Below are 115343 nucleotides of genomic sequence, written 5' to 3'. Positions count from 1 at the left end.
GTCGAGGTGCGCCCGCAGGGACTCGACGGTCTGCGGCGTTCCGTCCAGTTCCCACCAGGCGATCTCCGCTCTCACGCCCCCACCACCCCCCGGACGTTCTCCGCGGTGATCCGCGGCCCGTCGACGGTGATCACCGACTCGGCGTGGAACTGCATCGTGGCGAAACGTGGTCCCCGCAGGCCGTGCACCTCGGTGCCCCCTTCGTCCCGGCTGATCTCCACCGGTCCGAGACCGTCGAAGTCCATCTTGTCCTCGGTACTGTGGGCGGAGTAGGTGTTGTAGAAACCCACGCGTTCCCGACTGCCGTACAGGTCGATCTCGCGCTGCACACCCTGGTTGGGAACCTCCCTGGGGAGCAGGTCCAGCCCGAGGCGCAGACTGAGTACCTGGTGGCTGAGGCAGACCGCCAGGAAGGGACGCCGCTCGTCGAGCAGCCGGGCGATCGCCGTGTCCAGGTGGGCGATGCGCGGGTCGTCCGTGGCACGCGGGTCCCCCGGTCCGGGGCCCATGACCACGAGTTCGTGGTCGTCGAAGGAGTAGTCCTCGTCGAAGCGTCGGACGGTGACGTCGAGTCCCAGCGCGGAGAGCTGTTGGGCGATCATCGCCGTGAAGGTGTCCTCGGCGTCGACGACCAGGGTCGGCAGTCCGGCCAGTGCCGGGATCCTCGTGCGGCGGTTCTCCGTGTCCCGCAGCCAGAACCCGGACATGCGGGTGTTGCGTTTCGCCAGTTCCGCGCGCACCTCGGGGTGTTCCCGGAACCGCGGGGGGCCGTTCTCCTCCAGGGCGTCGAGCAGACCGGACGCCTTGCTCCGGGTCTCTCCGACCTCGGAGGAGGGATCCGAGTGGCGTACGAGAGTGGAGCCGACACCGATGCGGAGGTGTCCCGTCGCGTCGATGTCGGCGGTGCGGATCAACAGCGCCGAGTCGAGGGTGCGCTCGCCCTCGGCATCCCTGCCGAGCAGCGCGGCCACTCCGCTGTAGTAGCCGCGCCCGCCCGGTTCGTGGCGGGTGATGACCCGGGTGGCGTTCTCCAGCGGACTACCGGTGACGGTGGGGGCGAACATCGTCTCGCGCAGGATCTCCCGGACGTCTCGGCGAGTGTGCCCCTCGATGAAGTACTCGGTGTGGGCCAGCCGGGCCATCTCCTTGAGGTAGGGGCCCGTGACCTTCCCCCCGGAGGGGCAGATCCGGGACATCATCTTGAGTTCCTCGTCGACGACCATGAACAGTTCGTCGATTTCCTTCCGGTCCGCCAGGAACTCCGTGACACCCCGCAGCGTGGGACCGGTGGGCGGGTAGCGGTAGGTGCCGCTGACCGGGTTCATCACGGCTCTGCCGTTGTCCATCGAGACGTGGCGTTCGGGCGTGGCGCCGACGAGGGTGCGTGCGCCGGTGTGGATCACGAACGTCCAGTAGGCTCCCTCCTCGCGTTCCAGCAGCCGTCGGAAGAGGGAGAGCGCCGTGCGGGGCGAGTAGGAGGTCAGGTCGGCCCGGTAGGTTCGCTTGAGTACGAAGTTGGATCCCGCTCCCGCGCCGATCTCCTCGGAGACGATTCGGCGAACCGTTTCGGCGTGGGACTCGTCGTCCACGTCGAAACGGCCGTTCGTGAGCGTGGTGGGGACGTCGGGGATCCGCGTGAGGACCTCGTCGAGGGACAGCGTGCCCTGTTCCGCGACGCTCATCGAGATCAGGGGCTCCCCGTCGTCGGGGGCGGTGAGGCCGCGTTCGGTGAGCTGTCGGTAGGGCATCAGCACGAGCGTGTCGTGTGTCCCCGCCTGTCCGTCGGCCGACCGGCCCTCCAGCGGGATCTCGGCGAGGGTCTCGGGCAACGAGATCTCGCCGGTCAGCACGTCGACCGCCTCCCGGGCTCCGCTGTCCGGGCGGTACAGCAGGGCGAAGGGCGGGGGTTCGGGGGTGGACAGGATGCGTGTCAGCTGGTCGTCGGGCGGAAACTGACTCGGATCCGGGGTCATGCGAACACCTCCGCCGCGGGTAACACGACCGCGCATCTGCGCGCCGCGTAGTCCAGTGCGAGCCGGTGGTCGGACTCGGAGAAGTCCCCGAGAGCGTCGGCGACCAGGAAGGGCTGGATGTCGTTGGTGAAGGCGTCCAACGCGGTGGCGAGCACGCCGATGTGGGCGTACACCCCGCACAGCACCAACTGGTCCCTTCCGGACTCACGCATGCGTTCCAGCAGACCGGAGGAGAAGAAGGCGCTGTAGCGCAGCTTGGTGAACTCCCAGTCGTCCTCACCCGGGGCGAGTTCGGGGAGCACCTCGCGGTCTTCGGGGTCGGTGCGCATACCCGGCCCCCAGAAGTCCTTGAGCAGGCCGCGCTGCCCGTCGTCCATCCTGCCGGGCTGGGCCGTGTAGGCGACCGGCACACCCGAGGTGGCGGCGCGTTCGCGCAGTAGCGCGCTGTTGTGCACCAGGTCGTGCCGCAGCGGGTCGGAGAAGGCGCGGACGAAGTACCGCTGCATGTCGTGGACCAGCAGCACGGCCCGTCGCGGGTCCGGGACCCAGGGGGCGGTGTTGGTGGGCAGGGTGGTTCGTGCGGGGAGTCGGTAGTTCGGGATCGTGGGGATTCCTGCGGTCATCGGGCGGTTCCTCTCTTACCCGCGTCCGCGGCCACACCGGCCCGGGAGCCGATGCGCGGACGGAGTTCTGATGGAGGGGTCCCGGTCCGGCCGGGCGGGGCCGGACCGGGTGTTCGGCGCGGAACTCAGGTGGGGATTCCGGCCCGTTTGATGGTGGGAACTTCGATGCCCAGCGCGCGGAACTGCTCACAGGGATTCATGAACTCGCGTTGCAGTGCGATCTTGCCGTTCTCGAAGGTGAAGGAGTGCAGGAAGTGATTCCGGTAGTACCCCTCGGGGTAGCCCTCGTAGCAGATCTTTCCTTCCCCGTCGCACTCCACCCAGAAGCGGTCGGGGTCCTGGGTGTCGAAGATCTCGATGTTGATCCAGGCCCAGTCGGGAAAGCACCGCAACGACCAGACCGCGTGCTCCGCCAGCCGGTCCCGTCCTCGGATCATGATGGGTTCGCACTTGTCGGTGGTCCACAGACCTCCCACGCCGTCCTCCGTGAACAGCAGGTGGCGTTTGTGCCGGTCCTGACCCCGGGTGTTCATGTACAGGTCGACGATGGCGCGGTTGTGGTCCCGGCGCGCGGCGGGATCGCTGGGGGCGTCGGTGTGCGGCACGGTTTCGTACATCGGTGTGCTCCGTTCTCGTTGCCGGGTGGCGACGAAACCTGGTTCGTGGCCACGGGAGTTCGTTTCTTCGTGCGGAATCGCCGGACTGGTGGCGTGCGTGGGGCGGCCAGGGGCGGCAGGGGTGTGTGTCGAACAGGTTCGGAAGGAAGCCGCCAACGCGGCGGGGCCGGTGTTTCCGAGGTGGTCCTCGGAACCGGGTTCACACCAGAGCGCTGATCTCCCGGGGATCCTTCCCCACCAGGGCGTGGCCGTAGAGCTGGTGCGGAACCCCCATGCCGAACCCCGCGTGACGGCTGCCGACGTGGATGTCACGCCAGATCCGCTGCAACGGGTTGGCCTCGTTGAAGCCGGAGGAACCGTAGGCGGTGAGCAGCTCCTCCACCGCCTCCCGGCACAGCTCGGCGACCCGTGTGGACTCCATGCGGGACCGGGCGCGGGTCAACGAGTCCGCGTCGCTGTCCGCGCGGGCGTGTTCGTCGACGGAGTCGGCGATCCGGTAGGCGTGCAGTTTGGCCGAGTCGACTCTCGTGGCCGCGGCGGCGAGGGAGCGCTGCACGGGCGGAGCATCGGCCTGTGTCGGATAGGTGGAGCCCGCCGCGGGTCGGTCCGGTGCCTTGTCCAGTGTGTAGCGCAGGGCGGCTTCCGCCCCGCCGATCAGGGAGCCGATCAGCCCGATGGAGAAGATTCCGGTCAGACTGTTGCGGTAGGCGGTGGCCGCGTCCTCGGAGGTCATCTCTCCGTTGAGCACGGGTTGGTAGGCGAGCAGGCGGTGTTCGGGGACGAACACCCGCTCGGCGACGACCGTGTTGCTGCCCGTGCCCCGCATTCCGGTGAAGTGCCAGGTGTCCCTGACCTCCAGTTCCTCGCTCGGCATGAGCGCGAAGTGCACCCCCGTCGCGGTGCCCGCCCCGCGGGCCAGCAGCACACAGACCCACTCGGCGTGCGACGAACCCGACATGTAGGCCCACTCGCCGGTGACCGTCACTCCGCCTTCGGCCGGCTCGACGTTCCGGGCGGGCAGGCCGAGCACCTGCGCGGTCCGGGCGTTGGGATCGCCTCCCCAGACGTCCTGGTGGGCCGCTTCCGGGAAGAGTGAGGCCACGAAGTTCCCCACGTTGAGCACCCCGGTGACCCAGGACGCCGAGCAGCAGCCGCGCCCGAGGGCGATGGCCACGTCCAGCAGGGCGGCGGCGCCGGTGCCGTGTCCCCCGAAACGGGGCGGAGTCATCAGCCGCATCAGTCCGTGGTCGGTGATCGCCGCGACGCTGCGCTCGGTGAGACGGCGTGCGCGGTCGTTCTCGGCGGCGTCCTCCCACAGCAGTGGACACAGGCTCGCCGCCCGTGCCGCGAGTTCCTCCCGGTCGGGGGGCGCGTCCGGGATCGTGTCCCGCACCGAACTCACCGGATCGGGCTTCGGTGGGGTCATGGTCTCTGTCACCACGACGTTCTCCTTTCGACGGTTCGACACGGAGTGATCAGGCTCCCTGGGCGGACTTGGCTGTCGGGTTCCACAGCTCCCAGGTGTGCAGGCGCTTCTCGTACACCTCGCGGGCGGTTTCCAACGCCGAGGAGCCGAGGAAGACCCGCAACGGCGGACTGTCGGAGTCGACGATCTCCATGACGGCTTCCGCGGTCGCCTCCGGATTCCCCGGTTCCGCTCCCGCCGAGGGAGGCTGCGCGGCCTGTGCGTAGGCTTCGCCCGGCTCGGCCCAGACCGCCGAAGCGCCCCGCCAGTCGGTCCGGAACGGACCGGGTTCCAGCACGGTGACGTGGATGCCGAAGCGTTCGACCTCCTGGGCCAGTGCGTCGCTCATTCCCTCGACGGCCCACTTCGAGGCGTGGTAGAGCCCGAGCATCGGCCAGGAGGCGATCCCGGCGATGCTCGACATCTGGAGGATGTGTCCCGACCCCTGCTCCCGCAGAATCGGCAGCACCGCCTGGGTGATCCACAGGACCCCGAAGAAGTTCGTGTCCAGCTGGGCACGTGCCTGCTCCTCGGTGACGTCCTCCACCGGCCCGAACAGCCCGTAGCCTGCGTTGTTGACCACCACGTCGAGGCGGCCGAACCGCTCGTGGGCGGTCCGCACGGCCCGTTGGGCGGCCCGGCGGTCGGCGACGTCCAACTCCAGGGGAAGTACCGCGTCGCCGTATCGAGCCACGAGGTCGTCCAGGCTCGTGGTGTCCCGCGCGGTCGCGGCCACGCGGTCGCCGCGTTCCAGGGCGGCCCGCGCCCAGATCCTGCCGAAACCGCGGGAGGTTCCGGTGATGAACCAGACTCGACCAGACACGTGAATTCCCCTTTCACCAGAGGGAAACGGTGATTTTCGGGGCCGATGGGATTCGCTCCGTCGGCGTCGGTTTCCATTCGGCCCCAACCGGGGCCCGCGTGTCCACACTTTCCGCTTTTGTCCGCTTCGTCCTTCGGCGTTCATCCAGGTCATGCGGCTGTGAAGGGCGAATCCGGTGTCCGACCGAGGAATTTCCGCGGTCGGACACCGAGGGAAGAGAAGAAACCGGGAGGGCGCGGATGCTCGGCGCGGACACTCTTTGTTTCCGCCGTTGGATTCACGATACTTCCGCCACGGAGGTCCGCGCGGAGCCCGAAACCGATCAGAGGAGAGTTTTGTGAGCACCACCGAGCAGTCGTCGTACGATTTCACCAACGCCGACTTCGACGCCGTCTACACCGGCGGTGATTTCCTTCCCGGGGCGGGCATCGAGGGTGTGCCGTGGGACATCGGGCAGGCCCAACCCGAGGTCGTCGAGATGGAGAGGTTGGGACGTTTCACCGGCGAGGTCCTCGACATCGGGTGCGGACCGGGCGACAACGCCGTGTTCCTCGCCGGTCGTGGCCACGCTGTGACCGCCATCGACGCCGCTCCCGCGGCGATCGCGCTGGCCAGACAACGGGCGCGTGGGCTGGACGTGACCTTCGACGTCGCCGACGCGACCGAACTGGAGGGTTACGACGACCGTTTCGACTCCGTGCTGGACAGTGCGCTGTTCCACACCCTCGGGGAGGAAGGACGGCGTCACTGCGTGCGCGCCCTGCACCGCGTCACCCGCCCGGGTGGGCGTTTGAGCATGTTGTGCTTCGCCGACGTCCCGGGTGGGATGCCGGCGCCGCTGTCCGTGTCCGAGAACGAGGTGCGTTCCGTGCTCGACGAGGCCGGATGGGAGATCACCTACCTCTCCTCCTCGGTTTTCCTTGGACTGCCGGGGCCGGTGCGGGGGTTCTTCGAGAAGGTCGGCAGCAGCCCGGAACTGGACGAGCGGGGACACACGCGGCTGCCGGTGTGGCGGGTCTTCGCCGATCGGAGGTCCGCATGAGCCGGGCACACCGCGAGAGCACGGAGCAACGACGGGCCTTCCCCGTGCTGTACACGCCCCGGGTCACCCCCACGGTCCGGTTCTACGAGCGGCTGGGGTTCTGCCGCCGTGTGCAACATCCGCCCGATGGTGAACCGGGGTTCGTCGGGATGGTGCGGGATTCGGCGGAACTCGCCGTGGCGTACTCGGACACCCCGGTGGACCAGGGGGTCGGCCCCGTTCCCGGAGACGGGCCGTTCGAGCTGTTCGTCCTGCTCGGAGACGTGGACGCGACGGTGCGAGAACTCCGTGAACAGGGTGTGCCGGTGGTGCGGGAACCGGTGGACATGCCGTGGGGCGAGCGGGTGGCCACACTCACGGACCCCAGCGGTAACCGGGTCGCCGTCGCCTCTCCGGTGGACTCCGCCCTCTCCTGAGCGCACGGGAAACGCGGGGGTGTTCCGGATCGGTGTCCGGAACACCCACCGTGTACGAGAGCCCGCCGGGAAGGGGATCACGCTTCCGGACGGATGTTCTGGTTGCGGCGGAAGACGTTGTGCGGGTCGTAACGGCTCTTCAGTTTCGCCAGCCGTCGCAGTGTCTCCTCGTCGTAGACCTCGTTGACGAACTCGTCCTCCGTACGCCGCCCGTAGACGAAGTTCAGCGAACGTCCCACGGTCCACGGCGCGACGGCCTCGTAGACCCGCCGGTGTGCCGCTCGGACGGTCTCCTCGGAATCCTCGTCCACGGCGGAGAGCACGCGCAGAATGTACTGCGCCTGCCGGAAGGGCACGGCGTTGGGGACCCGAGGGGGACGGGACATGGCCCCGCCGAGATGACGCAGGTCCACGATGCAGCCGACCGGAGCCGTCCGGCCCGCCAGTTCGAGCACCGCGTCCAGCACGGCGGGATCGAGTTCGCCGAGCAGCACGTTGTTGCCGAAGAAGGAGTGGGCGAAGTCCGGTTCCCGGTAGATGGAGCCCACCTCGTCGTAACCGAGTTCTCCCAGGTGCTCGAAGACGGGTGTGGCCACGTCCCACCAGGAACGGATCATGTCCGGGCCACCCTCCAGGTCGGTGGTGGCGAACCGCACGTGCACCACGTGCCTGCCGCGCAGCGGTTCCGGAAAGACCGGGATCGGCGGGTACTCGATCATCCCCACGGAGGAGGTGATCCTCTCGGGGGCGGTGGCGGTCCACTCGCGGAAGTGGGAGAAGACCGCCTCGGCTTCCGCGGCGTCGTAGTAGATCCCACCGCCGTAGAGGCGCTGCACGGGCAGCAGATCCATCTCCAGGGCCGTGACGATGCCGAAGTTGTCCCGCCCTCCGAGCAGGGCCCAGAAGAGGTCGGGGTCCCCGTCGGGCGTGACGTGCCGGAGGACACCGTCGGCTCCCACGACGTCCAGGGACCGCACACGGTCGGCCGCGTAGCCGAACTCACGCCCGAGCAGTCCGATGCCCCCTCCGAGGGTGTAGCCGACCACGCCGGTGTGCGGTGCCGATCCGCTCAGCGGGGCGAGACCGTGGGGTACGGTGCTGGCCACCACGTCCTTCCACTGTGCCCCGGCCTCGATCCGCGCGGTTCCGTTCGCGGCGTCGACGGAGATCCCCGTCATGCGCCTGCTGGTGACCAGCACACCTCCCTCGTCGACCACCGTCACTCCGTGTCCGGTGGCCTGCACGGCCACGGGAAGGCCGTGCCTGGCCGCGAACGTCACGGCCAGTCCCACGTCCTGGGGGGTCCGCGCTCCGACGATCACGGCGGGCCGGTGGTGGTAGGCGGTCTGGAATCCGCTCAGTTCCTGCTCGTACCCGTCCTCCCCCGGCAGGAGGACGGGACCTTCGGACCTCCTCGTGAGGTCGGTGAGTTCGGTTTCGTCGATCATCGTGCGTGTTCCTTTCCCGGGATCCGGTGGTTCGGTACGCCGAGACCGGCCCGGTGTGGTTCGTTCGTCCGTTCCGCACGGTGTGCGGCTCGTGTGCTGCCCGAACGTCGGCTGAGGCCTTCGGTCCGTCCGGGAGGGTGATTCACGTCCTTTCCTCGCGCTCCAGTTCGCGGGCTATCTCGTCCCAGGAGGCCGCGCAGGCGCGGGCCATCGCGGCGATCCGTGTGGCCTGGTGGGCGGGGACACGTCGTACTATGCTCGTCTCCTCCTCCCGGATCATGTGGGTCTCCAGCCATCGGACGACGGCGCGTCCCTGGTCGCTGTATCGCACGGAGGGGTCCTGTTTCAGTGAGTCCAGGCCGCTGGCCGGATCGACCGTTCCGCCACTCCGCCGAGCGGTGTCCCGCCGCGTTCCACCGGGGGTTCCGTTTCTCCGGGTACCGGCCGGCAGTGGGCTCTCCCCACGGCTCAGCCGCGCCCGCACGTCCCGCACCGTCTCCACGGAAACCCCCGCCTCCCTGGCGATCTCACGCAGTGAGGCCCGTTGCCCACGTTCCATGAGAATGTCCCGGCACCGTAATCGCCCTTCGGCGGGACGCAGCGAGCGGACCCGGCCGTCGCTGCCCACGTGTGCCTCGGGTCGGTCCGCTCCGGAACCTTCGTCCCCCCGTCCGCGACGCAGCGCTCCGACCGTTTTTCCGGACAGTCCCGTCCGTACGGCGATAGCGCGGTCGGACCATTCGGGATGGACGGACAGGATCCTGCCGGCGGCCTCCTTGCGTTCGGACAGGCTCAGGGGCAGACCGTGTCTGATGTTCGACTCCACGGCCAGCAGGAAGGCCTCCGTCTCGGTCCCGTCGACGTAGACCACCTCGACGGTGTCCCGCCCGTTCCGCCGCGCCGCCCACAGTCGGTGTCCGCCGTCGAGCACCCTCATGGTCGGGCGGTGCACGAGGATCGGCGGCAACGGTTCGGTGAGTTGTGCCAGCAGTTCCACGTGGTTCCGGTCGATCCCTGAGGTTCTGGGGGAGCCCTCCTCCACCAGATCGTCGACCGGAACGAAAGTGGAGTCCGTTCTGGACGGGTGCTCGGGTGCCTGTTCGCTGGATGCGGGGCCAGCCTCGATCATTTCGCCTCCTTCTGGCAAACGCGTTCCGCACCACGGGCACGAGGGGTTCGGAGTTCGTCCTGTGGAATACGCCGAGGCACTCACATCGGCTCACCGTGACGGTGGATGTCGGTGACCAGATCGGCCCGTGCCTGGGTGACACGCGCGTGGGTGAGTTCCGGGGAGTCACCCTCCACCACCACGTACCCGTGCCGCGCCTGTTCCTCACTGGGGTGGGGGATCCGTGATCCCACGTTGTACGGGAAGCGAGCTCTCCGTACCCACGGAGTGACGGCTATGATCTCCGTGCCGGTGTAGCCAAGCAGTACTCCCTTCGGGAGAAGGAGGTATCCGAGCTCGGCGTACTGGTGAGCGGGCGGTACGTGGGGAACCCGTCCGGACAGGGCGTTCAGGAACGCCCCTTCGAAGTCGAAGCCCCCCGCGACCTCCATCAGGACGGGAACACGCTCGGGAGGAAGACGTGGTTGGCAGGTGAGTAGGCGAGGGCCGTCGGCGGTGAGCGTCACTTCCGTGTAAGCGGCACCGGACCGGTAGCGACTCGCGCTCAACCGCTCCAGAACCAGCTTCTCCACCCGCTGCCTGACCTCGTCGTCGAGCGGAGCGGGATGCAGGTATCCGTTCACCAGACGTCGCGGCGACCTGTCGAGGCGGTACTGCGTCATGCCGACCACCCGGTGCTGATAGTCCACAGTGAACGTCACCACTCCCAGGTGGGGGGCGGCCGGGGACGGCGGTTGGCCGTCGAGGCACAACCGCCGGACGGTCTCGGGAGGGTTCGGATAGGCACCGAGCCACCACGCCTCCTCGACCACGGACATCAGCGAAGCACCGCCCGTGCAGTGCACGACGGTGGTGATCCCGGCTTCTCGTACGGTGCGGGCCACCACCCTGCGTAACTCGGTCTCGTTCCCGAAGTCGGTGAGCAGCAGCTTCTCGGACGCTTCCCTGAGGTGAGGGAGGAAGGCCGTGTCGACCAGTTCCGGATCCCCCAGGGTCCACAGGCGGTAACCGGCCTCGACCGCTTTGGTCACGAGCTGGTGGCTCGGCATGACCAGCAGCATTCGCTCCGCCGTGCTCTTCCGGGAACCAGACATGGTTCCACTCTGCTGTTGTTCCTTACTGCGTCGTTCCCCTCCGGTTCCCTCGGAGGTGCCGCCGGTGTGTGCCGGAGGGGAAACGGCCGGAGAAGTACGGCCGCCCCGGCGGCCCCTGACGCCGCGACCCCCTCCCCGTGGTGTGTCAGGGCGGCTCCGCCGTGCGGACGGGGGAACGAGGCGGTGTCGCGCGAGGAACACCCCGGGAACGGGCCTCGGCAGTCTTCCTGTCGGAAACGGAAAACCCGACGGAGAGGAGTTTCCGGATGAACATGCGACGTGGCGGTCGTGCGGCCGGGTTAGCGGGTGCCCCCCTGGTGTCGGCGCAGGCGTGGGGTTCCACCGACAACGGCAACAGCTGAACGAGGACCGGAAGAATCCCCGTTCCCCGACGGTGGGACCGTCATGATCCTCCCCGCCGGGGAGCGGGGGGCGGATGGTCCGGCACGCCCATCAGGGCGAAGAGCGCGACGACCTCCTCGCGACATCTCTCGGCGGTGTCGAGATCGCCCGTGGCCAGTTTGACCTCGGCCAGGCCGTGGAGGGCGTAGGCCCGTTCGTACCGCAACTCCATACGGTGGGCGATATCGTGGCAGATGGCGAGGTGGTTCTCCGCTCGCTCGTCGTCCCCGCGGGCGTGACTGGTGTATCCGACCGAGAGGTGCACGGCGGCCCGGTGGATGTCGTTGGTGCAGTTGGCCGTCTCGGCGAGGGCCTGGGTGGAGGCCTCGGCGGCTTCGTCGAAACGTTCCATGCACGTCAGGGTGTCGGCCCGGCGGGCGAGGACGAGCGGCAGGGCCGTGGAGGAGCCGGAGAGGTTCCCGCACCGTTCCAGTGCCTCGTCCGCCCGTTCCAGCGCCTCCGGATAGCGGCCGAGACCCTCGAGTGCCTGCGACAGGTAGAGCAGGGTGCTGATGGAAAGTTGGGTCTCGCCGAGGGCGTCGAAGACCTCCAGGGCGTTCTCGGCCGCCTCCCTGGCCTCTGTGTGCCGTCCGAGTCGGGTCTTGACCTGGCTGAGCGTACTCAGTGAGGAACCGTCCAGCCGGGTGAAACCGATGTTCCGTGCCGTCCGGTTGGCCTCCTCACTCATCCGCAGAGCCTGGTCGAGCTGACCGAGACTGTTGTACGCCTGCCCGAGCCGGGCGACACACTCCGCCTCGCTGCACCGGTCGCCCATGGAACGCGCCAGGTCCCGTGCCTCCTCCAACCGGGAAACCGCTTTCTTCAGTTGCCCCAGTCGCCACTGGCCCATGGCGAGATTGGTGAGGTTGAAACGGAGGAGCTCGGGGTCCTCAAGCTCACGGGAGGCCTCGATCCCTTTCTCGAGCGCGTGGTTGGCGCTGGAGTCGTAGCCCCGGATGCTGGAGTGGAAACCCAGCTCCCTGGGAAGGTAGGCGAGGTGCCACAGGATGTCCCGTTCCCGAGTCAGCTCGACGGCGGCGAGCAGGCTCTCCCGGTGCCGGTCGAGCCATTCCAGCGCCGTGTCCTTGTCGGCGAACGGTTCGGAGGAGCCTCCTCCCCGGCGGACACGAGCACTGTGCTGGGACCTGCCGGGGAAAAGCATGTCGCAGGCGGCCGCCGAGGTCTCCGTGTAGAAGTCGAGCAGACGTTTGACGGCTTTGCCAGTGTCGGGGGTGTGTTCGCTCTGTACCATCCGGTGGATGAAACTGCGTACGAGGTCGTGGAAGGCGTAGACCCCCGGTTCGCCGGAGTCCAGCAGTCGGGCGTCGACGAGTGCTTCGAGGACGTCCTCGGCCTCGGTGGTGTCGGTGTCCAGCAGTGCGGCCGCCTCGGAGACGTCGATGTAGCGGCCGGGGTGCTGGCCCAACAGGCGGAACGCGGTGCGCAGGCGGTCCGAGATGGACTGGTACGACAGGAACAGCGTGCTGGAGATGCCCCTGTCCTCGCTGTTCAGTTCGTTGAGACGCCGTTCGTCGTTGCGCAGCCTGCCCACGAGGTGCTGGATGGTCCAGCGGGGCCGGTTGGCCAGCCTGGCCGCCGCGATCCTCAGTGCCAGCGGAAGGCCGCCGCACAGGCGCAGCAGTTCGGCGGCCATCTCGGGTTCCCGGGAGAGCCGCTGCTCCCCGAGCGACCTGCGCAGGATCTCGTGGGCGTCCGGTTCGGGGAGCGTGTCGAGTGAGAGCCAGTTGGCCCCTTCCAGCCCGGTGAGACGTGGTCTGCTGGTGACCAGGACCAGATTGCCCGCGGCGGAGGGCACGAGACGCCGGACCTGTTCCGAGCTGGCCGCGTTGTCGAGAATGAGCAGCATGGGATGGCCGTGGGTGTAGCTCTGCCACAGCGCGTCCCGCCGCGTGGGAGTGTTCGGGATCTGTTCGCCGGGGATGCCGACCATGGCCAGCAGGTCTCCCTGGGCCTGGAAGGGACTGAGCGGCTCCTGGCCCGGGGTGAACCCCTGGAGGTCGATGAACAGGGCTCCTCCCGTGTAGTGATCGGCGAGTTGGTGGGCGGCACGGATGACCAGTGCCGTCTTGCCGCTCCCTCCCATGCCGTCGATGGCGAGGATGGTCGGTGCTTCCTGTCGTGCCTGGTCCACGACCTGTCGTATCCGGTTCAGCTCGTGGTCCCGTCCCACGAACTCCGGGATGTCGTAGGGGAGCAGTCGCGGTGTCGCCGGCGCGGACATCTGCTCCGGAGGGTCCAGTGAGGGGTCCTGGCGGAGGATACGTTCGTGCAGTTCGGACAGTTCGGCGCCCGGGTCGATACCGAGCTCGTCGGCCAGTAGCTCCCGGATCCTCCGGAACTCCTCCAGGGCCGCCGCCTGTTGCCCGGTTCGGTAGAGCGTCAGCATGAGCTGGCCACGCAGGTTCTCGCGCAGTGGGTTCTCCTCCACGAGCGAACGCAGCTCGTCGAGCGCGGAGGCCGCCTCCCCCGTGTCCGCCAGGAGTCCGTACAGGCGTTCCGCGGTGTCCAGGCGCTGTTCCTGGAGCGTGTTGGAGACCGCCTCGATGACGGGACCGCCCTCGCCGTCCAGCACTGGTCCTCGCCACAGTCGCAACGCCGTGCGCAGCAGGTGCGCGGCCCTGTCGTTGTCCGCGGCCTCCAACGCGGCGTGCCCGTGGCGCAGCAGGCGCCGGTACCGCAGCAGGTCCAGCTGGTTCTCGTCGAGGTCGACCCGATAGCCGGGGCCGGACGTCAGGATCACCGATTCCCCACCGGGGATGCGGCGGCGTAGTTCCGCCATTGTTTTGCGCACCTGGTGGAACGCCGTTTCCGGTGCGGAGGTTTCCCAGGCGGTTTCCACCAGACGCGATACGGGGACCACACGCCCCGCCTCCAGCAGCAGTATGGCCAGCAGACGTTTCTTGATTACTCCGGTCAGGGGTACGGGTTCCCCGTTGTGTCTGATTTCGAGGGAGCCGAGAACGTCGAACGCCAGCCCCTGTTCCACCGTGTCCTCAATCACACGATCGCTCGTGTCGGGCGGTAGGGATCCGGACGCGGACGTTGTGGTCATCGCATTCCTTACGACATGGAACGGTCAACGCTCGAAACTTGTTGGCTCCGTATTCGGAGAGTAACCCGATCGCGATGGAGTCGAGTACAGTAAGTGAGAATCCTCTTCGGATGTTCGAGTTTCGGCGAGGTTGTCCGAGGCGTGAGTATTCTCCGTACCACCCCCGTTTCCACGGTCAGAGTGCTACCTCATTGAGCCCCACACGATCATCGGTGTCAAACCGGTCCCCGGGAGGGGCGGCAGGAACGGTGGGGGAGTGTCTCGACGAGAGGCGGAAGTGGACCCTCACGTCCCCCTCTTCGTGGCTGGACGTGTCGTTCCGGTGACCCCGGGTGGTAGGCACGTGCGCTGCGTCCCCGGTTGTTGTTCCGTTCTCCGTCGGCGCGTTCGGTTTCCGGTTGCTCACGGAAACGTGGTCAGTGGGTTTCGGAGGGTGGCGGTCCGGTCGTGACCGGATCCCGCGGTCGGTTTCGCTTCCCGGCGTGCGGATCGGTTCACTCGGAAGGGGCGACGGCTGGTCCTCGATGTCGGAACGCGTCGGGAAATCACGGAGGGTGCCGAGAGTTCCGGATGGGTTGAGCGATGATCCGGAACCGTGTCGATCAGAATTTCGGATTTCTTCGTGTGTTTCCGTTCGTTTACCTCGTGGGAGTCGGAAAGCACGGCGCGGTACTCGCCGGAAAGGTGTGTTGATCACATGTTTTCCGTGAATAAATGTTTTCCGGCGAGAACGGAAATCGTTTTCTTCGGTGTGGAGGCAGACCTTCCGGAAACACTCGTAAGCCGGAGGGCGGAGTCCGGGCCGGAAACGGCCTTCTGGCGGACCGCCGGAACCGGACTCCCCGTGACCGAGGACTCACTCGCCTCAGCAGGAGCGCAGAGCCAGCCCCGCGCGCAGGTGTCCCACGGTCTCGAACATGGCCTCCCGCAGCCGGGGGCTCGCCCCGAACAGGTTGGCGAAGCCGTGGATCAGGTCGGGGAAACGTCGGGACACCACCGGTACCCCGGCTTCGGCCAGCCGCCGGCCGTACTCCTCACCCTCGTCCCGCAGTGGGTCGAACCCTGCGGTGACCAGCACGGTCGGGGCCAGTCCCTCCAGTTCCTCGTTCAACAGCACCGACAGCCGCGGGTCGGCGCGGGCGTCCCGGTCCGGCTGGTACATGTCCATGAACCAGTCCATGTCCTCGTCGGTGAGCAGGAAGCCGTTGCCGAACAGCTCGCGGGAGCGCCTGCGGGTGCTGGCGTCCACGGCCGGGTAGAGCAGGAACTGCAACACCGGGCTCTTGAGCCCGTTGGCGAGCGCGTGCTGGGCGACCATGGCGGCCAGGTTGCCGCCCGCGCTGTCCCCGCCGACCGCGACGGAGTCCGGGCTGGATCCCAGGTCCTCGGCGTTGTCCAACACGTACTCGTAGGCGTCCACGGCGTCCTCGACCGCAGCCGGGAAGGGGTGTTCCGGCGCCAGCCGGTAGTCCACCGACAGCACCCTGATGTCGGCGTGCTTGGCCAGGAAACGGCACAGCTCGTCGTGGGTGTCGAGATCACCGACCACCCAACCACCTCCGTGGTAGAACACCAGCAGCGTGCTGGGGTCGGTGAGGTTCGTGGGACGGTACAGCCGGGCGTCGCGCTCGCCGGAACGTGCCTGGACGCGGCGCCTGCTCACCTGGACACCGGGGACGGGAGCGCCGCGCACCACCTCCAGCCCGCGGGACATCGCGGCGCGGGCCTTCTCGGGAGTGTCGGCGGACATGCGTTCCTGGCCGGCGAGCGCCTGCAGCCGCAGCAGCGCCTGGACCTCCACGGCGAGTTCCTGGCCGTCCACCCGGGCGGGTTCGCCCGCCACCAACCGCAGCAGGGGATGGGGCAGGCGCATCGAGCCGTGCAGCACGGTGGACTGGACACGTGTCTGCACCGAGTGTGGGATGGCGTCGAGAAGTCGGGACACGGATGAACCTTTCCACGGTCGAGGATGAGGCGATGCGGAGTCCATGCTCCCTCCGTGCGTTCCGGGGCTCACGGACCGTGGCGACCGGAGGCGCCCCGGCCGGGCGAACCGGACCCCGCGCCGGGGTTCGTCGGAGGAGGCCCGCCCCGGGCGGGTGAAGGTGCTGTGATCCGCACTACTCGGAGGCTACCGCTTGGTAGTGCGTGGTGCGAGACACGTGGTGGGCAATTGACCTCCAGTGCGGTCCAACCCATACCGTGTCCCGGTCGGTCGCTCGGGAACCCGGACGGGCGGCGGCGCCAGCCGGGGTCGGTCGCTCACCGTGACCGGGTTGCGTGGTTCGCCGACGGGTTCACGGGCAACACCTGTGACGAGGAAGGACAGTGTCGATGGCGGTGACCGTAGTGGGCGTCGGAGGGTCGGTGCGGGCCGACTCGCAGTCCGAACGGGCCCTGCACGCGGTACTGGCCGGGGCGCGGGACAGCGGGGCCAAAGTCCGCGTGATAGCCGGAAGCGGACTGGTCATGCCGTTCTACGATCCGGCGGTCACCGAACGCGTGTCGAACGCGCGGGAGCTCGTGGAGGCACTGCGCGAGGCCGACGGTGTGGTGCTGGCCTCGCCCGGTTACCACGGCACGATCTCCGGTCTGGTGAAGAACGCGCTGGACTACGTCGAGGACCTACGGGAGGACTCCCGCCCCTACCTGCACGGTAGGGCCGTGGGATGCGTGGGAATCGCCTACGGCTGGCAGGCGACCGTGACCACCCTGCAGGCGCTGCGTTCGGTGACCCACGCCCTGCGCGGCTGGCCGACCCCGCTGGGAGCGGCGGTCAACTCGGCCGACACCCGCCTGGGGCCGGCGGGGGAGTGTTCCGACGAGAAGGTCGCCGCGACCCTGCACACCATCGGCAGCCAGGTGGTCGAGTTCGCCTCCGAACACTGAGGGGGTTTCCGCCGGGTCTCTCGGCCCCGCGACCGCGCGTGTCGGCGGGTTTCGGGGCGTGATCGGCCGGGTACTCCCCACACGCCCCCGGTTTCCGGTGCCGTCGCGGGGGCGGCGAGGAGGTACGAGGAAATGGCCGAGAAGAGTCCGATCACCAGCCCCCTGGGTGACGCCGAACGGGATATCACGGCCAAGTCGCTGCAAAGCACCCTGGTCGATCTCGTCGACCTGCACCTGGTCGCCAAGCAGGCCCACTGGAACGTGGTGGGCGGCGACTTCCGCAGCGTCCATCTGCAGTTGGACGAACTGGTCAACAGCGCACGCCAGTTCGCCGACAGCGTCGCCGAGCGCGCGGCCGCCCTCGGAGTGCCTCCGGACGCGCGGGCGAGCACGGTCGCCGAGAGTTCCGGCGTGCCCGGGTTCGACTCCGGTTGGCGACAGGACACCGAGGTCATCCAGGCGATCGTGGAGACGCTGAGCAGGTTGATCCGCCGCCTGCGGGCGCGTATCGACGAGACGGACAAGACCGACCTGGTCACCCAGGACCTGCTCATCTCCGTCGCGGCCAAGCTGGAGGAGGCGCACTGGATGTGGCAGGCCAAGCTCGCCGGAAGCTGACGGCCTCGAGCTCCCCGAGGACGTGAGAGGGGGCGGGTGGCCTCCCTCCGTGAGGGGCACCGGTCGTGCGTCCGGAGAGGGCGGTGCGCCACCGGCCCTTCCGGACGCGGTGCACGCTCAGCGCGCGGCGGCTCGCTCGTACTGCTTCGGCCACAGCGGGTCCGCCCGCAGCCGGTCGGCCGCGTGCAGCGGCCAGTGTGGGTCGCGCAGCAGTTGGCGGGCCAGCAGTACCGCGTCGGCCGAGCCGGAGGCGAGGATCTCCTCGGCCTGTTCCGGGGAGGTGATCATGCCGACCGCCCCGGTGGGAACCCCCGCCTCCTGCCTGATCTGTCGGGCGTGGGGCACCTGGTAGCCCGGGCCGACGGGCACGGAGATCCCGGCGACCGCCCCTCCCGTGGAGGCGTCCACGAGGTCCACCCCGCGTTCGGCCAACAGCGCGGCCAGACGCACCGAGTCCGCCCCGGTCCAGCCCTCCTCACTCCAGTCGGTGGCCGAGATCCGGGCGAACAACGGTTTGCCTGCCGGCCACACCCCGCGCACGGCTTCGGTGATCTCCAGCAGCAGCCGCACCCGGCCCGCGAAGTCACCCCCGTACTCGTCGGTGCGGTCGTTGACCAGCGGGGAGTAGAACTGGTGGGCCAGGTACCCGTGGGCGAAGTGCAGCTCCACCACGTCGAAGCCGGCCTCCTCGGCCCGCCGGGCCGCCTCGGCGAAACGGCCGGGCAGAGCGGCCACCTCGGCGGTGTCCAGCGCGCGCGGAGCGCTCAGCTGCCCGAAGGGCCGGTCGGTGGAACTCACCGTCGGCCACCCTCCCGAGTCCTCGGGGAGGCTGTGCCCGCCCTCCCAGGGGGCCGAGGTGGAGGCCTTGCGGCCCGCGTGGGCGAGTTGCACACCGACGGCGGCCCCCCGCGCGCGGACGAAGTCGGTGATCCGGCGCCAGGCCGCCACCTGCTCGTCGTCGTACAGGCCGGTGTCGCCGGGGCTGATCCGTCCCTCGGGGGCCACGGCGGTGGCCTCGCTGATCACCAGTCCGGCTCCTCCGGTGGCGAACTGGCCCAGGTGCACCAGGTGCCAGTCGCCGGGGAGTCCGTCGACGGCCGAGTACTGGCACATGGGCGCGACCCAGGCACGGTTGCGGATCTCGACGTCCCGGAACTTCACGGGTTCGAAAAGTCGACTCATACCGGGGAAGACCATCGAACGGAGCGGAGTATTCCGCTACGTTCGATGTCTCACACCGCGGAACGAGACCAGCGTGCGGGCGCGGACGACGGCGTGGACACCGGCACCGCGCCTGTCGACGTCTGCCGGGGAGCACCACCGGAGGCCGCTCACCAGCGGATCCCTCCGAGTGGTTCCTAGGCCGCGGGGTCGGCGGGCATCGTCCGGGCCACCCGCTCGAAGGCGTCGGTGACCAGGTCCCAGAAGCCCCGCTGGTCCAGTGCCGTGGCCACCACGGCGTTGTTCGTCTCCTCCGAGGCGAAGTCGGTCACGGTCATGCCCGAGGTGAACCGCCCGGAGGTCTCCACGTCGATCCTCGCCTCCAGCAGGGTGAACAGCTCGGGCGAGATCACGTAGGCCACCGCGCAGGCGTCGTGGATGGCCGGTCCCAGTTCGCGGTACTGCCTGTTGCTGCCGTAGAAGTCCAGGCAGGGGGCGAGCAGCTCGTGCTGCAACCGACCCAGTCCGGTGAAGCGTTCCCGCACCTCGGCGCTGGCCCGGGCCTGGTGGGTCAGGTCCAGGCCGAACACGACGGTGCGCCAGGGCGCCTCGAAGACCACGCTGGCGGCCTCCGGGTCGGCGCCGATGTTGAACTCCGCCGCCGGGGTGACGTTGCCCCGCGTGTAGGAGCCTCCCATGATCACGAACTCACGGACCCACTCGGTGATGCGCGGTTCCTTGCGCAGCGCCAGGGCGATGTTGGTCAGCGGCCCCACCGCGACCAGACTGATCTCGCCGGGGGAGGCGGAGACGGTGTCCACGATGTAGTCCACCGCGTGCTCGGGGTGCGGCTGTCGCTTCGCCTCGGGCAGGACGACGTCGCCGAGGCCGGTGCTGCCGTGCACGGTGGAGGCGGTGTGCCGCGGGCGCACCAGTGGACGCTGCGCCCCGGCCGCCACCGGCACGTCCATGCCGTAGAACTCGGCCAGCCTCAGCGCGTTGGGGGTGGTGTGTTCGATGCCGACGTTGCCCGCGACGGTGGTGAGACCGACCACCTCCAGCTCCGGGGAGCCGTGGGCCAGTGCGATCGCGAGCGCGTCGTCGATTCCCGGATCGCAGTCGAGCAGGATTCGTTTCACGGTGTCGCCTTACGTCTCGTCCTGATTCTTCTCGGGGCGCAAGCGGGGCGCCGTCAGCTCCGCACGGAGTCCGCGATCGACCTCGCCTCGCGGGCCCCGGCCTCCAGGGAACGGCAGCAGTAGGTGATCCACGCGGCCACCCCCTCCGTGGAGCCGGAGGAGAACCCCCGCGCGGTCGAGGCGTACTCGTCCTGGCGGCGGAAGTGAGCCACTTCGGGGACGACGAGTCCCTTGGGATCCAGGCCGCTGGCGATCACCGTCAGCCGTGCGGCCGCGCGGGCGATGATCCCGTCGACCTCGCCGAAGGGGGCCAGCGCGAGCAGTTCCCCGTGCACCACGGCGGCCTGCACCGGCCCCGGGATCGCCGCCTGGGCCTGTCCGCCGAGTTCGGTGACCGTCCGGGCCAGCAGCTCCAGTCGGGAGGACACCTCCTCGTCGGCGCGGGGGCGTCCCAGTCGCTCCTGCTCGTCCGCTCCGACGAGGTCGGCGGCGGCCAGCACGTGCAGCCGGGCCAGGGCCTGTAGCGGGGCGCGTTGCCAGGTGGGAAGCAGTGGCCCGAGGGCCTCGGCGACCCGCAGGGATCCGGCCAGCAGCGGGTCGGTCACCGTGCCCTCCTCGGGGATCTCGACGGCGCCTCCCGCGACCGCCGCCGAGGCACGGGCCGCCCGCACCGAGGCCTCGGCCGCGGTGGTGGCCCAGCCCCGTCGGTTCGCCGGGTGCTCGTGTACCTCGTCGATCGCCTTTCGCGCGGTCTCGACCGCTTCGGGCACGCCCGGAAGGTGGACCAGCGGGCGTAGCGACTCCTGCGCGTTCACATCGCAGACGCTACCCGGTGCCTAGCACAACATGCTGGCCTGTCCTCCGAAGGAGGCAAACGGGATCCTTCGGGTGGGCAGTTTCGGGTGAGAAGTCTTACACTCACTGTGACTTGTCGGTGATAAGCAGCACCGATCAGGGGAATTGGTCTCAACCTATTCAGGTTCCACCTCTATCGAAGTGAGTCGTATCGCACTACGGTTCGTCACGGACAGAGCCGTGTCGGCAGCGACGGAGGTTCGACAGCGATGAGTCAGCCCGACGGGCAGAGCAACACCTTGGACAATCTCCTCGAGGAGAACAGGACGTTCCCGCCCACAGCGGAATTCGCGGCCGAGGCGAACGCGACCGCCGAGCTGTACGACAGCGCCGCCGAGGACCGCCTGGACTTCTGGGCCCGGCAGGCGCGCCGCTTAACCTGGCGGACCGAGTGGAACCAGGTTCTCGACTGGTCTAACCCTCCGTTCGCGAAGTGGTTCGTCGGCGGTGAACTCAACGTCGCCCACAACTGCGTGGACCGGCACGTCGAGGCCGGCAACGGCGACCGGGTGGCCATCCACTGGGAGGGCGAACCCGGCGACTCCCGTCGGATCACCTACTCCGACCTCCAACGCGAGGTGTCCAAGACCGCCAACGCGCTGAGCGAACTCGGCGTCGGATCCGGCGACCGGGTGGCCATCTACCTGCCGATGCTGCCCGAGGCGGTCTTCGCGATGCTGGCCTGCGCGCGGCTGGGAGCCCTGCACAGCGTCGTCTTCGGCGGCTTCTCCTCCGAGGCCCTGCGCAACCGGATCAACGACGCCGAGGCCACGGTGGTCGTCACCTGCGACGGCCAGTACCGTCGCGGCCAGGCCATGCCGCTGAAGGCGAACGTGGACGAGGCCGTCGCGGGCACCCCGAGCGTCGAACACGTGGTGGTGGTGCGGCGCACCGGGACCGAGGTCGACTGGAACCCGGACCGTGACACGTGGTGGCACGAGCTCGTCGACCGTCAGTCCGAACAGCACACCCCCGAGGCGTTCGACTCCGAGCACCCGCTGTTCATCCTCTACACCTCCGGTACCACCGGCAAACCCAAGGGAATCCTGCACACCTCGGGCGGTTACCTCACCCAGGCCGCCTACACGCACAGCGCGGTGTTCGACCTCAAACCCGAGTCCGACGTGTACTGGTGCACGGCCGACATCGGCTGGGTGACCGGGCACACCTACATCGTCTACGGTCCGCTGGCCAACGGGGCGAGCCAGGTCATCTACGAGGGCACCCCGAACACCCCGCACCAGGGGCGGCACTGGGAGATCGTGCAGAAGTACGGGGTCACCCTGTACTACACGGCGCCCACCACGATCCGCACCTTCATGAAGTGGGGCTCGGAGATCCCGGCCCAGTACGACCTGTCCACGCTGCGGGTGCTCGGGACCGTGGGGGAACCCATCAACCCCGAGGCCTGGATGTGGTACCGCGAGCACATCGGCGGCGGAACCGCCCCCATCGTGGACACCTGGTGGCAGACCGAGACCGGCGCCATCATGATCTCCCCGTTGCCCGGCGTCACGGCCACCAAACCCGGTTCGGCCCAGCGGCCGGTGCCCGGGGTGTCGGTGGCCGTCGTCGACGAGAACGGCAACCGGGTCGGCAACGGCGAGGGCGGTCTGCTGGTGCTCGACGAGCCGTGGCCGTCCATGCTGCGCGGCATCTGGGGCGACCAGCAGCGTTTCGTCGACACCTACTGGTCCCGCTTCGCCGAGCAGGGCTACTACTTCGCCGGTGACGGGGCCAAGTACGACAACGACGGCGACATCTGGCTGCTCGGCCGTGTGGACGACGTCATGAACGTCTCCGGGCACCGGATCTCCACCACCGAGGTCGAGTCGGCACTGGTCTCGCACCCCAGCGTGGCCGAGGCCGCCGTGGTGGGAGCCTCCGACCCGACGACGGGGCAGGGCATCGTGGCCTTCGTCATCCCGCGCGGGGACTCGGCGGGGGAGACGACGATGGCCACCCTGCGCGAGCACGTCTCCCACGAGATCGGCCCCATCGCCAAACCACGGCAGATCATGGTGGTCTCCGAGCTGCCCAAGACCCGCAGCGGCAAGATCATGCGCAGGCTGCTCCGCGACGTCGCGGAGAACCGCGAGGTCGGCGACGTGTCCACGCTGGCCGACTCCAGCGTCATGGAGCAGATCACCGCGGGCATGAAGTCCGGAGGTGGGGACGACTGAGCGTGTTCACGTGAGTTCGGGACAGTGGGGTGCGAGCGAGTCGCGCCCCACTGTCGATTTTTCTCACACCCCGGCGCGCCGGTCCTGCCACCTCGTGGGTGTGTTTTTTCGCCACACCGGCCATTTCGGGCTGTTTTCGCAGCTCAGCACGTTCGGTCGATGCTTTTAGCAATTCCTGATCGCGTTGACAAGTCCCGTCGGCGCGTGCGGGCGGCGACGTGCCCGACGCGGCTCGCGAAGCGGGGTGCGGTGGGTTTCCTCGTGTTAGGCTCGCCTGCGGGGCGATCCGGACACCGGTCATTGTGGAGTACGTGGCGTCATCAATCTCGGGAGCAACTCCGTGGCGAAGTCGCAGCGCAACCGAAGGAAACGGTCCGCCGCCCCGGAGGAGGCCCGCACCTTCGACTTCGGTTCGTACCTGCGCAACGAGACCGTCGGCGGAATGCTCATGCTCGCCGCCACCGTGGTGGCGCTGCTGGCGGCCAACTCTCCCGCCTCCGGTGTCTACCAGGCCGTCCGGGACTTCACCCTCGGTCCGCACGCGCTGCACCTGGACCTGACCGTCGGTGAGTGGGCCAAGGACGGGCTGCTGGCCGTTTTCTTCTTCGTGGCCGGGCTGGAACTCAAGCGGGAGCTGACCCTCGGGGACCTCTCCGACCGCAAGACCGCGACCCTGCCCGTGCTGGCCGCGCTCGGCGGCATGGTCGTGCCCGCCGCGCTGGCCGTGGCCATCGGCTTCGGAGCCCCCGGATCCGCGCAGGCCTGGGCTATCCCGGTGGCCACCGACATCGCCTTCGCACTGGGTGTGCTCTCGCTGACGGCCTCGGCGATGCCCACCACGGCCAGAGTGTTCCTGCTCAGTCTGGCCGTGGTCGACGACCTCGGGGCGATCATCGTCATCGCGGTGCTGTTCACCTCGGGGATGAACCTGGTCGCGCTGCTCGTCGCGGTGCTGCTGTGCGCCGGCTACTGGTACGCCCAACGCAAGCGGATCCGCACCTCGTGGCTGTACGTCCCCCTGGCCGTGGCCACGTGGGTTGCGGTGCACAGCAGCGGGGTCCACGCCACCATCGCCGGTGTCGCGCTCGGACTGCTGACCAGGGTGCGCCCGGACCCCTACGAACGGGCCTCGCCGTCCATGAGGCTGGAGCACCGGCTGCAACCCTGGTCGGCCGGACTCGTGGTCCCGGTGTTCGCCCTGTTCGCCGCCGGGGTTCCCGTGGGAGCCGACGCCCTGGGCGCGGTCTTTCACGACCGGATCGCCATCGCGGTGATGGTCGGTCTGGTGTTCGGCAAGATGCTGGGGATCTTCGGCACCTCCTTCGTGGCGATTAAGCTCGGCTTCGGAACACCCCCCAAGGGGGTGGCCTGGCGTGACCTGTTCGCCCTGGCGATGCTCGGCGGGGTCGGGTTCACGGTCAGCCTGCTGATCGCCGACCTGTCGCTGTCCGGAGCCGCGGCCGACCGGGCCAAGGCCGCCGTGCTCATCGCCTCCGCCGTGGCCTCCGTCGGTGCCACCCTGCTGCTGATGCTGCGCAGGAAGCACGACCGTTCCCGAGAGCGGGTCCAGGCGCAGGGTGAGCCGGGGTGACGAAATCGTCTCTGGCGCGTCACTGAGTCACGGCCGGGGGTTCGTGGCACGATGACGATCGTGAACAGTGCCCAGAACGAACAACACGGAACCTCCGACAGCGCCGCCACGGCCACCTCCGTCCCCCTGTCCGAGGAAGGCACCGGTGCGGGCGCGGAGCAGTCGATCGGAACGCTCGCCCGGGACGTGGCCACCCACCTGTCCGCGCTGGTTCGGGGGGAACTGGAACTGGCCAAGGCGGAAGTCGCCGGAGAGGCGCGCAAGGCGCTGAAGGGCAGCGTCTTCTTCGTCCTGGCGCTGACCGTGCTCGCCTTCAGCAGTTTCTTCCTGTTCTTCACCCTCGCCGAGGGGCTGGCGGCGGTCGGACTGTGGCGGTGGGCCGCTTTCGGGATCGTGTTCCTGTTGATGCTGGTGGTGGCGGTCCTGCTGGCCCTGGTCGGCTATCTGCGCGTCCGTCGGATCCGAGCTCCCCGAAGGACGATCGACTCCCTGAAGGAGACGGCCCAGCTCCGACACCGCCACACCGAGGACGGTCACCAGCCGACGCGGGAGTGAGCCGACGAGCTCACTCCGTGCAGGCCCCGGTGGGAACCTCCTCGGACAGTCCCGGGGCGGCGGTCACCTCGTCGGACATCTCCTCGGCCGTGAGCGCGAACCCGGTGTTGCGGTTGTCCACGGCGGCCCCGAAGACCAGCCCGACCACCCGGCCGTTCTCGTCGACCAGCGGCCCGCCCGAGTTCCCGCTGCGTACCTGGGCCCGCACCGTGTACACGTCGCGGACCACGGTCGAGTCGCCGTAGATGTCCGGTCCCCGCAGGTCGATCCGCTCCCGGACCCTGCCTGCGGAAGCCGTGTAGGGCCCGTCCAGCGGGTAGCCGAGCACGATCACGTCGGTGCCGGAGTTCACGGGATCCGGGGACAGGTCCAGAGGCTGGGCCCGTAGGGACGGTACGGACAGCACCGCCACGTCCTCGTTCGGGTCGAAGGAGACCACCTTCGCCGCGAACTGACCGCGTCCCACCTCGACGAAGACCCGGTCGGTTCCCGCCACCACGTGCGCGTTGGTGATCACCCTGTTCTCGGCCACGACGAAGCCGGTCCCCTCCAGAGCACGACCGCACTCCGGGGCCCTGCCCCGCACCTTGACCACGCTGGGGCGCAGCTGTCGGACGACCTCGCTGCGGGCCAGCTCCGGGTCGGGGGGTTCGATGCTGGCCACCGGGGTCCGGGAGAACGGCTCCAGCGCTTCGGGGAAGCCGCTGACGCCCAGCATCCGTCGCAGTTCGGAGGGCAGGGAGCGCGCCGACTCGGGCATGACAGAGTCGACGGTGCGCAGCACGCGGGAGTCACTGACGGCCGAAGCCAGTCTCGGCAGCGCCGAGGCCGAGGTGAACGGAAGCGCCACCAGCCACGCCACCACGAAGACCGCCGTGCCCTGAACCACCGCGCCGAGCGCGTTGTCCATCCCGACCAGTCGACGGTGTCCGGTGAACCGGTCACGCAGCTCGCGCCCCGCCCACATCCCGAGGGTTTCGCCGAGCGCGACGAGCAGCACGACGATCCCCACGCCGAAACCGATGCGCGCGCCGGCACTGTCCACCCGTTCGAGCAGCAGTGGGGCCAGCCGCACTCCCACGATCGCCCCGGCGACCACCCCCACGAAGGAGAGCAGCGCGGTGACCAGCCCGTGGCGTCCCCCGGACAGGGCAGCCAGCAGCGCCAGCAACACCACCAGCACGTCGACCCAGTTCACCGGTCACCTCGGCTTCGGCTGAGAACATGAGGGCATCGCCCGTTCCGTCGGGTGTCGCTCGCGGCGGGCCGGTGGTCCTGCCGGCCCGGTGCGGTGGCGGGTGTACGGCGCCCGAAGGTGATCACCTCCCGTGTTGATCCGCTACGGGGTATTTCACCCGACCGGCCCTTCAGCGTTCGGAACCGGGATCCTCTGTGGCCACCGCGGCTCGCCACGCCTCGTCCAGTTCCCGTACGTCCCCACGGTTCCACGGACGTGACCACCCCGCGAGGTCCAGCAGCCCGGAGAGCAGCCCTCCGGTGAAGCCCCAGACCAGCATCCCGGGAACGAGGAAGGCGGGGGAGGTCCGCCCCGCGAACCGCACCATGAACCTGTTGTCCGGATCGGCCAGTCGTACCACGGGCACCCGGGCCACGGCAGCGGTCTCCCCGGGGTCCACCGGTTGCACCGGGGCGGGTTGGTGCCAGTGGGCGATCACCGGGGTGACCCGGAAGGCGCTGTGGGCGAGGTGCAGTTCCGGCAGCGTGGCCACCGGGGTGATCCCGGTCGAACGCACCCCCACCTCCTCGGCGGCCTCCCGCAGCGCCGCTCCCACGGGCCCAGTGTCGTCGGCGTCGACGGCTCCGCCGGGGAAGGCGACCTGGCCGGGGTGGGAGTTCAGGCCGTCGGCACGACGCAGCAGCAGCACGTCGGGGCCGGAGCGGGTGTCCTCGGCGCCGAGCAGGATCAACACGGCGGCGGGGCGCACGTCGGTCTCGCAGGGTGCCCGGGGCAGGCCGAGGTCGCGCGGGGAGATCTCGGCGGACCGCCGCGCCAGCGGGCGCAGCCAGTCGGGAAGTGTGCGCGGGTCGACCAGTGGACCGTGTTCCTCGTTCACCGGGCCTCCAACTCACTGTGCACCGCCTGGCGGACCTGGGTGGCCGAGTCGAACACCTCGGGAGGCATCCGCCTCACCTCTCCCTCGGGGGTGACGAGGTAGCTCACGGGAAGCGTGGTGGGCACCCGCAGCCGTTCGGCCACGCGTCCGGCGGAGTCGTGTACCACGGGCAGCCGCACGTCCAGGCTGTCCAGCAGTTCGAGGCCTCCGGCCGCGTCGCTGCGGACCTGGACCCCGATCACCCGCACCGAGTCCGGTTGTTCGGAGTACCTCTGCAGGGCGGGCAGTTCCCTGCGGCAGGGTGGGCACCAGGACGCCCACACGTTGATCAGCGTGCCCTGCTCGCCGAGCATGTCCGCCAGCTCGACGGGGGAGCCGTCGCCCAGGCAGGTTCCGCTCGCCCCGTCCAGCTCGGCCACGGCGGGTCCGGAGCCGGGGTCGGGGGAGCACTCCGCCAGCGCGGCCCGGGAACGCAGCTCGCCGAGGTCGGCCTCGGCCCGTCCGGAGTTCGCGGAGGTTTCCGGTGTGGACGGCGCCTCGTCCTCCCGTGGCCACAGTGCCACGACGCCGAGCACGGCGACCACCAGCACCGTCAGGGTCCAGCGGATCTCGCGGCCGAAACCGCGCCACCGGGGGGCTTTCGAGTTCATCCCGCCGAGGCCTCCGGGGTGACGGAGGGGTCGGCCTCGCCGTCCGTTCCGCGCAGCCCGGCGAGTTCGAGCAGTCTCTCGGCCTCGGGACCGCGCACCAGCTCGGCGGCCGTGGCCGGGTCGGTGGGGCCGTGTCCGTAGGAGGGGCAGTCCCTGGCCAGGGGACAGGCCCCGCAGGCGGGTCTGCGGGCGTGGCAGATCCTGCGTCCGTGGAAGATCACGCGGTGCGAGAGCATCGTCCACTCCTTGCGGGGGATGAGCTCACCGACGGCCTTCTCGATCTTCACGGGATCCTCGGCCTCGGTCCAGCCCCACCGGCGGACCAGGCGCCCGAAATGGGTGTCCACGGTCAGCCCGGGGACGTCGAAGGCGTTACCCAGGATCACGTTCGCGGTTTTGCGACCGATTCCCGGCAGCCGGACCAGCTCCTCCAGGGTCGACGGCACCCGCCCGTCGTGACGTTCCACGAGCGCGGCTCCCAGCCCCATCAGCGAGTTCGCCTTGTTCCGGTAGAACCCGGTGGGGCGGATCAGCTCCTCCAGCTCGGCGCGGTCGGCCCCCGCGTAGTCGGCCGCCGTGGGGTAGCGGGCGAACAGCTTCGGGGTCACCTCGTTGACGCGTTTGTCGGTGCACTGGGCGGACAGGATCGTCGCCACCGTCAGTTGCAGCGGGTCGTCGAAGTTCAGCTCGCAGTGCGCGTCGGGGTAGGCCGCGGCCAGTGTGCGCATGATCCGACGCGCGCGCCGCACCAGGGCGAGTCTGCTCTCGGAGTTCGGTGTGCGGTTGCCCGCGGTGGCGCGGTTCGGGGTGCTCGGAACTGGGTCGGACACCCCACTAGCCTACGGATTCGGGTCGAGGGACGGGCGAGCGTGTATGAGACCGACCACTCCTGTGCGGAGCGGCGGGAGGCGTCCGTCCGAGTCGATCCGAGTGATTTTCGTCATTTTTGCCGGTCGCGGGGTCCCGATTCGACTGTGGAAGCGCTCCCACAGACCCCCGGTTGCGAGTCCCACCGGGGTATGAGCGAGGATGGAGTAACAATGACTGCCTGGTTCGTTATCGTCGTACCGCTCGTGATCATGTTTTTCACGCTCTTCATGGAGCGTGTGGAGGCGCGGCTCCGACACGTGGCGGTACAGGAGAACGAGGTGGAGGAGCTGCTGGAGAACGCCCGTCCGGACGAGGTCCGGGCGCTGTTCCGGCAGGGAATTGGACGTGCGCTGGAGCTGTTCCAGCTTCGCAGGGTGGGACGCGCCGGCAGACTACGTACCCGCCGTTCACGTGACCGGTCGTAGACTGGGTTGTGGTGATAGGCGGCACACACCGGTCGCCGCCCACGGGTGGTGGCCGGTGTCGAGAGCAGCCGCCGCGTCTCAACATGGAGGGACGAGGTGGACGAGACCCTGTCGCGGGCCGGTATCTTCCAGGGAGTGGAGCCGGCTGCCGCGGAGGCACTGACGCAATCGCTGGAACCGGTCGAGTTCCCGCGTGGCCACGTGATTTTCGCCGAGGGTGAGCCGGGGGATCGCCTGTACATCATCCAGTCCGGCAAGGTCAAGCTCGGGCGGAAGTCTCCCGACGGCAGGGAGAACCTGCTGGCGATCATGGGCCCCTCGGACATGTTCGGCGAACTGTCGATCTTCGATCCGGGGCCGCGTACGTCGACCGCCACCACGGTGACGGACGTGCGTGCGCTGACCATGGACCGGAGCGCGCTACGGCAGTGGATCGGCACGCGCCCGGAGATCGCCGAACAGCTGCTCCGGGTGGTTGCCCGCAGGCTGCGCAGGACGAACGGGATGCTGGCCGACCTGATCTTCACGGATGTTCCGGGTCGGGTGGCCAAGGCGCTGTTGCAGCTCGCACAGCGTTTCGGCAGCCAGGAGTCGGGTCTGTTGCGTGTGACGCACGACCTGACCCAGGAGGAGATCGCACAGTACGTGGGTGCTTCACGGGAGACCGTGAACAAGGCCCTCGCCGACTTCGCACACCGTGGTTGGCTCCGACTCGAGGGCAAGAGCGTGCTGATTCTCGATCCCGAGCGGCTGGCTCGCCGGGCTCGCTGATCCGCGTGCCACACGGCACGCCACTTCCGAGGTTTCCCGAGCGTGGTCGCAGCGCGCCGACCGCTCATTCGGATCGGGATCCGGTGAGGGGGACGGTGCGGTTTTTCGTGTCCGCGTACGGTTCACCGGGTTAGGTTCGCCTTCCGGAGTCCTCGCGGGCGTCCCCGGGTTCGCATCCGGCAGGAGGGGGTGAGCCCCTTCCGCCGGGCGGGCACCCCGTGTTGCGGAGGAGCGCGTGTCGGAGGCGCTCGCCGGTGCGCGGGTGTTCCCGCCGACGGGTGCGGGCCGTGGAGCGGTTCGGGAGCCCGGGTGGCAGACGCCGGTCGTGGGTTCGCCCGGAGCGGTCGACGACGAAACGAGAAAGGACCGGGCGCCACCCCCGACGCGGCGCTCCGGTCCTTTCTCGTCGCGTGGCTCGTCCCCCGACCAACCACGCTTCCCCGATCCCTCGATGCGTCGGCCCCGAACCACCACATCGAAGGCTGTCTCCGGTTCTTCCGCCGCCGAACCCCCGTACGGCGACGGGAAAGGTCCTGGCGTCGGTCCAGCTTCCTGGAAAACCGGTGGCCACGCCGGTGGTCCTGGGACCATCCGTACGTTGCTCACCTTCAGCGTGCGCCTCGGGAAGCCCCCTTGCCAAGCCTTTTCACCCGTGAAGACGTACCGGAGCGCGTGTGGGTTGCGTGCTCCGGCACATTTTTTCCGCCCGGTTTCGGTGGGCGAGGCAGTCCCGGGTGCGCTGCGGTTTCCGTGTTCCCGTGGGGGAGGATGGTGAGGCGGATAACCCGAAAACCGATGGTACTACCGTACTGTTTTCGTAATAATGGTACGCGTGTCCCATTCCGTGAGCCTCGCCGACTACCGACAAGCCCTGAGCACGCGTGGTGCCGGGGCGCCGGTGCTGACCTCGGTCCTGGCGCGGCTGCCCGTGGCCATGATCGGACTGTCCCTGCTGCTGTACGTGCAGCGGGCCACCGGATCCTTCGGCGTGGCCGGTCTCGTCTCGGCCGGCAACCTCGTGGGAGTGGCCTGCGGCTCCGTGGTGCAGGGCCGGATCATGGACCGCCTCGGCCCCACCCGCCCGCTGCTGGTGGTCTCCACCCTGTTCGCCGGCTTCGTGGTGGCCGAGATCGGGATGATCGAGGCGAACGGTCCCGGAGTCGCCATGGTGCTGCTGGCGGTGGCCGTGGGAACGAGCGAACCCATGACGGGTCCCGCCTCCCGCGCGTTGTGGACCCTGCTGTTGCCTGCGGGCAGAGTCCGGGACGCCGCCTACTCCTACGAGGCCATCAGCATGGAGGTCTTCTTCATCCTGGGACCGGGCATCGCGGGCCTGCTCGTGACCACGCCCTGGCCGGGAACCGCCCTGGTCGCGGGGGCGAGCTGCATGATCCTCGGAAGCGTCGGCTTCGCCGTCACCCCGGCCGCCCGTCGGCAACGTCCGGTGGACGACCCGCCGTCCGGCTCGCTGCTCGGAGCGCTGGCCACCTCGGGGATGCGGACACTCGCCCTGGCCGCCTTCGGTTTCGGTCTGTTGCTGGGCATGGTCGAGGTGGCGGTTCCCGCCGCCGCCGAACGCGCCGGACACGCCGCCGTGGGCGGGCTGCTGCTCAGCGCGCTGTCGGTGAGCTCGGTGGTGTTCGGCGTGCTGTACGGCACCCGTCCCTGGCCCAGGCCGATGTACCTGCGGCTGCCCACCCTGCTCACCGCCTTCGCCGTGCTGGTGGCGCTGCTCGCCCTACCGGGAACACTCGCGGGGCTCACGGTGGCCCTGCTGGTGGCGGGCAGCCTGGTCACGCCCCAGTCCACGGCCCACTCGGTGGCCCTGGAGGCGGTGGCCCCGGAGGGGACCGCCACGGAAGCCTTCGCCTGGGTGATCACCGCCGTGACCCTCGGAGCCGCGGCGGGCCAGTCCCTGAGTGGACAGCTGGTGGAGTGGCGGACCTCGGCGACGGCCTTCCTCGTCGCCGGAGGACTCGGGCTCGTGCTCGGCGGGCTGCTCTGGCTGCGGCGTCGCACCCTCCTGCCCACGCCGCGGAACTCGGAGGACCGGCGGGCGGCGGCGGGCACGACCACGGGCTGATCCCGGGGCTGTCCGCGCGGCCCGTCGCGGGCGGGGGCACGTCCCGCACGCGGCGGGGACCCCGCACGAGGCGTGCCCTCCGTCGCGCTCGGCGACGTCACTGGATCTCCACGCGCCGGGGCTTGGTCTCCTCGCTCTTCCGCACCCGGATGCTCAGCACCCCGTTCTCCAGCTTCGCCTCCACGTTCTGGCTGTCGATCTCGGAGGGAAGCGTCGTGCGGTAGGAGAAGCTTCCGGTGCGTCGCGTCTTCCGGTGCAGCATCCCCGTGCGTTCCCGTTCCTCGGTGCGCCCGCTGACCCACAGCTCGTGGTCGCGGACCTCCACGGTGAGGTCGTCCCGGTTGACCCCGGGCACCTCCAGCTCGAACAGGTAGGCGTCCTCGGTCTCCTCCACGTCCACCATCGGCTGCCACGCCTCGGTGGGCCGGGTGGTGCGCCATCCGGGATCGAGCATCCGCTCCATGCGGTCCCAGATGTCCTCCAGCTCCCGGAACGGCTCCTGCCAGAACGCGGGAACCGGACGGTTGCCCAACGAACCGTGTTCTCCACGGTGCACCGGCACGGGTTGGCTCATGATCCTCGTCTCCTTCCGCCTCTCGTCACCTCACCAGGGCGATACCCGCCGGGCACGGGAGGACAAACGGAACGGATCCCTTCAGAGCTCGCCCAGCTCCCTGAGGTGCTCCAGCTGTGCCAGCACGGTGCTCTCGGCGGCGGGACGCACGGCGGGATCGATGTCGGTGTAGACCACGTCGACCACCCTCGCGGCGTCGACCTCGCCCACCATCCCGCGTACCGCGGTCCGCACCTGGTCGAGCCGCTGCCTCCGGTGCGCGAGGTAGTGTTCCGCCACGGCGGGGGCACCGGGGAGTTCGGGACCGTGGCCGGGCAGCAGCCAGGTGTCCTCGGGAAGTCCCGTCAGACGACGCAGCGACTCCAGGTACGAACCGAGATGGCCGTCCTCGGCCATGACCACCGTGGTCCCGCGTCCGAGCAGGCTGTCCCCGGCGAAGACCGCCGGGACACCCCCGTGCTCGGTGTGCAGGCACACCGAGTCGGTGGTGTGGCCGGGGGTGGCCAGCACACGCAGCCGCAACCCGGCCGCCGTGACGAGCTCTCCGTCCCGCAGCGGTCCCGCCCCGAAGTCCGAGTCCCGCCTGGTCGGGGAGTCCGTGCACCACTCCGGGTCGGCGGCGCGCACCGGTGCGCCGGTACGCCGGGCGAGTTCCGCTGCCGCCTCGGTGTGGTCCGGGTGGTGGTGGGTGAGCAGGATCCCGGCCACCGGTCGTGTCCCGCCCACGGCACGCAGGTGCTCCTCCTCCGCCGGACCCGGGTCGATCACCACGCACTCCTCGGCCTCGGGAGCGCCCACGATCCAGGTGTTGGTTCCGTCCAGTGTCATCGGCCCGGGGTTGGAGGCCAGACGCACGGTGGCGTAGTCGAGCACCGGTCGGGAGACCGCGTAGGCGGGGTGCTGCCGGGTGTGTGAGCTCACTGGTTCTTCGTTCCCTTCCGGACGTGGTTTCGCTCGCGGCGGGGGGGAGCACCCCGGTCAGGACCGGTCGTGCTCGTCGGCGAGCACCACACGCCACGCCCCGTCCCGGTGGACGATCCGGGGAATCGTCTTGTCGATCTCCCGGTCCGAGTTCAGGACCTCCGTGACCTCGGAGCAGGCCGCGAGTTCGGTCAGTGTCACCCAGGTGGGTGGGAGAAGTCCGCATTCGCCGGAACGCCAGGTTTCCAGGACCGTGCTGGGACGGCTCCAGTAGGCCTCGGCGGCCTCCCCGGTGAATCCGTCCGCACGCTGGCCCTCCGGCACGGCCGTCACGAAGAAACGCGTGTCGTACCTGCGGGGTTCGAGGGCCGGAGTCACCCAGTTCGACCAGGGGCGCAGCAGGTCCGCGCGCAGGACGAGCTCGTGCTCGTCGAGCATCTCCGCCAGGGAGATCTCCTTGGCGACCAGGGCCCGCCGCTCCGCCGCGTACCGGCCCGTCTCCGTGACCACGACGTCCGGGGCCGTACCGGCGAGCAGCACCCCGGCCTCCTCGAAGGTCTCCCGCACGGCGGCGCACACCAGCGCGCGGGCCAACTCCTCGCCGCACCCGAAGCGGGTGGCCCACCAGGAGGGGGGAGGGCCCGCCCAGGCGATCCGGGTCTGCTCGTCGCGTTCGTCCACACCACCGCCGGGGAAGGCGGTCATCCCCCCGGCGAAGGGCATTCCCCGCACGCGCCGCTGGAGGAAGACCTCAGGGCCGTGCGGACCGTCGCGCAGCAGCACGACGGTGGCCGCGTCCCGGGGGGTGGCGGGAGGATCCGGAGGTTCGGCGGGAACCATGCTGTCCGGCAGGGTCAGCTCCGGAGGAAGGCGCATGAGCTCAGCCTAGGACTCCGTGCCGGGTGCGGGGTACGACATGGCCGGTTGTCGCCTCGCTCACGGGGAGTGCGGTCCGACCGAGCCGATGGGGGGAAAGTTCCCCGTTCCCGGGATGGTGGTGGTTCGCGGGTCCTGGGGGGACTCGGAACCGCGGGTCACGGACTCCCCGGCTTCGGGGGACTGTTCCGGTTCCCGGTCCTGTTCACGCTGGGCCAGCTCCTCGTGGAGCTTGCGCAGCAGGTTGCGCTCCCGGTCGGTGAGCTTCGCGTCCACGGCGGCGGGGACGTTCGGGTTGGAGCCGGTGCTGCCGGTCCCGGACTCCTCGCCCACGGGTGGGGCTTCGGGGCCGGCCTGCTCGGCGGGATCGAGCGGTTCCTCCGTGAACGCCCACGAGTTCTCCGAGCGGGGGAACTCCGCCACCGAGCCCTGCTCGCCGGGCTCGGGGAACTCCTGTTCCGGTGCCGTCCGGGCCGGCGTCGACGACGGGCCGTCGGCGAGGAGCGCGGTCTCCTCGCCGGTGGTGTCCTCCTGCCGGTGCCGCACCGGGGAGGGGAAGTCCTCGATCGGCGGAAGCCCCCCGGACGGGGGCTCCTGGCGCGGGGGCTCGCCGAGCTCCGCGACAGGCCATTCGGCGGTGGGATGTTCCTCGTCCGGTACCGGCGTGTCCCCCTCGGGGGCCGGAGGGCCGAGCGGGGCGGGGAAGCCCTGGGTGGCGGGTTCGGCGGGCTCAGCGTCTCGACCGTGGCCCGCCGCGCGTGCGGACGCGCGGCGGCTCCGGCGGGCGGTGTGGCGTGCTGCGGCGGGCGGTTCGGAGGAGGTCTGCCGGAGGGGGACCTCGTGGGCGACCGCGAGCGCGTTCCGGTGGTACTCGGGCAGCTCGCCGTCGGAGGGGAAGCTCTCCACGGAACAGGTGAGGCCGGCACGCCGCAGGGCCTGGGTGAGCTGGTAACCGGTCGCTCCCACGGCGGTGTGTCCGTCCACTTCGGCCAGCAGTACTCTCCGGGGAACCGTTCCCGCGGCGGCCCCGGCGGGCGTGACGCGCGTCGCGCACCACACGGAGCGCAGCTCCGGCAGGCGAGCGGTCGCGGAACGCAGCGCGGTGGCCAGGTCGTCCACCCGCTCCGGAGCGGTGAACCTGTGTGGTTCGGAGGTCTCCGGCGTGCCGGTGGCCAGGCGCTCGGCCAGCTCGGCCCGCGAGGCGCTCCGGTCGAGCACGGCCGCGAGCTCACGCTGTTCCTGGCCGGTCACCACGATGTCTCCGGCCACGAGGGAGCCGGTGACGAGTTCCGCGGCGAGGTCGCTGCGTCCCGCACCGGCGAACTCGCGTGCCGCGTTGACCGCGTCGTCGTCCAGCCTGCCGGTGAGGGCCAGCAAAAGTTCGTGCAGCCGCTCGGCGGGCGATCCGTTGTCCGCCAGGTCCACCACGGGTTCTCCTTGGTTCTGCTCGCTCCGGTCCTGGGCCACGCGGTCAGTTCCGCGCCGGGGAAGCGCCGTTGCCCGTGCAGATCAGGTTCGACGCGGTACGCGCGCGGCCGTGGTAGTCGGTGGGTTCGACCTCCTCGGGCAGCACCTCGACGAGAGGGGTGTGGTTGCCGAGGGCACGCAGGACGCGCTGGATCTCGCCCGTGAGCTCCACGGGGTCGCCGGAGGTGTCGACCAGCACCACCCTGGTGGGCAGGGTGTTCGCGGAGTCGTGCCGCCAGCTGCCGCGTACCTCGTGGACACCGGCACGACCGCGCAGTGCGGCCCCGAGCACCAGCGTCTCCGAGTCCCCCGTGTCGTCGGTGGGTCCCGAGGCGGTGAAGGAGTATCCGTCCGATCCGGACTCCGGGGGCAGCACCGCACTCACGGCGGCCGGATCGGCCCCGAGCGGCAGCAGGGCCTCGGAGAGCAGGCGGTGTTCGGTGTCGGTCAGCCCGATGCGTTCGCGCAGCAACTGCTTGGGCAGGGAAACGGCGAGGACCTCCTCGGCTCCGCCGGCCAACCAGTCGCGGTAGCGCCAGAGCGACTCGGCCGGGATCCGGTCGGCGAGCCGCAACAGCAGCTCGTGACACAACAGTCCGGTCTCGCGGTCGGTCACCTCTCGCCGCCCCTTCCTGGGATCCTTCTCAACACGCTGCGTCGAAGCATCCTCGTCGAATACGTCCGTACGGGTGATTTTCCTCCGCGAAACCGTACGATCAACCCGCCAGGCGCGCGGACTTCGTCACTCGCGGTTCCCGTAGGCAGTGCTCGGTGGGAGGGGGAACCCCGGAAGGCGGACCCGCGTTGCCGCACCGCGACCCCTCAGGAGTGCGCGGAGACCTCGGCGACCAGCTCCACCTCCACCGGCGCCCCCAGCGGGAGCTCAGCCACCCCGACGGCGGAACGCGCGTGGGTGCCCGCCGAACCGAAGACCTCCCCCAGCAGCTCCGAGGCGCCGTTGAGCACGGTGGGCTGGGCGGTGAACCCCGGAGCGGAAGCCACGAAACCCACCACCTTCACCACACCGGACAACGCGTCGAGACCGACCACACCGTCCACGGCAGCCAGCGCGTTCAACACGCAGATCCTGGCCAACCGCTGGCCCTCCTCCACCGTCACCTCGGCCCCGAGCTTGCCCGTCGCGGCCAGCGCTCCCTCCACGAAGGGCAGCTGACCAGCGGTGTGGACGTGGTCACCGCTGCGCACGGCCGGGGCGTAGGAGGCGACGGGGCGCGCCACCTCGGGCAGTCGCAGACCGAGCTCGGCGAGCCGCTGTGTCCAGGTGGTCATGGGCATCTCCCGTTCGTCGGTTCCGGGGTGGATCACCGTCGTTTCCCGCAGGGAAACACGGCCCGGGACGCGTCGCTCCTCCGGGACGGACGCGCCACAGCGGGTCGTTCGCCGGAGCACACGGCGAGCGGACCCGCCGTGTGCGGCCTCATTCCTTCGGACGCTTCATGTAGGCGACCATCTGTTCGCCGGTCGGCCCCGGCAGGACGGCGACGAGCTCCCAGCCGTCCTCGCCCCACTGGTCGAGGATCTGCTTCGTGGCGTGACTGAGCAGCGGAACTGTCGAGTACTCCCATTTGGTCATGCCGCCACCCTACTAAGACCTTCGCCCCCGAGGGCCCGGTCGGGTGGTCGCCGGAACCGGTGATTCACGGGCTCCGGAGCCAGGGGCGGCCGACACGACGACCATTTCCCACTCGCGGGCGGACACGACCCCCACCGTCCACCTACGCTGATCGTGTGAGTTCTGGATGGGACCGTCAGCTGGACCGGGCCAGGCTGCACTTCGTCAGCGGCAAGGGAGGAGCGGGCAAGACGACCGCTGCCGCCTCCCTGGCACTGGCCCTGGCCACCGGGGGACGTCGGGTGCTGCTGGTCGAGGTGGAGGGCAGACAGGGGCTGGCCCAGCTGTTCGACACCCCGCCGCTGGAGTACGCCGAACGCAGACTGGCCGCGGCCCCCGGAGGGGGCGAGGTGCGCGCGCTCGCGGTGGAGGCGGAGGCTGCGCTGCTCGAATACCTCGCCATGTACTACAACCTCGGCTTCGCGGGACGCACCCTGCGCAGGATGGGAGCCATCGAGTTCGCGACCACCCTGGCCCCCGGGCTGCGGGACGTCCTGTTCACCGGCAAGATCAAGGAGTGCGTGCGCCGCACCGACTCCCACGGCCGCCACAGCTACGACGCCGTGGTGGTCGACGCCCCTCCCACCGGGAGGATAGTCCGGTTCCTCGACGTCACCCGGGCCATGGCCGACCTGGCCCGCACGGGACCGATCCACGGACAGAGCGAGGACGTGGTCGGCCTGCTGCACTCCGCCGACACCGTGGTGCACCTGGTGACGCTGCCGGAACAGCTGCCGGTGCGGGAGACCCTGGAAACCGTGGAGGAACTGGACGCGGCCGCACTGCGCCCGGGGGCCGTGCTGCTCAACAGGGTGCGCCCCCCGCGCCTGGCCACCCGCTCGGTGACGGCCGCCGCCGACGGCAGGGTGGACGCGAACCGGATCAGGAGCGGACTGGAGTCGGCGGGGTTGGACTGGAACGACGAGGTGCTCGACGGGCTGGTCGCCGAGACCGTCGAGCACGCCACCAGGGCCAGCGCCGAACTGGCCGCGCGCGAACGACTGCACGACACCGACCTCGCCGCGCTCGACCTGCCCGAGTACGTGGACGGGATCGACGTGGCCGCACTGTACGAGATGGCCGAGAAACTCGTCGCCCACGGCGTCGGAGGACAAGGATGAACGAGCGCTCCCGTCCGGAACGGCTCGACGTGGACGCACTGCTGCGGGACCCCGCCAACCGGATCGTGGTGTGCTGCGGCTCCGGAGGCGTCGGCAAGACCACCACCGCCGCCGCGCTGGGACTGCGGGCGGCGCACCGGGGTCGCAGGACGGTGGTGCTCACGATCGACCCGGCCCGCAGACTCGCCCAGGCCCTCGGTCTGGCCGAACTGGACAACAAACCGGGACGGGTGGAGCTGGACCCCTCGGTGCCGGGGGAGCTGTACGCCATGATGCTCGACATGCGCCGGACCTTCGACGACATGGTCCTGACGCACGCCGGCCGGGAGCGGGCGCGGCAGATCCTGGACAACCCCTTCTACCGCACCGTGTCCACGTCCTTCTCCGGAACCCAGGAGTACATGGCGATGGAGAAGCTCGGGCAACTGGCCGCGGAGGGGAGCTGGGACCTGATCATCGTGGACACCCCGCCCAGCAGGTCGGCCCTGGACTTCCTGGACGCCCCGCAGCGACTGTCCACGATCCTGGACGGCAGGCTGATCCGGATGCTGGCCAGCCCGGCCCGCGCCGGGGGGAAGGGACTCCGCAAGCTGGTCGGGGCGGGCTTCGGCGTGTTCGCCAGGACCGTCTCCACGATCGTCGGCCACCAGCTGCTGTCGGACGCCGCCGCCTTCGTCCAGGCCTTCGACTCGACGTTCGGGGGTTTCCGGGAACGCGCCGAGCACACCTACCGGATGCTGCGTTCGCAAGGGACCCGGTTCCTCGTGGTGGCCACTCCCGAGGCGGACGCGCTGCGCGAGGCCTCCTACTTCGTCGAGCGGCTCTCCTCCGAAGGGATGCCGTTGTCCGGGCTGGTCGTCAACCGCACCCACCCGGTGCTGGCGGATCTGCCCGCCGCCCGGGCCGTCGCGGCCGCCGAGGAACTGGAGGAGGCCGGGGGCTCCCCCCTGGCGGCCTCGGTGCTCCGGCTGCACGCGGACCGCGTGGCGGTGGCCGAGCGGGAGAAGAGACTGCTGGCCCGGTTCACCCGGGCGCATCCGGAGGTGGGGCTGGTCGGGGTTCCCGCCCTTCCGGGCGACGTGCACGACCTGGACGGACTCGACGAGGTCGGAACACGGCTGGCGGGCTGAGGACTCCTTCCGGGACGGTCGCCGCGCTGCTCACGCACCCGAATCCCGCACGGTCGGGGAGTCGGCTGCGCAGGGGGCCGGCAACCATGCCACGAGGATCACGGGGACCGGACGGGCGAAGGGTGCAGTCCGGCCGTACGCGCGGGGCCGGGGGGCCGTTGTCGACGTTGGTTGTTCCTCCCGCCCGCCGAGCCGTCGGCGTCCGGGCGCGCCGGTGTTCGCCTCCCGCCGATCCGCTTGTTCGGCCTCGGTTCAGCTCGTCGTCATCCCACCTGGTAGGCCTCGGGACTGCCGTACTCCGCCCGGGCCGTTTCGAGCAGTTCCCGCCAGTTGCGGACGTCCGGACGCCTGCGCAGCAGGGCCCGTCGTTCGCGTTCCGTCATGCCACCCCAGACTCCGAACTCGATCTTCTTGTCCAGTGCCTCGGCGAGGCACTCGGTGCGTACGGGGCACCCGAAGCAGATCGTGCGCGCTTTGCGCTGTTCGGCTCCCCGTACGAAAAGCTGGTCCGGGTTCGTGTCGCGGCACGCCGCGTGAACCCGCCAGTCCCCCTGTTCGAGCATCAAGGCCCCCAGCTCCTCACTGGATCGTCGGCGACCTGCAATCTCCGGGCCCCCCGGCACCGGCTGTCGTGACGCACCGAGGATGTGTCACGAACTCCCGTCGCTGGACGTGGACGCACCATAGAAGATCTCGGTTCCACGGCCAACCGACTTTCGTGGGATTTTTCTTTTGCGGTCATCACATCGGGGGGTATTGACGACGACAGCGAGTGATCTCACGCGAGGCGACTTACCGTGAGCGGTGTGCGGCTTCGTAACGGCGTGATCAAGCTGTTCGGTCTGTGTGTGCTGGCAGGCGTCCTGGTCGCGGGCATGTTGTTCCCCGCCGTGGGATCACTCGGCGTGGTCTCGAACCGGGCCAGCGACGCGGTGAACAGGATCTCCGCGGAGATGCTCGCCGAACAACCACCGCTGGTGACGACCGTCACGGACCGGGCGGACAATCCGATCGCCTACCTGTACGAGCAGTACCGCACCCCGGCGAGCTCCGACCAGATCGCCGACACCATGAAGGCCGCCATGGTCGCCATCGAGGACCAGCGGTTCTACGAACACCAGGGAGTGGACTGGCCGGGCACGGTGCGCGCCTTCGTGAGCAACCAGGTCGCCGGGGAGATCACCCAGGGCGCCTCGACCATCACGCAGCAGTACGTGAAGAACTACCTGATGCACGTCGCGGCCAGAGGCGACTCGGTCAAGCAGGCCGAGGCCTCCGAGCAGACCGTGGCGCGCAAGCTCAGGGAGATCCGCATCGCCCTGCAACTGGAGAAGCGCCTGAACAAGGAGGAGATCCTCACTCGCTATCTGAACGTGGTCCCCTACGGCAACCGGATCTATGGGGTGGCCGCGGCGGCGCAGGCCTACTTCGGCACCACACCGGACCAGCTCACGGTTGCCCAGGCGGCGTTGCTCGCGGGAGTGGTCAACCGGCCGGGATCGTTGAACCCGGTCACCCAGCCCGAGGAGGCCCTGTTCCGCCGTGGACTGGTGATCGACGCGATGGCCCGGCAGAACCGGATCACCGAGGAGGTCGCCCGCGAGGCCAAGCAGGCACCGCTGGGTGTGCGGAAACCCCTGGGCAAACTTCCCAACGGCTGCGTCGGTGCCGGTGGGGAGAACGGTTTCTTCTGCAAGTACGTGGAGAACTACCTGCAACGGGCCGGGCTCTCGGCGGAGGAGCTGCGCTCCGGGGGGTACACCATACGCACCACCCTGGACCAGCGGGTGACGGCGGCGGCGAAGAAGTCCGCCGAGGAGGGGGTTCCCCAGGACAGTCCGAGGGTGGCCAACGTGCTGTCCGTGGTGGAGCCCGGCACGGACAAGCACCGGGTGCGGGCGTTGGCGGCGAACCGGAACTTCGGGTTCGACAAGGAGAAGGGCGAGAGCGCCTACGCCCTGCCCACCACGATGGTGCAGAAGGGGGCCGGTTCGGTGTACAAGGTGTTCACCGCCGCGGCCGCCCTGGAGGAGGGGATGGGGATCGACAACGTGGTCCCGGGGCCCTCCTCCTACACCTCGGTGAAGTTCAGCAACGGCACCAACCCGTACACGGTGGGCAACGCCGAGGGGGTCGGTGCGGGGGCTCGTTCCATCCGCAAGGCACTGGCCACCTCGCCGAACACCTCCTTCGTGATCCTGGAGGAACGTGCCGGGCTGGACGACACGGTCGACATGGCCGCCCGGCTGGGGATGCGTCGCACGCTCAACCACCACGACCTGGCCGGCATCCCCATGGCCTCCGAACGGGCCCGCGAGCGAACCCAGGCCGAGGAGATCAAACAGCGTAAGATCGGTGCCTTCACCCTCGGGTTCAGTCCCACCAGTCCGCTGGAGCTGTCCAACGTGGCCGCGACGCTGATGAGCGGCGGGGTGTGGTGCCCGCCCACTCCGATCAAGGAGATCCGGGACCGGCACGGCAACCGCGTGTCCATCACCGAGCCGCCCTGCGAACAGGCGGTCGACCGGGAGCTCGCCGACGCGATGGTGGTCGGCATGTCGGACGACACCACCTCCGGCACGGCGGCCCGGGCGGCCAGCGCGACGGGATGGGACCGCCCCACCGCGGCCAAGACCGGAACCACCGAGACCTTCGCCTCCGCCGCGTTCATCGGGGCCACACCGCAGTTCGCCGGGGCCGCGCTCACCTTCATCGACCGCCCGCCCTCCTGGCGCGGAGCCGGTATCTGCCTCGGCGGGACCCCGTCGGTGTGTGGCAGCGGGAACATATACGGCGGCACCGTGCCGGCCAAGACCTGGATGCGGGCCATGAAGCAGGCCCACGAGGGGATGCCCGTGGAACAGCTGCCCACCACCACCGAGCGCTACCACAACGGCGGTTCGGGCAAGCAGATTCCCGAGGTCGTGAGCATGAGGGCCGAGCAGGCGAAGCGGAAGCTGCGGGAGGCGGGCTACGAGGTCGACAGCCGTACCGTGAACAGCAAGGAGCCGCACGGGACGGTGATCGGTCAGTCCCCCCGGGGTGTCGCTCCGGAGGGCACCAGCATCCGGATCTCGGTCAGCACCGGCTACATCCCCCCGCCGCGGACGCACACGCGCCAGCCCGAACCCGCCGAGAACGATCAGGGCAACGGGCAGCAGGGGTCCGGTTCCGGGGGTTCGGGCGGCTGACCAGCTGCCTGCGGCCGGGCAGCGGGACGGCGCGGTCCTACACTGGTCGCCCGTGGGAAGTACACATCCAGGCAAAACACCGGTGCGGTCCCGCTACAGGCAGCTGGAGGTCGCCAGGGTCGAGCGGATCACACCCCTGATGAAACGCGTGGTGCTGACCGGGGAGGAGCTCGCCGACTTCGTCAGCAGCGGCACCGACCAGCGCATCAAGCTGTGCCTGCCGCGCCCCGGTCTTCCCACCCCCCTCGGCAACAGCAGGGCCGAGGTGTTCGCCGCTCCACCGCACCAGCAGCCCAAGCAGCGCACCTACACGGTTCGCTGGTTCGACCCGCGGCGCCGCGAGCTGGCCGTCGACCTGGTGCTGCACGCCCACGAGGCCCCCGGAGCCACCTGGGCGGCGAACGTGCGCGCCGGTGACCGGGTGGTCACGGTGGGGCCCAGCCCCTCCTACACCCCCTCCCCGGAGGCCGACCCGCTGGTGCTCGTCGGTGACGAGACGGCCCTGCCCGCCGTGTGCGCGATCCTGGAGGAACTGCCCACCGGCGTTCCGGCCAGGGTCTTCGTGGAGGCGGACACGGCCGCCGAGCGGGACTACGTGCCGAGCACGCTGCCGGGGGAGTGGACCTGGTTGTTCCGTGAGGGGGAACCCCCCGGAAGGTCCGAGGCCCTTCCGGAGGCGGTCCGCTCGGCGGAACTGGGCGAACACCCGCACCTGTGGGTGGGAGCCGAGGCGAGCGTGGTGGAGCGCATCAGGGAGTTCGGCGAGAAAACCCTCGGGCTGGGACGGTCCCGGACGTACGCGCTGGCCTACTGGAGGGTGGGTCGGGGCGAACGCTGAAACGCGGGCGCGTCCACCCCGTCGGGCCGTCCCACGTCCGCGGGACCGGTCAGATCCCCAGTTCGGCCTTCACCGCCGCGGCCACCCGGCCTCCCTCGGCCCGGCCGTCGACCTTGGCGTTCGCGAGTTTCATGACCCGGCCCATCTGTTTCGGCCCCGGCGTTTCGCCGAGTTCGGCGGCGACCTCCGAGACGGCCTGCCTGGCCAGCTCGGCGAGTTCCGCGTCGTCGAGCTGTGCTGGCAGATACTCCCGCAGGATCTCGCCCTCGGCGCGTTCGGAGGCGGCCTGTTCGGTCCTGCCGGCGGAGTCGAAGGCGGCGGCGGACTCGTCGCGTTTCTTGACCTCCTTGGCGAGTACGGCACGGACCTCCTCGTCGGACAGCTGCCGGGCCCGCTTGCCCGACACCTCCTCCGCCCCGATGGCGGACAGGGCCATGCGCAGCACCCCGGTGCGCGTGGTTTCCCGCTGTTTGATCGCCGCGGTCAGGTCGCTGCGCAGCTGTTCTTTCAACTCGGACATGGCTTCGATTATCCCGGCCACCGCCGAACGCCGGCACGGCACGCCGGGTGAGGGATCATTCGGGCCGTCGTACGGGACGGGCGTGTGCCCCGTAGGCTGGTGGTGTGAACACGTTCGGTCGGATTCTGCTCACCGCCGGGGCGCTCGGCGGCTCGGTGCTCGGCTACGCGGCGGGAGTCGAACGCAGGAGCTGGACGCTGCGCACGGCCACCCTGCCGGTGTTGGCCGAGGGCAGCCCGCGGGTTCGGGTGCTGCACGTGTCCGACCTGCACATGACCCCCCGGCAGTTCTCCAAGCAGCGCTGGGTGGCCGCGCTGGACGAGCTGGAGCCGGACCTGGTGGTCAACACCGGGGACAACCTGGCCCACCCCCAGGCGGTGCCCGCCGTGCTGCGTGCCCTGGGGCCGTTGTTGGAGCGGCCCGGGGTGTTCGTCTTCGGCAGTAACGACTACTACGCGCCGAAACCGAAGAATCCGGCGCGCTACCTGATCCCCGCGGCCAGGCAGAAGCGCATTCGCGGCAGGCCGCTTCCGTGGCGGGACCTGCGGGCGGCGATGACCGAACGCGGCTGGATGGACCTGACGCATCGGCGGGGTGAACTGACCGTCGGCGGGGTGCGGATCCACGTCGCGGGACTGGACGACCCGCATCTCAAGCGGGACCGCTACGCGGAGATCGCGGGAGCTCCGGTGGAGGGCAGCCAGTTGGGACTGGGGGTCACGCACTCCCCGGAGCCGAGGGTGCTGGACTCCTTCGCCGCCGACGGCTACGACCTGGTGCTCGCCGGGCACACCCACGGCGGTCAGCTGCGCCTTCCCGGCTACGGGGCGATCGTCACCAACTGCCAGCTCGACCGACAGCGGGCCCGGGGGAGTTCCACCTGGGGGGAGCACACGTGGCTGCACGTCTCGGCGGGACTGGGGACCTCTCCCTACGCGCCGGTGCGGTTCGCCTGTCCGCCCGAGGCCTCCCTGCTGACGCTGGTACCGCGTTCGGAGGGCGGTTCCGTCGGTGCGGCGCGTGACGAGTCGGGGGCCCCTGTCGAGTCCCGGATCGGTGTCCGATAGACTCTGGGGCGTCGTTCGGTGGCGATCAGCCTCCGGCGACGATCCCGCCGGGAGATCCGGGGTGTAGCGCAGTTTGGGAGCGCGCCTCGTTCGGGTCGAGGAGGTCGTGGGTTCAAATCCCGCCACCCCGACGTGGAATCCGGTTGCCGGACCTCAGGGTTCGGCAACCGGATTTTTTCGTGTTCTCCACGGTGGGGTCACTCGGAGCCGCGGCTCTCGCCGTCCTCCTCCCGCACCGCGTGGTGCGGACGGGCCGAGGTGGTGAGCCGCGCGGTGACCGCGTCGACCACCTCCTCGCGTTTCGGGTCGTCGGCCTCCAACACCGTGTCCACGGCCTCGGCGACCACGCTGCGCAGGGCCCGTTCCCGTCCGCCTTCCGCGGTCGCCGCCACGGCGAAACGCTTGTGCAGGTCGAAGGTGTGCTTGTCGATCCAGCGGGTGAAGTCCACGAGGGTGAACCGTTGGGAACCATCCACATAGGATGGCCATCCGGGGAATTGTCCCGGGGAGCGGCTGCCGGTGAGTTGTTGGAGGATGTCGAACAGGGCTTGGCGTTCGTCGGCGCGCATGGTCTCTCCCGGAGAGGTGAGCAGGTTGTCCAGGTCGTGGCGGGTGCCGAGGTAGGCGTTGGCGTCTACCGGGGTGGTTCCGGCGACGGTGGCCTGGCTGGTGAACTGCAGTACGGCCACGTGGTTGCCGCCGTAGCCGTTCCAGAAGTGGTCGGGGACCCGTTGGTAGATCTCGCTGGCGTAGCCGCCGCGGTTGTCGGGATACCGGGATTTCCACAGTGGGGGGAATCCGGACAGGTCGGGTTTGCCGATGCGGCGCCAGTACCATTCCGGCAGGTAGATCAGTGGTGTGTGCAAGCCCCGCTGGTGTAGTTGTGTGGTCACCGCGTGGGCCAGCTCGGCGGGGCCGCCTCCCTGTTCCACGTCGAGGATCACGGGGACGTCGGGGGGCACGATGCGGGCGATGTGCTCGGCCTGGGCGGCGGGGGAGGCCTGTTCGCGTTGGTAGTGGTAGGCGGCCACCAGCAGGCCCGCCGAGCGGGCCGCCGCGAGGTTCTCGGCGAAGCGAGGGTCGGTGAAGCCGTCGCCTTCGGTGGCTTTGAGGAACGCGAACTCGAAGTCCTCCGCCCGGGCGCGGCGGAAGTCGAACGGCCCCTGATGATGCGAGACGTCGATCCCGTAGATCATGGTTACCCCACCCGTGCTCGCGGCGCGGACTCGTGACGTCCTCCACCCCCGGCCCGGGTGCCGGAGAGGGTGGGCACCCGGGGTCCCGGGGCGCCCGCGCGAACCCGGGATCCGACCCCCGGCCCGTGACTCGGGTGCGTCTCCCGTGGTGGGTCCGCGCGAACGGAAGTCGTTCGATCATCTCCCGATCCGGGCATTCGGGACAATCAACCGACCGGCTTGTACTCCTTCGCCTGGTCGAGCGACACTGCCTACCCAGTGCTCATACCGTTGCTCCGATCGGGCAGGATCGGTGACGTGAGCACGTATCCAGGCGCCAAGATCCCGGAAACCCTGTTCGACGACCCGGACAAGGAGGCGCGCTGGCGCGCCCGCTTCAGCGCTCCCCGCGTGTCACTGCCGGACTGGGCGCGGGACGCTCCCCACCGGAGCCTGTACGTCTCGAACGTGAGCGGCACCTGGGAGCTCTACGCCTGGGACCGCGCCACGGACACCCACCGTCAGGTCACCGCGCGCCCGAACGGCACCTTCCACGGGACGCTCTCCGCCGACGGGAACCGGATCTGGTGGTTCGACGACACCGACGGCGACGAGTTCGGAAGCTGGGTGAGCGAACCGTTCGACCCCACCGGGGAATCCCCCGAGAATCCGCTGCCCACCACCCACGCGGGCTATCCGGCCGGGCTGGAACTGGGTCAACGGGTGATCGCCCTCGGCATGTCCACCGACGAGGGGGTCACCGTGTGGGTCTCCGAGGACGGGGACACCCGGGTGATCTACCAGCACGAGCAGGACGGCGGGCTGGCCGCCGTGTCCAGGGACGAGACGCTGCTGGTGCTGTCGCACTCCGAGCACGGCGACAGCAGGCACCCCGCGCTGCGGGTGGTGCGCACGGACGGCTCGACGCTCGCCGAGAAGTGGGACGGCCCCGGGCTCGGGCTGGGCGCGCTGGACTTCGCCCCGGTTCCCGGCGACACCCGGCTGCTGGTCTCGCACGAACGGCGCGGACGGGAGGAACTGCTCCTCTGGGACGTGGCCACCGACACCGAGACCGAGCTCGACCTGGACCTGCCCGGCGAGCTCTCCGCCGACTGGTACCCGGACGGTTCGGCGCTGCTGATCGCGCACACCCACCAGGCGCGCACCACCCTGCACCGCTACGACATCGCGGCGGGAACCCTCACCCCGTTGCCCACCTCCCGGGGGACCGCCGGAGCGGCCTCGGTGCGCCCGGACCACTCGGTGGAGTACACGTGGTCCTCGGCCGCCGTGCCGGGGCGGGTACGGGTGCTCTCCCCGGAGGGGGAGGACAGCGTGCTGCTGACCCCCGGAGGGGACCGCGCCCCGGAGTCCAGGCCCGTCGAGGACGTCTTCGTGGAGGTCCCCTACGGCCCCAACGACACGGTGCACGCCCTGCTCGCCCGTCCGGACGACACGAGCGACGGGCCGCTGCCCACGGTGTTCAACCTGCACGGTGGTCCGCACGCCGCCGACGAGGACCGCTTCTCCTCCTACCGCGCGGCCTGGCTGGAGGCCGGATTCGCGGTCGTCGAGGTCAACTACCGTGGATCGACCGGCTACGGCTCGGCGTGGCGGGACGCGATCGAGGGACGGCCGGGCCTGACCGAGCTGGAGGACGTCGCCCGGGTGCAGGACTGGGCGATCAAGGAGGGGCTGACCACCCCCGAGCTCAGCGTCGTCGCGGGAGCCTCCTGGGGCGGGTACCTGACCCTGCTCGCCCTGGGCACCCAACCCGACAGGTGGGCCGGCGGGGTCGCCGGCGTCCCGGTCGCCGACTACGTCTCCGCGTTCGCCGACGAGATGGAACCGCTGCGCGCCTACGACCGGGCGCTGTTCGGCGGATCCCCGGAGGAGCTGCCGCGGCTGTACCACGAGTGCTCCCCGCTCACCTACGTGGACGAGGTGCGGGCCCCGGTGCTGGTGCTGGCCGGGGACAACGATCCACGGTGCCCCATCCGGCAGGTGCTCAACTACCTGGACCGGCTGCTCCAACGGGAGGTGCCCTTCGAGTTCTACCGCTACGACGCCGGGCACGGCTCCCTGGTGATCGCCGAGACGTTGCGCCAGGTCGCCACCGAGATCCACTTCGCCCGTCGGGCGGTGGGGATGGCCTGAGCCGAGGTGCTGACCTCGGCCGCCACGAACCCGTGGTTTCCGCACCGGCGGGTACCCACCCGCCGGTGCGGTTCGTATGCTGCGGGAATGGTCGACCCCCGCTACATCGGCGTGTTCCACACCGTGGTGCGCACCGGCTCCTACACGGCGGCCGCGCGCAGTCTCGGCTACAGCCAGCCCGCCGTCAGCCAGCAGATGCGGGCGCTGGAACGGAGCCTGGGCACCGCGCTGTTCCTCCGTCGCGGCGGGGGACTGGAACTCACCGAGGCGGGAAGAATACTGGCCACGCACGCCGAGTCGGTCGTCGACGACCTGACCGCCGCGGAGAACAAGATCTCCGCGGTGCGGGAACTGCGCAGCGGCAGCATCCGGGTCTGCGCCTTCCCCAGCGCGAGCGCCACCCTGGTTCCCCGGGCGGTGGCCCGTGCCACCGAGGAACACCCCGAGCTGCGGGTCCGGCTCAGCGAGGCCGAACCGCCGGACTCGCTGGAGGAGCTCCGCCGGGGTGAGTGCGACATCGCCCTGGCGTTCAGCTACCCGGACACCGAGGAACTGCCCGGCGAGGAGGTGACCGGGACCGACGTGCTGGACGACCCGCTGGTGGCGGTGCTTCCCGGCGAGCACGAGCTCGCCGGGCGGGAGTCGGTCGGACTGGGCGAACTCGCCGGGCAACGCTGGATAGCGGGGTGCCCCCGGTGCAGGGAGTACTTCACCAGGGCCTGTTCCGAGGCCGGTTTCGAACCGGAGATCGCTTTCACCACCGACGACAACCTGGCGGTGCAGGGGCTGGTCGCCGCCGGGGTGGGGATCGCGCTGATGCCCGCCCTGGTGCTGTCGTTCCTGCGGCACCCGAACGTGGTGGGGGTGCGGGTGGCCGGTCTCGAACAGCGCCGCGTGACCGCCTACGCGCTGCGGGAGCAGCGTCGTATCCCCGCCACGGCGCTGATGCTGGACACCTTCGGTCGGGTGGGCGCGCAGATGCGGGCACGGGACTGAGTCCGGTCGGACCTCCGGGGGACGTACCGGAGGCACACGGCCCGCCTCAGGCGGGTGCTCCGGCGATCGGCGGCCTTTCCGGAAGAAACCCGGGCAGGAGCGGACACCTGCTCGCGGGCACACGGTGCGTTCATAAGCCGGAGTTGGCCCTCCCCCAACAATCCGGTGGTCGACCGGGCGTCCGTGACCGGGCATGGTTCGGGTATGACCACGATGCGGACCGAACACCAGAATCCGCGACTGACCGAGCTCACCGACGCGATCCGCGAGTGCGTGCGCGCCGGACGTTCCCAGGCGCACACCGCCGATCTGGTCAGGGACGCGCTGCGTCCGTTCCTCGACGTCCCGGGCCTGCTCCGGGAGGACCAGCGGGTCGGGGACCCGGAGCACTACCTCCAGCACGTGCTGCACGTGGAACCGGACGCGAGTTTCTCCGTGGTCGCGCTGGTGTGGCTGCCCGGCCAGCAGACACCGATCCACGACCACGTCGCCTGGTGCGTGACGGGGGTCTACCAGGGCACCGAGAGCGAGCAGCACTACGAGCTGCGGCAGTCCCCGGCGGGCGACTACCTCGTTCCCACCGGAGTCGTGACCAACCAGCGCGGACAGAGCTGCGGATTCGCCCCTCCCGGGGACATCCACCTGGTGCGCAACTGCGGAACCGAGACGGCGATCTCCTTGCACGTCTACGGCGCCGACATCGGCCGGTTGGGCACCAGTGTGCGCAGGATCTACGAACTTCCGGTGCACTCGGAGCCGAGTTCGGCGTGACCTTCGGCCGGTGCCTCGTCGAGGCCCGGCCGAGCTCGGTCAGGACTCCAGGACACGCAGCGCGTCGCGGACGTGGCCGTGGGTCCGGGCCAGCGCCTCGGCCGCGCGGGCGGCGTCCACGCCGCCGAGCAGGTGCACCAGCGCGGTCTTGAGCTGGCCCCGCGTCGTGCGCAGCGCGGCGAGGCACTCGGACTCCGAGGCGCCGGTGGCCTCCCGCAGGATGCGCACGGTACGTTCACGCAGCTTCGTGTTGGTGGCCACCATGTCGACCATGAGGTTGGAGTAGGTGCGGCCCAACCGGACCATCACCGCCGTGGAGAACGAGTTCAGCACCAGCTTCTGCGCCGTACCCGCTTTCATCCTGGTCGAGCCCGTGATCGGTTCCGGTCCGGTCTCCACGACCACCTCCACGTCGACCGGGGGCCCCTCGGCGCGGTACGGATTGGCCGAGACCAGCACCGTGCCGGCCCCCAGTTCGCGGGCGGCGCGCAGCGCGCCCAGCACGTAGGGAGTCCGGCCCGAGGCGGCCAGACCGAGCACGAGGTCCGTGCTCTCGGCCGCCTCCCTGACGGCGGCAGCCCCGGCGGAGTCGTCGTCCTCGGCGTTCTCCACCGCACCGGAGGCCGCCGGTTGTCCACCGGCCAGGTGCACCACGAACCACTCCGGCGGGACGTTGTAGGTGGGAGGGAGCTCGGCGGCGTCCAGCGCGGCGATCCTGCCCGAGGTGCCCGCCCCGACGTAGTGCACCCGCCCGCCGCTCCCCAGCGAGTGCACGGCCAGCTCGACCGCCCGCGCGACCTCGGGAAGCGCCCGTTCGACGGCGGTGGGGACTGAGGCGTCCTCGGCGTTGAGCCGGTGGAGCAGTTCCAGGGTGCCCAGCTGGTCGATGTCGGTGGTGCGGGGGTTGCTGAGTTCGGTGGGGGACTGTGTGCCGGACCCGTTCGAGGAGGCCGACAGGGGGTCCCCCCGCGCGGGGCCGCGCGTGTCGCGGTCACTCACCTGTGTTCCTCCCGCTGTCTGCGCCTGTCGGGACGTACCCGCAGCCGGTGCCCACCGACCGCGCGGAAGGTGGTCTGCAGGGCCTGCCTGGCCTCGGTGAGGTGACGTTGTGCCACCCCGACGAACAGGCAGTCGATCACGGTGAGCTGGGCGATCCTGCTGGCCATCGCCCCGGAGCGGTAGGTCGTTTCCCTGGCCGCCGTGGTGAGCACCAGATCGGCGATCTCGGTGATGGGGGAGCGTTCGAAGTTGGTGACGGCCGCCGTGGTGGCCCCGCGCTCCCGCGCCTCGCGCAGGATCTCCACGGTCTCTGTGGTCGCCCCGGTGTGCGAGATGCCGACAGCCACGTCGCCCGGCCGTAGCAGGGCCGCGGAGGTCAACGCGTTGTGCGTGTCCGACCAGGCGAAGCAGGTCAGGCCGATGCGGTGCAACTTCTGTTGTAGGTCCAGGGCGACGAAGCCGCTGGCGCCGACTCCGTAGACCTCGACGCGGCGTGCCGTGGACACGGCCTCCACGAGCGAGTCCAGCGCGTGCACGTCCAGTTGTCCGGTGGTCTCCTCCACGGCCCGCGCGTCGGAGTAGCCGATCTTGTCGACGATCTGGGGGAGGTCGTCGGACTCGGAGATGTCGCCGCCGAGGTCGCGGTCCCGCTCGGTGGTGCGGGCCGTCTCGGCGGCCAGCGCTATGCGCAGTTCGGGATAGCCGGTGACCCCCACGGCCTTGCAGAAGCGGGTCACGGTGGTTTCGCTGGTTTCCGCCGCCTCGGCGACCTCGGTGATGCTGCGGTGGGCGATCGAGGAGGGGTCGGCGAGTACGATCCGGGCCACGCGCTGCTCGGCGCGGGCCAGACCGGGCAGCAGCGAACGTATCCGTACCAGTGGGCTGTGCTCACCGGATTCGGGACTCGGATCGTCGGGCGTGGCCATGTGGGAAAGTTACTAACATCACTGTTGGGCGGTCAAACGGTGCGTGAACCGCCAGGCGGGGCCGTGGCGGCCACTCGGGCCTCGCCGTGTGGGATCAGCCGCGGTCACGCGGGGCCTCGAGGAGAGCACCCCCACAGCCACGCCCATTGTGTCGCGCTCAGTTCCTTGGGCGGCACCTCGGGTGGGATCTTCTGTCGGCGGCGCAGCTCCCGGACGATCCGGTGCGGGGAGCGTACCCGGTGCGGGACAGGATCCGGGCCACCCCGCGGCCGGGACCGGTGAACACCCGTTTGACGAAACGTTGGTACTCCGTGCGCTGCCCGACCAGGGGGACGGTCCGCGGTGGACCGTGAGCAGCCCGGCCTCCACGGAGGGAACGGGACGGAAGGAACCGGCGGGAACCCGGCGGTGGAGTCCGAACCCGTACCACGGCCACCAGCTCGCGGCGGGACCTCGGGGCTCACATCCGCGTGGTGTGCTCCGGCTCGACGTAGACGACCACCCGGTGGTCCCCCGGCTGGTGGTAGGGGTACTCGTCGACGTCCAGGTACTTCTTCGCCAGCCGGTTGATGAACGCGTTGTCCGGATCGTCCTCCACCCGCGCCACCCGGCCGCGCACTTCGAGGTACCGGTAGGGCTGTTCGGGGTCGAGCGCCGACAGGGCCAGCCTGGGTTCCCGCCGCAGGTTGCGGTACTTCTGCCGCGTGGTGGTCTGGCTGAACTTCACGTACTGCCCGTCCCAGTCGATCCACACCGGACTCGACTGGGGCTCGCCCCGCGGGCCGACGGTCGCGATGTGGGCGAACGAGCGTTTGGTCAGGATGTCCTCGAGATCCTGCGGAATCACCGACACGGCCATACCCCTTGTCCCCGCGCGAACCTGTGTCACGGACGGTGCCGGACCCAACGTACCCCGTCACGGACGGATTCGCGACGGAAACGTCACCGGTGTGTCCGCGCCGGGAGGGGTCAGCGCTGGGCGACCAGGAACCCGGCGCCGTGCAACGCGCCGGAGTCGGCCTCCCCGTCGAGCAGTGTCCCCGAGGAGGAGGTCAACCTGATCCCGTCCAGATAGACCCCGCGTCCGAGATAGCGTTCGTCGGGGGAGAACCGCCAGCGCACCAGCAGCCGGCCGCGTTCGTCCCCCGGAACCGTGGCCCGCACCCGCCACCAGCTGCGGTGACCCGAACCGGCCAGTTCCTCCACCGGCCCACGCGGGGACCCCCGGCCCCGGACGTGCATACGCGCCGGGTTCCAGCTCGCGCCACCGTCTCGGCTGTACTCCAGCCGCACCGGATCCACCCCGTCCGGGTCCCGCTGGGTGTCCACGAAGGCGTCGAAGGCGACCCGCACCCGGCCGGTGGCCCACAGCGGATCGGAGGTCAGGGTGGCCTCGGTGTCGGTGGTCCCGCCGCCGGTGAACCACGCCGTGGGGCCGTGTCGCGGTTCGACCGCCATCGCCCGGGCCAGCCCCTCGGCCAGGCGCACCCGGGCCGGGTTGTTCGACCCCCACTCGCGGGAGGGGTGCACCCGGTTGGTGAGCAGGATCGCCATCGAACGCGAGGCGGGATCCAGCACCATCGAGGTGCCGGTGTAGCCGGTGTGTCCCGCCGTACGGGGGCCGGTGAGTCCGGCCATGTACCAGCGTTGTTCCAGTTCGAAACCCAGCCCGTGGGAGTGTTCGGGGAACCCGGTGTTGTAGTCCTCCAGCATCGCCGCGACGCTGTCCCGCCGCAGGATCCGCTCGCCCCCGTAGCTGCCGCCGTTCAGCACGGCCTGCCCCAGCACGGCCAGGTCCCGGGCCGTGGAGAAGATTCCCGCGTGGCCGGCCACCCCGCCCAGTGCCCAGGCGTTCTCGTCGTGCACCCTGCCGCGCAGCATCCCCCGTTCCGGGGCCCGCTGGTACTCCGTGGCCGCGATCCGGTGCCGTTCGGACTCCGGGGGCAGGTAGCCGGTGTCCGTCATGCCCAGTGGTTCGGTGATGTCCTCCCGCACCACCCGGTCCAGGGACTTGTCGGTGAGGCGTTCCACGAGTTCGCCGAGCACGATCATGTTCGGGTCCGAGTAGGTGTAGGTGCTGCCCGGTTCGGTGACCGGCTCCAGGGTCATCAGGTGGGGCAGACGTTCCTCCGGTGGCAGCTCCCACAGCCGTACCGTGGCGGGCAGACCCGAGGTGTGGGTCAGCAGCTGGCGCACGGTGATCCGCGACTTGCCGTGGTTGCCGAACTCGGGCAGATACCGGGCTACCGGTTCGTCGAGTTCCAGGCGTCCGCGTTCGACCTGTCGCAGTACGGCGATCGAGGTGAACAGCTTCGTCATCGAGGCGATGTCGAAGATCGTCGACGTCCGTGCCCGTTCCCGTCGTTCCGGTGGGAGTTCGGTGCCCGACCCGTCGGAGTAGCGCAGCTCGTAGCCCGCGGCTTCGTGGCTGACGACCCGCCCGTGGTGGGCCAGCAGGCTCACCGCCCCCGCGTACATCGGGTGTTCCCTTCCCGGAACCCGTTCGGTCCACGTGGCGATGTCCCTGGTGGCGCGCAGGATCGGCCACACCGACAGCCCCGCCTGTTCGGGTGCGGAGGGGCGCAGTCGGGTCTCCGCCGGGGAGAAACCGGGGCGTGGCTGGTCGAACCGTCCGGCTCCCTCCGGAGGGGGGACCGGGGCGGCGGCACAGGTGGTCAGCGCCAGCATCGAAACCAGCATCGTCGTCAGCAGCGGTGTGCGCATCTCCACCTCGCAGGGATCAGGGGGTGGTTCTGGGGCGGACGGGCGGGTACCGCGCCGTCCCGGGGCCGGTGCCCCGGCCGGGCTCATCCCGTTTCCGCACGGGGGTACAGCAGGTAGGGGGCGCGTCTCCTGAGGAAACGGGCGAGTGGTTCACGCCAGGAGCCCACGATCTCGGAGGTGTCCGCGCCGCGGTCCACCATCCGCCGCAGCCGGTCCGAGCCGGTGAGCAGGTCGATCCAGTTGTCGGGGCGCCAGCCGAACACCTCCGGGTACGAGGCGCGGGCGCGCACGATCATGGCCACCGCCGTGCGGATCGCGTCGAACCCCTTCTCGCCGGTGCGGTGCAGCATCACCCCGCCGCAGGTCTCGCCCTCGTGCTTGGAGAACGTCGGGACGAAGTGGGTCTCGCCGAAGAACACCCCGGGGTGTTCTTCGGCGTTGAGTTGTTCGGCCCAGCGCCAGTCGACTCCGGGTGCCCCCACCGTCTCGAAGGGACGGGTGGTCCCTCTCCCCTCCGAGAACACCGTCCCCTCGAACATCCCCGTTCCCGGGTAGACGGCGGCCGTATCCGGGGTGGGCATGTTGGGACTCGGGGGCACCCAGGTGAGCCCGGTCGCGGGAAACGGTTGGTCCGGTGACCATCCTTGAGTGCGGACCACGTCCAGTTCGGGCAGCCGGTCTCCCTCGTCGGCGGGCAGGAACTCGGCGTCGAACATGCCCGCGAGCTCGCCGACGGTCATCCCGTGCTGCTGGGGTATCGGAAGTTCGCCCACTCCCGAACCGAACTCCGGATCCAGCACCGGTCCGGCGGGGCTTCCTCCCAGGGGGTTGGGCCGGTCGAGCACGGTGAAGGCGACGCCGGTGCGGACCGCGGCCCGCATCGCCGTGTACATCGTCCAGACGTAGGTGTAGAAGCGCGTTCCCACGTCCGCGATGTCGAAGACCAGGCGCCGTACCCCGGAGTCGCGCAGCATGGTGGCCAGTTCCCCCACTCCGGCCCCGTAGGTGTCGTAGACCGGGATGCCCGTCCGTGGGTCGGTGTGGTCCCCCTCCGAACCACCGGCCTGGGCGGTACCCCGGAAACCGTGTTCGGGACCGAAGACGGCCACCACGCGCACCCCCTCGGTGGCGTGCATGTCGTCGACGACGTGCGGCAGTCCCCGCGCCGGGCGGGAGAGCACCGAGGTCGGGTTGGCGATCACCCCCATCCGTTCTCCACCCAGTCCGCGCCAGTCCTCGGAGGCCAGCACGTCGGCCCCGGTGCGCACGGTCGTTCCCTCGGGAGGGTGGGACTCGTCCGTGGTGCTCGAGGCCCCACCCAGCCCGAGCACCGGAGCGGTGACCGCCGAGGAGAACAGGAACCGTCTGCGGTTCAGCTCACTCATCCGCTCACCTCACCAGGTGATGCCGTGTCCGAACGGGTAACGGTCGGTGTCCGGACGTTGCGGATCCGGAACGGGCACCGGAAGCCTGCCCTGAGGGGAGGTCTCCCCGAACAGCACGCGGGCCAGCGACTCCATAGCCACCGGACGGTGGGAGTAGGTGGTCAGCCAGGTTCCGATCCGTTCGACGTGGGCCGCGTCGTAGGGATCCCGCACCGCCACGGCTATCGTGGGCACCCCGGCTTCCGCCGGGGCCCGCGCGAGTTCGCGTTGACCCGCCCGGTCCTCCTTCCACGCGGCGTTGGTCAGCACGAGCACCAGGTCGTACTCGGCGGCCTCGCGCGCGACCCGGGCCGCGTCCTCCTCGGTGGGGCTCGCTCCCGTGGGCAGCGTGCGCACCCGGGACCCCCGTCTCCGCAGCCGGTCGGCCAGCTCCGCACAGGTCTGCGTCCCCCAGCCGGTGACCAGCACCCCCTCCGGTGGGTGGCGCAGCGGGAGCAGCCCGGGCTCGTCCCGCAGGAGGGTGACCGTGGGGTCGGTGACCCGCCGGGCCTCCCGCAGGTTCCGTGGACTGCCGACCACGCGTTCCACGGCGGACAGCCGCACCAGCGGATCGGTGATCACTCCCCGTCGTGCCTTGGCCCGCAGTATCCGGGCGACGCTGCGGTCGATGGCGTCCACGGACAGCCTTCCGTCGCGCACCGCCGCGACGACCGCATCCACGGCCTCGGAAAGGTTCGGAGGCATCAGCAGCTGGTCCGCACCGGCACGCAGCGCCAGCACCGCCACGGACTCGTCCGGGTGCAGCTCGCGCACTCCACGCATTCGCAGCGAGTCGGTGACGATCACCCCGTCGAAACCGAGTTCCTCCCGCAGCAGTCCGGTGAGAAGGGTGCGGGAGAGCGTCGCCGGTTCCCCCGAGTCGTCCAGGCCGGGGAACCGGATGTGTGCCGTCATCACCGCGTCCACCCCCGCCGAGATCGCGGCTCGGAACGGTGGGGCGTCCAGCCGGCGCCACTGGCTGTCGGTGTGTTCGATGACGGGCAGTGCCGTGTGACTGTCCACCGTGGTGTCCCCGTGGCCCGGGAAGTGCTTCACGGCCGCCGAGACGGTCTCCGAGGGGGCTCCCGTGTCCTGGTAGCCCCGCACCTGGGCTCGGGTCATCCGGGCTACCAGCTCCGGGTCCGAGCCGAAGGAGCGTACCCCGATCACCGGGTTCTCGGGGTTGACGTTGACGTCGCCGACGGGGGCGAAGTTCTGGGTGATCCCCATGGCGCGCAGTTCGTGGCCGGTGACGAAGGCGGCTCTGCGGGCCAGGTGCGGGTCGCGCGCCGCCCCGTGGGCCATGTTGCCGGCGAACACCGTCGCGGGCGGGCCGATGCGGGTGACCAGCCCCTGCTCCTGGTCCGTCGCGATCGTCAGGGGGAGACCCGCTCCGGAGTCCAGGGCCGCGCGTTGCAGGTCGTTCGACAGCTCGGCGATCTGACGGGGGTGGTGCAGGCTGTCGGTCCAGGAGAAGTGGATGACACCGCCGGGATGGAAGGCGCGCACCACCTCCTCCGGGGTGTCGAGTCCGTGTTCCTCGCGGTTGCCGGGGTGGGAGGAGTCGGCCCGGGGCCCGTAGACGACGGTGACGAACAGCTGCCCCACCTTCCGGGGCAGGGACATTCCCGCGACGACGCGGTCCGCCCAGTCCGGGAGGTCGCTCGTGCGGGGCGGTGTCGGGACGGGGGAGGGCGTTGCCCCGGAGGGGCGGTCGGCGCCGGGATCGCTCGCCGAGCCCGCGGCTCCCAGCGTCGTCGCGGCGAGCGTCGCGGTCATCAGATGACGACGGCCGACTGTCCAGGGCACGTTGACCTCCGGTTCTCCCGGGCGGGTTTCGGGTGGGCCGGTCGCGCCCCCGCCACCGTCGGTCGCGGGTGTTTCACCGATTACCCGACCGGATCCGTAAGCTACCCACCTCGGAGACCGTGGTCAACGGTACGCGCCGGCGTCGATACCGTGCGTGATCATCGCGGGTCTCTCGGGGGAACGGGCGGGAGCGTTGCACCGCCGACACGCGACGGCGCCCGCCGGGCGTACTGGCGAGCGCCGTCTCCTGCGCGAACGTGCGGGGTACCAAGCGTGCTCTCTCGTCGTATCCTGCGGGCTCGGCGTCCGGCGTCCCGGTACGCAACCCTGAGAACGACCTTGCCTTTTATTCAGTGGCTGCGCGTGGGTTCCCGCCATCGCGCACGGAGCCCTGACCGGGGGACGTTGTTTCTCCTCCACAACGTCCCTGCCCTGTGCAGGGGTCCGTACTTCCTTTGTAGTCCGCGACGCGGGTCACCGCAAGCCCTCGTGTGTGCCAGCGCCTCCCGTCCGCCTCCACACCCGAAGTTCTCCAGGCCCCGGTCAGCGGTAGCGGCGTCTGCGTTGCCGGTACCACAGGCCGTACCAGGCGGCTCCGGCCGCGGCGGCTCCCACTCCCACGGCCGCCGCGGTGACGGTGGTCGCCGAGGGGGTGGGAAAACGCGCGTGCATCGACACGGGGTGCTCGAAGGCCAGGGAGGGCCATCCGCGCTGGACGGCCTCCTTGCGGAGCTCCCGGTCCGGGTTGATCACCGCCGGGTGTCCCACCAGCTCCAGCAGCGGCAGGTCCTCGGTCGAGTCCGAGTACGCGTAACACCGACGCAGGTCGTGGCCGCGTCGTTCGGCGATCCGTTCGGCGGCCACGGCCTTGTTGCCGCCCGCGCAGTGGAACTCCAGCTCGCCGGTGTAGCGTCCCTGTTCCACCCGCATCCTGCTGCCGGCCCAGTCGGTGGCGCCCAACAGCCTGGCCAGCGGGGCGACGAGCTCCTCTCCGGAGGGGGAGAGCATGATCACCTCGTCGCCCTGCTCCTTGTGCTCGGCGATGAGCTGGACGGCCTCCCGGTAGACGAGGGGGTCGACGATGTCGTGCAGGGTCTCCGCCACGAGCGCCTCAACCTGCTCCACCTCCCACCCGGCGCACAGCGAGACCAGGTGCGCGCGCATCCGGTCCATCTGGTCGGCGTCGGCTCCGGCCAACATGAACACGAACTGGGCGTAGGTGCTTTTGAGGACGGCACGTCGGTTGATGAGACCTTCCTGGAAGAACGGTCTGCTGAAGGAGAGCGTGTTGGATCTGGCCACGACCGTTCTGTCCAGTTCGAAGTAGGCAGCTGTGCCGGAGGAGGCGGTCTCGGTGTGGGAGGGCTCGGACTCGGTCACGTCTCCAGCATAGGAGTCGCGGGCTCGCGGTGGTGGTGTTCGTCCACCGGTGGTGGATGGCCCGGAATGTCCCGACTCGACTCTCTGTGTGACCGAGCATCGCCCACAAGGGTGTACGACGTCTTCGTTTTGACCGAGGAATATTCCTCTCAACGGACGCAACGCACACACTGGAAGCGAGAAGATACAGTGGAGTCGTCCGGTGCACCGGATAGTTCAGCCCGACCCCCCGGGGCTGAACCTCGGGTGGCCCCCGTCCCTCCCCCCTGGCGGGGGCCACTCTCGAAAACTCCCGTGGTTGTCCACGGGTCTCTTCGTTCGTCCACATCCCGGCGGATCCGTGCTTGGCAGGTTCGTCGCCAGCCTCCACCGTGGCTTCCGAGAGCCGCGGCCGGATCGCGGGAGGACGTGGGCCCCTCCTGTGGGAGCAGGGCGGTGGGTGACGAGGTGTTCCAGGGGGTGTGTGGTGGCGGTACCGGAACCGTTGGTGGTCACCGCGGACGCGGAACTGGCCGGGGAACTGTCCCGTATCGCGGCGGCGGCGGGGTGTGCGCCACGGCGTTTCTCGCCCGGGGAGGAAGCCAAACCGTGGGCCACGGCGCCGGTGGTGTTGCTCGACACCCCCGCGGCCGAGCGGTGTGCCGCCGTCGGCCTGCCGCGCCGGAAGGGACTGGTCCTCGTCGAGCGGAGTCCGGATCCCTCCTTCTGGAGGGAGGCCTTTCACCGTGGAGCCGAGCAGGCCTTCGACCTGTCCTCCGAGGAGCCACGGCTGCTGGAGATGCTGGTCGGCCTGACCGAGGGCGGGGCACTCCGTTCCGGGGAGGTGCTGGCGGTGCTCGGCGGATGCGGAGGCGCCGGAGCCTCGGTGCTGTCCGCGCTGACCGGAGTGCTCGCGGCCCGGTCGGGACGGCGTTGTCTGTTGCTCGACTGCGACCCTCTGGGTGGGGGGTTGGATTTCGCGCTCGGGCAGGAACGCGCCGCCGGCATCCGGTGGGCCGACCTCTCCGTGGGCACGAGCAGCCCGACGGCGGCGTCCCTGCGGGAGGCGGCACCGACCCGATGGTTCGGTTCCGGAGCGCTCTCCGTGCTCTGCCCCGCCGGGCGGGACGGGCAGGGTGAGATGTCGGCACCTGCGGTGGAGGCCGTGGTCGAGGCGGGCAGCAGGGCGGGGGATCTCGTTGTCTGCGATCTGCCCCGCCCACCCGACGAAACGGCGCGCGCGTTGCTCGACAGGGCCGATCTGGTCGTTCTCGTGGTCCCCGCCGAGGTCCGCGCCTGCACGGCGGCCAGGCGACTGCTGCGAACCCTGGAGGGCAGGGACACCCCGGTTCGTGCGGTCGTGCGGGGTCCCGCACCGGGCGGGCTGCGGGTCGCGGACGTGCGGGACGTCCTCGGGATCGAGGTAGTGGCCGCCGTGCGTGCGGATCCGCGTCTGGCTCGACTCGTGGACCGGTTCGGGTTGCACGGCTGCGGAATGCGGGGACCTTCCGTCCGAGCGGCGCGGAGAGTCCTGGACGCTTTGTGTGGGACGAGCCGGCTGGCGTGATGTGGCCGCGCCCGATCGAATTCCGATGACACTCGGATTGCGATTCGGGAACTCGATTGTCTCCTCGTTCTCGGACGGGGATTCGACATGATATCAAGGAAGTCGACGGTTGTCCCGTCGAGTGGCGGGGTGGCGGACGTCGCCCGAGCGACGTTTTCCTTGATCGTGTTCGCGGTGCGGGAGTTCGGAACGAGGGAAAGTCGTTTCCGCCACGGAGTGGTCGATCCGGTTCCGGGATCCGCCGAGAGTGGATAATTCGGGCCGTCAGGCCGGATGTTCGGAGGAGATTTTCCCGAAAACCGGATCTCGGTTCCGGTTTTTTCGCGAGTGTAGCGAAGGGGTGTTTCGTTCGCACGGTGCGCAGGACGGGCGCTCGTGTTTTTCCGGGTGAATGAGGAGCAGCAGAGATCCTTTCGGGACTTTTCCGGCTGGTCCCCTGTTCGATCCGGCGAGGCTGCTGCGACGGCGTTAAACTCGTCCGCAGCGTTCTCCGGGGTACCACGCCTTCCTCGTGGTCCGTCTGTTTTCGTGGTGACCCCGAACGGGTCCGGTTCGGACCGGCGGTTGTTCGCACTGTGCTGTGAGGAGGTTCGCGGTGTCCGAGTCTTCCCGTGTCATCCCCCGACCGATGGATATCACGATTGCCGAGAGTGTGGTTCGCACCGCTCTCGGCTCCGTCGATTCCGGGTTGGTCGACGAGATAGCTCTCGTGCTCTGCAGGCATTCCGCGGTCAGTTCCGAACTGGCCGACAGCGCCGCACGGGGGTTGCTTTCCGCCGCGGAGACGGCGGAGGCCAGCGCACGAGCTCACGCCGCCACCGAGCGTGAGATCAGACGGGTGTTGAACGACGCGGGGGCCGGTGAGTCCGGACGAGGGGTTCCGCCGAGTCCGCGCAAGCAGCCCGCGGTCGAGACCTACGACCACGATGCGGGACCCTCCACGCGCACGGCGGCGGAGATGCTGGGCGTGCACATCTGAGGGTGTTTCGCGCCATCGTGGGGGCGGGTCTGCCCTGTTCCGGGCACGGCCGGGGTTTTTCGGGGAGACCGGACTCGTGTGCTCCGGTGTTGGATCCGGCGCGCGATCGGCGGGTTCGGCGTTCGACACCCCACGATTTCTGAAAGAAATTCATTTACTCTTCTCGTTATCCCCTCCGGAGGAACGGTGCGGCTGTTCGTGCCCGAGGGGACTTCGGCGCGGACCGGTCACGGCTCGACTCGGTGGGTACTCGAATTGAGATGGTCGAGCATCGTGTCCAGCTCGGCGAGGGAGGCCCGCAGCCGCTCGGCCCGCTCGGCGGAGGTGGTCTCCTCCAGCTCGACCGCGAGCTCGCCGTAACGGGTCAACAGCGCGGGGAGGTCCGTGGTGGACGACTCGTCCGTCCGTTCGTACACGTCGTGGCTCCGATCCTTCGTGTGCCGAGGGCTCTTCCGGCGGCTACGTCGGCATGACAGCACGTCTTCCTGCGCGGTCGCTCCACGCCGCTCCGTCCGATGTTTAACACGATAGGGTTATTTTTCGCGTTTTTGGTTTACAAGAGCGGAGATTCTGACGCTCCGGCTTCCTGGCGACTTCTTTGCGTGGTCAGCGAGTTGTTCGTTCGTCTCCCGGTGTCGACTCCCGGTCACTGTCCGCGATGTTCTCGGTGATGTTTGTCCACAGGGGTGGAAATCATCCGCAGACAGGGAAAGACGGGGTGGGAACGGCCTTCCGTTCGGCGCAGGGTGGAGTCCGGGCACGCCCTCGGGCGTGCGGAAGACTCCGACGCCGAAAGCGGGTGCTGGTGATGTTCCTGGATCCTCGTGACGGCCCGGGCACGTCCGCCTCCTCACCGGAGCACGGACATCCGGACGAGGAACTCGTCTCCCGGGTGCGGACGCGTCTGATCGCCGAGGGAGGTGAGGTGACCGCGCGGGCCGTGGCCGCGGCAGTGCGGGAGGAAACCGAGACCCCACTCGGTGAGCGGGACGTGCTCGCCGCCGTGCGACGTCTGCACAGGGAGTTCTTCGGAGCCGGTCCCCTGGAGGAGCTGTTGGCAACCCCCGGAGTGACGGACGTGCTGGTCACCGGCCCCGAGGAGGTGTGGGTGGACCACGGGGACGGTGTGCGGCGCGCCGATCTCCGCTTCGGTGGGGAGCAGGAGGTGCGCAGACTCGCCCAACGTCTGGCCACGGCGACCGGACGCAGGCTCGACGACGCGTGTCCGTGGGTCGACGGATGGCTGCCCGGAACCCGTGAGGGGGTGGCGGTGCGCCTGCACGCCGTGCTGGCACCGGTGGCCGCCCGGGGAACCTGTATCTCGCTGCGGGTTCTCCGCCCGGCCAACCACGGGCTGGACACCCTGCGGGAACTGGGAACCTTCGACGCGGCCACCACCGAACTGCTGCGTTCGGTCGTGGCCGCCCGGCTGGCCTTCCTGGTCTCCGGCAGCACCGGCGCGGGCAAGACCACGTTGCTGTCGGCGCTGCTCGGCGAGGTGGACCGGGGCGAACGCATCGTGTGCGTGGAAGAGGCCGGGGAGCTGCAACCGGTGCATCCGCACGTGGTCCGGCTCGTCACCAGACCACCGAACATCGAGGGCAACGGGGAGATCCGACTTCGCGACCTGGTTCGCCAGGCGCTGCGGATGCGACCGGATCGCCTGGTGGTGGGGGAGACGAGAGGAGCGGAGGTGTGTGACCTGCTGTCCGCGTTGAACACCGGACACGAGGGTGGAGCCGGGACGGTGCACGCCAACTCCCCCGAGGAGGTGCCGGCCAGGATGGAAGCACTGGGGGCACAGGGCGGGCTGGGAAGGGCCGCCCTGCACGGCCAGCTCGCCGCCGCCGTCCGGGTGGTGTTGCACATGCGCCGGGACTCCCGCCGGGGAAGGCATCTCGCCGGGATCGGTCTGCTGCGTCGTCACGGAACCCACACCCGGGTGGTTCCCGCCTGGGACGTGGACGAGGGCTGGGGCGCCGCGCGTACTCCCCTGCTGGAGGCCGTGGCCGAGCACCGTCCGGAAACGGGGTGAGCGGGGTGCGAGGACTGTCACCCGTGGCCGTCGCGCTACCGCTCCTGCTGGTCACTGCCCTGCTGTGCTGGCCCACGCCCACTCCGGCGCGCAGACTGGCTTCCGAGGAGGGGGCACGTCCCCGGTCGGTGCGCCCCCGGTCCTTCCGCCCACTCGCCCCCTGGGCGGCGGCCCTGTTCGGATGGACGCTGCTGGGGCCGGCGGGAGCCGTGTCCGTGTCACTGGTGGTGACGGTGATGCTGCGGACCGGGGAAAGGAGCGCTCGGTTCGCGGAGACGGCACGCGCGCTGACCGAGTTGGCCTCCGGGCTGCGCATGATGACCGGTGAACTGCGTAGCGGTGCCGTCCCGGAATCGGCCGCTGCCGGGGTGGCCGCCGAAACGAGGGGAACCGTCTCCACCGTCTTCGAGGGACTGGCCGTGGCCACTCGGCTGGGTGGCCCGGCCGGGTCGGGGGGACACGAGCGCTGTCCGGACGGGCTGCGTCCCGTGGTGGAACGACTCAGGCGGTGCTGGAGACTGTCCGAGCACTACGGCGTGGCCCCGGTCGGACTGTTGGAGGCCGTTCGGCTGGACGCGGAACAGCGGGCGCGTCTGGCCAGGGAGGTCGAGGCGAAACTGGCCGGGCCCCGGGCGACCGCGACAGTGCTGACCGGCCTGCCGGTGCTCGGCCTGCTGCTGGGACAGGCCAGTGGGGCCGATCCGCTCGGCGTGCTCGCCACGGACCCGGTGGGACAGCTCCTGTTGCTGGTGGGGGCCGTACTGTTGTGCGCCGGTGTGCTGTGGATCCGGCGGCTGACCGAAACGGCGGTGCGGTCGTGAACCCCCACGTCGGTTCGACGCTCCCGTTCGCGTTGCTCGCCCTGGGCACCGCGGTGGTGCTGCTGGGCGGGGGAACAGCCTCGCGAAGCCGCCTGCGTGTTCGCGCGGAGCCGAGGATCCCGTCCCGTTTCGGAGGAGCCCGGCAGCTCCGAGCGCGGGCGGCCACCTTCGTCCGGCGGCGTGGGGGAGCGGCTTCGCTTGCGGCGGGCGCCGGCCTGCTCGCCGGTCTCGCGGCAGCGGTGCTGTTCGGGCCGGTGGCGGCAGGCCTGTCGGGCGCCGGGACGGCTTGGGGCCTCCACGCGTGGCTTACTCGAAACCCCCGGAAGAAGTTCTCACCACTGCGCTCGGCGGCGGGATGGAACCTGTTCGCGGCGGGAGTACGGGCGGGGCTGTCGACACCGGTGCTGTTGCGGGAGGTGGCCGAGGAGTTCGAGGGGCGGGCGGCGGAGGTGCTGAACGAAGTCGCCCGCGCGCTCGAACTGGGCTCGGACCCGGTGGCCGCATGGGAACCCGCCTCGCGGGTGCCCGAGACCGCCGAGCTGGCCGGTGCAGCGCGGCGCAGCGCGCGCAGCGGTAGCGGTCTGACCCCGGCCGCCGAGGAGCTGTCCGCGCGGGCCTGGGAAGAGGTACGCGAGGAGGCCGAAGCCCGAGTGCGGCGGACCGAGGTGTGGGTGACCGCTCCGCTCGGGCTGTGTTTTCTGCCCGCCTTCTTCTGTCTGGGGGTGTTGCCCGTCGTGCTGGGGATGGTGCACGGCCTGGAGCTGACCCGGTGACGGGACGCCCTCCGGTCCGTCGGGGTGGGAAGCCGCGCCCGGAAGGCGCGGAAGGTGTGTTGTCGGCAATCCGAAGAGGAAGGGAAACAGCATCATGGTGGTGTCCGGAACGCTGCCGCACCGAGGTGCGAGGAAACTCCTTCGCCGTCTCGGACGGGGAGTACGTCGTCCTCTCGGCGGGGAGGAGGGCATGAGCACCGCCGAGTACGCGATCGGGACCCTTGCCGCCGCCGCGTTCGCCGCGTTGCTCTACACCGTGGTCACCAGTGACGCGGTGACCGAGGCGCTGAGTTCGTTGGTGCGGCGGGCCCTGTCGGAACCTTCGTTCGGCGGGGGCTCGTGAGATGACCGGTGACCTCGACGGCTCCCCCGGGGCGGAGCCGGTCGCGGCCCGGCGGCCCCTCGGGAACGGGGGTTCGGAGGCAGGCGCGGTCACCGTGGAGGCCGCGCTGGGGATCTGCTCGCTGATGGCCGCGTTCACGTTGGTGCTGGTCGGTGTCTCTGCGGTGTTCGTCCAGCTTCGCTGCACCGACGCCGCGATGGAGGCGGCGAGGCTGGTGGCCAGGGGTGACTCCGAACGAGCGCGGCAGGCGGTGCGGGCGCTGTCCCCGTGGGAAGCCGAACTCACCGTGCGGCGGGACAAGGACCACGTCTCGGTCGTGGTCACGGCCGCCCCTGCCGGAGGGCTGGTTCCCGAGCTGCGGGCGGAGGCCCGTGCGGTACGGGAACCGGGGGTGGACGTCCCGGCGGGTTCCGGAGATCTCGGAGGTGTTTCCGGGTGAACGCGGAACGGAGATCGGCCGCTTTCGGGGGTGGGAGACCGGTGGGAGTCTCCGGTGGGGGCGACGACCGGGGTGGGATCACGCTCGTGGGGGCGGTGTTGTCCGTGGCCGTGCTGACGGTGGTGTGGTTGGGACTCCAGGTGGGCAGCCTGGTGGTGGAACGCCACCGCGTGCAGGGCACCGCCGACCTGGCGGCTCTCGCGGCGGCCGCGCACGCGCCGTGGGGAACGGACACCGCCTGTGCCCGGGCGGAGCGCGTGGTGCGGGACACCGGGATCGTGTTGCTTTCCTGCCGGATGCGGCAGGGGCACGCCCGGGTGCGTACCGCGTCCTCCCGGAACGTCGGGCCGCCGGGGTTCCGGCGTGTCACCGGCAGGGCACACGCGGGTCCGGTCCACGATGAACGGTGTCGGCACGACCACTCGTCATGCTGAGTTCTTCGGTCGTCCTGTTATCCGAATCACGCTCGCCGTTCTCCGGCTACCGGTCGTCGACACGGGGGTGTACTCGACACCCAGCGGTGCCGTTTCGTGGGAGTACGAGCCCGGAACAAGGAGGCGAGACGGAATGGATTTGGCGGCGGAAGGTTGGCACAGCGCCTTCCGGATCGAGCTGCGTGTTCAGGTTCTCGAACTGGTCTCGCGCGGCTGGCCGGTCTTTCCGGGGACCTATCCGGTCCCGGGAGGATGGAGCGCTTCGGACTCCTCGTCGGAGGAGGTCCTGTCGGAAGGTCCGATCCCGGTGTGGGAGGACTGGGCGGACAGAGCGGGGAACACCGACGGGATCGCCGCGTGGTGGTCGAAACACCCGCACAGCGTCCTGCTGGCCACCGGTCCGGAGATCGAGGCGATCGAGGTGGAGGCCGACCTCGGCCGCCGCGCGGCCCGCGCGCTCCGCGGGCGGGGACGCCCGGTTCCGATGGCCGCCACCCCCCACGGGCGGTGGTACTTCCTGAGCCGTGGTGGGCAGCGACTGCACGAGGAACTCGGGGCGGCGGGACTCGTGCTGCACTCCGGGGGCAGCTGGGTGCCGCTCCCGCCGTCGACCTTCCCCCAGGGGGTGCTGCACTGGCGGGTCAAACCCCAGGTGTGCGACTGGTGGCTGCCCGAGCCGGAGCACGTGCAGGAGGCCCTGCTGACCGGGCTGCACGATCCGGCCGAACGCGCCAGTGACAACGCCCGGACCCTCGCGGTGTTCGCGTGACTCCCTCGGACGGAGTGGCTCGGGTGTCGGTGCGTGGGTCGGATGCCCCGCGACGGCGCGAGGCGTCGACTCACGTGCCGGTACCCGAGCACCTCGGTGGCTCATTCCGTAGGAACCGCTTGGTCACCGGCCAGCACCACGTCGAGCACGGCCACGGCTCCGGCCTTGTCCAGCGGTTCGTTGCCGTTGCCGCACTTCGGTGACTGCACGCAGGAAGGGCAGCCAGCCGGGCACTCGCAGGAGACGATCGCCTCCCGCGTGGCGGCCAGCCAGGGATGCAGCGCGGCGAAGCCCCGTTCGGCGAAGCCGGCGCCTCCGGGGTGACCGTCGTGCACGAACACCGTCGCCTCCCCGGTGTCCGGGTGCGACGCGGTGGACACCCCGCCGATGTCCCAGCGGTCGCAGGTGGCGAACAGCGGTAGCAGGCCGATCGCCGCGTGCTCGGCCGCGTGCAGCGCGCCGGGAACACGTGCCGGATCCAGTCCGGCGCTTCCCGGCGCGCTGCCGGTCAGGGACTCCTGGTCGAGGGTGTACCAGACGGCGAGCGTGGTCAGCCTGCGAGCCGGCAGGTCCAGCGGTGCCTGGTCGAGGATCTCCCCGCTGGGCAGTCTGCGGAGATAACCGACCACCCGCGAGGTGACCTCCACGGAGCCGAGGTGGGCGGCCACACTGGGGGCGAGACGGTGTCCGCGCTGGGTCTCCAGCACCGTGATGTCGGTTTCCTCGCGTGGGGTGGTGTGCCACTCGGGGTCCTCGGCGTGAACCAGGGCGATCCCCTCCTCCGTGTCGAGTTCGTCCACGACGAACGACTCGCCCCGGTGCAGGTAGACGGCGCCCGGGTGGACGAGACCGTGGGCCGACTCGGGATCCACCGTGCCCAGCACCCGCCCCGTGTCCCCCTCGACGACCATCACCTGTTGTCCCCCCGAGCCGCGCAGCTCCACCGTGCGGTGCGGAGGAGTCCGACTCGTCCAGTACCACCCCTTCGGACGGGCCCGGAGCCTGCCCGCACTCCGGAGCTCCTCCACGGCCTCCCGCGCGGCGGCACCTCCGAAGGCGTCCAGGTCGTGCTCGCCCAGCGGCAGTTCCGCGGCCGCGCACTCCAGGTGGGGGTGCAGCACGTGCGGATTGCCCGGGTCGAGCACCGTGGCCTCCACGGGTTTGTCGAACACCGCGGACGGATGATGAACCAGGTAGGTGTCGAGCGGATCGTCGCGGGCCACGAACACGACCAGCGCGTCGCCCCCTTCCCGCCCGGCCCGGCCCGCCTGCTGCCAGAAGGAGGCCAGCGTTCCCGGGTATCCGGCCAGCACCACCGCGTCCAGCCCGGAGATGTCCACCCCGAGTTCGAGGGCGTTGGTGGTGGTCAGCGCGAGCAGCTTCCCGGACAGCAGGGCTCGTTCGAGCTCCCTGCGTTGTTCGGGGAGGTATCCGCCCCGGTAGGCGGCCACCCTGTCCGCCAGTTCCGGGGCGACCTCGCGCAGGGCGCGGCCGGCACCGACGGCGGCGAGTTCCGCGCCCACACGGGACCGGACGAACGCCAGGCACCGGGCGGACTCGAGAACGAGGTCGCTGAGGACCCGCGCGGTCTCCGCCCCGGCCGAACGCCGTACCGGAACCCCGTTCTCCCCGGTGATCTCGTCGAGCAGCGGGGGTTCCCACAGGGCCACCGCCCGTGCCCCGCGCGGGGAGCCGTCCTCGGTGACGGCCAGACACCGCTGTCCGGTGAGTCGCTGCCCCAGCTGGGCGGGTTCGGCGATCGTGGCGGAGGCGAGCACGAACACGGGGTGGGAGCCGTGGTGTCGGGCTATCCGGTGCAGTCTGCGCAGCAGCAGGGCGATGTGCGAGCCGAACACGCCGCGGTAGGTGTGGCACTCGTCGACGACGACGTGGGTCAGACCGCGGAAGAGACGCGCCCAGCGGTGGTGCCTGGGCAGGATGCTGTGGTGCAGCATGTCCGGATTGGTGAACACCCATCTGGAGTGGGCCCGCGTCCACTCGCGTTCCTCCGTGGGGGTGTCGCCGTCGTGGGTGGCGGGCCGGATCCCGTCGAGGCCCAGTTCCTCCACGGCACGGAGCTGGTCGGCGCCCAACGCCTTGGTCGGGGACAGATACAGCGCCGTGGCGCGCGGGTCCCGCTCCAGGGCGGCCAGCACGGGCAGCTGGTAGGCCAGGGACTTTCCCGAGGCGGTGCCGGTGGCCAGCACCACGTGCTCTCCCCCGTGGGCGGCCTCCGCCGCCCGGCTCTGGTGGCTCCACGGCAGTTCCGTGCCCCGGGCGCGCAGTGCCCGCAGCACCCGTGCCGGAACCCACTCCGGCCATTCCCCGTGACGGGCGGGTCTGGCGGGGAGCCGTTCCACGTGCCGCAGCGGGGACTCGGCCGGCGGAGTTCCGGCCAGCACCCTGTCGAGCAGTTCCGGACCGTTTCCGCCGTGGGGCTCCGCCCCCGACGGTCCCTCTCCGATGGAACTCACGGATCGAGCCTCGCACAGGTGTGTGTCCGGTTCGGGGGCGCCGTCCGCGCGCGGAGACTGTTGCCCGCGACGCCCCTGAACGGGTGATCGTGCGGATGCCTTGATCGGTCCATGATGGAAAAATCCCCACCTCGGAACGAGTGAAATATCACACGGTGAACAAGGACACATCGTGGACGGAGGCGACGCAGGACCTGTCTCGCGGGGTGTTCCGCGACTCGTCCCGCGTCGCGGGTACCGCCCGTCGGGAGGTGTTCCCGAGGGCGCACCCGACTACGACCGAGGAGGACGGATGTCCCTGCTCAGTGTTTCCCGCCCCGGGTGGGACGGCCACGGTCCGCCGCGTCCCGAGCCGCCGGGAGGTGGGGGCGCGGAACCGGACCGTCTTTCGCACGGGGCGCGGCTGCTGGCACAGGACTCGCAGCTGCACCAGCTGCGGCTGGACGCCGCCGACTACACCCTCGTCGCCGCGGTGCTGGTGATCGCGCTCGCCGCGCTGGTCGTCGGCTACGTCCTCATCAGGGAGGTCCTGGCGGCCGGTGAGGGTTCGGAGCGGATGCGCGAGATCGCCAGGGCGGTACAGGAGGGAGCGGCGGCCTATCTCAACAGACAGTTCCGTACCCTGGCCGTTTTCGCCGTGGTGGTGTTCCTGCTGCTTTTCGCGCTGCCCGCCGAAAGCGCGGAGGAGCGCGTAGGCAGATCGGTCTTCTTCCTGTTCGGGGCGGTGTTCTCCGCCCTCATCGGCTACCTCGGGATGTGGCTGTCCACACGGGCCAACCTGCGGGTGGCCGCGGCGGCGAACGAACCCTCCGGCGGGCGGGCCAAGGCGATGCGGATCGCCTTCCGCACCGGAGGCGTGGTCGGGATGAGCACGATCGGGCTGGGACTGTTCGGCACCGCCCTGGTGGTGCTCGTCTACGCGGGTCAGGCACCCCGCGTGCTGGAGGGTTTCGGTTTCGGTGCCGCCCTGCTGGCGATGTTCATGCGCGTCGGTGGCGGCATCTTCACCAAGGCCGCCGACGTGGGCGCGGACCTGGTGGGCAAGGTGGAACAGAACATCCCCGAGGACGATCCGCGCAACGCGGCGACGATCGCCGACAACGTCGGGGACAACGTCGGTGACTGCGCGGGCATGGCCGCGGATCTCTTCGAATCCTACGCGGTCACTCTGGTCGCCTCGTTGATCCTGGGCACGGCCGCCTTCGGCACCCAGGGGCTGCTGTTTCCGCTCATCGTGCCCGCGATCGGGGTGGTCACGGCGGTGCTGGGCGTCTACGTCACCAGGGCCCGCGCGGGCGAGGGGGCGCTGCGGTCGATCAACCGTTCCTTCTACCTCTCCGCCGGGGCCTCCGGGCTGGCCTGTGCCGTGGCCGCGCTGGTCTACCTGCCCGGCTCCTACGCGGGGCTGACCGGGGTGGCGCCCTCCGTGCGCGAGCTGCCCGGCAACCCGGCCGTGGTCGCCCTGGTCGCGGTGCTCATCGGGATCGCGTTGGCCGTGGTGATCCTCAAGCTCACCGGCTACTTCACCGCGACCGAACGCAAACCGGTGCGGGACGTGGGGCAGTCCTCCACCACGGGTCCGGCCACCGTCATCCTCACCGGCTTCTCGGTGGGCTTCGAGTCGGCCGTGTACACGACGCTGGTGATCGCCGCCGCGGTGTTCGGGGCCTTCCTGCTGTCCGGTTCCATCTCGGTGGCCCTGTTCGCTGTGGCGCTGGCCGGGTGCGGTCTGCTGACCACGGTCGGGGTGATCGTGGCCATGGACACCTTCGGGCCGGTCGCGGACAACGCGCAGGGCATCGCCGAGATGTCCGGTGAGTTCGAGGGTTCCGGGGCCGACGTGCTCACCGAACTCGACGCGGTGGGCAACACCACCAAGGCCATCACCAAGGGGATAGCGATCGCCACGGCCGTGCTCGCGGCCACCGCCCTGTTCGGCTCCTACCGGGACGCCATCGGTTCCGCGCTGGCCGGGCTGGGGGTCGAGATCGCGGCGGCCGAGTTCCTGGTCTACGCCCCGAACGTGCTCGTGGGGGTGGCGATCGGCGCCGCGGTGGTGTTCCTGTTCGCGGGGCTGGCGATCAACGCCGTCTCCCGGGCGGCCGGTGCGGTCGTGTACGAGGTGCGCAGGCAGTTCTCCGCCAAGCCCGGAATCATGGACGGTTCGGAGCGTCCGGAGTACGGGCGGGTGGTCGACATCTGCACCCGGGACTCGCTGCGGGAGTTGACCACTCCGGGGCTGTTGGCCGTGCTCGCTCCGGTGGCGGTCGGTTTCGGGCTCGGGGTCGGTCCGCTGGCCGGTTATCTGGCCGGGGCGATCGCGGTGGGAGCCCTGATGGCTATCTTCCTGGCCAACTCGGGAGGAGCCTGGGACAACGCCAAGAAACTGGTGGAGGACGGTCACCACGGTGGCAAGGGCTCGGAGGCCCACGAGGCCACCGTCATCGGCGACACCGTGGGTGATCCGTTCAAGGACACCGCCGGTCCCGCGATCAACCCGCTGCTGAAGGTGATGAACCTGGTTTCGGTGCTGGTGGCTCCCGCCGTGGTCACCGTCACGGTGGGCATGGAGGGCTCGGCACCGTTGCGGACGGTGATCGCGGTGCTGTGTGTGGGGGCGATCGTGGCGGCGGTGATCGTCTCCAAGCGCAGGAGCACGGCCATCGCCGAGTCCACGGGCGACAACGAGTTAGTCGGGTGAGTCTCCGGCCCCGGCGGAAGGACTCCGGGCGGGCCACCGATCACGGCACGGGTGCGCGCGGGGGCGGCTGCCGGGGCCGCTTCCACCCGTCGATCGGGTCGTGTGGCCCGCGCGGGCCGAACGGAGTCTGGTGCGTGGCCGGTGGGGGTCCTACGATCACCGGCGTGGGCCAGCTTTCGTTCTTCTCGGCCGAGGCACGGCCCGCCCGTGTGGCGGATCTGGCCGGGCTGCTGTGCGGGCCGGGACGGGTGACCACGTTCGGACGTGGCACGGCCGCACGGCTTTCCGTGGTGGTCTCCGAGACGTGGCGGGCCCGGGCGTTGGTCGAGGTGTGCGCCGAGCGCGGGGTGGACGTGGAACTGGGGCGTGACGAGGCGGGGTATTCCCTGCTCCGCACCCCTTTCCGGGCCGATCTGACCCAGCTGGCGGCGTGCTGGTTACACGGCGAGGTAAAGTCGGTGCCGAACGGATTCATCCCGGATGGTTCGGCGCTCCGAGTCTGGGTGCTCGTCTCGGGCGCCCCTACTGCTGGGGGCTATCTTCTCGGGCTGGATCCGGGTGTGCCGGAAACGCACGGACCGTTGGCCAGTTCCCTCGGTCGGGTCGGCCTGCCCGCGCGGACGGTGGGCTCGCCGGGAAGCCAACCCGCTCTGCGGATCGTGGGCAGACGTCGTCTGATGCGGTTGGCCGAGCTCGTCGGACCGGCGCCGGAGGGCGTCGCTGGGGGAGCGTGGCCGTTCTCGCCGTGAGTCGTTCGACACAGATCCCCCCTGTCGTCACGGAGGAACACCGCCTGCATCGGAGACGTTCGGCCCGGTGAAACGAGCGGAACTGACTCGACGTGTGTCACGCTGTGCGTTCCCCGGCGCGGTGAACCCGACCGTGCAGGGTGCACACTGACGAATCGGACACCTTCGGACGAGAGCAGGGTAGGCGTGGCTGGCTCGACACGGACGAAGAAGGACGGCGCCAAGGGGCGCGCTTCTCAGGCTTCCACCGGGAGTTCCGGCGGTCGGCGATTGGTGATCGTCGAGTCCCCGGCGAAGGCGCGCAAGATCGCTTCCTTTCTCGGCGCTGGGTACGAGGTCGAGTCCTCCCGCGGGCACATCAGGGACCTGCCGCGCGGTGCGGCCGATGTTCCCGCCGACTACAAGGGGCACTCGTGGGCGCGGCTCGGTGTGGACGTGGACAACGGTTTCGAACCGCTGTACCTGGTGACCGACGACAAGCGGGAGACGGTCGAGGAGCTGCGGGAGGCACTCTCCGGGGCCGAGGAGCTGTACCTGGCCACTGACGGCGACCGCGAGGGCGAGGCCATCGCCTGGCACCTGATGGAGACCCTCCAGCCCTCGGTGCCGGTGCGCCGCATGGTCTTCCACGAGATCACCGAGTCCGCGATCCGGGCCGCCGCCGCCAACCCGCGCGAGCTGGACCACAACCTGGTCGACGCCCAGGAGACCAGGCGCATCCTGGACCGGCTCTACGGCTACGAGGTCAGCCCCGTGCTGTGGAAGAAGGTCATGCCGAAGCTCTCGGCGGGCAGGGTGCAGTCGGTGGCCACCCGCATCGTGGTACAGCGGGAGCGCGAGCGTATCCGCTTCGTCCCCGCCGAGTACTGGGACATCGCCGCGACACTGCGCTCCGAGGAGGGCGACGGCGAGTTCGGCGCGCGGCTGGTGACCGTGGACGGGCAGAAGCTGGCCACCGGCAGGGACTTCGGTCCGGACGGGCAGCTGACCGGTGACGCGCTCGTGCTGGACGAGCAGCACGCCCGGGAGCTCGCCTCCGGCCTGGAAACGGCCGAGCTGACCGTGTCCAGCGTCGAGGAGAAGCCCTACACGCGGAAACCGTACGCGCCGTTCATGACCTCCACGTTGCAGCAGGAGGCCGGTCGCAAGCTGCGGTTCTCGGCGGACCGCACGATGCGCACGGCGCAGCGGTTGTACGAGAACGGCTACATCACCTACATGCGTACGGACTCCACCACCCTGTCCGACACGGCGCTGTCCGCGGCCCGCAGGCAGGCGGGGGAGCTGTACGGCAACGACCACCTCTCCGCCCAACCCAGGCAGTACACGCGCAAGGTCAAGAACGCCCAGGAGGCGCACGAGGCCATCCGCCCCGCCGGGGAGAACTTCCGCACCCCCGGCGAGGTGGCCTCCGAGCTGGACGCCGACGGCCACCGGCTCTACGAGCTGATCTGGCAGCGCACGATCGCCTCCCAGATGGCCGACGCCAAGGGCACCACGATGACGGTGCGGGTGAGCGGCACCGCCGCGAACGGACGGGAGTGCGTGTTCGCCGCCTCCGGTCGGACGATCACCTTTCCCGGTTTCCTCAGGGCCTACGTCGAGTCCGTGGACACCGAGGCCGGTGGGGTGGCCGACGACGCGGAGTCGCGCCTGCCCCGGCTGGCCGAGGGCCAGTCGCTGCGGGCGGGCGAGCTTCGCCCGGACGAGCACACCACCAACCCCCCCGCCCGCTACACCGAGGCGAGCCTGGTCAAGGCGCTGGAGGACCTGGGGATCGGACGTCCCTCCACCTACGCCTCGATCATCAGCACCATCCAGGAGCGCGGCTACGTGTGGCGGAAGGGTTCGGCGCTGGTGCCGTCGTGGATCGCCTTCGCCGTGGTCGGGCTGTTGGAGCAGCACTTCTCCCGGCTGGTGGACTACGACTTCACGGCGGCACTGGAGGACGAGCTCGACCGCATCGCCGAGGGGGCGCAGCAGCGCACCAAATGGCTGCACGGCTTCTACTTCGGCGGTGACGTGGGACCACAGGAGTCGATCGGTCGTGCCGGTGGGCTGAAGAAGCTCGTCGGCTCCGGCGTGGAGGAGATCGACGCCCGGCAGGTCAACTCGATCCCCATGTTCACCGACGACCAGGGGCGCACGGTGTACGTGCGCGTCGGCCGCTACGGGCCCTATCTGGAACGTGCCACGTCGCCGGGGGAGAACGGCGACGGCGGCGAGACCCAGCGCGCCAACCTGCCGGACGCCTTGGCTCCCGACGAGCTGACCCCGGAGGTGGCGGAGAAGCTGTTCGCCACCCCGATGGAGGGACACCGGCTCGGCACCGACCCGGAAACCGGCAACGAGATCGTGGCCAAGGACGGCCGTTTCGGGCCGTACGTGACCGAGATCCTGCCCGAGGGCTCCAAGGGCAAACCGCGCACGGCCAGCCTGTTCAAGTCGATGTCGTTGGACACCGTGACCCTGTCCGACGCGCTGCGGCTGCTCTCGTTGCCGCGCACGGTGGGCACGGATCCGGACACCGGTGAGGTGATCACCGCCCAGAACGGCCGCTACGGCCCCTACCTCAAGCGGGGCAGTGACTCGCGGTCCCTGGAGAACGAGGAGCAGATCTTCTCCATCACCCTGGAACAGGCCCGTGAGCTCTACGCGCAGCCGAAGCAGCGTGGTCGTCGGGCTCCGGCCCCTCCGCTGCGGGAGCTGGGCGAGGAACCCGACACGGGACGGACCCTCGTGGTCAAGGACGGCCGTTTCGGGCCGTACGTGACCGACGGGGAGACCAACGCGTCGTTGCGCAAGGGCGACACGGTGGAGGAACTGACCAAGGACCGGGCGATCGAGCTGGTGGCCGAACGCCGGGCCAAGGCCCCGGCCAAGAAGAAGAGCCCGAAGAAGTCGAAGAGCACCACCGGTTCCACCGGTGGCGGCGGTTCCCGGTCCAACGGTTCGGCGAAGAGCGGTTCCGGTGGGAGGAAGGGGACCTCCGCCAAGGGCACGAAGTCGTCCTCCACCCGCAAGGCCGGTTCGGCGGCCTCGACGTCCGAGGACTCCGGCGCGGGGAGTTCGGCGGGTGGGGACGCGCGCAGTGCCGCGGGCAGTTCGAACGGTTGACCGGGGGCGCCGCCGGGGCTGGGGCCGGTGTGGCTCCCACCGCCGGTGGCGCACCCGGAGTGAGAGGCGTCGATGACGGAGCAGGATGTCTCGCCCGCTCAGGGCATCTGGTCCGAGGTGATCGGACAGCCCGCCGCCGTGCGCACCCTGACGGCCGCGGTGCGCGCCGCACGGCGGGCCCTGCGGGGCACCGGTGACGTGACGGATGGGGCGATGACCCACGCCTGGCTGTTCACGGGGCCGCCGGGTTGCGGTCGCTCGCTCGCCGCGCGGGCCTTCGCGGGAGCGTTGCAGTGCTCCGACCCGGACTCGCTGGGGTGCGGGGCGTGTGCCTCCTGCGAGACGGCGTTGGCGGGCACGCACGCGGACGTCACCACCGTGGCACCTGAGGGGCTGTCGATCTCGGTGTCCGAGATGCGGTCGTTGGTGCAGGCCGCCGCCCGCAAGCCCAGCACCGGCCACTGGCGGATCGTGGTGATCGAGGACGCCGACCGGCTCACCGAGGGCGCGGGCAACGCGCTGCTCAAGGCGGTGGAGGAACCTCCGGAGCGGACGGTGTTCCTGCTGTGCGCCCCCTCGGACCACCCCGCCGACGTCCCGGTGACGATCCGGTCCCGGTGCCGGCCCCTGCAACTGCGCACTCCCCTGACCGGGGCGATCGCCGAGTCGCTCCGCCACAGGGACGGTGTGGACGCGGAGACGGCGGAGTGGGCCGCGTCCGTGTGCGGGGGGCACATCGACCGGGCCAGGAGGTTGGCCACCGATCCCCAGGCGCGGCAGCGACGGGAGGACGTGCTGCGGATCCCGCGTGGCCTGCGGGACCTCTCCGAGGTGTTCACCGAGGCCGGGGCGTTGGTGCGCTCGGCGGAGACCGAGGCCTCCGAGATGCACGAGGAGCGCAACGAGGCGGAGAAGGAGGAGCTGCGCACCGCCATGGGGGCAGGGGGAAGCGGCAAGGGCGCCTCCTCGGCCGCCAAGGGGGTCAACGCGGCCCTGAAGGAGCTGGAGAAGAAGCAGAAGGCCAGGACGACCCGTTCCCAACGGGACGCCCTGGACCTCGCCCTGGTCGACCTGGCCGGTTTCTACCGGGACGTGCTGGCCACCCGCTTCGGGGCCTCGGTTCCGTTGAACCATCCCGATTTCGCCGGGGAGATCCGCGGTGCCGCCGAGGAGTGGACCTCGGAGACCACACTGCGTCGGCTGGAGGCGGTGCTGCGCTGCCGCACCGCCCTGAACCGCAACGTCAAACCCGTGGTGGCGGTGGAGGCCCTGGCCGCCGAGTTGTACCGGTGACCGCTGCCGGCACGAGGAGGCGGCAGCGGATCAGCGGCGACGCGGCAGCGCGGCGATGAGCACGGCTCCGAACAACAGCAGCAGGGTTCCGGTCCAGAAGAGCCCCACCGCGTGGTAGGCCCCGGAGGTTTTCGGCAGCGGCGGATCCGCCACCTGCTTCACCGGCGGTGTGGTCGGTGACTCGGGAGCGGGTTCCCGCTCACAGTGGATGCCCCCTTCGGGTGCCTTCGCCCTGGCGAACTGTTCCCCGAACGAGATCTTGGCCAGCGCGGTGGAGAACCCGAGGAAGTCGTTGGGCAGGATCTCCAGGTCCAACAGTCTGGCTCTGGCGCGCATCTCGGTGCCGACCCTGTCCTCGGTGAGTTCCCCCAGACTCAGACGCAGCACTCCGAGGTCGATCACCCCGGGGCGGTCGGTCTCGCCGACCACGGCGGTGCCCGGCGTGTCCCCGTCGCTGGGCAGTGGGAGTCCGATCGGAAGTTCGAACTCGGGATGGGCGGCGTCGAGAGTGAACAGTTCCTCGCCGTCCCGGCTGATCCGCAGCACGGGAGCGGTGTAGTCCACCGTGGACGTGTCGGGGTCGCCGGTTGCGGTGGCCGTCAGGCGCGGAGCGCTGACCACGTCGACCCGGAGTTCCTGGGAGGTTCCCGCGAACAGGCGAATGCTGGCCACCTCGAACTCGGAGGTGGACCGGACCGCTTTGCCCTTCTGCCCTTCGGCGTCGACCAGCCGCACGTTGGAGTGGGCCCGCATAAGGTCGGGAACACGCAGCAGCGAGCCGGCCGTGGGCTCGGAAGCCGCGGGCCCGCCGAGCAGCCCGCCCAGCCGCTCCAGCGGGGCGAACGACTCCTCGGTCCGTTCGTCCGCGGCCCCGGGTGCCGCCTGCGCGGCCCGCTGGGCCAACTCCGGCTCCTTGTCCTTCAGGGCGGGCAGCACGTTCACCGCCGAGATGCTGGCCAGCGAGGTTTCCGCGTCGGAGATGGGGCTCACGCAGGGGCCGAGCCGTTCGTCCCAGCGGGCGTGCACGCTTCCTTCGAGCAGTCCGAGGTCGAGCAGCTTGTCCAGGGGAGAGGAGGGGGGTTCGAGCCCGCGGGTCTTCGGTTCCTCGTGGTCGGGCACCGCCGTCTGTGCCAGGGAACCGGGCAGGGCGGGTGCGTGGCCTCCGACGGCGAAACCGAAGGGGGCCGCCTCCGCCACGGCCCTTTCCTGGGCCAGGTAGGCCTCGGAGTTGGCTTTGGCCACCGAGATGCCCATGCCGGTCTCCACCAGGGCCTGCCGGGGGATCTTCTCGTCGAACTCGGGATCGTCGATGATCGACTCACCGGGCACGGCGTTGGGCAGCACGCGCAGCATACCTATGCCGGTTCCCGCCTCGGCCACGACCGGGCCGGGAGGGGGATCCTCGGGTTCCGAGGCGCCCGGTGGCTGGTCCGGGAACTCGGGACTGGGCACCGGCGTGCTCGGTGGAGTGCTCTGAGCGGCGGCGGGAAGGCCCAGAAACCCCACGGCCAGGGAGACGACGGAGCACACGGCGATGCGGTGGACGGTGGGTATGCGCATCCGGCACCTTCCGACTGTTCGTGATCGAGGTCACCGTGGGGCTCAACGAGCGGGGGGTCTGCGAGTGACGTTCGGCGGCCCGCTATAGTGGGACCAGGCTGCGCCGCCTTAGCTCAGTCGGTCAGAGCGACGCACTCGTAATGCGTAGGTCAGGGGTTCGACTCCCCTAGGCGGCTCTGCTGCGGCGGGAGGTGAACCTTCACCTCCCGCCGCTGTTTTCTGGGTAGCGCGCGTGGGGTGTCTGACCGCCCCGTCTCTGATCGTCGAAGACGAGCCCGGGCTGAGGGTTGAGAGTCTCCGACACCGTTGTCGCTGGTAGGATCTCGAACTGCCTGGCCGAACACCACGGATCCGTGATCAGACTGGATACACGTTGTCGTACCGTCAACCGGTGTCTGGCTGAAGCCGTTCGGGAGCTGTCTTCATCCGGCGAATTAGCCCAAAACTGGAGAGAATGTGTAGAAGGTTATGCACTCAATCGGTGGTCAACGGGCGGAAAAATTGTGTGATACCGTCCGGATTGTTGCTGGCGATATGTCCTTTCCTGGTTTGTGTACTTACTTAGAATGTGAGGGCGGGACTGCCGAGGCGTACAAGGAATTGGTTTCGGATCAAGTGGAAGGACTTACGGTGGCAAAGGGTCCGGCGGAGCGAACGAGGAACTCTGTGAACGATTCGGTGGAGGCGATTGAAGCGGAACAAACTGCGATCAGACAAAAGATCACAGACCTCGGTGGAGAATGGACCCGTTCTTCGGTGGATCTCGGAGATGCCACGACCAGTGACGGTGACGTTTCGAACTGGAAGGTCAACTGATGGGATTCGGACCGTTTCCGTACGTCAGTTTCGTACAGGTGTCACCTCAACTGGAACGAAGAATCAGAAGCTCGTGCGCGAGCAGGTCCGTACCCTCGTTGATTGTTGCTCCGATCATCGGAATCATCGTGCTGTTCCTGGACGGCCATCTCATGTTCGTCAAACTACTGCAGGGACTGTGTGCTCTCTTTCTGTTGGTGTCCGGGAGTTATCTTCTGGCGGGGCGTTCCAGTGTGTCATCCGGATATCTGAATCTGACGGTCGCTGCGCAGGTGCGACGCCCGCTGCTGGCTCTGACGATCGTTGAGGCGGTGCTGTCTCTGCTTTCTTATGTGCCCTTGTTGGTGCATCTCACGGAACCAACGGACGTCGCGACAGCATCCGTTGTAGTGGGAATCTTTCCACCTCTGGTTCTTTTTGGCCTGTCGTTCGTGAATTACCGAGTCGCTCGCGCACTGCTTCCTCCGAGTGCGGAAATTCTTCGGCAGTACGGTCTGCCCGCTCGGGTCGTTGGGCCGCCTCCCGATTTTGGGAAGCAGTCATAGCGATGAATCTCGTGGCATTATTCTTTGCCCAATGGGTGTCCCGTTCCTGAGCAGATTTGGTGGGCCTACGAAGGGGAAGTTGTGAGGGGGCTGTCGGGGATACGGGAGTAACCCGGATTCCTCACCGGCGATGTTCGGATGTGGGAAAGGTGTTCCTTCTTTCGTGACGACAGAGGAAGTACCGTACCTCGGAAAATGATATCTCGTGCGATATCCAAAGTTCCGGCGAGGAAAATTTTTTAGGTTCTCTGTTCGCGAGTAAAATATGAAAAATGCTCGAATCGCGACGTGCTCCTCGTCCGTCCTGCGAGCGGGCCGGAGATCCATTATGTTCCGGACCGTGGTGCGGCGGATCCGTGGTCCGGGATGACTTCGGGTCCGCGCCGTGACTCGTCGGTGCGAGCGGGAGGAACGTTGTCGAGCTCCTGGGTGTGGGAGACCGGGTCGTCCGGGGACGTGGCCGGATGTCCCTGACGGGCCCGGTGCTGGCCGAGGCGGCCTCTCCCACGGATCTGTTCGCGGCGCGGTTGCAGATGGCCTTCTCGCTGGGATGGCACATCGTGATCGCCTGCTTCGGCGTGGGAATGCCCGCGATCACGGTCTTCGCCGAGTGGCGGGGTGTACGCACCGGTGACGAAGCCTACCGGTTGCTCGCACGGCGCTGGGCCAAGGCCATGGGAGTGCTCTTCGCCGTGGGGGCGGTCTCGGGCACGATCCTCAGCTTCGAGATGGGCGTGCTCTGGCCCGGCATGATGGACACCTACGGGCAGGTCATCGGGCTGCCGTTCACACTGGAGGGTTTCGCCTTCTTCGTCGAGGCCATCTTCCTGGGCATCTATCTCTACGCCTGGGACAGACTTCCTCCCCGGGTGCACGTGTGGACCGGAATCCCGGTGTGCGTGGCGGGAGTCGCCTCGGCGTTCTTCGTCGTCACGGCCAACGCCTGGATGAACCAGCCCCGGGGGTTCGAGCTGCGGGACGGTCGGATCGTGCACGTGCGGCCGTGGGCGGCGATGTTCAACCCGGCGGCCTGGCCGCAGAGCGTGCACATGATCCTCGCGGCCTTCATGGTGGCCGGATTCGGCATGGCGGCCGTCTACGCGGCGGCGATCCTGCGTGGCAGGGACGACCGGTACCACCGGCTCGGTTTCCTGGTGCCGTTCTCGCTGGGGGCGGTGCTCACCCCGGTCCAGATCGGAGTGGGGGACTGGGCCGCCAAGTTCCTCGCGGTGAACCAGCCGATCAAGCTCGCGGCGATCGAGGGTGTGCACGAGACGGCGCGTCATGTTCCGCTGCACATCGGTGGGATCTACCGGCAGGGGGAGATGGAGTACGCGGTCGAGATCCCCAGTGGACTGTCCCTGCTGGCCCACTGGACCCCGGAAGGGCGGATAACCGGGTTGACCGCGGCTGCCGCCGAGAACCGCCCCCCGGTGAACATCGTGCACTGGTCCTTTCAGCTCATGGTGGCCATCGGCTTCGGACTGCTGGTGCTCGGGGCCTGGTGCGGGCTCGTGTGGTGGCGTCGCCGGAGGATGCCCCGAGGGCGGGTCTTTCTCGCGCTGGCCACAGCGGCCGGTTTCGCCGCCCCGCTCGCGGTGGAGTTCGGCTGGATCACCACCGAGGTGGGCCGCCAGCCCTGGATCGTCTGGAGTCGGATGCGCACCGCCGAGGCCGTCACCCCCGTGCCCGGCTTGCTCTGGGGGCTGCTGGCCGTGCTCGCGGTGTACCTCGTGATGACCGTGGCCAGCGTCTACGTGCTGAGACGCCTGGCCCGTGCCCCGTTGGCCCCGCAGGAACACGACGAGGAACTCCGATGACTCCGGCGGACTGGTTCATCGCTGTCATGTGGTTGGCGCTGACCGCCTACGTGCTGTTGGGTGGGGCCGACTTCGGGGGTGGCTTCTGGGATCTGCTCGCCGGTGGGACCGAGCGGGGTTCCGAACAACGCGCGCTCATCAATCACTCGATCGGTCCGGTCTGGGAAGCCAACCACGTGTGGCTGATCTTCGTGATCGTGCTGTGCTGGACCGGGTTTCCCGGCGTGTTCGCCTCGGTGGCCTCCACGATGTACATACCGTTGACTCTGGTGGCGCTGGGCATCATCGCGCGGGGAGCGGCCTTCGCGTTCCGCAAGGCGAGCACCGAGTCGGGGCACCGCCGGATGTACGGGATCGCTTTCGCCTCCTCCTCTGTGGTGACTCCGTTCTTCCTCGGAACGGTGGCCGGGGGGATAGCCTCCGGACGTACCCCGCTGGGGATCGCCGAAGGTGGGCTGATCACAAGCTGGGTGAATCCGACCTCCGCGCTGGGGGGAGTGCTCGCGGTGGCCGTCGCGGCCTACCTGGCGGCGGTGTTCCTGTGCGCCGACGCGCGCAGGGAGGGCGAGCCCGAGCTCGCCGAGGTCTTCCGGCGCAAGGCGCTCGGTACCGCCGTGGTCACCGGGGTGGTGGCCCTGGCCGGTATCGGGGTGCTGCACGCTGACGCTCCCCGGCTGTACGCGGGGTTGGTGGGCAGGGGGATCGGGGTGATCGCGGTCTCCGCGCTCGGCGGAGTCGTTTCGCTGCTGTTGCTGCTGACCAGGCGTTACCTGCTCTCGCGGATCGCCGCTGCTGTGGCCGTGGCGGCTCTGCTGTGGGGATGGGCGGTGGCCCAGTACCCCTTGGTGCTGTTGCCGGACACCACGATCGCCGAGGCCGCTGCCCAACCCACCGTGCTGCGAGTGAGCCTGTGGGTGATCCTGGTCGGGGCCCTGGTGCTGCTTCCGTCCTTGTGGTGGATGTTCAGCCTGTTCCAGCGGGGCACTTCGGCGGAACGCACGCGGACGGGTTCCGAATGAGTCGCGGTGCTGCTCCTTCCGAACGGCATGCGGGCGGGGCGAACACGCCGATGAGAAAAATTCTTCGGTTCGGTGTCCACCGAAAGGAATGATAATTTTCGTCGAATCGAGGTATGGTCCACGATTCGACGCTGTTTTCGAGTCCTTTTCGTCCGGAACGGGGAAACACCGTCGGTGGACGGAATGCTCCCCCGGTGCTCCCTTCCGCGTGTGCGCCGGTCCTTGTGATGCCGCACGAACACGGCGGCACGAGGCCGGGCTGCGCTGCTGATACATCGCTGGTTCGGAAGGCCCGACGATTCCGTTCCGGGATGTAATATGATCACCGCGTGGCCAGCTCCGCGAGTTCTTTCGAGGCGGTGTCGCACAGCCACGGGGCATGACGTGATCGAGCACTCCGAGCGGTGGTCGGGTGCTGGGGTGGTGTGAATGGGGGGCACTGTTCGGATGAGGTGCCGGAAAGACGTGTGGGCCCTCTTCCGGGGGATTTTCCGGGATGTGTTCGCGGTGGGACTTCCCGGAATCTTTCCGTCGCGACCGCTCGGTCCGTCGTGGACGACAGTTCGCGGAGTGGTGCCAGCGGTGTTGCCGTATCCGCGGCCCCGGTGTTCCCGCGTTCCGGTGAAGGGGCCGCTGGGGGCGTACTCGCGGTGCGTGACCGCGGGAGTCGGGACACGCTCGGGTGATCGTGGGTGGTGCTTACTTTCCCGCTAGCGGGGAAGTGTCGTCGGCTCCGCCGAGTGGTGCACGCGAACGACGACCCGTGGCGGTGCCGTCCGCGCGGGTGGGGGAGACGTCGCTTCGATCCGCCGTGCTTGCCCGGAAAGCGTGTTCTCCGGTTCGGTATGTTGGCTTTCCGTCGTGGTCGAGTACCCGGAACCGGGTCTTTCTCCGGGCAGGGCAACGGTGTGGGAGACCGTGTCGGAGAAGAGTGTCCGAAGTGGTACAACCCGTGTTCATGACGCGTGTGATCGTCTGGGAGAGCTCGTGGGTGAGGTGGCGGGTCGGTGGTCGCCGGTGAGCGGGATCGGTACCTCCGTTCGGAGGTACCGAACGCGTTCCGTTATTCGATCAGCTCGGGCGTCACCCCGTCAGCCGATTGCAGTAACGCTGTTGAGCTATTTCGATCACAGTGACGCCGTGAAGGGATCGTGTGATGAGCAGTACCGAGGTCAGTACGGGGATAGTCGGAGGAGGTGTGCTCTCCGCCGACTCGCCACCCGATGACGTCGCGCGACGCATCGCGGACCTCTCCGAGCAGGCGCATCGGGCGCTGCTGTTACGACGTCTGCTGGTCGTGTGGGCACTGCCCGTGAACGTGGCGTTGCTCGCCTCGGCCGTGAGCTACTTCGTGCTGGGAACGCCGGGATGGGGGATGATCACACTCGTCTCGGTGATTTCGGTGATCTCCGTAGTGTGTTCTGCCTTCCTCCTGTACCGCCAGTACTTCAAGGTACGCGGTATGGCGATCGAACTGCGTGAGCTGAACCAGGCGCGGCGCGAACAGTTGCTGGAGGAGGTGGGTTCGGGGGACCTGTTGTCCGCGCACAAGCGTTACCGCGTGTACCTGCCGGACGCGGTGCGCGCCTACCGCAGACAGGCCCGCCGCTACCGTTCCGTGCACAACACGTTGCAGATGGTGGTCATCTCCGGGTCGATAGTGACCTCGGTGGTCGCCGCGGCCTCCGTGTCGATGGCCCCCGCGCGGTGGGTGGCCGTCGGGCTGAGTCTCGTGGTGGCCGTGACGGCGGCGCTGTCCGGGTACGGGAAGTACCGGGAGCGCAGCGTGAACCTGCAGTTCACCGCCGACTCCCTGGAGCGGGAGTACCACTCGGTGGAGTTGCGTGTGGGCAAGTACCGCCGTTTCGACAGTGAGCAGGCCGCCTACGCCGAGTTCGCCAACGAGGCCGAGGTGTTGTTGGACGAACACGCCAAACGTCAGCAACAGGTGGGGCCCGCCGTCCTCCCGGACACTCTTGTTTGACCCTTTGGTGTGAGTCGGATTGTAGCGGAGGGGTAACTGGGGAGTTTTTGATTACTTTTCGTGTAAGGCCGGTTGTCGGTAATCGCTGAACCGTGTCCAGTGGCGTTTCCGTAGGCTCTTTGCGGCGCGCAGGACCGCCCCCTGTGCAGAGAGGAGCAAGGCGATGAAACGCACTGTGAGCGCAGCGGCCGCTCTGTTGGCGGGAAGCGCGGGCGCCGTCGGACTCGCGGGCACCGCCGTGGCGGAGACCCCCGCCCTGCCGAGCGAGCTGCCCACCGACGGAAGCACCGCCCAGGCCGCCCACCACACGGCCACGACCCTGCACTCCGCCGAGAAAGTGGTCGGAGACGTCGTTTCCGCTCCCGGGGCGAGCGCTCGTTCCGGCGACGACGTTCCCGCCGTGCCCGCGGGGCTCCCCGGCCACGATCAGCCCGTCCCCGGGATCGCCGACGCCCACTCCGTGGACGAGACGAGCGGTGTGCTGCCGGAAGACCTGCGGCGGCGCGACGGGGCCTCCGCCCCGTCCACCGGTGGGGACCTGCTCGGCGACTCCCCGCTCGGAGGACTCCTCGGCGGGCTGCCGATCAGCGGCCGGTAGAACGTCGGTGACGCCTCCCTCCGGGGCGGGACCGCGTGTGTTCGCCGTCGCCGCCCCGGTACGGGACCGGCGCCCTCGGAACGCGAGGGTCCCCACCGCACCGGGTGGGGACCCTCGTCGGTTCCGCATTCCGGGAAGAGGTCAGTGCCCCTGCTCCTTGGCGCGTTCGTACGAACGCTTGATCTCCGCCTCGGCGTCGTCCCTGCCGACCCAGGTGGCTCCCTCGACGCTCTTGGCCGGTTCGAGATCCTTGTAGACCTCGAAGAAGTGCTGGATCTCCAGCCGGTGGAACTCCTGGACGTGGTGGATGTCCCGGATGTGCTCCTGCCGGGGATCGTCGGCGGGAACACAGATGATCTTGTCGTCGCCGCCCTTCTCGTCGCGCATCCGGAACATTCCGATCGCGCGTGCACTGATCAGGCAGCCGGGGAAGGTCGGCTCCTGCACGAGCACGAGCGCGTCCAACGGGTCTCCGTCCTCGCCGAGGGTGTGCTCGATGAACCCGTAGTCGGCCGGGTACTGGGTGGCGGTGAACAGCGTCCGGTCGAGACGGATCCGCCCCGTCTCGTGGTCCACCTCGTACTTGTTGCGGTTCCCCTTGGGGATCTCGATCGTGACGTCGAAGTCCACGCGGTTCCTCATTCGTCCTGACGGTGTTTCGGACGGCGACCCCTCGTGCGGTCCGCCGACCGCTCGGATGTCGCCGGAACGGCCGTGCCGTTGCCGACCCTTTCTCGGGGAGTCCCCGATCGCCCGCGCACTGGCGGACCGTCCGGCGTCGGGTCGGTCGCGGCGGCGCGCAGGCCGCACGACGACCCTCGCCGCTCGCCGGTGGAATGCGCGTACAGCGTAAGTGAGCGTTCCCGGATCCGGCTTGGCGGGCCGTCCCACGACGGTGCCGAGCGGCGGGCCGACGTCGAGCACGGGCGAACCGTTCGCCTCCACCCGCGGGCGTGTCGTGACCGGGCCGTCACCGACCCGCCCCACGGCGAGCCCTGCGGCAGGGGTCCTCGCATCGTGTCCCTCGTCTCCGGCTCTTTCGGGTGTGGCTGTGCCCGCCTGTCGTTCCGGCGCATCTAGTGTGGGACACGTCAGCCGTTCCAGCCGCACGACAGTGCGCGAGATCGCACCCGCGGACAGGCAGTAGCCCAGGAGGAGTCCCGTGCCCGAGCCCCAGGAACCGGAGGGCGAGACCGGCGAGTACACGGAGACCGACGTCTCCGAGGAGGCGGACACCGGTGCCGCCGCCGTCTCCGGCGAGCGGGACGCCACGTGCTCGCGAGGGGACGAGCAGTCCCCGGCCTGGCCCACCGAGGACCCCGAGGAGGCCACCCCGGGGGCGGATTCCGAGCCGGTACCGGAGTGGCCGGAGCACGACGAGGCAGCTGTCGAGAGCACGCAACGGCTGCGCACAGCCTCCCGTGATCCCGACCCCGAGGGGGAACGGGAGGAGCCGGACTCCCCCGCCGGGCCGTGGCCGAGTGACCCGATCTCGGATCCCCCGACCACGACGATCCCCGTCGTCGGCGGAGAGGGGGCCTGCGGTTCCTCCGGAGTTCCGGGGGCCTCGGACGAGCGAGGTGAGGGTGCCGGTGGGGCAGACCCCTTCACCGGGAACGCGCTGGCGGGCAACGTCCCCCCAGCCCCCGAGCGCCCGGCGGAGCCCTCCGACTTCGGGATGCCCTCGACCACTCTCCCCGTGTTCCCGTCCTCCGGGCGGACCGTCGGTTCCGGGCAGGCCCCGCCCTCGACCGGGACGGCTCCACCACGGGCTCCGGCGGAGGACACCGACTCCGGCGGGGAGTCCTCGGCCGAACAGGCCCTCGGTGAACAGCCCCCGGCCGAACAGGCCGTCGGCGAACCGGCCGCTACTGCCGGGGAGGACACACCCGGCGATGACGAGGGATCAACCCGGAGGAGAGGACTCGGCAGGAAGCCGACCGTGCTCCTCGCCCTGGTGGGGGTGGTCGTGCTCGGCTGCACCGCGGTGCTCGGAACACTGGCCTGGTGGGGCGGGACCACTCCCCGGTCCGACGGACCCGCGCTCGCATGGCTGAACCCCTCGGTCCGAGGACTGGACTCAACCGCCCCGACCCCGACCCGGGACGGCCTGGCCGCCGCGCTCGACGACACGGCCGCGCGCCCGGAGCTGGGTGAGTTCGGTGGAGTGGTGCTGGACTCCGCCAGCGGGAAGGTGCTGTGGAGTCATCACGAGGAACGGGCCATGACCCCGGCGTCGACGAACAAGCTGCTCACCTCGTGCGCCGCGCTGCTGGCCGTCGACCACGACTTCCGGTTCCGCACCACGGTGGTGCGGGGCGAGGACCCGGGCAGCCTGGTGCTGGTGGGCGGTGGGGATCCCACGCTGTCCGCCCTCCCCGAGGGGGAGGAGTCGGTGTATCCGGGGGCGGCGCGGCTGGACGAGCTGGTGCGCGAGATCCGCGAGACCACCACAGGCGAGATCGAGTCGGTCAAGGTGGACGTGAGTCGGTACAGCGGTCCCACGCTGGCCTCCGGTTGGGACCCGGACGACGTGGACCGGGGATACATCGCCCCGATGCGTCCGGTGATGCTCGACGGAGGGCGCGACGATCCCACGAGCAAGGTCAGTGCGCGCGGCCATGAACCGGCTCTCGACGCGGGCAGGGAACTGGCCTCCCGACTCGGGGTGTCCTCCGAGTCGGTGACCACCACGACAGTCCGGGAGGGTTCCTCCGAAGTCGCCGAGGTCGAGTCCCCGCCGTTACGGGAGCTGGTGGGCAAGCTGTTACGGGACTCGGACAACGTGCTGGCCGAGGCCGTGGCGCGCCAGGTCGCGATCGCCACCGGTCACGAGCCCTCGTTCTCCGGAGCCACGGAGGCGGTGCGCGAGGTGTTGGAGGAGCACGGCTTCGACACGGACGGACTCCGCCTGCGGGACGGCAGCGGTCTCTCCGAGCGGGACCGGGTGACCCCCCGGTTGCTGGGGGAGGTGTTGCGCACCGCGAGCGCGCCGGCGGACAGTCCCTCCGGAGCCAGCGCGCGGTTGCGTCCGCTGCTCACCGCGGTCCCGATCGCCGGTGCCACCGGCAGCCTCGCCGGACGCTACGAGGACGGGCGTTCCGCGGAGGCACGCGGTTGGGTGCGGGCGAAAACGGGAACGCTCACCGGGGTGAACGCGCTGGCGGGCACGGTGGTCACCGAGGACGGACGCCTGTTGGGTTTCGCGTTCCTCACCAACGACAGCCAGGCCGCGCGGGCCCGTCCGCTGCTGGACAAAATGGCCGCGCACCTGCACGAGTGCGGTTGCCGGTGACCGGCCTCCGGGGCGCTCCTTCCGAGGTTCGCCGCCCTGCTCCGATGCGTGTACGGTCAGTGCTGTGAGTGTTCGTGCTTCCGCGTTCTCCGTGCCGCCGCGTCGTACGGTGTCCGGGTACGGCGGCCCGGAGCGTTCCGGACGGATCCGGGACGAACGTGCGGCCGCCGGGGCTGGGTCGGGGACGATCGACTGGGATCTCGCCGTGGGCACGGCCGCCAGGCTGCTCGGTCCGGGACCGGAGATCTCCCGCGCCGAGGCGGACAGTGCGGTGGCGAGCCTGCGCGAGTACAGCGTGGGAGCCGAAACCCATGTGCGCGAGGTGACCGGGTTGGGCGCGGAACTGCCCGTGCGTTCCGGAGACGTGGTGGACCGGCCCGGATGGCTGCACTGCGCGAGCAGAGGGTTGGCCGAGCTGACCGAGACGGCCGTCGAGAACGCCGTGTCCGCCGGGGCGGAGCGCTCCGGTGAGCTGTTGGCGGCGGTCAGCAGTCGTGGTGCGGGACTGCAGGCCGGCGTGGTGCTGGCCTATCTCGGCAGCAAGGTGCTGGGGCAGTACGACCCCTTCGCCCCCGCCGGGTCGGCGGACGAGGATCCGGGCAGGTTGTTGCTGGTGGCACCGAACATCGTGACGGCCCAGCGCGCGCTGGACGTCCCGGAGCGGGACTTCCACATGTGGGTGTGCCTGCACGAGTCCACCCACCGGTTGCAGTTCAACGCGGTCCCCTGGCTGCGCGAGTACTTCGCCGACAGCGTGGGTGAGCTCATGGGGGAGATGGACGGCTCCACGGGCGAGATGCTGAGCAGGATGCCGGCGGCGGTGCGGGAGGTGCGTTCCGGCCGTTCCCGGGAGTCCGACACCAGTCCCGGGGTGTTGGGGCTGGTGGAGCTGTTGCAGACACCGCGGCAGCGCGCGGCTCTGGACCGGATCATCGCTGTCTCCACCCTGTTGGAGGGCCACGCCGACCACGTGATGGACGCGGTCGGCCCCCGGGTCGTTCCCAGCGTGCGCACGATCCGGGAGCGGTTCACCCGCCGCCGCGCGGGCGGGGGGCTGTTGGACAGGGTGCTGCGGAGTCTGCTGGGGATGGACGCGAAGATCAAGCAGTACGCCAAGGGCGCCGAGTTCACCCGGCACGTGGTGGACACGGTGGGCATGGACGGGTTCAACGCGGTGTGGAGCCGTCCCGACCATCTGCCGACCCGCGCGGAACTGTCCGCTCCGGCCGAGTGGGTGCGCCGGGTGCACGGGTGACCGCACGCCGCCGCGTGACCGGTGGCCGCGAACCCGGAGGGTGAGGGGCACAATTCCGGTGTGCCTCCAGCCCCCTGTGTGAGTGAGATTCGCGTCGCGGTGCGCAGACTGCTCGATTCCGAACAGGCCGCCCGTTACCGGGGAAAACCGCTGGTGGTGGCCTGCTCCGGCGGGCCTGATTCGCTCGCGTTGGCCGCGGCGGCGGTGTACGTCGGCCGTCACCGCCACGTTCCGGTGCGCGCGGTGGTCGTCGACCACGGCCTGCAGGAGGGTTCGGAGGCGGTGGCCTCACGGGCGGCCGAACAACTGGGAGGGCTCGGTTGCTCCGGGGTGGAGACGGTGCGGGTCACCCCGCGGGGCGGTGGGGGACCCGAAGCGGCGGCCCGCCGTGCTCGTTACGAGGCGCTGCGCCGGTGCCGACCGGAGGGGTCTCCCGTGCTGCTGGGACACACCAGGGACGACCAGGCCGAGACGGTGTTGCTCGGCCTGGGGAGGGGCTCCGGCCCCCGGTCGGTGGCGGGGATGCGGCCGGTGGATCCGCCGTGGCTGCGTCCGCTGCTGGAGGTCTCCCGCCGGACCACCGAGGCGGTCTGTGCCGAACTGGGGCTGTCCCCGTGGAGGGATCCGCACAACACGGACTCCCGTTTCACCAGGGTACGGCTGCGCACCGAAGTGTTGCCCCTGATGGAGGACGTGTTGCAGGGTGGGGTTGCCTCCGCCCTGTCCCGGACGGCGGCGCAGCTCCGGGAGGACGCGGACGCGCTGGACGCGCTCGCCGAGGAGCTGCGCGCGCGGGTGCGCACCCCGGAGGGACTCGACGCGCAGGCGCTGGCCTCGAACCCGCCTTCGCTGCGCAGACGAGTGCTGCGGGACTGGCTGCGCGCGTGTGGTGTCCCCGAGCTCAGCGATGCCCATCTGCGTGAGGCGGACGCGCTGGTCGGTGACTGGCGCGGTCAGGGTGGTCACGCTCTGCCCGGAGGGTTCGAGCTGATTCGTGTGCGCGGAACTCTTCTGGTGGAATGCGGGGGTCGCCGAATCGAAGAACGAGCGAGCGACGGGTGAACAGCGACCCAATCGAGAGGGGAAGGCGGGCCGTGTACGACGGCGACATTGCCTCCGTGCTCATCTCCGAGCAGCAGATCAACGACAAGATCACCGAACTGGCCAAGCAGATCGACGAGGACTACGGGCAGCTCCACGGCGGGGATCTGGTACTGGTGGGGGTCCTCAAGGGCGCAGTCATGGTGATGACCGATTTGGCCCGGGCGCTTCCCCGGCCTGCCCAGCTGGAGTTCATGGCGGTCAGCTCCTACGGGTCCTCGACCTCCTCCTCCGGGGTCGTGCGGATCCTCAAGGATCTGGACCGGGACATCGCGGACAAGCACGTGCTGGTCGTCGAGGACATCATCGACTCGGGGCTGACGCTGTCCTGGTTGCTGAAGAACCTGACCGCGCGCAACCCCGCCTCGCTCGAGGTGTGCACCCTGTTGCGTAAGCCGGACGCGGTGCAGGTCGAGATCCCGGTCAGGTACGTCGGCTTCGACATCCCCAACGAGTTCGTCGTGGGCTACGGGCTCGACTTCGCGGAGCGCTACCGCGACCTCCCCTACATCGGTAGCCTCGATCCGAAGGTCTACACCTCCGGGACCTGATTCCGCGCGGTTCCCGTGGTGTCGTGGTGGCGGGTACAACCGAAAGGGGACGGAAAGCGCCCGCGTGGAGTCCTTCTCCGGGGTCGACCTCGGAGAACGGCTCGGGCGGGTCCTCGTCGGTGTGTCGTACCACCGGTGGGGAGGTGGTGGGAACTAATCCGGCGTGTGACCCGTTGGAAATCCAGGGGCGGGTACCCTGGACGGCTGTGGCTCGGTTCGCTCAGTTTCACGCTGGTGGGACCGGTACGCTGGGCCGAACCGGGGGTGGACGTTGAATGGACGCCCGCCACCACCCGACGTGACAGTCAGGGAGGGTCGAGGCCGCGCCGCGGCCGCAAGTGAATGGACCGAAAGCGCCTGCTCCGCAACCCGCTGCTGTGGCTGTTGGCGGTGTTGCTGCTGTTCTACGCCTTCAGCGTGCTCTTCGACGACACGCGTGGATACACCGACGTGTCGACCTCCACGGCTCTGCGCCAGATCTCGCAGGGGAACGTGGCCGAGGCCACGATCGAGGACAAGGAACAGCGGCTGAAACTGACTCTGAACGACGGCGTCCAGGTTCAGGGCAGCAACCGGATCATCGCCCAGTATCCGAGCGGTGCGAACGAGGACATCGTCAACCGGATAGAGCAGTCCGGTATCTCGAACTGGGATTCCGAGGTCTCCCAGAGCTCCATCTGGAGCCAGTTGTTCATCTATCTCATCCCGCTGGGACTGCTGGTCCTGCTGGTGATGTGGATGATGAACAACGCCCAGGGCGGCGGCAGCAAGGTGCTGAACTTCGGCAAGTCCAAGGCCAAGCAGTTCACCAAGGACATGCCCAAGACGTTGTTCAGCGACGTCGCCGGGGCCGACGAGGCCGTCGAGGAGCTGCACGAGATCAAGGACTTCCTGCAGCACCCGAGCCGGTACCAGGCGCTGGGCGCGAAGATCCCCAAGGGGGTGCTGCTCTACGGGCCTCCCGGCACAGGTAAGACGCTGCTCGCCCGTGCCGTGGCCGGTGAGGCCGGAGTGCCGTTCTACTCGATCTCCGGTTCGGACTTCGTGGAGATGTTCGTCGGTGTCGGTGCCTCCCGGGTGCGCGACCTGTTCGAGCAGGCCAAGCAGAACGCGCCGTGCATCGTCTTCGTGGACGAGATCGACGCCGTCGGCAGGCAACGCGGGGCCGGTCTCGGCGGCGGCCACGACGAGCGGGAGCAGACCCTGAACCAGTTGTTGGTCGAGATGGACGGGTTCGACTCCCGCGGCGGGATCATCCTGATCGCGGCGACGAACCGCTCCGACATCCTCGACCCGGCTCTGCTGCGCCCCGGGCGGTTCGACCGTCAGATTCCGGTGGCCGCGCCCGACCTGCGGGGTCGACGCGCGATCCTGAACGTGCACACCAAGGGCAAGCCGTTGGGCGCCGACGTCGACCTGGACGGGCTGGCCAAACGGACCGTGGGATTCTCCGGGGCCGACCTGGAGAACGTGGTCAACGAGGCGGCCCTGCTGACCGCTCGGGAGAACGCGCAGCTCATCACCGGTGCGGCGCTGGAGGAGTCGGTCGACCGGGTGATCGGTGGTCCGCGCCGCAAGACCAAGGTCATCTCGGAGCGGGACAAGAAGATCACCGCCTACCACGAGGGTGGTCACGCCCTGGCCGCCTGGGCGATGCCCGACCTGGAGCCCGTCTACAAGCTGACGATCCTCCCGCGGGGCAAGACCGGCGGGCACGCTCTCGTCGTCCCCGAGGACGACAAGGACATGATGACCCGCTCGGAGATGATCGCCCGTCTGGTGTTCGCACTCGGTGGGCGTTCTGCGGAGGAACTGGTCTTCCACGAGCCGACCACCGGGGCCTCCAGCGACATCGAGCAGGCGACGAAGATCGCCAGGGCGATGGTCACCGAGTACGGCATGACCGCCCGGCTCGGTGCCGTCAAGTACGGCAAGGAGGAGGGGGATCCCTTCCTGGGACGCTCCGCCGGCCAGCAGCCGAACTACTCGCTGGAGGTGGCCCACGAGATCGACGAGGAGGTGCGCAAGCTCATCGAAGCCGCGCACACCGAGGCGTGGGAGATCCTGAACACCTACCGGGACGTGCTCGACAACCTCGTGCTGGAGGTCATCGAGAAGGAGACGCTCAACCGCGCCGACCTGGAGCGGATCTTCGCCGAGGTCGAGAAGCGTCCCCGGATCACGGCGTTCAACGACTTCGGTGGACGCACCCCCTCGGACAAGCCGCCGATCAAGACGCCCGGCGAGCTGGCCATGGAACGCGGTGAGCCCTGGCCGCCCCCGGTCGAGGAACAGCCCAGTCCGACCCCGGTGGGGGCGGTGCCCGGAACCAACGGCTACGGCCCGCAGCAGGGTGCCGGATATCCGGGACCGAACCAGCAGGGGCCGCAGCCCCAGGGCTACCCCGGGCAGCCGCAGCAGGGCGGCTATCCCCAGCAGCCCCCGCCCCCACAGGGGCAGCAGCCGGGAACGGCCCAGATGCCCTACCCCGCTCCTCCCCAGGGGTACGCACCGCAGGGTGTTCCGCCCAACTACGGTGCTCCCCCCGGGTGGACCCCGGCGACCTCTCCCGGCGCCCAGCCGGGTTACCAGCCTCCCGCCTCGAACCAGCACAACTGGACTCCCTCGTGGGAGAGCGGCGGGCAGCCGGGGACCGGTGGCCCGCAGACCGGGGGACAGCCCCCCTCCCAACAGCAGGGTCAGCAGACCGAGCAGATCCAGCAGGGACAGCAGCCCGCCCCACCCTCCGCCTCCCCGGAGGAGGGGGCCGGTGAGCGGACCGAGCAGTCCCCGACTGATTCGAGTGCGGAAACGTCCGCCGAGCAGGACCGAGGACGGAATTCCGGAGGCGAGGAGACGGGGCCGTCGACAGGGGAGAACGGGAGTTCTTCCGACCACCGCTGAGGGTGGGGTTCCGGAGGCTTCCGGCGGAGGCCGGAGGCCTCGCCTCCGTGGAGGGAACGACACGTGACAGCTGAGAACGTACCGGCGGGGCCGGACGCCGAATTCGGCTCCGACCCCGCCGAGTTCGTGCATCAACGCTTCGACAGGACCCGAGCGCAGGCCGCGATCCGCGAGTTGCTGCTGGCTGCGGGTGAGGATCCGGACCGGGAAGGGCTGCGGGAGACACCGGAGCGGGTGGCCCGTGCCTACGAGGAACTGTTCACCGGGCTCTACACCGACCCCGACGAGGTGCTGGACCGCACTTTCGACGAGTCGCACGAGGAGCTCGTGCTGGTGCGGGACATCCCGATGTACTCGCAGTGCGAACACCACCTGTTGCCCTTCCACGGCATGGCCCACATCGGCTACATCCCCAACGACCAGGGAAGGGTTACCGGACTGTCCAAACTGGCTCGACTGGTCGACCTGTACGCCAAGCGTCCGCAGGTGCAGGAGCGGCTGACCTCGCAGATCGCCGACGCCCTCACCAGGAAGCTGGAACCGCGCGGGGTCATCGTCGTGGTGGAGGCGGAGCACCTCTGCATGGGGATGCGCGGGGTACGCAAGGCGGGCTCGGTGACCACCACCTCCGCCGTGCGTGGCGTGTTCCGTTCCTCGGCTTCCTCCCGGTCCGAGGCGTTGTCGTTGATTCGGGGGAAGTGATGCCCGCAGAGCTGCCGAGAGCGTCGCGCTGCCTGGTCATGGGCGTGTTGAACGTGACGCACAACTCCTTCTCGGACGGTGGCAGTTACCTGGACCACGAGGTCGCCGTGGCACACGGCAAGCACCTGCGGGACCAGGGCGCCGACATCGTCGACGTGGGTGGGGAGTCCACCCGCCCCGGCGCCGAGCGGGTGGCGGCCGAGGTCGAGGCGGAACGTGTGCTGCCGGTGGTTCGTGAGCTGGCTCGGGCCGGTGTTCCCGTCAGTGTGGACACCATGCGCGCCGAGATCGCCGTCGCGGCCGTGCGGGAGGGAGCCGTGCTGGTCAACGACGTCTCCGGTGGACTCGCCGATCCGGAGATGGCCGCCGCGGTCGCCGACGTCGGGGTTCCCTGGATCCTCATGCACTGGCGGGGCCACAGCAGGGACATGAACTCCCTGGCCGTCTACACCGACGTGGTGAGCGAGGTGCGGGCGGAGTTGTCCGCCCGTGTCGAGGACGCGCTGGCGGCGGGGGTGTCCGAGGACGCCCTCGTGCTGGATCCGGGGCTCGGTTTCGCCAAGAACGCCGAACACGACTGGCGGCTGCTGCGTGCGCTGGAGACATTCCTGGACATGGGACCCGCCGTGTTGGTGGGTGCCTCCCGCAAGCGGTTCCTGGGCGGCGCGTTGGCGGACTCCGCGGGAACTCCCCGTCCCGCCTCCGGCCGGGACGTGGCCACCGCCGCGGTGTCCGCGTTGGCCGCCGAGCGCGGGGCGTGGGCGGTGCGGGTGCACGACGTGCGGGCGTCGCTGGACGCGGTGACGGTGGCCGCCCACTGGCAGCACGGAGGGAGCGAACTTGGCTGACCGGATCACACTCACCGGACTGCGCGTGTTCGGACACCACGGGGTGTTCGAGCGGGAGAAGCGGGACGGTCAGGAGTTCGTCGTGGACATCACGGTGTGGGTCGACCTGGGGGAGGCCGCGGCGAGCGACGACGTGACCGGCACGCTGCACTACGGGGTGCTCGCCGAACGGGCCGCCGCCGTGGTGGCCGGTCCCGCGCGGGACCTGATCGAGACGGTGGCCGCCGAGATCGCCGACGACATCATGACCGACGACAGGCCCCATGCCGCCGAGGTGACGATACACAAACCCTCCGCTCCGATCCCGCTCACCTTCGACGACGTCGCGGTGACCATTCGGCGCTCCCGGCGCGGCGGACGCGGAGGGAGGGCCGTTTCGGCATGAGCAGGGCGGTCCTCTCCCTCGGGTCGAACCTGGGGGACCGGCTCGGTTACCTGCGGCTGGCGGTGCGGGGGTTGTCCGAGGTGCTGGTGGCGACCTCCTCGGTGTACGAGACCGCTCCGTGGGGGGTCACCGACCAGCCCGACTTTCTGAACGCTGTGGTGTTGGTGGACTCCGTCGAGTTCGGGGCCTGGGACTGGTTGCGCCGTGCCCAGCGGCTCGAACAGCGGGCCGAACGTGTTCGCGAGCAGCGGTGGGGACCGCGCACACTGGACGTCGACGTGGTCACTGTGGACGAGGTGCGCAGTGACCACCCCGAGTTGTTGCTGCCGCATCCGGGGACACCGCGGCGGGCCACTGTGCTGGTTCCCTGGGCGGAGATGGACGGTACCGCCGTGTTACCCGGCCACGGTGCTGTTTCCGCGCTGTGCCGGGAACTTCCCCCCGAGGAGGTCGCCGAGGTGCGGAAACGCCCGGATCTGACGTTGTACTGACAACCGTGGCCGCGGTGCGTGGGGTCGGGAAGCCGTGCTCGGGCGGGGCTCGCCCGAGGCGGGTCCCGGCGTTCGCCGGCGGCGCGGCCGTGTGGGCACGGAGGACGGATGAACTACACCAGGGCCCGGGACCTCGTGGTCGCGGCGTTGATCGCGGCCGTGCTGGTCTACGCCGGAGTACGGGTGGGCTACGAGGCCCTGCCTCCGTTGCCGCTGGCCGCCGGGGCCACCCTGCTGGTGGTGGCGGTGCTGGAGGTCGTGTTGGCCTTCGCGGTGCGTCCCCGGGCGCAGCACTGGCAGGGGCGGGAGCCGCTCGATCCGATGACGGCCACCCGGATGGTGGCACTGGCCAAGGCCTCCTCACTGGCGGGAGCGCTCATGTCCGGCGTGTGGGTGGCCCTGCTGGTGTTCCTGGTGCCGATGTACGCCCGTGTCGAGGTGGCCCGTTCGGACACGGCGGCCGCGCTGGTCGGGTTGGTCAGTGCGGCGGCGTTGATCGCCTCCGGGCTGTGGCTGGAGCGGTGTATGCGCAATCCGGACGAGCCGGAGGAGGACGACACCGGGGACGAATAACACACTTTCGTGTCTTCCGGTGCGTGGTGGGCACGGAAGACGGACACCGATCCGGGGATCCGGGAGGACAGTCGGTTGTCCCGCCGCCTGCTCCTCCCGCGAAAAGGTGGACTCCCGGGTGGCGGGCGGACAGGAGGCCCGCTTCGTTGCGTGGCCGTTTCGTGATGGCCGCGTCCCGTCCGATTTCGAACGGATAAAATCCGGGTACGGTTGGCCGCATGACTGCCCGGACCGATTCGGAAGCTCCGGCGCGAGGTACTCGAACCACCCTGTTGTGGATCGGTGCGTGTGTCCTGTCCGGCGCGGCCACGTTCGCGCTGGTCCTGGCCGACGATGTCCGGTTGCTGCGTGTGGGCACGATCGCCGCCCTGTGGGCGACCCTGTTGGCGGCGCTGCGGGCGGGACGGCTGCGTGAGTGGGTCCGTGAGCGGGACGAGCTGCTGAACCGCCGCCAGATCGACTACGAACGCGAACTCGAACGCGAGATAGCGGCGCGTCGGGAACACGAGGCGGAGACCGAGCAGGAGATCAGGCGGCGCGTGGAGGAACGGGACAACGCCGAGCTCACCGAGCTGCGTTCCGAGGTGCACGAGCTCCGTCGACTGCTCGAACGTCGTGGAGGCACCCCCTCAGCCAGGGGTGACGAACGTTTTCGGCCGGAGGGGGAACGGCTCGGAGCGGCGGAACGTCCGGTGGGGGCGGCTTCCGTGGAATCCGCCTCCCCCGTCGCGGGTGAGTCCTCGGCGGGGACGCCGCCCCGTCAGACGACCACCGGCGGCCCGGTTCCGGCTCCCTCCGGTGGGGCAGAGTCGGCACCGGCGGCCCCGGTGACCCCGCCCCGACCGGTGCGACAGCCCCAGGGACTACCTCCCCAACGTCCGCCTCGCTTCGTCGGGGCACTTTCCGGGACAGTCCCCGGATCCGCCGAGCGGGCAAAGTCCCCCGAGTCGCCTTCCCGGCCTTCCCCTGAGGGTGGGAGAACTCCTCCACCTCCCCCGACGGGACCTCCCCGCTCCGGGCGGGGGGCGGAGGCCGGGGTCGGGAACGCGACGGGTGGGGGAACGGTTTCCCGCCCCGGTAGGCCCACACCGACTCGGACACCGCCCTCCGGGCCACATCCCCGGGCCGAGAACGAGGGGGCGGAGCCTCCGGCTCCGGAGGGAGCGAGACCGAACCCGCCTCATCCTCCTGACGGGGCCACCTCCGCAGGACGGGGAGATCAGCCTCCGACCGTCCCTCCGCCCGCCCCACCGCGGGGACGGCGGACCCCGGAGACAGCGGCGGCCTCCCCGCCGCCTTCCGCCCACCAGCAGCCTCCCGCCACGCGGCGGGATGGTGGTTCCGAGTCCTCCGCCGGGGAGAACGTCTCCGTCGGCTCCACCGGGGCACACACCCAGGGAACCTCGGTGGTGGATCTACTCGCCGCCTACGGCGAGGCCGGTGAGACACGTCGCAGGCGCCGCCGGGAAGAGTGAAACGGGCGATCTCGAAGGTGCGGTGCGTGGTGTCGGCGCCGCCCCGGGAGGCTTATCGTTTCGTGCGTGTCCCATCCTGATCTCTCGCACGCCCGGAGGGCCCAGTCCCACAAGCACCAGGCCGTCGGATGGCCGGTCGCCGGACTGATACTGCTCGGCATGTGCGGGCTGACCATGCTCGGCATCGCGACGGCCCGCGTGGGGTACGTGGCCGCCACCGTCGGCGCGCTGGCCGCGTTGCTGCCGGTGGGAGTGGTGTTCGGCGCGATCGTCTGGATCGACCGCTGGGAGCCCGAGCCCCCGATGATGCTGCTCGGCGCGTTCCTGTGGGGTGCCGGGGGAGCCACGGCCTGCGCCTTCCTGCTCAACGACGCGATGACCGGTTTCGGCGAGGTGCTGTTCGGTGGTTCCTTCGAGGAGCACTTCGCCCTGGTGGTGACCGCCCCCGTCGTGGAGGAGGCGGCGAAGGCGCTGTTCGTGATCGCACTCTGGATCAGGCGCCGGTCCGAGTTCAACGGCATGGTCGACGGCATCGTCTACGCCGCGCTGACCGCGGCCGGATTCGCCTTCATCGAGAACATCTTCTACTTCGGCAAGGCTTTCGCCCAGACCGGTCTGGGCGACCTGAGCGGGGGCGTGGTGGCGGTTTTCGTGCTGCGTGGACTTCTCGCGCCGTTCTCGCACCCGCTGTTCAGCGCCATGGTCGGCATCGGGATCGGTATGGCCACCCGGACACGCAACAGGCGGATGAGGGCCGTGTGGCCCACCCTCGGTTTCCTGACCGCGGTGGTGCTGCACGCCGTCTGGAACGGTTCCACCACGCTCGGCGGGGACCGTTTCCTGAACGTCTACTTCGTGATCATGGTGCCCGTCTTCCTGGGGACCGGTTGGTTGGTCGTCTGGCAGCGCCGGAGGGAACAGCGCATCGTGGCCCAGCAGCTGCCCGCCCTGCAACGGGCGGGTCTGATCGTGCCCAGCGAGCTGGAACTGCTGGCCAGCCTGTCCGAACGGCGTGGCTGGAAACGCAAGGTGCGGCGCAGCGCCGGTCCCGAGGCGGCCAAGGCGGTGCGGGACTACCAGATAGCCGTCACCGAGTTGGCCTTCCTGCAACACCGGGCCGAACAGGGCAACACCACCAGCGCGGTGCGCCGGAAACGCCGTGAGAAGCTGATCGCGGACCTGAAGGAGGCGCGGCGTTCGGCGAGCGGATCTCCGGACGCGATCCGCACCGCCCACATCAAGCTGGACGAGCTCACCAGGACGAACGTCCGGCGGTCCTCGCGGGGTTGAGCCAGACGAGTCCGGCCGGGTGTGGTGTCGGGCACTTTCTCGTCCCCGTTCGTGCCCGGTGGTGCGTGGTTCTCGCCACCCTCGGGGCACACGGGGGTGGTTTCGGCGTTACTCTCGCGGCGCTGTCCGGTACCCGGTACGGGACTGGAACGGTAGGAGGATTGGTTGACGTGTCCGCTGATCGGCACGGTACCCGTTCGGAGACCACGGGCGGGTTCCTTCCCTCGGACGTGGGGCCCTCACGTCCGCGGTTGCGCGTGGGCGTGATCTCGGCCGGCAGGGTCGGCAGTGTTCTCGGCGCCGCGCTGCACGGGGTGAACCACGAGGTGGGCGCGGTCGCGGCCGTGTCGGACGCGGCTCTGCGACGCGTGGACGAACTGCTTCCCACGGTCCCGGTGCGCGCTCCCGACGAGGTCGCCCGCCAGGCCGACCTGGTTCTGCTGACGGTTCCCGACGACGCCCTGGAGGGCCTGGTGCGCGGGCTCGCCGCGGCCGGAGCGCTGCGCTCCGGACAGATCGTGGTGCACACCTCCGGGGCCCACGGCGTGGGTGTGCTCGAACCGGCCGCCCGACTCGGGGCGCTGCCTGTGGCGCTGCATCCGGCCATGACGTTCACCGGAAAACGGGAGGACCTGGAGCGGCTGGGTACGGCGTGCATGGCCGTGACCGCACGTCCCGACGACGAGGCCGGTTTCAACGTCGGCACCGCACTGGCGGTGGAGATGGGCACGGACCCGATCCGGATCCCGGAGGAGGCCAGGCAGCTCTACCACGCGGCGTTGACCCACGGGGCGAACCACCTGGTCACTCTCGTCAACGAGTGTGCTCAGCTGCTGCGTTCGGCGGGCATCGAGCACACCGACCGGGTGCTGGGCCCCATTCTCTCCGCGGCACTGGACAACGCGCTGCGTTACGGGGACCGGGCGTTGACCGGGCCGGTTTCCCGGGGGGACGCGGGGACCGTGCGCGCTCATCTGGAGGTTCTCGAGGAGGCGGAACCGGACACGGTGGCCGGTTACGTGCAGCTTGCCAGGCGCACCGCACAGCGGGCGGTCACTTCCGGGGTGCTTCGCTCGGACGACGCGGTGGGTGTTCACGAGGTACTCGACGGGGGTGGCCGATGAGAACGTCGTCGAACCGGACCGGTTCGGAGGAGGTCGGTGCGGGGCCGGGGTTCACCCCGCGTGAGCTGACGGTGCACCGGCGGCCCGAGGAACTCCGCAAGGTGACACGTGCCCTGCGGGCCACCGGACGCAGGATCGTGCTGGTGCCGACGATGGGGGCGCTGCACGAGGGGCATCTGGAGCTGGTCCGGGCGGCCCGTCGTGTGCCCAACAGCGTGACGGTGGTCTCCGTGTTCGTGAACCCGTTGCAGTTCGGCCCCGACGAGGACTTCGACAGCTACCCCCGTCGGCTGGACTCCGACGTGGCGGCGTTGTCCGGGGAGGGGGTCGAGCTCGTCTTCGCTCCCGGGCAGCAGGACCTCTACGGTCCCGACCCGCGGATCACGGTGAGCGCGGGCCAGGCCGGCGACGAGCTGGAGGGGGCCAGCAGGCCGGGTCACTTCGACGGGGTGCTCACCGTGGTGACGAAGTTGTTCAACATCGTGGGGCCGGATCTGGCCCTGTTCGGGGAGAAGGACTACCAGCAGCTCGTACTGCTGCGTCGGATGGTTCGCGAGCTGGACTTCCCCACCGAGATCCAGGGCATTCCGATCGTGCGGGAGTCGGACGGCCTGGCGCTGTCCTCACGTAACGCCTATCTCACCGAACGACAGCGCTCGGCCGCCCTGACACTGTCCGCCGCCCTGGCCGCCGGGGCGCACGCGGGCCCGCGCGGGGCGGAGGCGGTGCTGGCCGCCGCGCGGGAGGTGCTGGACACCGAGCCGCTGGTGGAGGTGGACTACCTACAGCTGCGGGACCGTGACCTCGGGCCGCCGCCGGAACGGGGGGAAGCCCGGTTGCTGCTCGCGGCGACGGTGGGCCAGACCAGGCTGTTGGACAACGCGCTGGTGGTGTTGAACGAGTCCGACACGGTGACGGGCTAGGGGCGCGGCGTGTTCTCCGTCTCGCCTCGCACGGGTGAGTCGACCGTTGCCGTTTCCGGTCGGTCTCCGGCACCGGGCCGAGGCCCGGTGTTCGGAACCGGGAGGGGAGTACCGATGTTTCGTACCATGCTCAAGTCCAAGATCCACCGAGCCACCGTCACCCAGGCGGATCTGCACTACGTCGGCTCGGTGACCATAGACGCGGCGTTGATGGAGGCCGCCGACCTGCTCGACGGTGAGCAGGTCACCATCGTGGACGTGACCAACGGGGCCAGACTGGAGACCTACGCGATCACCGGCGAGCGGGACTCCGGGGTGCTGGGGATCAACGGGGCGGCCGCGCACCTGGTGCATCCGGGGGATCTGGTGATCCTGATCGCCTACGGGATGATGGACGAGTCGGAGGCCCGCTCCTTCCGTCCCCGGGTGTTGTTCGTGGACTCCGACAACCGTGTCGTCGAAACCGGTGGGGATCCCGGGCACGCCCCCGCCGGTTCGGGGCTGGCCAGTTCGGCCGTTTCCGGGTGACGGCACCCGGCGTGTTTCGGCGTGTCCCCCCGTGCGTGGATCCGGGGAGCGTCCGCGTGTCGGTGTCGTGCCGACCGAGTCGAAGGAAGGAAGGCAACGGTGCTGCTCGCGATCGATGTCGGCAACACCAACATCGTGTTGGGACTCTACGAGGACGACCCTGACGACGGTTCCGAGCAGGGATCCGGTTCGGCACGCAGGCCGAAGGCGCGGGCCCGCCTGGTACGGGACTGGCGGATGCGCACCGAGCCGAGGATGACGGCCGACGAGCTGGCCTTCACGATGCGGGGACTGCTCGGGGACTACGCCGACAGGATCACGGGGATCTCCGCGTTGTCGACCGTGCCGACGCTGCTGCGGGAACTGCGCGTGATGCTCGGACGGAACTGGAGCGAGGTCCCGCGTGTGGTGGTGGAGCCCGGGATCCGTACCGGTGTTCCGCTGTTGGTGGACAACCCCAAGGAGGTGGGGGCCGACCGGGTGATCAACACGTTGGCGGCCCACCATCTGTACTCCACGAACTGCGTGGTGGTGGACTTCGGAACCTCGACCAACATCGACGCGATCTCGGCCAAGGGGGAGTTCCTCGGCGGGGCTTTCGCTCCCGGGGTGGAGATCTCGTTGGACGCCCTCGCATCCCGTGCCGCCCAGCTGCGCAAGGTGGAGCTTGTCAGGCCGCGTTCGGTGATCGGCAAGAACACCGTGGAGTGCCTGCAGTCGGGTCTGCTCTTCGGCTTCGCAGGTCAGGTGGACGGTCTGGTCCGCAGTATCGTCGCCGAGCTGGAGGAGACGCACGGCGGTCCGACCACGGTGCTGGCCACGGGAGGACTGGCCCCCTTGGTGATCGGCGAGTCGCAGACGATCTCCCACCACGTTCCCGAACTCACACTGCTCGGGCTGCGGTTGGTCTTCGACCGCAACATGGAGTGATTCCCGCCGGTGGCGGCACCGGTTTCCGAACCCCTCCGGCCGTGGGGGCACCTCCGGGGTCCGTACCCTGGGGAACCGTGAATGACCAGGATCAGTCAAGGCGTGTCGACGGAGCCGAGGAGCTGCCGGAACAACTACGGGTGCGTCGGGAGAAACGGGAGCGCCTCCTGGAGGAGGGCGAGGATCCCTACCCGGTCGCGCTGCCGATCACGCACTCGCTGGCCCAGGTGCGGGCCGCTCACCCGGATCTGCCCGTGGACACCGCGACCGGTGAGCGGGTCGGTGTCGCCGGTCGGGTGATGTTCCTGCGCAACACAGGCAAGCTCTGTTTCGCCACGTTGCGCGGTGGGGACGGTACCGAGCTGCAGGCCATGATCAGCCGTAACGAGGTCGGCGAACAGCGGTTGTCCGACTGGAAGGCCGACGTCGACCTGGGGGATCACGTTTTCGTCGCCGGGGAGGTCATCACCTCCCGTCGGGGTGAGCTTTCCGTGTTGGCCGACGAGTGGCGTATGGCGGCCAAGGCGCTGCGTCCGCTGCCGGTGGCGCACAAGGAACTCAACGAGGAGAACAGGGTACGTCAGCGTTACGTGGACCTGCTGGTTCGGCGGCAGGCCGCCGAAACCGTGCGGACCAGGGCCGCGGCGTTGCGCTCGTTGCGGCACTCGTTCGACCGGCGTGGTTATCTCGAGGTCGAGACCCCGATGTTGCAGACCCTGCAGGGGGGAGCCGCGGCTCGTCCGTTCGTGACGTACTCGAATGCTTTGGACACGGATCTGTACCTGAGGATCGCCCCGGAGCTGTTCCTCAAGCGGTGTGTCGTCGGTGGGATCGAGAAAGTCTTCGAGATCAACCGCAACTTTCGCAACGAGGGGAGTGATTCTTCCCACTCTCCCGAGTTCGCGATGCTCGAGTTTTATGAGGCTTACTCGGATTACGACGGGATGGCCGAGCTTACCCGGGAACTGATCCAGGAAGCCGCCCAGAGCCTGTTCGGAACTCAGACGGTGACGTGGGCGGACGGCTCGGAGTACGACCTTTCCGGCAGCTGGTCGCACATTACGATGTACGGCTCGCTGTCCGAGGCGCTCGGTTTCGAGGTAACTCCCGAAACCGGGGTGGAAACCCTGCGTAAACACGCCGAAAGCGTCGGTTTGTCCGATCTCGATCCTTCCCACGGCCACGGCAAACTGGTCGAGGAACTCTGGGAACACCTGGTCGGCAACCACCTCTACGAACCCACATTCGTCCGGGACTTCCCGCTGGATACCGCCCCGCTGACCCGGCAGCACCGGCAGCATTCGGGGATGGCGGAGAAATGGGATCTCTACGTCCGCGGTTTCGAACTGGCCACCGGCTACTCGGAGCTGGTCGACCCCGTGGTGGAACGTAGCCGTCTGGAGGAACAGGCGAGGCTGGCCTCCGAGGGAGACGAGGAGGCCATGCCCGTGGACGAGGACTTTCTCCGGGCCCTGGAGTACGGAATGCCGCCGACCGGTGGTGTGGGAATGGGGATCGACCGTCTGTTGATGGCTTTGACGGGTCTCGGGATCCGGGAGACGATACTGTTCCCGCTCGTTCGGCCGGAATGAGGGTTCCGCGGACTTCCGGGGCCGGCTCCCTCAAAATTTCTTCGGCGGGGTGAGTGCGGCTCCGGCTTTACTGCGCTAACCTTGCTGACGAGAATGAAACGGTGACGATGTATTCGCGGGGTTGATACCGACTCGGGCTCGCGGGAGGACTTCGGTATTGGCCCGGTTCCGGAGGAACCGGGCTGTACTCCGGAAGTGAGGACATCGTCACATGAGGGATTGGTCCGGAGAGGAACAAAGAAGATGGCGCAGAAGGTGACCGTCCAGCTGGTGGACGATCTGGACGGTGGAGAAGCCGACGAAACGGTCGAGTTCGCCTTGGACGGCGTCTCTTACACGATCGACCTTTCGAATGAGAATGCGGCTGAGCTGCGTGAGGCGCTGAGTGGGTATCTGGCCAGCGCTCGCCGTTCCGGAGGGCGTAAGAAGCCGGGGCCGAAGAGTGGTTCGACACGGTCGGCTTCCTCTTCCTCGGGAGGCTCCACCAGCGCGGATCGTGAGCAGAACCAGGCAATTCGGGAATGGGCGCGCAAGCGTGGCATGAAGGTTTCGGACCGGGGGCGTATCCCGGCCGACATCGTGGCCGAGTACCACAAGGCGCACTGAGCCGACGCGGAAGTCGGTAACGGCTCGGTTCCTCGGGCCGTCCGTGGATCGGACGGACTCGTTCGGGTGCCGGGCTCCGTCGGCACCATCCGGCCGTCCTGTCGTGAAGTCTGTTCGGTCCGGGTGCGCCCCGGCGGACGTCGTGCCACGACGCTCTCGTGGAGCGCACCCGTACACCTGCGAGGTGTCCGAACCTTCCGCGCCTTGGCGCTTCAGCGTGCGCGGTCCGTGCCGAAAGCGTCGGCGAGGTCGTCCAGGATGCCGTGTGCACCGTGGATTCCCACGGAGGTCATCCAGGTGATGTCGTCGACTTCGTGCACCCGACCTCGCAGGGTGTCCCACAGCGGGTTGGACGTGAATTTCTTTCTGGCTTCTGCGGCCTCTCCCGCCTCGTCCGGGTAGACGGTCAGGAAGATGTGCTCCGCGTCGAGTTCGGGAATCCGTTCCTGGCTCAGGTTCACCGCGATGCCTTCTCCGGTCGGTTGCCCCTCGGGACGGGCCAGTCCGGTGTCCCCCAGCACGAGACCGGGGAAGGAGTCGGCACTGTACAGGCGCACGGTCGGTTCCCCGGCGAAACGCACCACCGACACGGTGGGATTGTGTCCCACCCGTGTGCGGATCTTGTCGCCCACGGCCTTCGCGCGTCGCTCGTAGTCGCTCAGCTCGCGCTGCGCCTGCCGTTCCTTGCCCAGGGCACGACCGGTCAGGAGCAGGTTCTCCTTCCAGCTGGCCCCCGTGTCCGCGCTGAACACCGTGGGGGCGATTTCGGAGAGCTGGTCGTAGAGCTTCTCGTGGCGGACCTTCGCGGAGAGGATCAGGTCGGGGTTCGTGCCGACGATCCGCTCCAGGGAAGGCTCGCTGAGGCTGCCCACCCGCTGGGCGTCCGCGCCGTGTTCCTTGCGGTCCTCGCCCAGGTAGGCGGGAAGCCCCTTCCTGCCGCCGAAGGTGGTGTAGCCGACCACGTCGGTGCCCAGGGCCATGACCGCGCTCGTGAAGGTCGCGTCGAGCGCGACCACCCGTTTCGGGGTGCCCGTGACCGTGGTCGTGCCCATGGCGTGCTCGACGGTGCGGCTGTCGTCCGAGTCCGCTCCGCTCGACTCCGTCGAACCACCGCCGCAGGCGCTCAGTCCGAGGACGGGCAGGGCTCCCGCCGCGGTCAGCGCGGTTCGCAGTAGGTCCCGTCTGCTTCGTGTGATGTCGGGCATCGGTTTTCCTCCCCCGTATGCGTTAATCTTAGGCGGGCCTAACCTAAGTGCGGGTAACCTAAGCGAAGCAGGGGCGGAGAGCCAAGGGAGTGGGATGTGAGTCGCAGCTCGGTCGACCGGAACCCGCGGGACCCCGATCCCGACTCGCCCCCCTCCCGGAGCGCTCCGTCCGTTCCGGAAGGGACCGAGGACACCACCTCGCTGGAGCGCGTGAGCGCCCGTCGCCGCAGAAGACTGACGGGACTGGCCCTGCTGGCGGCACTGCTGTTGGTCAGTTGCGTGCTGAGCGTCTTCGTCGGAGCCAAGCTCATACCGCCCGAGGCGGTGCTGCGGGCCCTGTTGTCCACGACGGACACCCAGAACCACCTGATCGTCTACGAGCTGCGGTTACCCCGCACCCTCGTGGGAGTGCTGGCGGGCTCTGCCCTCGGTCTGGCCGGGGCGCTGATGCAGGGTTACACCAGGAACCCGATCGCCGGACCCAGCATCCTCGGGATCACCCAGGGCGCGGGACTGGCGGTGGTACTGGCCGTGTTCACCCTGGGGATATCCGGGATGCTCGGTTTCGTCTGGTTCAGCTTCGGCGGAGCCCTGATCAGCGCGCTCGCGGTGTTCGCGATCGGCTCGGTGGGACGGGGCGGTGCCACCCCGGCGGCCCTGGCGCTGGCAGGCGCGGCGATCAGCGCGCTGCTCCAGGCGCTCACCTCGGCGCTGGTGCTGCTGGACCGGCAGAGCATGGACACCTACCGCTTCTGGAAGGTCGGTTCCATCGCGGTCAGCGACATGACCGTCATCCGGCAGGTGCTGCCCTTCGTGCTGCTCGGCCTGGTGTTGGGTCTGGCGAGCGCCCCCGGCCTGAACGCGCTCTCCCTCGGTGACGACATGGCCGCGGCCCTCGGGCACAACGTGACGAGATCACGTACCACCGGTGTCGCGGCCATAGCCGTGCTCGTCGGCAGTGCCGTGGCACTGTGCGGCCCGATCAGCTTCGTCGGACTCGTGGTGCCCCACGTGGCCAGATACTTCTCGGGGCCGGACCACCGGTGGCTGTTGCCGTTCGCGGCGCTGACCGGGGCGTGCCTGGTGCTGTTGGCCGACCTGGTCGGGCGGGTGGTCGCCCGGCCCTCGGAGATCCAGGTCGGCGTGATGCTGGCGATGGTCGGTGCCCCGTTCTTCATCGCGCTCGTACGGCGCAGGAGGCTGATGCGACTGTGAAGGCGACGGAGCAGACACCTCCCGCGCGGTCCGCCACGCCCCCGGTTCCGGGGAGAAGTCCGCTGCGCATCGGTCCGGTCTCCACCGTGCTGCGTCCGCGCCCCCTGCTGGCCTTGTTCGGGGGGATGCTGGCGTTGCTGGTGGTGTTCTCCTGTGATCTCGCGCTCGGGGACTATCCGATCACACCGCTGGGGGTGCTGCGGACCCTCTTCGGTGGCGGGGACGCGGGGGAGAACCTCGTGGTGTTCGAACTGCGCCTGCCGCGAGCCCTGACCGGCCTGTTGGTGGGCGCGGCTCTCGGCCTGGCCGGTGCCATCACCCAGGCGGTGGTGCGCAATCCGCTGGCCAGCCCGGACCTGCTCGGGATCACCGCCGGAGCCGGAGCCGCGGCCACGGCCGTGATCGTCGCCGGGGGAGCCCTCGGCGGTGTCAGCGGCTTCGTCGCCGCACTCGGGGTTCCCGTGGTCGCGTTGTTCGGCGGTGTGGGCACCGGACTGCTCGTTGCGCTGCTGGCCTATCGCAACGGTGTCGACTCGTTCCGGCTGGTACTGGTGGGCATCGGGATGAACACCCTGATGGTCAACGCCACCCTGTGGCTGCTGACCGCCGGCGAGGTCCAGGACGCGGGAAGGGCGATGGTGTGGCTGACCGGGAGTCTGAACGCCCGCGGCTGGGAGAACGTCGTTCCCGTCGCGCTGGCCCTGGTCGTGCTGGTGCCGCTCGCGCTGGTCGGTGCCCACGTACTCGGGGCGTTGCAGTTCGACGACGACACGATGCGCGAACTGGGGGTTCGGGTCACGGCCGCTCGGGCGGCCATGCTGCTCGGGGCGACCGTGCTCGCCTCCCTGGCGACCTCGGCGGCGGGGCCCATCGCCTTCGTGGCCCTGGCCGTTCCCCAGATAGCTCTGCGCCTGGCCGCCACGTCACGTCCGCCCCTGGTGATCTCGATGGTGCTGGGGGCGACGTTGGTGGTCGGTTCGGATCTGATCGCACGCACGATGTTCGGCTCGCTGGAGCTGCCGGTCGGTGTGGTCACGGCGGCACTCGGCGCGCCCTACCTGATCTATTTGCTCGTTCGCCGGTACCGGGAGGTGCGGACATGACCGCCTCGCAGGTCGGAGTCACCGCCGTGTCGGAAGGCGGGGTCGCCCAGGACCCCGACGCGGAGTCGTCGCGGTTACGGGCCCGCGGCGTTTCCCTGGCCTACGGTGAGCGGGTCGTGGTGGACGGACTTGACCTGGACGTCCTCGACGGCGGCATCACCGGAGTGATCGGGCCGAACGGCTGCGGGAAGTCCACCTTGCTGCGTGCGTTGGGACGACTGTTGCAGCCCCGCAGCGGGAGCGTGCTGCTCGACGGCAAGCGGATCCACCGGATGTCGACCAAGGAGGTCGCCCGCAGCCTGGGGATGCTGCCCCAGTCCCCGGTGGCGCCGGAGGGACTGTGCGTGGCCGATCTGGTGGCCAGGGGACGGCATCCGCACCAGACCTGGTACCGCCAGTGGTCCTCCGACGACGAGCGGGCGGTGGCCGAGGCCCTCGAACTCACCGGCATCGGGGACCTGGCCGAGCGGTCCGTGGACGAGCTCTCCGGTGGACAGCGGCAGCGGGCCTGGCTGTCCATGGCGTTGGCCCAGCGGACGGACCTGTTGCTGCTGGACGAGCCGACCACCTATCTGGATCTGTCCCACCAGGTGGATGTGCTGGAACTGATCGGCCGGCTGCACGCCGAGAGCGGGCGGACGGTGGTCATGGTGCTGCACGACCTCAACTTCGCCGCACGTTACGCGGACCGGCTGGTGGCCATGTCCGCCGGACGCGTGGCCGCCGAGGGGCCTCCCCACGAGGTGATCACCGAGAGCCTGCTCGCCGAGGTGTTCGACCTCCGGGCACGTGTGATTCCGGATCCAGTGACGGGTACCCCCATGGTGGTTCCACTCGGTGGGCGCCGCCCCCGGGGATCCGACGGGCCGAGTGAGGAGGACACTGGGCCGAACGAGTGACATGGCGGGTACGCAGGGGGTTGTTCGCGCTCGGCGGACACCGCGCACCGGTTTGTTTCCGGCTGGAATGTCGCAGTTCAGCGGACTGTTAGGCACAGTGAATTAAGCGTTGTCGACAAGAGGGCTGTGAGCCGGACCGGCCCTGAACGGGCTGGGGCTACTAGAGTGGAGCTCAGAGTGCTGAACCCATCGCGGGCATGGGCGTGAGCAGGAGCCGTGCCCGGTACGAGACCGCCGGCGCAGCAGTCAGGGAGTGCGAATGTTCGAGAGGTTCACCGACCGCGCGAGGCGGGTGGTTGTCCTGGCCCAGGAGGAGGCCAGGATGCTCAACCACAACTACATCGGCACCGAGCACATTCTCCTGGGTCTGATCCACGAGGGTGAGGGTGTCGCCGCCAAGGCGCTGGAATCGTTGGGTATCGCCCTGGAGGGCGTACGCCAGCAGGTCGAGGAGATCATCGGCCAGGGCCAGCAGGCCCCCAGTGGCCACATCCCCTTCACCCCGAGGGCCAAGAAGGTTCTGGAGCTGTCGCTGCGTGAGGCTCTCCAGCTCGGGCACAACTACATCGGCACCGAGCACATCCTGCTCGGGCTGATCCGTGAGGGGGAGGGCGTCGCCGCCCAGGTGCTGGTCAAGCTCGGTGCCGACCTCAACCGGGTCCGCCAGCAGGTCCTGCAGCTGCTGTCCGGCTACCAGGGCAAGGAACCGGCCGAGGCCGGCGGTCGCAGCGAGGGCACTCCGTCCTCCTCGCTGGTACTGGACCAGTTCGGCCGTAACCTCACCCAGAGCGCCCGCGAGTCGAAGCTCGATCCCGTGATCGGCAGGGACACCGAGATCGAGCGCATCATGCAGGTGCTGTCCCGGCGCACCAAGAACAACCCCGTGCTGATCGGCGAGGCCGGTGTCGGCAAGACGGCGGTCGTCGAGGGGCTGGCCCAGAAGATCGTCAAGGGCGAGGTGCCCGAGACGCTGAAGGAGAAGCAGCTCTACACGCTCGACCTGGGTTCGCTGGTCGCCGGTTCGCGCTACCGCGGTGACTTCGAGGAGCGCCTGAAGAAGGTGCTCAAGGAGATCAAGACGCGGGGCGACATCATCCTGTTCATCGACGAGATCCACACGCTCGTCGGTGCGGGAGCCGCTGAGGGCGCCATCGACGCCGCCAGCATCCTCAAGCCGATGTTGGCGCGTGGTGAGTTGCAGACCATCGGTGCCACCACCCTGGAGGAGTACCGCAAGAACGTGGAGAAGGACGCGGCGCTCGAACGCCGTTTCCAGCCGATCCAGGTCGGTGAACCCTCCCTCGAACACGCGGTGGAGATCCTCAAGGGGCTGCGGGACCGCTACGAGGCCCATCACCGGGTCTCCATCACCGACTCCGCGCTGTCCGCCGCGGCGAGCCTGGCCGACCGCTACATCAACGACCGGTACCTGCCGGACAAGGCGATCGACCTGCTCGACGAGGCCGGCGCGCGGATGCGCATCCGGAGGATGACCGCTCCGCCGGACCTGCGGGAGTACGACGAGAAGATCGCCGAGGTCCGTCGGGACAAGGAGTCCTCGATCGACGGCCAGGACTTCGAGCGCGCCGCGCGCCTGCGGGACGAGGAGAAGCAGCTCATCGCCCAGAAGGAGGAGCGCGAGGCGCAGTGGAAGGCCGGTGACCTCGACGTCGTCGCCGAGGTCGACGACGAGCAGATCGCCGAGGTGCTGGCGAACTGGACCGGTATCCCGGTGTTCCGCCTCACCGAGGAGGAGACCTCCAGGCTGCTGCGCATGGAGGAGGAGCTGCACAAGAGGATCATCGGGCAGGACGACGCGGTCCGGGCCGTCTCCCAGGCGATCCGCCGCACCCGTGCCGGACTGAAGGATCCGCAGCGGCCCTCCGGTTCGTTCATCTTCGCCGGCCCCTCCGGTGTCGGCAAGACCGAGCTGTCCAAGTCACTGGCCGAGTTCCTCTTCGGTGACGACGACGCGCTGGTGCAGATCGACATGGGTGAGTACCACGACCGCTACACGGCCTCGCGGCTGTTCGGTGCTCCCCCCGGATACGTCGGTTACGAGGAGGGTGGCCAGCTCACCGAGAAGGTCCGGCGCAAGCCGTTCTCCGTGGTGCTGTTCGACGAGATCGAGAAGGCGCACCACGAGATCTACAACACGCTGTTGCAGGTGCTGGAGGACGGCAGGCTCACCGACGGACAGGGTCGTGTCGTCGACTTCAAGAACACGGTGCTGATCTTCACCTCCAACCTCGGTACTTCGGACATCTCGAAGGCCGTCGGCCTCGGTTTCTCCTCGGGGAGTCAGCAGGACTCCAACTACGAGCGGATGAAGGCCAAGGTCAACGAGGAGATGAAGAAGCACTTCCGACCCGAGTTCCTCAACCGGATCGACGACGTGATCGTCTTCCACCAGCTGACCGAGGAAGAGATCATCCGGATGGTCGACCTGCTCATCGGCCGGGTGGAAACCGCGCTGAAGAGCAAGGACATGTCCATCGAGCTGACCTCCAAGGCCAAGAAGCTGGTGGCCAAGAGGGGCTTCGACCCGGTGCTGGGTGCGCGGCCGCTGCGGCGCACCATCCAGCACGAGATCGAGGACAAGCTCTCCGAGAAGATCCTGTTCGGCGAGGTCGAACCCGGTCAGATCGTGATCGTCGACGTCGAGGGCTGGGACGACGAGGAAGGCCCGGACGACGACGCCCAGTTCGTCTTCCGTGGGGAGAGCAAGCCCTCCACCGTCCCGGACGCCCCGCCGGTCGACCTGGCCGGTTCCTCGGGGAACTCCTCGGGAGGCACCACCTCGAATCAGGACGACCAGTCGGAGGGGCCCACCTCCTCCGAGTGATTCGTCCGGGTGAGCCATGAGCCCGGTGTCCGTCTCCGGTTCGTGGCTGTCCCCGGTTGAGTTCCGTGCCGGGCCCCGCTCCTTCGTCCGAAGGAGCGGGGCCTTTCACCGTTCGGAGTCCCCGGGTCCGGGAGCGGGGGGGATCTCTCGACGGTGAGAAGGCTGTGCACCTCGGCTCAGAGGATGCTCTGTCAGGATGTGCGGTGTGATGTCCGACGGGGAACCGTCGACGGACTCGCGGGAGAACCGGGTCGGTCGGGCACTGCACGTTCCGGTGCTGACGGCTGCGGCCGTCTCGGTCCCCGCCGTGTTCCTGGCACGGTTGGACGGGCCCGTGGGGACGGCCGGTTCGGTGCTGAACTGGTTGTCGATGCTGGTGCTCACCACCGAGTCGGTGCTGCTCTTCTGGGCGAGTGAGAACCGGCTGCGCTGGTTGCGTACCCACTGGTGGATGGTGCTCGTCTCGCTGTTGACGATCCCGGCGGTGGTTTTCGCCTTCGGCCCGGCCCAGGTGCTGCGGCTGGTCCGGCTGGTCGCGGCGGTTCAGCTCGTCCGCGTCGTCCGGTTGGTGAAGGTGGCCCGGCTGGTGCACGAGCGGGTCGGTGCCCTCGGAGCGGCGCGGTACGTGCTGTTGGCGGGAGTTCTGGTGGCGGCGGCCGTGCTGTTGGTGATCGTGTTGGCCGACGAGACGAGCCTGACCCGGCGTACGTTGGATGCGGTGGTGCAGCGGTGGGGCTGGCCGACTCTGCTCGGTGCCCTCCTGTTGTTCGTGACCGCGATCGGTGGGGCCGTCACGTGGCTGCGGCGACGTCGTGTCGACTGAGGTGGCGGAGCCACCACGGACATCCGAATTTGTTTCGCGGAATAAACCGGAGTTGTCCTGGTGTTCTGCCGGTGACCGGGGGGTGGGTGCGAGTGGTTCTCCGGGGGTGTGTAGAGTGTTTGTCTGTCAGGCGGTCAGTCCGCTTGGTGGTGTTCCGGGCTCCGGTTGGGCTGGGAGCATGGTGGTAATTGAATAG

General features: G+C 69.6%; 99 protein-coding genes and 2 tRNA genes (1 of these 101 cut by a window edge). 61 read left to right on the top strand and 40 right to left on the bottom strand.

The genetic code is table 11. From position 1 onward, the window contains the following. The 6 genes from ACTMO_RS0117115 to ACTMO_RS0117090 all read right to left on the bottom strand — a co-directional run. Positions 1 to 75, bottom strand: partial view of a hypothetical protein gene (locus tag ACTMO_RS0117115; protein ID WP_019855909.1) — the beginning only. The gene continues 270 nt to the left of window position 1, outside the view; 75 of the gene's 345 nt are visible here — the first part of the coding sequence; its start codon is at positions 73 to 75; its stop codon lies beyond the left edge, outside the window. Further along, the gene (locus tag ACTMO_RS0117110; RefSeq protein ID WP_019855908.1) at positions 72 to 1973 is read right to left on the bottom strand and encodes a phenazine-specific anthranilate synthase component I; all 1902 of its coding nucleotides are present in this window, start codon (positions 1971 to 1973) and stop codon (positions 72 to 74) included. The genes ACTMO_RS0117115 and ACTMO_RS0117110 overlap by 4 nt, the downstream gene beginning before the upstream one ends. Then, a complete protein-coding gene (locus ACTMO_RS0117105) occupies positions 1970 to 2596 on the bottom strand; it encodes an isochorismatase family protein (protein ID WP_019855907.1) in 627 nt (208 codons plus the stop codon). Before ACTMO_RS0117105 ends, ACTMO_RS0117110 begins: the two co-directional genes overlap by 4 nt. Before the next feature lie 125 nt (positions 2597 to 2721). Beyond that, positions 2722 to 3213: a PhzA/PhzB family protein gene (locus ACTMO_RS0117100; protein WP_019855906.1), complete on the bottom strand. Its 492-nt coding sequence runs from the start codon at positions 3211 to 3213 to the stop codon at positions 2722 to 2724. Between the two features lie 199 nt (positions 3214 to 3412). Next, entirely contained in the window at positions 3413 to 4651 is a 1239-nt protein-coding gene (locus ACTMO_RS0117095) for an acyl-CoA dehydrogenase family protein (RefSeq protein ID WP_211212985.1), read from the bottom strand. A 37-nt stretch (positions 4652 to 4688) separates the two neighbouring features. Continuing rightward, a complete protein-coding gene (locus ACTMO_RS0117090) occupies positions 4689 to 5501 on the bottom strand; it encodes an SDR family oxidoreductase (protein WP_019855904.1) in 813 nt (270 codons plus the stop codon). Between the two features lie 337 nt (positions 5502 to 5838). Here ACTMO_RS0117090 and ACTMO_RS0117085 point away from each other — a divergent pair, with 337 nt between their 5' ends. Together ACTMO_RS0117085 and ACTMO_RS0117080 are read left to right on the top strand one after the other, a co-directional pair. Then, positions 5839 to 6543 (top strand): class I SAM-dependent methyltransferase, encoded by a 705-nt coding sequence (locus tag ACTMO_RS0117085; protein WP_019855903.1) that lies wholly within the window; start codon positions 5839 to 5841, stop codon positions 6541 to 6543. Continuing rightward, a complete protein-coding gene (locus ACTMO_RS0117080; protein WP_019855902.1) occupies positions 6540 to 6959 on the top strand; it encodes a VOC family protein in 420 nt (139 codons plus the stop codon). Before ACTMO_RS0117085 ends, ACTMO_RS0117080 begins: the two co-directional genes overlap by 4 nt. Positions 6960 to 7036: 77 nt before the next feature. Here ACTMO_RS0117080 and ACTMO_RS0117075 read toward each other — a convergent pair whose 3' ends face one another. The 5 genes from ACTMO_RS0117075 to ACTMO_RS0117055 form a co-directional block, all read right to left on the bottom strand. Further along, on the bottom strand, positions 7037 to 8407 hold the full coding sequence (locus ACTMO_RS0117075) for an FAD-binding oxidoreductase (protein ID WP_019855901.1): 1371 nt from the start codon (positions 8405 to 8407) through the stop codon (positions 7037 to 7039). A gap of 142 nt (positions 8408 to 8549) precedes the next feature. Continuing rightward, complete coding sequence (locus ACTMO_RS0117070; RefSeq protein WP_019855900.1) at positions 8550 to 9536, bottom strand: ParB/RepB/Spo0J family partition protein; 987 nt, start codon at positions 9534 to 9536, stop codon at positions 8550 to 8552. 80 nt (positions 9537 to 9616) lie between these two features. Continuing rightward, positions 9617 to 10630 (bottom strand): ATP-grasp domain-containing protein, encoded by a 1014-nt coding sequence (locus ACTMO_RS21370; RefSeq protein ID WP_033401572.1) that lies wholly within the window; start codon positions 10628 to 10630, stop codon positions 9617 to 9619. Between the two features lie 403 nt (positions 10631 to 11033). Beyond that, the gene (locus ACTMO_RS0117060; protein WP_019855898.1) at positions 11034 to 14054 is read right to left on the bottom strand and encodes an AfsR/SARP family transcriptional regulator; all 3021 of its coding nucleotides are present in this window, start codon (positions 14052 to 14054) and stop codon (positions 11034 to 11036) included. Between the two features lie 916 nt (positions 14055 to 14970). Next, entirely contained in the window at positions 14971 to 16050 is a 1080-nt protein-coding gene (locus ACTMO_RS0117055; RefSeq protein WP_019855897.1) for an alpha/beta hydrolase, read from the bottom strand. Between the two features lie 389 nt (positions 16051 to 16439). On the opposite strand from ACTMO_RS0117055, the gene ACTMO_RS0117050 reads away from it, so the two are divergent. After that, the gene (locus ACTMO_RS0117050; RefSeq protein ID WP_026449346.1) at positions 16440 to 16994 is read left to right on the top strand and encodes an NADPH-dependent FMN reductase; all 555 of its coding nucleotides are present in this window, start codon (positions 16440 to 16442) and stop codon (positions 16992 to 16994) included. A 132-nt stretch (positions 16995 to 17126) separates the two neighbouring features. Then, positions 17127 to 17612, top strand: coding sequence for a Dps family protein (locus tag ACTMO_RS0117045; protein WP_019855895.1), 486 nt, complete (start codon positions 17127 to 17129; stop codon positions 17610 to 17612). Positions 17613 to 17729: 117 nt separating this feature from the next. Here ACTMO_RS0117045 and ACTMO_RS0117040 read toward each other — a convergent pair whose 3' ends face one another. The 3 genes from ACTMO_RS0117040 to ACTMO_RS0117030 form a co-directional block, all read right to left on the bottom strand. Then, positions 17730 to 18794: an NADH:flavin oxidoreductase/NADH oxidase gene (locus ACTMO_RS0117040; protein ID WP_019855894.1), complete on the bottom strand. Its 1065-nt coding sequence runs from the start codon at positions 18792 to 18794 to the stop codon at positions 17730 to 17732. Positions 18795 to 18970: 176 nt separating this feature from the next. Next, positions 18971 to 19912: a nucleoside hydrolase gene (locus ACTMO_RS0117035; protein ID WP_019855893.1), complete on the bottom strand. Its 942-nt coding sequence runs from the start codon at positions 19910 to 19912 to the stop codon at positions 18971 to 18973. 53 nt (positions 19913 to 19965) lie between these two features. Then, positions 19966 to 20727, bottom strand: a complete 762-nt coding sequence (locus ACTMO_RS0117030; protein WP_019855892.1) for a Fic family protein — start codon at positions 20725 to 20727, stop codon at positions 19966 to 19968. A gap of 249 nt (positions 20728 to 20976) precedes the next feature. Between ACTMO_RS0117030 and acs the strand changes: the two genes are divergently transcribed. From acs to ACTMO_RS0117015, 3 genes are all read left to right on the top strand, one after another. Further along, positions 20977 to 22950 (top strand): acetate--CoA ligase, encoded by a 1974-nt coding sequence (gene acs / locus ACTMO_RS0117025; RefSeq protein ID WP_019855891.1) that lies wholly within the window; start codon positions 20977 to 20979, stop codon positions 22948 to 22950. A gap of 340 nt (positions 22951 to 23290) precedes the next feature. After that, on the top strand, positions 23291 to 24541 hold the full coding sequence (gene nhaA, locus ACTMO_RS0117020; RefSeq protein WP_019855890.1) for a Na+/H+ antiporter NhaA: 1251 nt from the start codon (positions 23291 to 23293) through the stop codon (positions 24539 to 24541). 51 nt (positions 24542 to 24592) lie between these two features. Beyond that, positions 24593 to 25096 carry a phage holin family protein gene (locus tag ACTMO_RS0117015; RefSeq protein WP_019855889.1) on the top strand — a complete coding sequence of 168 codons (504 nt, stop codon included), beginning with the start codon at positions 24593 to 24595 and terminating at the stop codon, positions 25094 to 25096. 10 nt (positions 25097 to 25106) lie between these two features. Here ACTMO_RS0117015 and ACTMO_RS0117010 read toward each other — a convergent pair whose 3' ends face one another. The 4 genes from ACTMO_RS0117010 to nth form a co-directional block, all read right to left on the bottom strand. Beyond that, a complete protein-coding gene (locus ACTMO_RS0117010) occupies positions 25107 to 26294 on the bottom strand; it encodes a MarP family serine protease (RefSeq protein ID WP_019855888.1) in 1188 nt (395 codons plus the stop codon). A 169-nt stretch (positions 26295 to 26463) separates the two neighbouring features. Further along, positions 26464 to 27171, bottom strand: coding sequence for an NUDIX hydrolase (locus tag ACTMO_RS0117005; protein WP_019855887.1), 708 nt, complete (start codon positions 27169 to 27171; stop codon positions 26464 to 26466). Next, positions 27168 to 27821 (bottom strand): TlpA family protein disulfide reductase, encoded by a 654-nt coding sequence (locus tag ACTMO_RS0117000; RefSeq protein WP_019855886.1) that lies wholly within the window; start codon positions 27819 to 27821, stop codon positions 27168 to 27170. The genes ACTMO_RS0117005 and ACTMO_RS0117000 overlap by 4 nt, the downstream gene beginning before the upstream one ends. Further along, on the bottom strand, positions 27818 to 28573 hold the full coding sequence (nth, locus tag ACTMO_RS0116995; RefSeq protein ID WP_342670143.1) for an endonuclease III: 756 nt from the start codon (positions 28571 to 28573) through the stop codon (positions 27818 to 27820). The genes ACTMO_RS0117000 and nth overlap by 4 nt, the downstream gene beginning before the upstream one ends. A gap of 288 nt (positions 28574 to 28861) precedes the next feature. Here nth and ACTMO_RS0116990 point away from each other — a divergent pair, with 288 nt between their 5' ends. The 3 genes from ACTMO_RS0116990 (at position 28862) to ACTMO_RS0116980 (ending at position 31970) form a co-directional block, all read left to right on the top strand. Beyond that, positions 28862 to 29116 carry a hypothetical protein gene (locus ACTMO_RS0116990; protein WP_019855884.1) on the top strand — a complete coding sequence of 85 codons (255 nt, stop codon included), beginning with the start codon at positions 28862 to 28864 and terminating at the stop codon, positions 29114 to 29116. A gap of 96 nt (positions 29117 to 29212) precedes the next feature. After that, positions 29213 to 29887 (top strand): Crp/Fnr family transcriptional regulator, encoded by a 675-nt coding sequence (locus ACTMO_RS0116985; protein ID WP_019855883.1) that lies wholly within the window; start codon positions 29213 to 29215, stop codon positions 29885 to 29887. Positions 29888 to 30710: 823 nt separating this feature from the next. Next, a complete protein-coding gene (locus ACTMO_RS0116980) occupies positions 30711 to 31970 on the top strand; it encodes an MFS transporter (RefSeq protein WP_019855882.1) in 1260 nt (419 codons plus the stop codon). Between the two features lie 97 nt (positions 31971 to 32067). On the opposite strand, the gene ACTMO_RS0116975 is transcribed toward ACTMO_RS0116980, so the two are convergent. The 7 genes from ACTMO_RS0116975 to sp36 form a co-directional block, all read right to left on the bottom strand. Continuing rightward, positions 32068 to 32544, bottom strand: coding sequence for an Hsp20/alpha crystallin family protein (locus ACTMO_RS0116975; protein WP_033401571.1), 477 nt, complete (start codon positions 32542 to 32544; stop codon positions 32068 to 32070). An 81-nt stretch (positions 32545 to 32625) separates the two neighbouring features. Then, positions 32626 to 33465, bottom strand: a complete 840-nt coding sequence (locus ACTMO_RS0116970) for an MBL fold metallo-hydrolase (RefSeq protein ID WP_019855880.1) — start codon at positions 33463 to 33465, stop codon at positions 32626 to 32628. Positions 33466 to 33522: 57 nt separating this feature from the next. Then, positions 33523 to 34341, bottom strand: a complete 819-nt coding sequence (locus ACTMO_RS0116965) for an NUDIX hydrolase (RefSeq protein WP_019855879.1) — start codon at positions 34339 to 34341, stop codon at positions 33523 to 33525. Between the two features lie 60 nt (positions 34342 to 34401). Beyond that, positions 34402 to 35808, bottom strand: a complete 1407-nt coding sequence (locus ACTMO_RS21365) for a hypothetical protein (RefSeq protein WP_157062930.1) — start codon at positions 35806 to 35808, stop codon at positions 34402 to 34404. Positions 35809 to 35812: 4 nt separating this feature from the next. Continuing rightward, a complete protein-coding gene (locus tag ACTMO_RS0116955; protein ID WP_019855877.1) occupies positions 35813 to 36424 on the bottom strand; it encodes a hypothetical protein in 612 nt (203 codons plus the stop codon). Positions 36425 to 36630: 206 nt separating this feature from the next. Then, positions 36631 to 37098 carry a RidA family protein gene (locus ACTMO_RS0116950; RefSeq protein ID WP_026449344.1) on the bottom strand — a complete coding sequence of 156 codons (468 nt, stop codon included), beginning with the start codon at positions 37096 to 37098 and terminating at the stop codon, positions 36631 to 36633. A gap of 148 nt (positions 37099 to 37246) precedes the next feature. Beyond that, complete coding sequence (sp36, locus tag ACTMO_RS23115; protein ID WP_019855875.1) at positions 37247 to 37402, bottom strand: Sp36 family protein; 156 nt, start codon at positions 37400 to 37402, stop codon at positions 37247 to 37249. A 155-nt stretch (positions 37403 to 37557) separates the two neighbouring features. On the opposite strand from sp36, the gene bagA reads away from it, so the two are divergent. Continuing rightward, positions 37558 to 38562, top strand: coding sequence for an ATPase BagA (gene bagA / locus ACTMO_RS0116940; RefSeq protein WP_019855874.1), 1005 nt, complete (start codon positions 37558 to 37560; stop codon positions 38560 to 38562). Beyond that, positions 38559 to 39692, top strand: coding sequence for an ATPase BagB (gene bagB / locus ACTMO_RS0116935; RefSeq protein ID WP_019855873.1), 1134 nt, complete (start codon positions 38559 to 38561; stop codon positions 39690 to 39692). The genes bagA and bagB overlap by 4 nt, the downstream gene beginning before the upstream one ends. A gap of 263 nt (positions 39693 to 39955) precedes the next feature. Here bagB and ACTMO_RS0116930 read toward each other — a convergent pair whose 3' ends face one another. Continuing rightward, positions 39956 to 40255: a WhiB family transcriptional regulator gene (locus ACTMO_RS0116930; protein ID WP_019855872.1), complete on the bottom strand. Its 300-nt coding sequence runs from the start codon at positions 40253 to 40255 to the stop codon at positions 39956 to 39958. A 243-nt stretch (positions 40256 to 40498) separates the two neighbouring features. Between ACTMO_RS0116930 and ACTMO_RS0116925 the strand changes: the two genes are divergently transcribed. Then, a complete protein-coding gene (locus ACTMO_RS0116925) occupies positions 40499 to 42883 on the top strand; it encodes a penicillin-binding protein (RefSeq protein WP_033402035.1) in 2385 nt (794 codons plus the stop codon). Positions 42884 to 42935: 52 nt separating this feature from the next. After that, positions 42936 to 43721 (top strand): siderophore-interacting protein, encoded by a 786-nt coding sequence (locus ACTMO_RS0116920; RefSeq protein WP_211212984.1) that lies wholly within the window; start codon positions 42936 to 42938, stop codon positions 43719 to 43721. A gap of 49 nt (positions 43722 to 43770) precedes the next feature. On the opposite strand, the gene ACTMO_RS0116915 is transcribed toward ACTMO_RS0116920, so the two are convergent. Beyond that, positions 43771 to 44241, bottom strand: coding sequence for a GatB/YqeY domain-containing protein (locus tag ACTMO_RS0116915; RefSeq protein WP_019855869.1), 471 nt, complete (start codon positions 44239 to 44241; stop codon positions 43771 to 43773). A gap of 104 nt (positions 44242 to 44345) precedes the next feature. Between ACTMO_RS0116915 and ACTMO_RS0116910 the strand changes: the two genes are divergently transcribed. Continuing rightward, a complete protein-coding gene (locus tag ACTMO_RS0116910) occupies positions 44346 to 45308 on the top strand; it encodes a metallophosphoesterase (RefSeq protein ID WP_019855868.1) in 963 nt (320 codons plus the stop codon). Between the two features lie 57 nt (positions 45309 to 45365). After that, a tRNA-Pro gene (locus tag ACTMO_RS0116905) sits at positions 45366 to 45439 on the top strand. 66 nt (positions 45440 to 45505) lie between these two features. Here ACTMO_RS0116905 and ACTMO_RS22050 read toward each other — a convergent pair. After that, a complete protein-coding gene (locus tag ACTMO_RS22050) occupies positions 45506 to 46504 on the bottom strand; it encodes a glycoside hydrolase family 25 protein (protein ID WP_051099106.1) in 999 nt (332 codons plus the stop codon). A gap of 297 nt (positions 46505 to 46801) precedes the next feature. On the opposite strand from ACTMO_RS22050, the gene ACTMO_RS0116895 reads away from it, so the two are divergent. From ACTMO_RS0116895 to ACTMO_RS0116885, 3 genes are all read left to right on the top strand, one after another. Next, positions 46802 to 48640, top strand: coding sequence for a S9 family peptidase (locus ACTMO_RS0116895; RefSeq protein WP_026449343.1), 1839 nt, complete (start codon positions 46802 to 46804; stop codon positions 48638 to 48640). An 87-nt stretch (positions 48641 to 48727) separates the two neighbouring features. Next, on the top strand, positions 48728 to 49636 hold the full coding sequence (locus ACTMO_RS0116890; protein ID WP_019855866.1) for a LysR family transcriptional regulator: 909 nt from the start codon (positions 48728 to 48730) through the stop codon (positions 49634 to 49636). A 204-nt stretch (positions 49637 to 49840) separates the two neighbouring features. Continuing rightward, entirely contained in the window at positions 49841 to 50407 is a 567-nt protein-coding gene (locus ACTMO_RS0116885; protein WP_026449342.1) for a cysteine dioxygenase family protein, read from the top strand. 39 nt (positions 50408 to 50446) lie between these two features. Here the strand turns inward: ACTMO_RS0116885 and murQ are convergent, their stop codons facing one another. The 7 genes from murQ to ACTMO_RS0116850 all read right to left on the bottom strand — a co-directional run bounded on the left by murQ (position 50447) and on the right by ACTMO_RS0116850 (position 59669). Then, on the bottom strand, positions 50447 to 51364 hold the full coding sequence (gene murQ / locus ACTMO_RS0116880; protein ID WP_026449341.1) for an N-acetylmuramic acid 6-phosphate etherase: 918 nt from the start codon (positions 51362 to 51364) through the stop codon (positions 50447 to 50449). Between the two features lie 38 nt (positions 51365 to 51402). Then, complete coding sequence (locus ACTMO_RS0116875; RefSeq protein ID WP_019855863.1) at positions 51403 to 52332, bottom strand: MurR/RpiR family transcriptional regulator; 930 nt, start codon at positions 52330 to 52332, stop codon at positions 51403 to 51405. 460 nt (positions 52333 to 52792) lie between these two features. Next, positions 52793 to 53191: a PPOX class F420-dependent oxidoreductase gene (locus ACTMO_RS0116870; RefSeq protein WP_019855862.1), complete on the bottom strand. Its 399-nt coding sequence runs from the start codon at positions 53189 to 53191 to the stop codon at positions 52793 to 52795. 110 nt (positions 53192 to 53301) lie between these two features. Then, the gene (locus ACTMO_RS0116865; protein ID WP_019855861.1) at positions 53302 to 55056 is read right to left on the bottom strand and encodes a serine hydrolase domain-containing protein; all 1755 of its coding nucleotides are present in this window, start codon (positions 55054 to 55056) and stop codon (positions 53302 to 53304) included. Between the two features lie 83 nt (positions 55057 to 55139). After that, on the bottom strand, positions 55140 to 56441 hold the full coding sequence (locus tag ACTMO_RS0116860; protein ID WP_019855860.1) for an exo-beta-N-acetylmuramidase NamZ family protein: 1302 nt from the start codon (positions 56439 to 56441) through the stop codon (positions 55140 to 55142). A gap of 9 nt (positions 56442 to 56450) precedes the next feature. Further along, positions 56451 to 58259, bottom strand: coding sequence for a glycoside hydrolase family 3 protein (locus tag ACTMO_RS0116855; RefSeq protein WP_019855859.1), 1809 nt, complete (start codon positions 58257 to 58259; stop codon positions 56451 to 56453). A 573-nt stretch (positions 58260 to 58832) separates the two neighbouring features. After that, the gene (locus ACTMO_RS0116850) at positions 58833 to 59669 is read right to left on the bottom strand and encodes an HAD-IB family hydrolase (RefSeq protein WP_019855858.1); all 837 of its coding nucleotides are present in this window, start codon (positions 59667 to 59669) and stop codon (positions 58833 to 58835) included. A 466-nt stretch (positions 59670 to 60135) separates the two neighbouring features. Here ACTMO_RS0116850 and ssd point away from each other — a divergent pair, with 466 nt between their 5' ends. Both ssd and ACTMO_RS0116835 read left to right on the top strand, forming a co-directional pair. Then, entirely contained in the window at positions 60136 to 61215 is a 1080-nt protein-coding gene (gene ssd / locus ACTMO_RS0116845) for a septum site-determining protein Ssd (RefSeq protein WP_033402033.1), read from the top strand. 628 nt (positions 61216 to 61843) lie between these two features. Next, a complete protein-coding gene (locus tag ACTMO_RS0116835; RefSeq protein WP_084792394.1) occupies positions 61844 to 62194 on the top strand; it encodes a hypothetical protein in 351 nt (116 codons plus the stop codon). 227 nt (positions 62195 to 62421) lie between these two features. Here the strand turns inward: ACTMO_RS0116835 and ACTMO_RS0116830 are convergent, their stop codons facing one another. Beyond that, positions 62422 to 62610 (bottom strand): hypothetical protein, encoded by a 189-nt coding sequence (locus tag ACTMO_RS0116830; protein ID WP_019855854.1) that lies wholly within the window; start codon positions 62608 to 62610, stop codon positions 62422 to 62424. 392 nt (positions 62611 to 63002) lie between these two features. Between ACTMO_RS0116830 and ACTMO_RS0116825 the strand changes: the two genes are divergently transcribed. The 7 genes from ACTMO_RS0116825 (at position 63003) to ACTMO_RS0116795 (ending at position 67808) form a co-directional block, all read left to right on the top strand. Then, the gene (locus ACTMO_RS0116825) at positions 63003 to 64229 is read left to right on the top strand and encodes a TadA family conjugal transfer-associated ATPase (protein WP_084792392.1); all 1227 of its coding nucleotides are present in this window, start codon (positions 63003 to 63005) and stop codon (positions 64227 to 64229) included. A gap of 23 nt (positions 64230 to 64252) precedes the next feature. Further along, on the top strand, positions 64253 to 65050 hold the full coding sequence (locus ACTMO_RS0116820) for a type II secretion system F family protein (protein WP_019855852.1): 798 nt from the start codon (positions 64253 to 64255) through the stop codon (positions 65048 to 65050). Continuing rightward, entirely contained in the window at positions 65047 to 65823 is a 777-nt protein-coding gene (locus ACTMO_RS22555) for a type II secretion system F family protein (RefSeq protein ID WP_211212982.1), read from the top strand. The genes ACTMO_RS0116820 and ACTMO_RS22555 overlap by 4 nt, the downstream gene beginning before the upstream one ends. Before the next feature lie 94 nt (positions 65824 to 65917). Next, positions 65918 to 66166, top strand: coding sequence for a DUF4244 domain-containing protein (locus ACTMO_RS23960; protein ID WP_084792202.1), 249 nt, complete (start codon positions 65918 to 65920; stop codon positions 66164 to 66166). A 1-nt stretch (position 66167) separates the two neighbouring features. Then, the gene (locus ACTMO_RS23535; protein ID WP_019855849.1) at positions 66168 to 66605 is read left to right on the top strand and encodes a TadE family type IV pilus minor pilin; all 438 of its coding nucleotides are present in this window, start codon (positions 66168 to 66170) and stop codon (positions 66603 to 66605) included. After that, positions 66602 to 67039 carry an Rv3654c family TadE-like protein gene (locus tag ACTMO_RS23110; protein ID WP_019855848.1) on the top strand — a complete coding sequence of 146 codons (438 nt, stop codon included), beginning with the start codon at positions 66602 to 66604 and terminating at the stop codon, positions 67037 to 67039. Before ACTMO_RS23535 ends, ACTMO_RS23110 begins: the two co-directional genes overlap by 4 nt. A gap of 133 nt (positions 67040 to 67172) precedes the next feature. Further along, positions 67173 to 67808, top strand: a complete 636-nt coding sequence (locus ACTMO_RS0116795; protein WP_019855847.1) for a bifunctional DNA primase/polymerase — start codon at positions 67173 to 67175, stop codon at positions 67806 to 67808. A 101-nt stretch (positions 67809 to 67909) separates the two neighbouring features. On the opposite strand, the gene ACTMO_RS0116790 is transcribed toward ACTMO_RS0116795, so the two are convergent. Next, on the bottom strand, positions 67910 to 70282 hold the full coding sequence (locus ACTMO_RS0116790; protein ID WP_019855846.1) for a DEAD/DEAH box helicase: 2373 nt from the start codon (positions 70280 to 70282) through the stop codon (positions 67910 to 67912). Between the two features lie 292 nt (positions 70283 to 70574). Here ACTMO_RS0116790 and ACTMO_RS0116785 point away from each other — a divergent pair, with 292 nt between their 5' ends. The 4 genes from ACTMO_RS0116785 (at position 70575) to ACTMO_RS0116770 (ending at position 78142) form a co-directional block, all read left to right on the top strand. Further along, complete coding sequence (locus ACTMO_RS0116785; RefSeq protein WP_019855845.1) at positions 70575 to 72983, top strand: sodium-translocating pyrophosphatase; 2409 nt, start codon at positions 70575 to 70577, stop codon at positions 72981 to 72983. 164 nt (positions 72984 to 73147) lie between these two features. Further along, positions 73148 to 73732, top strand: a complete 585-nt coding sequence (locus ACTMO_RS0116780) for a hypothetical protein (RefSeq protein ID WP_026449336.1) — start codon at positions 73148 to 73150, stop codon at positions 73730 to 73732. A 186-nt stretch (positions 73733 to 73918) separates the two neighbouring features. Further along, positions 73919 to 76849 carry a type I DNA topoisomerase gene (gene topA, locus ACTMO_RS0116775; protein WP_026449335.1) on the top strand — a complete coding sequence of 977 codons (2931 nt, stop codon included), beginning with the start codon at positions 73919 to 73921 and terminating at the stop codon, positions 76847 to 76849. Between the two features lie 72 nt (positions 76850 to 76921). Continuing rightward, entirely contained in the window at positions 76922 to 78142 is a 1221-nt protein-coding gene (locus ACTMO_RS0116770; protein WP_019855842.1) for a DNA polymerase III subunit delta', read from the top strand. Between the two features lie 30 nt (positions 78143 to 78172). Here the strand turns inward: ACTMO_RS0116770 and ACTMO_RS0116765 are convergent, their stop codons facing one another. Further along, complete coding sequence (locus ACTMO_RS0116765; protein ID WP_019855841.1) at positions 78173 to 79702, bottom strand: hypothetical protein; 1530 nt, start codon at positions 79700 to 79702, stop codon at positions 78173 to 78175. Between the two features lie 102 nt (positions 79703 to 79804). On the opposite strand from ACTMO_RS0116765, the gene ACTMO_RS0116760 reads away from it, so the two are divergent. The 6 genes from ACTMO_RS0116760 (at position 79805) to ACTMO_RS0116740 (ending at position 86484) form a co-directional block, all read left to right on the top strand. Next, positions 79805 to 79878 (top strand) — tRNA-Thr (locus ACTMO_RS0116760). Between the two features lie 490 nt (positions 79879 to 80368). Next, positions 80369 to 80518: a hypothetical protein gene (locus ACTMO_RS23105; RefSeq protein WP_157062926.1), complete on the top strand. Its 150-nt coding sequence runs from the start codon at positions 80369 to 80371 to the stop codon at positions 80516 to 80518. 1009 nt (positions 80519 to 81527) lie between these two features. Further along, complete coding sequence (locus ACTMO_RS0116755) at positions 81528 to 82883, top strand: cytochrome ubiquinol oxidase subunit I (protein WP_033402027.1); 1356 nt, start codon at positions 81528 to 81530, stop codon at positions 82881 to 82883. Then, positions 82880 to 83902 (top strand): cytochrome d ubiquinol oxidase subunit II, encoded by a 1023-nt coding sequence (locus ACTMO_RS0116750; protein ID WP_019855839.1) that lies wholly within the window; start codon positions 82880 to 82882, stop codon positions 83900 to 83902. Before ACTMO_RS0116755 ends, ACTMO_RS0116750 begins: the two co-directional genes overlap by 4 nt. Positions 83903 to 85058: 1156 nt before the next feature. Then, positions 85059 to 85886: a DUF4231 domain-containing protein gene (locus tag ACTMO_RS0116745; protein WP_051099102.1), complete on the top strand. Its 828-nt coding sequence runs from the start codon at positions 85059 to 85061 to the stop codon at positions 85884 to 85886. 163 nt (positions 85887 to 86049) lie between these two features. Beyond that, complete coding sequence (locus ACTMO_RS0116740; RefSeq protein WP_019855837.1) at positions 86050 to 86484, top strand: hypothetical protein; 435 nt, start codon at positions 86050 to 86052, stop codon at positions 86482 to 86484. 141 nt (positions 86485 to 86625) lie between these two features. Here ACTMO_RS0116740 and ACTMO_RS0116735 read toward each other — a convergent pair whose 3' ends face one another. Continuing rightward, a complete protein-coding gene (locus ACTMO_RS0116735) occupies positions 86626 to 87114 on the bottom strand; it encodes an inorganic diphosphatase (RefSeq protein WP_026449334.1) in 489 nt (162 codons plus the stop codon). Positions 87115 to 87646: 532 nt separating this feature from the next. Here ACTMO_RS0116735 and dacB point away from each other — a divergent pair. From dacB to ACTMO_RS0116640, 18 genes are all read left to right on the top strand, one after another. After that, entirely contained in the window at positions 87647 to 89779 is a 2133-nt protein-coding gene (gene dacB / locus ACTMO_RS0116730; protein WP_019855835.1) for a D-alanyl-D-alanine carboxypeptidase/D-alanyl-D-alanine endopeptidase, read from the top strand. Positions 89780 to 89843: 64 nt separating this feature from the next. Next, complete coding sequence (locus tag ACTMO_RS0116725) at positions 89844 to 91034, top strand: zinc-dependent metalloprotease (protein ID WP_157062925.1); 1191 nt, start codon at positions 89844 to 89846, stop codon at positions 91032 to 91034. A 78-nt stretch (positions 91035 to 91112) separates the two neighbouring features. Next, complete coding sequence (tilS, locus tag ACTMO_RS0116720; RefSeq protein ID WP_019855833.1) at positions 91113 to 92096, top strand: tRNA lysidine(34) synthetase TilS; 984 nt, start codon at positions 91113 to 91115, stop codon at positions 92094 to 92096. A 32-nt stretch (positions 92097 to 92128) separates the two neighbouring features. Continuing rightward, positions 92129 to 92686, top strand: a complete 558-nt coding sequence (gene hpt, locus ACTMO_RS0116715) for a hypoxanthine phosphoribosyltransferase (RefSeq protein ID WP_019855832.1) — start codon at positions 92129 to 92131, stop codon at positions 92684 to 92686. Between the two features lie 342 nt (positions 92687 to 93028). After that, positions 93029 to 95590, top strand: coding sequence for an ATP-dependent zinc metalloprotease FtsH (gene ftsH / locus ACTMO_RS0116705; protein ID WP_019855830.1), 2562 nt, complete (start codon positions 93029 to 93031; stop codon positions 95588 to 95590). Positions 95591 to 95653: 63 nt separating this feature from the next. Further along, positions 95654 to 96292 (top strand): GTP cyclohydrolase I FolE, encoded by a 639-nt coding sequence (gene folE / locus ACTMO_RS0116700; protein WP_019855829.1) that lies wholly within the window; start codon positions 95654 to 95656, stop codon positions 96290 to 96292. Then, a complete protein-coding gene (gene folP, locus ACTMO_RS0116695) occupies positions 96292 to 97140 on the top strand; it encodes a dihydropteroate synthase (protein WP_169509077.1) in 849 nt (282 codons plus the stop codon). The genes folE and folP overlap by 1 nt, the downstream gene beginning before the upstream one ends. Next, complete coding sequence (gene folB, locus ACTMO_RS0116690; protein WP_019855827.1) at positions 97133 to 97525, top strand: dihydroneopterin aldolase; 393 nt, start codon at positions 97133 to 97135, stop codon at positions 97523 to 97525. Before folP ends, folB begins: the two co-directional genes overlap by 8 nt. Continuing rightward, a complete protein-coding gene (folK, locus tag ACTMO_RS0116685) occupies positions 97522 to 98016 on the top strand; it encodes a 2-amino-4-hydroxy-6-hydroxymethyldihydropteridine diphosphokinase (protein ID WP_019855826.1) in 495 nt (164 codons plus the stop codon). Before folB ends, folK begins: the two co-directional genes overlap by 4 nt. A 108-nt stretch (positions 98017 to 98124) precedes the next feature. After that, positions 98125 to 98589 carry a DUF3180 domain-containing protein gene (locus tag ACTMO_RS0116680; protein ID WP_019855825.1) on the top strand — a complete coding sequence of 155 codons (465 nt, stop codon included), beginning with the start codon at positions 98125 to 98127 and terminating at the stop codon, positions 98587 to 98589. A gap of 218 nt (positions 98590 to 98807) precedes the next feature. Beyond that, on the top strand, positions 98808 to 100064 hold the full coding sequence (locus tag ACTMO_RS0116675) for a DUF6779 domain-containing protein (RefSeq protein ID WP_157062924.1): 1257 nt from the start codon (positions 98808 to 98810) through the stop codon (positions 100062 to 100064). Positions 100065 to 100130: 66 nt separating this feature from the next. Further along, positions 100131 to 101354: a PrsW family intramembrane metalloprotease gene (locus ACTMO_RS0116670; protein ID WP_019855823.1), complete on the top strand. Its 1224-nt coding sequence runs from the start codon at positions 100131 to 100133 to the stop codon at positions 101352 to 101354. A 170-nt stretch (positions 101355 to 101524) separates the two neighbouring features. Further along, on the top strand, positions 101525 to 102478 hold the full coding sequence (locus ACTMO_RS0116665; protein WP_019855822.1) for a Rossmann-like and DUF2520 domain-containing protein: 954 nt from the start codon (positions 101525 to 101527) through the stop codon (positions 102476 to 102478). Beyond that, complete coding sequence (panC, locus tag ACTMO_RS0116660; protein WP_019855821.1) at positions 102475 to 103401, top strand: pantoate--beta-alanine ligase; 927 nt, start codon at positions 102475 to 102477, stop codon at positions 103399 to 103401. The genes ACTMO_RS0116665 and panC overlap by 4 nt, the downstream gene beginning before the upstream one ends. Before the next feature lie 114 nt (positions 103402 to 103515). Further along, positions 103516 to 103929: an aspartate 1-decarboxylase gene (panD, locus tag ACTMO_RS0116655; RefSeq protein WP_019855820.1), complete on the top strand. Its 414-nt coding sequence runs from the start codon at positions 103516 to 103518 to the stop codon at positions 103927 to 103929. A 99-nt stretch (positions 103930 to 104028) separates the two neighbouring features. Further along, a complete protein-coding gene (locus tag ACTMO_RS0116650; protein WP_019855819.1) occupies positions 104029 to 104859 on the top strand; it encodes a type III pantothenate kinase in 831 nt (276 codons plus the stop codon). Positions 104860 to 104936: 77 nt separating this feature from the next. Next, positions 104937 to 106451, top strand: a complete 1515-nt coding sequence (gene lysS / locus ACTMO_RS0116645; RefSeq protein ID WP_026449330.1) for a lysine--tRNA ligase — start codon at positions 104937 to 104939, stop codon at positions 106449 to 106451. Positions 106452 to 106694: 243 nt separating this feature from the next. Continuing rightward, a complete protein-coding gene (locus ACTMO_RS0116640; RefSeq protein ID WP_019855817.1) occupies positions 106695 to 107057 on the top strand; it encodes a histone-like nucleoid-structuring protein Lsr2 in 363 nt (120 codons plus the stop codon). Between the two features lie 212 nt (positions 107058 to 107269). On the opposite strand, the gene ACTMO_RS0116635 is transcribed toward ACTMO_RS0116640, so the two are convergent. Continuing rightward, complete coding sequence (locus ACTMO_RS0116635) at positions 107270 to 108262, bottom strand: ABC transporter substrate-binding protein (protein ID WP_019855816.1); 993 nt, start codon at positions 108260 to 108262, stop codon at positions 107270 to 107272. Positions 108263 to 108358: 96 nt separating this feature from the next. Here ACTMO_RS0116635 and ACTMO_RS0116630 point away from each other — a divergent pair, with 96 nt between their 5' ends. From ACTMO_RS0116630 to ACTMO_RS0116610, 5 genes are all read left to right on the top strand, one after another. Next, positions 108359 to 109477 carry a FecCD family ABC transporter permease gene (locus tag ACTMO_RS0116630; RefSeq protein ID WP_019855815.1) on the top strand — a complete coding sequence of 373 codons (1119 nt, stop codon included), beginning with the start codon at positions 108359 to 108361 and terminating at the stop codon, positions 109475 to 109477. Continuing rightward, positions 109474 to 110580, top strand: a complete 1107-nt coding sequence (locus ACTMO_RS0116625) for a FecCD family ABC transporter permease (RefSeq protein WP_019855814.1) — start codon at positions 109474 to 109476, stop codon at positions 110578 to 110580. Before ACTMO_RS0116630 ends, ACTMO_RS0116625 begins: the two co-directional genes overlap by 4 nt. Continuing rightward, complete coding sequence (locus ACTMO_RS0116620) at positions 110577 to 111479, top strand: ABC transporter ATP-binding protein (protein WP_019855813.1); 903 nt, start codon at positions 110577 to 110579, stop codon at positions 111477 to 111479. The genes ACTMO_RS0116625 and ACTMO_RS0116620 overlap by 4 nt, the downstream gene beginning before the upstream one ends. A gap of 259 nt (positions 111480 to 111738) precedes the next feature. Next, the gene (locus tag ACTMO_RS0116615; RefSeq protein ID WP_019855812.1) at positions 111739 to 114324 is read left to right on the top strand and encodes an ATP-dependent Clp protease ATP-binding subunit; all 2586 of its coding nucleotides are present in this window, start codon (positions 111739 to 111741) and stop codon (positions 114322 to 114324) included. Between the two features lie 208 nt (positions 114325 to 114532). Continuing rightward, a complete protein-coding gene (locus ACTMO_RS0116610) occupies positions 114533 to 115147 on the top strand; it encodes a hypothetical protein (protein WP_019855811.1) in 615 nt (204 codons plus the stop codon). The last annotated feature ends 196 nt before the right edge of the window (positions 115148 to 115343 follow it).

This window comes from Actinopolyspora mortivallis DSM 44261, assembly GCF_000384035.1.
Lineage (GTDB): Bacteria > Actinomycetota > Actinomycetes > Mycobacteriales > Pseudonocardiaceae > Actinopolyspora > Actinopolyspora mortivallis.
This window is presented reverse-complemented; position numbering and strand designations above follow the sequence as displayed.

What these genes read in the sequence shown, in the direction of transcription:
- ACTMO_RS0117110 (WP_019855908.1), bottom strand. Translation starts at nt 1,973, where the DNA reads ATGACCCCGGATCCGAGTCAGTTTCCGCCCGACGACCAGCTGACACGC.
- ACTMO_RS0117105 (WP_019855907.1), bottom strand. Translation starts at nt 2,596, where the DNA reads ATGACCGCAGGAATCCCCACGATCCCGAACTACCGACTCCCCGCACGA.
- ACTMO_RS0117100 (WP_019855906.1), bottom strand. Translation starts at nt 3,213, where the DNA reads ATGTACGAAACCGTGCCGCACACCGACGCCCCCAGCGATCCCGCCGCG.
- ACTMO_RS0117080 (WP_019855902.1), top strand. Translation starts at nt 6,540, where the DNA reads ATGAGCCGGGCACACCGCGAGAGCACGGAGCAACGACGGGCCTTCCCC.
- ACTMO_RS0117075 (WP_019855901.1), bottom strand. Translation starts at nt 8,407, where the DNA reads ATGATCGACGAAACCGAACTCACCGACCTCACGAGGAGGTCCGAAGGT.
- ACTMO_RS0117070 (WP_019855900.1), bottom strand. Translation starts at nt 9,536, where the DNA reads ATGATCGAGGCTGGCCCCGCATCCAGCGAACAGGCACCCGAGCACCCG.
- ACTMO_RS21370 (WP_033401572.1), bottom strand. Translation starts at nt 10,630, where the DNA reads ATGTCTGGTTCCCGGAAGAGCACGGCGGAGCGAATGCTGCTGGTCATG.
- ACTMO_RS0117050 (WP_026449346.1), top strand. Translation starts at nt 16,440, where the DNA reads ATGGCGGTGACCGTAGTGGGCGTCGGAGGGTCGGTGCGGGCCGACTCG.
- ACTMO_RS0117045 (WP_019855895.1), top strand. Translation starts at nt 17,127, where the DNA reads ATGGCCGAGAAGAGTCCGATCACCAGCCCCCTGGGTGACGCCGAACGG.
- ACTMO_RS0117040 (WP_019855894.1), bottom strand. Translation starts at nt 18,794, where the DNA reads ATGAGTCGACTTTTCGAACCCGTGAAGTTCCGGGACGTCGAGATCCGC.
- acs (WP_019855891.1), top strand. Translation starts at nt 20,977, where the DNA reads ATGAGTCAGCCCGACGGGCAGAGCAACACCTTGGACAATCTCCTCGAG.
- ACTMO_RS0117015 (WP_019855889.1), top strand. Translation starts at nt 24,593, where the DNA reads ATGACGATCGTGAACAGTGCCCAGAACGAACAACACGGAACCTCCGAC.
- ACTMO_RS0117000 (WP_019855886.1), bottom strand. Translation starts at nt 27,821, where the DNA reads ATGAACTCGAAAGCCCCCCGGTGGCGCGGTTTCGGCCGCGAGATCCGC.
- ACTMO_RS0116990 (WP_019855884.1), top strand. Translation starts at nt 28,862, where the DNA reads ATGACTGCCTGGTTCGTTATCGTCGTACCGCTCGTGATCATGTTTTTC.
- ACTMO_RS0116980 (WP_019855882.1), top strand. Translation starts at nt 30,711, where the DNA reads ATGGTACGCGTGTCCCATTCCGTGAGCCTCGCCGACTACCGACAAGCC.
- ACTMO_RS0116975 (WP_033401571.1), bottom strand. Translation starts at nt 32,544, where the DNA reads ATGAGCCAACCCGTGCCGGTGCACCGTGGAGAACACGGTTCGTTGGGC.
- ACTMO_RS0116965 (WP_019855879.1), bottom strand. Translation starts at nt 34,341, where the DNA reads ATGCGCCTTCCTCCGGAGCTGACCCTGCCGGACAGCATGGTTCCCGCC.
- ACTMO_RS0116950 (WP_026449344.1), bottom strand. Translation starts at nt 37,098, where the DNA reads ATGACCACCTGGACACAGCGGCTCGCCGAGCTCGGTCTGCGACTGCCC.
- sp36 (WP_019855875.1), bottom strand. Translation starts at nt 37,402, where the DNA reads ATGACCAAATGGGAGTACTCGACAGTTCCGCTGCTCAGTCACGCCACG.
- bagB (WP_019855873.1), top strand. Translation starts at nt 38,559, where the DNA reads ATGAACGAGCGCTCCCGTCCGGAACGGCTCGACGTGGACGCACTGCTG.
- ACTMO_RS0116930 (WP_019855872.1), bottom strand. Translation starts at nt 40,255, where the DNA reads ATGCTCGAACAGGGGGACTGGCGGGTTCACGCGGCGTGCCGCGACACG.
- ACTMO_RS0116915 (WP_019855869.1), bottom strand. Translation starts at nt 44,241, where the DNA reads ATGTCCGAGTTGAAAGAACAGCTGCGCAGCGACCTGACCGCGGCGATC.
- ACTMO_RS22050 (WP_051099106.1), bottom strand. Translation starts at nt 46,504, where the DNA reads ATGATCTACGGGATCGACGTCTCGCATCATCAGGGGCCGTTCGACTTC.
- ACTMO_RS0116890 (WP_019855866.1), top strand. Translation starts at nt 48,728, where the DNA reads ATGGTCGACCCCCGCTACATCGGCGTGTTCCACACCGTGGTGCGCACC.
- ACTMO_RS0116885 (WP_026449342.1), top strand. Translation starts at nt 49,841, where the DNA reads ATGACCACGATGCGGACCGAACACCAGAATCCGCGACTGACCGAGCTC.
- ACTMO_RS0116875 (WP_019855863.1), bottom strand. Translation starts at nt 52,332, where the DNA reads ATGGCCACGCCCGACGATCCGAGTCCCGAATCCGGTGAGCACAGCCCA.
- ACTMO_RS0116870 (WP_019855862.1), bottom strand. Translation starts at nt 53,191, where the DNA reads ATGGCCGTGTCGGTGATTCCGCAGGATCTCGAGGACATCCTGACCAAA.
- ACTMO_RS0116865 (WP_019855861.1), bottom strand. Translation starts at nt 55,056, where the DNA reads ATGCGCACACCGCTGCTGACGACGATGCTGGTTTCGATGCTGGCGCTG.
- ACTMO_RS0116860 (WP_019855860.1), bottom strand. Translation starts at nt 56,441, where the DNA reads ATGAGTGAGCTGAACCGCAGACGGTTCCTGTTCTCCTCGGCGGTCACC.
- ACTMO_RS0116855 (WP_019855859.1), bottom strand. Translation starts at nt 58,259, where the DNA reads ATGACCGCGACGCTCGCCGCGACGACGCTGGGAGCCGCGGGCTCGGCG.
- ACTMO_RS0116835 (WP_084792394.1), top strand. Translation starts at nt 61,844, where the DNA reads ATGGATATCACGATTGCCGAGAGTGTGGTTCGCACCGCTCTCGGCTCC.
- ACTMO_RS0116825 (WP_084792392.1), top strand. Translation starts at nt 63,003, where the DNA reads ATGTTCCTGGATCCTCGTGACGGCCCGGGCACGTCCGCCTCCTCACCG.
- ACTMO_RS23960 (WP_084792202.1), top strand. Translation starts at nt 65,918, where the DNA reads ATGGTGGTGTCCGGAACGCTGCCGCACCGAGGTGCGAGGAAACTCCTT.
- ACTMO_RS23535 (WP_019855849.1), top strand. Translation starts at nt 66,168, where the DNA reads ATGACCGGTGACCTCGACGGCTCCCCCGGGGCGGAGCCGGTCGCGGCC.
- ACTMO_RS0116795 (WP_019855847.1), top strand. Translation starts at nt 67,173, where the DNA reads ATGGATTTGGCGGCGGAAGGTTGGCACAGCGCCTTCCGGATCGAGCTG.
- ACTMO_RS0116785 (WP_019855845.1), top strand. Translation starts at nt 70,575, where the DNA reads ATGTCCCTGCTCAGTGTTTCCCGCCCCGGGTGGGACGGCCACGGTCCG.
- ACTMO_RS0116770 (WP_019855842.1), top strand. Translation starts at nt 76,922, where the DNA reads ATGACGGAGCAGGATGTCTCGCCCGCTCAGGGCATCTGGTCCGAGGTG.
- ACTMO_RS0116765 (WP_019855841.1), bottom strand. Translation starts at nt 79,702, where the DNA reads ATGCGCATACCCACCGTCCACCGCATCGCCGTGTGCTCCGTCGTCTCC.
- ACTMO_RS0116755 (WP_033402027.1), top strand. Translation starts at nt 81,528, where the DNA reads ATGTCCCTGACGGGCCCGGTGCTGGCCGAGGCGGCCTCTCCCACGGAT.
- ACTMO_RS0116750 (WP_019855839.1), top strand. Translation starts at nt 82,880, where the DNA reads ATGACTCCGGCGGACTGGTTCATCGCTGTCATGTGGTTGGCGCTGACC.
- ACTMO_RS0116745 (WP_051099102.1), top strand. Translation starts at nt 85,059, where the DNA reads ATGAGCAGTACCGAGGTCAGTACGGGGATAGTCGGAGGAGGTGTGCTC.
- ACTMO_RS0116740 (WP_019855837.1), top strand. Translation starts at nt 86,050, where the DNA reads ATGAAACGCACTGTGAGCGCAGCGGCCGCTCTGTTGGCGGGAAGCGCG.
- ftsH (WP_019855830.1), top strand. Translation starts at nt 93,029, where the DNA reads ATGGACCGAAAGCGCCTGCTCCGCAACCCGCTGCTGTGGCTGTTGGCG.
- folP (WP_169509077.1), top strand. Translation starts at nt 96,292, where the DNA reads ATGCCCGCAGAGCTGCCGAGAGCGTCGCGCTGCCTGGTCATGGGCGTG.
- folK (WP_019855826.1), top strand. Translation starts at nt 97,522, where the DNA reads ATGAGCAGGGCGGTCCTCTCCCTCGGGTCGAACCTGGGGGACCGGCTC.
- ACTMO_RS0116680 (WP_019855825.1), top strand. Translation starts at nt 98,125, where the DNA reads ATGAACTACACCAGGGCCCGGGACCTCGTGGTCGCGGCGTTGATCGCG.
- ACTMO_RS0116675 (WP_157062924.1), top strand. Translation starts at nt 98,808, where the DNA reads ATGACTGCCCGGACCGATTCGGAAGCTCCGGCGCGAGGTACTCGAACC.
- panC (WP_019855821.1), top strand. Translation starts at nt 102,475, where the DNA reads ATGAGAACGTCGTCGAACCGGACCGGTTCGGAGGAGGTCGGTGCGGGG.
- panD (WP_019855820.1), top strand. Translation starts at nt 103,516, where the DNA reads ATGTTTCGTACCATGCTCAAGTCCAAGATCCACCGAGCCACCGTCACC.
- ACTMO_RS0116640 (WP_019855817.1), top strand. Translation starts at nt 106,695, where the DNA reads ATGGCGCAGAAGGTGACCGTCCAGCTGGTGGACGATCTGGACGGTGGA.
- ACTMO_RS0116635 (WP_019855816.1), bottom strand. Translation starts at nt 108,262, where the DNA reads ATGCCCGACATCACACGAAGCAGACGGGACCTACTGCGAACCGCGCTG.
- ACTMO_RS0116620 (WP_019855813.1), top strand. Translation starts at nt 110,577, where the DNA reads ATGACCGCCTCGCAGGTCGGAGTCACCGCCGTGTCGGAAGGCGGGGTC.
- ACTMO_RS0116615 (WP_019855812.1), top strand. Translation starts at nt 111,739, where the DNA reads ATGTTCGAGAGGTTCACCGACCGCGCGAGGCGGGTGGTTGTCCTGGCC.
- ACTMO_RS0116610 (WP_019855811.1), top strand. Translation starts at nt 114,533, where the DNA reads ATGTCCGACGGGGAACCGTCGACGGACTCGCGGGAGAACCGGGTCGGT.